The organism is Bacillus sp. UMB0728, from assembly GCF_002858875.1.
GTDB lineage: Bacteria > Bacillota > Bacilli > Bacillales > Cytobacillaceae > Bacillus_AB > Bacillus_AB infantis.
Window position 1 is genome coordinate 1 of sequence record NZ_PKLA01000005.1, and the last position, 115,343, is coordinate 115,343.

Genomic DNA, 115,343 nt, shown 5'->3' on the forward strand with positions numbered 1-115,343 from the left:
GTAAACAACTATGAAATTCTAAGAAAACATGAGTAAATCGGCGTTTTAGCTTCTTTTATTGAGGGAGGTTAGCTTAATAAGAAGTCATAAATAAAGAAACCTTGGTAAGGGCAGACTTACATCGAGGTGTTCATATGAACAGACAACTAGGAATATTACTCGTTTTTTGCTTTATGGTACTTGCTGCTGCCAATCATACTAAAGCCATTGAAGTACCACTAAAAGAAGAAATCAAATATAACCATAACAGTATGACTATTTCCGAAGTTAAAAAGCACGTTCCTTTTAATGTCATTGTACCTGAAAATGTACCAGACGATTGGACACTAGAAATCAAAACTTACCCTTGGGGAACAAAGACCGATTTCACCAGCTTTAGTCTGCATTATATGGATAGAAATGATGGAAAAATGTTGGTTAGCATTACTCAAAAGAAGAGTATAGCTAAACAAACAAAAGAGTATATCCCTAATGCCAAAACAATATCGATAAATGGACATTTAGGCAGATTAACTAAATGGGGTAATGACGGTGAAGTTGACCGTAAAGGAGAAATTATTACTGGAGGATTACTTCAATGGTCGCAAAAAGGAACTGATATTGAAATACATAGTTCAAGGATACCAAAGGCGAAGATGGTGGATATTGCACGTTCAATGAAAAAATCATTAAAAGCAAAATAAGCAAGAGCGTTAGTCTAAGCAGGACTGACGCTTTTTTTGTGGGATTCCATATTAGTCCAAAGGGGCAAGTATGTTTTAGTAAATTTTCATGTAAATAAATCTAACCTTTATTGCAGCTCAAACGGTAAAAAATGAAGACTTTCAATTATTTTATGTTGAAAAGGATGTAATCAGCAATCCTGGACATGATATCCCTAAATTGATTAAGGGGGATGCAAATGAGATCTCATTTACTTTGTATTTTAAGTTTCTTAACCCTTGGATTGAACACTGCTCCTACATATGCTGCCCAGGAAGACAAACCTCAACCTTTAGAAGAAATATACCCTCAGCTCGGGTATAAGCCGGTTGAGGAGGCAGTAAGGGAGTTTGAAGAGCACTTCAAGGAAGACTTAAAGCTGCCAACAAGATTGCCGCCTATACCTTTCACCCACATTTTCGGAAGGTTTTATGAGGACAAACGATACGGCATTAATGATGGCTTAGAAATAGAGTTTATAAATGAAGACCAGGGTCAAAATCACTTTAATATTGATATAAGACCATTAAAGAATAAGATTGACTTCAGGACTAAAGGTGATCAAAAAATATACAGACTTCAAAATGGAGAAGAAGCTGTTTACATTGTTGACAGGAACCATACATTGCTTGTCTTTGAAAAGGACCATTGGCAATACATGCTCGGTGTTTCAAAGAGGATTGCCAATAAAGTACCACCAGAAATGTTGGTTTCAATTGCTAATTCGATTTTTCCAGACTAATAAGACCTCATTGTTATAATCACCGAAAAGGAACGCTTCTTTTCTTGGTAATTAGCCATGTCAAAGTGATATTTAGTTTGTGTAACTACAAGTGCCTGTGTCTAATAGAAGCTGCCATTAACATTTGGCGGCTTTTTGTTATTCTATAAAAGGAGCAGGATTGTTGTAGACTGCTGTTTATACTTCCTTGAACAACTGGTTCAAAATATTGAGGAGTTATAACCAGTAGGCATACTAATCTTCATTTTTAAGTGTCTGGAGAATCATTCTTAATATCTAACGTGTTAAATATTGTAATATCCGCTAATATATAATGTATACCATCTGGAGAAAACATTTAGGGGGATTTATGATTTTAGGAACAAAGTTTAATAAAAATCTAATGGATTACATACTGAATAAACTAGCAGCCCTTGGTTTATTAGTAATTGTTATGTGTTTGTATATCATTATGGCAACTGGATTTGATTTGTATGAGTTTAGCGAAAATTTATTGAATATTAAGATCTGGGGTTTGATATGCGGATATGCACTAATGACGACATTGCTAATTGATTTAGTAACATTTAAATGGATAGAGATCAAATACCATACGAGAGTGCTGTTGCACTGTTTAGCAGGATTTCTTGTGTTTTTTCTAATTACGGATGTTAATTTGTTTTCAGTAATTGCTGGAAGTGTTGGTGCATTATGTGCATTTATCTATATCTTTGGCTCCTCCCTATTAAAGAAAAGAAAACAATTAGTATGGATTTTTCTTTTAGTTTTCCCTCTAATGCTCTGTATAAGATTGTTTGATTTTACTATTAAAGAAGGTTGGACTGAAGAGAAAACTAATTCAAATTTTTCCGCAGAGTTTGAGCGTTTTAATGGGAAAAATGAGATTCCAATATTTTTAAATAAGGGAGAGGTAGTAACGTTTTATATATCATTTGAGCCACTAAATGGAGGTGGATATGGATATCATATCTTAGATGATAATGGTAAGTATGTAGGGGTGACAGAACTAGAAGATACGTCTGAGGAATATAGAGGTATTGATAGGAATACAATCCAGTTTAATGCAGAAAAAGCAGGTGAATATATGTTGATAGTCACAGGTGATAACTTGAAAGGGAAAATCGACATAAAGTGGGAAATAAATTAATGTTCATTTGTTAATCCACAAACGGGGCAGGTTTGTGCAAGAGAATACAACTTCCAGAGGCATTGGACACCAAAGATCACATAAAAAAGAGAGGATTATCTCCTCTCACATGGATTAATTATCAAAGATAAAACGATCCTGATATTTCCGTTCAGAATCTCCGTTTTGGTCTACGGTCCAAGTAACGATTACTTTTAATTTAGCTCCATTTAATAAAGGAAAATTGTTGTGATGAAAAGTGGGCGTTAAAAGTTTATCGCTTTCGATAGTAAATAATTCTATATCTGATTTAAGCTTTGGATCATCTCTAAAGGCTTCAATCCTAATTAACTTGATGTTTTTATTACCAATGTTCTTTAAATCCATGCTGTAACGATTATAGAGATTAGTATCTCTTGATTTGTTATTATTTGAAACAGGGCTATCTGGTTTTCCTATCTCCAAGCTCCATTGCTCGGACGTGACCTTTACCGGCAGCTTGTCAGGAGATACAGCAAATGCATTAATGGGAATCGATGTTAGAAGTAATGTTAAAATCAGAATTGAAGTATTGATTCTTCTCAAGATTTCACACCCTTTTTTCTTAGGGTGAATCTAACTTGAAAAAATATACAACCTAATTTAGAAATAGGCACCTTCCTAAATTAAAGCTGAATTTGTGAATAAGTGCACTTAAACAAACGGGTGCTTTAGTGGAATAAGTTACTACAAAAAAGGCTTAGAGTTGGAAATACTCTAAGCCTTTTTTGACTGCGAATATACTGTGATTTGTGTGTGGAATTTGTGTGATTTACTGTGTGATTAGTCTGCGATTTAACGTTTTGTACCTCATCAGAAAACCCGTTACAAATGTGGAGGCGCGTCATTTTACAGCTCTCAGCCCCGGCTGTCAATGACCGCCAAAACTTCATCAATGCTGGCATGGTTTTCCGGTGAAGGATCAATATGCTTCCACAGCAACTCACCCTGTGATGAATATAGCCAAGTTCCGCCCTGGATATAAACATCCTGCGTCTTCATCGATTTCATCACAAATTGCTTCTGTTTTTCTTCATCCGGGATAAAGCCTTTCACCTGTCCGGTGACAAATCCGAACCCGGCCTTTGCAAGAAGCTTCCACTTCGGCATCATCTGATGGCCCATTCCTTTATACGCTGCCCGGGACGGATTACCGTAAATCGGAAACGGAAACGGCCCGAAATGCTCCAGGAATTGTTCAATGAACGCCCCTTTGGAAGGCGCCACAATTTTCACGTGAAACCTTTTATCTTCAATTTCTGCTATGCGCTCACGCAACTGCGCGAGATATTCCCTGCAGACTGGTCAGCCAAGGTGGCGGACAAAAACGAGCATCGTATCCTGTCCGCTGATTGCTTCACCCAAAGTGATCGTATCCTGCGAACCGGGGATCTCTAATTTGTAATCCATACCCATCCCTCTTTCAGAACAAATTTAATAGAATTAGCTCTATCATAACGGAAGAGGGGGGAATGGGCAAAAAAAGGGGATCGGGTGATGTGCTTGAAGGAAAATGCCAAAGTTTCTGAATCTGCCGGACTTCGGGACTCTCTGCCGGAAAAAAGCGCCAGATTCATTTACAGAATCAAGGCGCATTATTTTCTTAGTCATCACTGGCCAGAATGCCGAAGATCCTAAGAATATTGATAAACAGATTGATAAAATCAAGATAAAGATTCAGCGCCATGAGCGGCACTTCCTCAGCGCTTACTCCGTACTGCTTCATGCGGTTAAAGTCGAACAGGACATAGCCGCTGAAGACTAGCACGCCGATAAAGGAAAAAGCGAGCAGTGCTGTGGAGCTTAACGGCCAGATCATATGGAAAATGGAGATGCAGATCAGAGCCAGCAGGGCTGCCATCAGCATGCCGCCGAGAAATGAGAGGTCACGCTTGGTTGTGGTTGCATAAAAAGCAAGTCCGCCAAATACAACAGCTGTTGTTCCGACGGCCATCAGGACGGTATTGGCACCTGATGTCGCAATATAATGCGCAATGATCGGGTAGGTTGTAATCCCCGAAATAAAGGTGAAGCTGTACAGAAAAGTGTAGGAAATTGCTTTTTTCTTTCTTAAGAAGAACGCTCCGATCAGCATGGCCAGCTCAAGGATGACGAGCGGCAGAAACAGCGCCGGAGGGATATAGACGCCAGCCATCGTCCCGAGAAAGGCAAATGCCAGTGACAGGGCAAAGGCTCTTAAAACAGATGGAAGATAGCCGGTGTTGGCAGTTTGTGCATACATATGTTTCACCTCATATGAATTGATTACCTTTTATACGCAGAAAATCGGGTAAGGTTTCAATTCATTTTTTCTTCTTTTAATAGATCACGGATTTCTTTCAGCAGTTCTTCCTTCGCATCGACGGTCGGTGCTTCTTCTACCTGCTTTTCCTGTTCATGCCTGCTCTTCAGCCTGTTGATGAACCTGACAAAGAGGAAGATGGAAAAGGCGATGATGACAAAATCAATGATAGATTGGATGAATGCACCATATTTGATGGTAGCGTCCTCGATTTTTACAGACCGCTCGGAAAAATCAACCCCTCCGGTGAGCAGTCCGAGAAATGGCATGACAATATCATTGACGAGCGAGGTGACGATTTTTCCAAAGGCTCCGCCGATGATCACACCGACTGCCAGATCGACCACATTGCCTTTGATGGCAAATTTCTTGAATTCCTTCAGCATATAGGTCATTCCTTTCTTTTTTGTCCAAGGTGTATAGCGATAAAAGTTATTATACTTATAAAAGAGCCGGTTGTTAAGGAGAGAAAAGCTTCCCGCGCATGGTATTGACAGAATCCGGCTTTTTCACTATAGTTACAGAGGACAAAAAAATATACGACATTCCTGCATCATGCAGGAGAGGTTCATAGCAACAAACCCTCTATAAAAAACTATGGTTCTGATAAAATTGATCAGCCATATCCGCGGGGATATGGTTTTTATTTTTCTCGGGCTGATTTTTATATATCGAGGAGCCTCTCTTGTATGCGCAGTACCATATGAGGAGGCTTTTTTCTATGTCTGGAAGAAAAGATGAAGAATTGAAGGATGTTACTTTGCTTGGCAATCAGGGGACACAGTATTTGTTTGAATACTCGCCGTCCATCCTGGAGGCTTTTGATAATAAGCACCCGAACCGTGACTATTTCGTAAAATTCAACTGCCCGGAGTTCACAAGCCTGTGCCCGAAAACGGGCCAGCCGGACTTTGCGACCATCTATATCAGCTATATTCCTGATCAGAGAATGGTTGAAAGCAAGTCACTGAAGCTGTATCTGTTCAGCTTCCGCAATCATGGCGACTTTCATGAAGACTGCATGAACATCATCATGAATGATCTGATTGAGCTGATGGATCCGCGCTATATCGAGGTATGGGGCAAATTCACTCCGCGCGGCGGCATTTCCATCGATCCGTATACCAATTACGGAAAGCCGGGCACAAAATATGAAAAGATGGCAGAGTACAGGATGATGAACCACGATCTTTACCCTGAAACCATCGACAACCGTTAAAAGGAGACAGACGTTTTGCTATTATATTTGAATGCCGCATTTGCCGGCCTGCTCATATTATCCAATATTCTTGCCGTCAAACTGTTCAGCCTGGGATCCTGGGCTGTTCTGCCGGCGGCTGTGATTGTTTATGTTTTTACGTATCCGATTACTGATATCATCGGTGAAGTTTATGGAAAAGAAGCTGCCAGGAAGACCGTGCTCGCCGGATTCGTAACACAGCTCCTGTCAGCCGTTTTCATTTTTGCGGCGATCCATCTGCCATCAGCGCCATTCTTTGGAGCGCAGGCTGAATTTGAAACAATTTTAAGCGGAAGCTTCCGCATCACCATTGCAAGCCTTATTTCTTATCTGGTCAGCCAAAACCTGGATGTGTATGTCTTCCATAAGCTGAAGGAAAAGCATGGCAGCAGGAAACTGTGGATCCGTAATAATCTGTCCACAGTCTCAAGCCAGCTGATCGATACCTCTGTGTTCATTCTGATCGCTTTTTACGGCACCATGCCTGCAGGGGCGCTCCTTGCGATGATCGGAACACAATATGCCTTTAAGTTCCTTGTCGCGCTGATTGATACACCCCTGGTTTACCTGCTGGTGGGCATGGCCAGAAAAGAAAAAAAGCAGCCTGGCGAGTTCGCAGGCTGACAGCAGAATCTGCGTCATGAAAACAGCCTCTAGCAGGGGGCTGTTTTTTGATGATGCTGTATGATGGTGCCAGGTACCATGAAAAGACAATGTGGCCAAAGTGTCCACCGATGGTGCCAGGTACCATGAAAAGACAAACATAGCCAAAGTGTCCACGGAGGGTACCTGGCACCGCAAAAAGACAAATGGGGCAAAAGTGTCCACCAGCGGTGCCTGGCACGGAAACCAAGTTTTTGTTTCTGGTTCGGTGTTTTTGGTTTACAATCAAGGTGGAAATAATTCTTAATTTTTTTGTGAAGGATAATGGGATAAGGAGGGAAGGACTTGGATAATAAAGCCGGGGGGAAGGATCCCCGTTTTAAGGTGGCGAAGAGGGAAGCCTGGATCGGTATCGGTCTTGTCCTTTTTAATTTTCTGTGGTGGTTTGGCTTTGCTTACGGGATGGGCTCAGGTCCTGTCGAAGAGTATACATATATCATGGGGCTGCCTGCCTGGTTTTTCTATAGCTGTGTGGCGGGATTTGCGGTTGTGTTTGTCCTTGTTTGGGCAGCCGTGAAGTTTCTGTTTAAAGAAGTCCCTTTCGATGACAGTGAAGAAGGGGGGAAGGCGGAATGAATATAGGTGTCATTATCCCGCTTCTTGTGTTCCTGGTGGCGATTTTCCTGGTAGGCTTTTGGGCGAGCAGGCATGTCCGCTCGACAGATTCTTTTCTGCAGGAATACTTCCTCGGCGGAAGGGAGCTGGGCGGATTCATCCTCGCCATGACGATGATTGCCACTTACGGCAGCGCCAGCAGCTTCATCGGCGGACCCGGTGTCGCCTACACCCAGGGGCTCGGCTGGGTGCTGCTTGCGATGTCACAGCTTGTGACAGGCTATTTTGTGCTGATGGTGCTCGGGAAAAAATTTGCGATTGTCGCCAGGCAGTATAATGCTGTCACACTGATCGACTTTTTGAAAGAAAGGTATCAGAGCAAGTGGGTGGTGCTGCTCTCAGCGCTGAGCATCATCATCTTCCTGTTCGCTTCCATGGCGGCCCAGTGGGTCGGCGGCGCCCGTCTGATCGAATCGCTGACAGGCCTTTCATATGGGGCTGCCCTGTTCATTTTTGCGGCATCAGTCCTTGTATATGTCATCATCGGCGGCTTCAGGGCCGTGGCTGTGACAGATGCGGTCCAGGGGGTCATCATGTTTGCGGGTACCTTGATCCTTCTGATTGCGGTCATTATTGCCGGCGGCGGGATTGGAAATATCATCACAGATCTAAGGACGGAAAATCCGGGGCTTGTTTCGCCGTATGGCTTTGATGGCGGACTGTCCCCGCTCTATGTTTCTTCCTTTTGGATTCTTGTCGGCGTGGGGGTGGTCGGCCTGCCGCAGGTGACTGTCAGGGCGATGAGCTACAAAAACTCCAAGGCCATGCACAGGGCGATCATCATCGGGACCTTTGTGGTCGGCTTCATCATGCTTGGCATGCATCTGATCGGCGTGTTCGCGCGTCCGATCCTGCCTGGTATTGAGGTGGGGGACAAGGTAATGCCGCTCATTGCGATGGAGGTCCTGCCACCGTGGCTGGCAGGGGTAGTATTGGCCGCCCCGATGGCAGCGATCATGTCGACTGTCGATTCTCTGCTCCTCCTCGTCAGCTCGGCTGTCGTGAAGGATGTGTATCTGAATTATATCAAGCCTGATGCAAGTGAAGGGACGGTTAAGAAGCTGAGCCTCGGCGTTACAGCGGTCCTCGGAATCCTGGTCTGCCTGATGGCGCTCAGTCCGCCGGATCTGATCATCTGGCTCAATCTGTTTTCCTTTGGAGGGCTTGAGGCTGCCTTCATATGGCCGGTCGTCCTTGGCCTGTACTGGAGCAGGGGAAATAAGCATGGAGCCATTGCCTCCATGATCACCGGGGTAGTCTCGTATATCCTTTTTTATACATACTATCCGAATGCCTTTGGCATGAACACAGTCATCATGCCGATCATCCTGTCATTTGCCGCTTACATGCTCATCAGCATGCTGACGGCCGGAACAGCACAGAAAGATATGGGGCAGACAGCCTGAAAAAAGACGGGACAGCTTTTGCTGGTCCCGTCTTTTTGTGTATGAACTAATATTTTATCTTAAAGGAAGAAGACAGCTCGCCCTGGCCATCCAGTTCATCCACTTGCATCTGATCGATCGCCGAGAAGGGGTTGCCTCTCTTCAAATCCCTCATAAAAGAATCCAGCTGTTTCTTGTCTCCGATTGCCCGGATCTCCACAGAACCGTCATCCAGGTTGCGCACCCAGCCATTGATGCCGTATTGAACAGCTTTTCTCTGTGCAAAAAAGCGGAATCCCACTCCCTGCACCTTTCCGGAAACTATAATGTTCAAATGGATCATCTTCTTCTCCTCCGGCACCATAATTACCTACATCGTCCCACAAAAGAGGGGCTAATGCAATATTCAAGAAGACAGAAAAAATAAAGGTCGGCCCCCATAAAATTTTCCGGCCTAACGAATGGTGTAGATAGTCTTTAAAAAGAAATAAGATGGAAATACCTGCCTGTAAAAGAAGGGGTTAAAAAAGTTTCCGGTTTTATGTTACAATTAGATTACAAACTGTTTAAAAACCAGTTAAAACAGATTTGTAGAATACAAATGTCTTTGTTAAACTTTAGAAATGTGACCGGCCATGACAGGGAAAAAGCGTCAGCCGGCATCAAAATCGAGCTAAAATGAGTGGGAGATAAGATGAATAAATATATATATGCAATGCTAATGGTGCTGTCAATGTTAACCGCCGCGTGCAGCAATCAGATCCACACATCACTTGCAGAGGAAATTTCGCACAAAACAGAGAAACAGAAAGACGATTCTGCTATCCTGACGATCCAGACAGAAGGCAAGGATAAAAAGGATACTTCATGGCTTAAGGAAAAGTCCCTTTACCGCATTGAAGCTGCCGATGAAGGCCTGGCTTATGAAGTCTATATTTATGCGGAAAATGAAACAACCGTCAAGCTTGAACAAGCAGGCGTTTTAGGAGATAAGCAGGACACGGTGCATGAAGGGAATTATTCAGTCTATATGGCCAAAAAAGGGGCAAAGTCTGCCTTTAAGCAGGATATTCTTTCATCCCTGCCGCTTGTTTTCAATGAAGAAGTAAAAGGGGCGTATCCGCTTAAGCTTGGTGATAAGACCCTGCTTGCCATCGTCCAGCCTGAGGGGGACAGCCGGTTCTCGGCAGAGCTGTACAGCATCCAGAATGGAGAGCTGAAAATCGTCCAGTCCGGTGAGGGAATCAGGTCCATACTCGGACCTGAAATCAAAGCAATCAAACAGGAATACATCCAGACAGTCAATTCTATTGATGACAATGAAGGATGGGTTTTTTCAACATGGGCATTCGACAAGGAAAAGCTGGAAATCAAACAGGTCAGCGAGACGGTCTACGATGATTCTGACATGAAGGACGGTCTGGGCGAAGGGGAAAAATGGTTTGAAATCTGGAGTGCAGCCGAAGAAAACTATCATCCGTTCTACAACATTCAGCTTGAAAAGGGCATTATCGATAAAGCCTCACAAGGCATACTGACCGGAAGCCAATATCCGATCGGCACGAATATCAATGATGTCAAAAAGGCGAGCCCCCCTTCTATCGAGGCAGGGAAAAAAGGCAAATATGCGTACCTGAAATATCCAGAAGTAACGTATTTTTATGATGAAGCCACACAAGAGGTAGCTGTCGTTTCAATTCCCGGAATCCGCCTGCAGTCAACGCTTGCAGATATCAAGAAAATGTTCGGCGAGCCGTTCAGGGAGAGCAGGAGAGGAACAGAGGTGCTGGCGATCTATGCTGCCGGAAAATACAATATTGATGTGTATGCAGACCAGTCAGGAAAAATAAAGTCTGTTCAGCTTAGGAAGCTTTAAGGGATGAACAGAACCAGTCAGGGTATACAAGAACGTGATTGTTGGGGTGGATCAGCTGGAGGGGCCTGTCAATCTGAACGTCGTTAACAGCAAAAAGCTGCAGGCCTAAATGGCCCGCAGCTTCCTTTTGTTATATCAATTAAAATGCCCAGTCGCCTTTGCGGAAAACGGGCTCTGACTGTCCGTCTTCCTTGATGCCGTCAATATCCATTTCGGCTGAGCCGATCATGAAGTCGACATGTGTAAGGCTTTCGTTCAGGCCATTTTCAGCAAGCTCTTCAGAGGACATTTTTTTGCCGCCCTCGATGCAGAATGCATAAGCGCTTCCGATTGCCAGGTGATTAGAGGCATTTTCGTCAAACAAAGTGTTGTAGAAAAGCAGGTTGGACTGTGAGATCGGCGAGTTGAACGGCACAAGGGCTACTTCTCCAAGGTAATGGGAGCCTTCATCTGTCTCAACAAGCTGCTTCAGGATCTCTTCGCCTTCTTCAGCCTTCACATCCACAATGCGCCCGTTTTCAAAGGTAATCGTGAAGTTATCAATGATATTGCCGCCATAGCTGAGTGGCTTTGTGCTGGAAACATGCCCATTGACACCGGTTTTAAGCGGAACGGTAAAGACTTCCTCAGTCGGCATATTAGCCATGAATTCATGGCCTTTTTCATTGACGCTGCCTGCCCCGACCCACAGATGCTTCTCAGGAAGCTCGATGGTCAAATCAGTGCCTGGCGCTGTATAATGCAGCTTTTTGAAGCCTTTGCTGTTCAGGTAATCGACTTTTTCATGCAGGGAAGCGTCATGATCCTTCCATGCCTGCACAGGATCTTCAAGGTCTGCGCGCGTTGCTTTAAAAATCGCATCCCAAAGTTTTTCCACGCGGCTTTCCTTAGGATCGTCTGCGAATACTTTGTCTGCCCAGCCTTCAGATGGGACAGCGATGACCGTCCAGCTTACCTTATCAGACTGTGCGTAGCGGCGGTATTTGCTCAGCGCTTTCCCGGCTGCTTTTTGGAAATTGGCGATCCGCTCGGATTTGACCCCTTTGAGCAGGTCAGGGCTTGCAGATACGATTGACATGAACGCAGCGCCCTTCTCTGCGAGGTCTTCCATTTCCTTGGCGCGGAACTCAGGATACTCTGTAAAAGATTCCTCAGGCGCTAGATCATACTTCAGGCGTGTCACTGTATCATCAGACCAGTTGACCACCACATTGGCTGCTCCTGTTTCATAGGCTTTTTTAACGGCAAGGCGTACAAACTCTGCTGCATCAAGTGCTGCGTTGATTACAAGCGTCTGGCCCTCCTGGACATTGACGCCGACCTTGACTGCCAGCTCGGCATATTTTTCGAGATTTTGCTGGAATTGGCTCATATTATGTATCTCCTTTTTCAGAATCTTCTTCTACATTTTATCGGTTTCTGCGTGAAAAAGAAACAGTTTGGCCTGATTCCTTTTTCACGGGAAAAATGCAAGGCCCCCTAATACGAACCTGCAATGGGAGCACCGGGATACCTCCCATCAGGCTATTTTAAAAATGAAAAAGCCGGCTTATCGCCGGCCTTAAATCGAGTTTTGTCTGGCAGGGTGTTTTTCCTGCTTTTCATATAAGGCAAACATGAGCCAATAAAGAAATGCGCTTATCACTGCAAGCACCGCGAGAATGGCAAAGGTCCAGTCATAGCCGATCCAGACGGTCAGTGGAATCGATATGGGAGCGATGGTCTTCCCGACGGTAAAACGAAGGCTGGCTGCTGCAAAATACTGGCCCCTCATATGCTCCGGGGCGATGCGCGACACAAAGCTCTGCTGAAGCCCGACCGCCATCAGCTCTCCTAAAGTAAAGATGGCCATGGCAATGATCAGGCCCCAGATCCACTGCGTCTGCCCGAACATAATAATGCTGGCAGCGTAGAAAAGGGAAGAGGTGACAAATACATTCCGCTCTTTAAATTTGGCTACATATCTAGTGACAGCGACTGTGAACAATGCCACCAGGAATCCATTTTCCGAGAGCAGGACGCCAAAAGCCTGCTCGCCGTGGACAGTGAACGACCAGCTTCCAATGCTGAAGAGGGACTGGTTGTCGACGGCCTCTTTCGTATAAACAGGGATCAGCAGGTCCAGCTGCATGAATGTCTGGGCGGCCAGGACGCCTGCGATGATAAAAAGCAGGAAGGTCCTGTCCCTGAAAATGATGCCGTAATCCTTCACCTGGGCCCCAAGGAAGCTGTACCATTTATCATTTTCCCCTGCGACAGCTGTATTCTCCGGAACCGTTTCGCGCGTCCATTTCGCCAGAACCAATGCGAGCAGGATGCAGACAATGCCCGCGATCAAGAGGAGCTGTGAGCGGTACTGCACATAAAAGAGCGCCCCAAGGATCGGCCCGACAACCACCGCAATATTGATGGAAGTATAAAAGATCGCAAACACATCGCTGCGGTGCTTTTCCTCGACCACGTCGGCCACCATCGCCTGGCTTGCCGGCCAGTAGAAGGCGCCGAACACTCCGACAAAGGTGAAGCAGATAAAGCCGAGCCAATAGGATTCGATGGCAGGGGAGCTGGCGACTGCAAACAGGATAAAGCAGATCCCCTGCCCGAAGGCCGACAGCACCATCATCGTTTTCCTGCCGAAACGGTCGGCGCAATAGCCGCCCATCAGGTTCGCCAATACAGAAAACACCTGCGATAAAATAAGCAGAAGGCCGGCCTTATCCTTGCCGAACGCCTCCGCAAAATAAATCGTCAAAAACGGAAAAAACATCCAAAACGTAATATTCATCAAAGATTCGCCGAACAGGCGCACCTTCAGATTAAAATCCCAATCTCTGATTCTCATGCTGAAATCCTCACTTCTCTGGTCAATATCGCTATCATACTACCTTTTTGAAAAAAATGACAGGTGCATGAGTGCTGAATTTTCTTTTGAAGAGAGGGTGAGATAACAAAGTTTTATCAGGCAACATATGGTGCGAAGAGTATGTCAGGCACGGCAAATGGATAAATAGAGGGAAAGTGTCTTTTGAAGGTGCCAGGCACTCTCTAGTGCTATGGCGCCTTCCGAAAGTTTCGCAGCCTCCCTCTGAACGAATGGCCTTTCGGGCAAAAGCCTTCCGAGGCATTCGGAACCTCTTTCGGAACCTGTCCGCTTATTTATAAATCTCTCGGAACCCCCCTCCGAAAGCTTCGGAGGGGCATGATAAATTCTTATGTGACGCCAAAACTGCCTGTTCCGGGAAGCAAGGGGAGTCGGGAACGTGCCTGCAGTCTCAGCCTTCAGCCCATAAAAAGACCCCAGCCGCTGCCGGCCGGGGTCCTGTTATCAATCTTCGTCCTTCATGGCCGCTTTCAGCAGATCGCCGAGGCTGGTTCCGAAGGATTCTTCGTTTTTGCTGTATTTCTGCACAAGCTTGCGTTCTTCCCGCTTGTTGACAGCTTTCTTTTTATCCTGCGCCTTCTCTACAACATTGCACGGGCGGCACTGGAAGTAGGTGCCGGCCTTGCCGTTGTGGATTTCCATTTTTTTATGGCACTGCGGGCAGCGGCGGTTGGAAAGCTTCGGATCCTTGCGCTTCCGGTAGCTGCATTCCATGTCAGAGCAGACGAGCACTTTGCCGTCTTTCGTATTGCGCTCTTTCAGGAAGGAGCCGCATTCCGGGCATTTTGAGCCGGTCAGATTATGGGCTCTGTACGATTTATCGCTTGTCTTGATTTCGGATACCAGCTGCTGGGTCTGCTGGCGGATCTTTTTCAGGAATTCCTTCGGGCTCGCTTTTCCGCGCGCGATCGCTTCAAGCTCCTGCTCCCATTTGGCTGTGAGCTCAGGTGATTTCAAGTCCTCGTTCACAAGGTCCATCAGCTGCTTGCCCTTCCCTGTAGGGTGGAGGCGTCCGCCGTTCTGGCGTTCAACTGCTTCGGTCGTAAGCAGGCGTTCAATGATCTCTGCCCTTGTTGCCGGTGTCCCGAGGCTGTATTTCTCCATTTGGGATAAAATATCGGCCTCGGTATAGCGACCAGGCGGCTCAGTCAGTTTTTGCTCGGAAGAAACTGATTTTACCGTCAGGGTCTGGCCTTTTGAGAGGGAAGAGAGATTCAGCTTCAATTCCTTTTCTTCTCCCTTGCCTGTCACCTGCCGGAAGCCTTCTTCAATGACGGCGGTTTCTCTTGTTGAAAAGATTTCGCCGTTCAGATCAAAGGAAGCTTGAATGGTTTCATATTTGTACGGCTCATGGAAAAGGGCCAGGAAGCGGCGGACAATGATGTCGTACAGCTTTTTCTCATCACTGTCCAGGTCGCTCAGATGAAGGCGCTCCTCGGTCGGGATGATGGCATGGTGATCGGTCACCTTTTCATTGTTGAACACGCGCTTGGCAAGGACCTTCCCTTTTTTCGCCAGTAGCGGCTTCACTTCATCCCTGTAGCCTGAGGCGATTCCATGGAGGCGGTCCAGCATCGTTGCTTCCATATCCTTTGTCAGGTAGCGGGAATCTGTCCTTGGATAGGTGACGAGCTTGTATTGCTCATACAATCTCTGCAGGACATTGGATGTTTTTTTCGCCGAAAAACCGAAGCGCTTATTGGCATCCCGCTGCAGCTCGGTCAGATCATAAGGAAGCGGCTGCTGCTCGCTTTTTTCCTTGCGGCTGATGGACTGGATCACGGCCTTTGCTGAATCGGTTTTTGCCACGATGGCTTCGGCTGTTTCTTTAGAAAAAGTCCTTTTCTCGCCGTTCTTTTCCCAGTCTGCCTTAAACGGCCCAACCTGGGCGGAAATCGTCCAGTATTCCTTCGGGGTGAAGGATTGGATCATTTTCTCCCTTTCCATGATCAGGGCAAGCGTCGGTGTCTGCACACGCCCGGCAGACAGCGGGTCATTATATTTCGTCGTCAAGGCACGTGTCACATTCAATCCGATCAGCCAGTCCGCTTCAGCGCGGCATACCGCTGAATCGTAAAGGGCGAGGAACTGGTCCCCGGGCTTCAGGCTTTGAAAGCCTTCTTTAATCGCACGGTCTGTGACAGAGGAGATCCACAGGCGCTTGACCTGCTTTTTCCAATAAATCTTCTCAAGAATCCAGCGGGCTACCAGCTCACCTTCACGTCCGGCATCAGTCGCGATGATGATTTCATTGATGTCCTTCCGCTTGGAAAGCGTGTCGATGGCCCGGAACTGGTGGCTCGTCTGCTTCATGACCTTAAGCCCCATCCGGTCAGGGATGATCGGCAGGTCTTCCAGGTTCCAATGCTTGAATTTTGTATCATAATTCTCAGGCATTTTCAGTTCAACCAGATGGCCGAGCGCCCAAGTGACAATGTATTTATTTCCTTCTATATAAGATTTATGTGTCTGCGTACAGCCGAGCACCCGGGCAATCTCCCGGGCTACACTCGGTTTTTCCGCAAGTACGAGTGATTTCATGTAAAGCTCCTTTCAAATCTGTGCTTCCTCTATAAGTATAACGGAAACGCAGGAAAAATTGTAATGGACAAAACGGAATGGGAACCCGATAAAAAGGATATACAGTAAATATCAGTGCCTGGCACCAAAGACCCTTATAAAAAAGGGGCAGCGATGTTAAAATAATGCAGGACAGGTTGTTTTTTTTCCTGATTTTTATACTTTATAAATTAGAACAGGCAAGCTTGTTCTCCTTTTTTTAACCCAAAAACAGAACATATGTTCTAAAGATGGAGGTGGCAAAATGGAAGGCAGGGAGCCAAGTTTGGTGGTTCGTGAATTTTTGAGGCAGGAAGAGCATCAAAAGCTGTATGAGACTTATCTGGATGATCCCCATGAGAAAAATAAAGCCCGGCTCGAAGCAGCCTTTAAAAGGTACTTCAGACATATCCGCTTCGTTTCTTATTTAAATAAGACTATTTATTATGAGTCAAGGAAGTTTGACATGAAGGCGCGGGAATTGCGCGCCAGGTATCAGCTCACCCTGGATCGGCCTGCAGCAGAAGCAGAGAGCGGCGCAGAACCGCTGACACAGCTCCTCGAAGATGAGACGGCGCTCCAGCCTTTCATGGAAATCCCCTCCGGAAGGCTGGAAGATTACACAGCCGATCCCCGGCTCGCCAGAATCATCAAAGAACTGACTCCAAGGCAGCAGGAAATTCTCTTTTACGCATTTGTCCGCAGCCTCCCTGATGCCGAAACAGCCAGATTGCTCGGCATCAGCCCGCAGGCAGTATCAAAGACCAAAAATAAAGCGATTGAAACCATAAGGAGGAAATACAATGCTTGAACAGCTGAATCTTTTGCAGATCATCGGCAATTTCGGATTCCCCATTGCCATTACCATGTATTTGCTGCACCGCTATGAAAACCGGTTCGAACAGCTGAAAATGAAAATGGAGGACATTTCCCGAAGCATCGCACAGATTGAAAAAGACAAAGGGTGAAAGCATGAATTTGTCACAGCAGGAAATAGAGGAAATCATGAAGGCCATCGAGCCTAAAATCAAAAAATCCTTATACCAGACAGGCAAGGAAAACCGGGAGGACCTCGAGCAGGAGCTGCGCGAAGCCGTCCTCCGCAAGCTCCGCGACAACAAACTTGAGGAAGTTCCCGGCTTTTTCGAGATGATGGAGGGAGGGGAGAGAAGGTAGAGAAGGCAGAGAAGGTGACAGGCACCTATACCAGTTATAGACCAGTTGCAAACGGCTTGAGGTTAGCCGTTCAGGACTGCGGGTAAAGGGAAAGACAAACTTTCTGCCCGGTTTTTTTCTTCCCTGCCGCATTGAAGTGGTATAATGGCTGTAACGGCTGCGGGTGCCAGGCATGAGACTAGTGCCTGGCACCGGCGTACATATTATGTTGCTGGAGTGTGATGGAAGCCTGTGCGATTACGATTTACGAAATCTATCCCCAATCTGGTCACTCAAGGAAACCTGTACTGCGGTTTCCTCTCTATAGGATTTGCAGCGAACGGCCAATTCAAAAATGCGGCGATCCTCATTCTGATCGGCATGATGCTCGACAGCATGGACGGCAGACTTGCCCGGATGCTGAAGGCTGACAGCGCGCTCGGAAAAGAGCTCGACTCGCTCGCAGACATCGTCACTTTTGGAGTGGCGCCGTCCTTTTTAGTGTATTATACATATTTCTATCAATTCGACCTTCTTGGCCTTGCCATCGCCGGCCTTTTCCCTCTCTTCGGAGCATTTAGGCTGGCCAGGTTCAATATCAGTTCCCCAAAATCGTCCATGAATTATTTCGTCGGCGTCCCGATCACAGCCGCAGGAGGCATCATGGCACTCCTCACGCTGTTCGGGGACAAAATCCCGAATATCGTCACGACTGTCATTTTTACCGCATTATGCTTTCTAATGGTCTCGAAAATCAGGATCCCAAGCCTGAAGGAAGTCCCGCTTCCGAAATACGGCACCATCGTCACCATCTTTCTCGGCTGCCTTCTGTATCTGATCTACAAAGGGACATACGGCCAATTTCCCTACCTGATCTATATTGCAGCACCCATGTATATCGCCTATCTGGCCTATATCTTTGTAAAAGGGAAAAATAAGAAGGATATCGACTGAAAAAACCGCTGAGAAGCGGTTTTTTTGATTGGGCGGAGATTTCGAGGCGGAGGATGATCCGGTAATGTGGTTAATGAGGTGTGCGGATGAAGGGAGAGAGCTCTGGGAGGCGGGGAATCTACCGAACTAGCGAATTAATCTACCGATTGAGAGCATTAATCTACCGAATTAGCGATTAATTTAACCAATTGAGCGGATAATCTACCAACTCAGCGAAATCGGCTGCAAATTCGTGGTTTTTAACCAGTTGGAGAGCGGGAGCTGCCAAGGCTCGCGGTATTTTTATGAGTGGGGTGCTTCCATTGCGGCTATTTTAATGGTATGAGAGCGGAATCTACCGAACTAGCTAACGATTCTACCGATTGAGAGTATTAATCTACCGAACTAGCGATTAATTTAATCAATTGAGCGGATAATCTACCAACTCCGCGAAATCGGCTGCAAATTCGTGGTTTTTAACCAGTTGGAGAGCGGGAGCAGCCAGGGTTCGCGGTATTTTTATGAGTGGGGTGCTTCCATTGCGGCTATTTTAATGGTATGAGAGCGGAATCTACCGAACTAGCTAACGATTCTACCGATTGAGAGCATTAATCTACCGAATTAGCGATTAATTTAATCAATTGAGCGGATAATCTACCAACTCAATCATTCATCCACCCGAAAAGCCACAAAACAGTCCGCTGCCAAAAAACTTCACCCCGCTACCATGCTAATCATCTGCCAATTTAATATGTTAAAATATGGTAAAAATCTGTTGACACTATAAAAATTTTATTCATACAATGAAGAATAGAATAAATAAATCATAATGGATGATGCGCAATGAAGAGAAAAAACACATCAACTTATAATTTTCGAAAGAGGCTGCATGTCAAACCCCTGGTTTGATGGCAGCCTCTTCTTTATTTCGCTAATATGCTGAGGGGGAAAGATCATGATTGAATTGACAGGCAGCACATTGACATTGGAACAGGTAAAGGTGATTGTTTTTGATAAAGAGCATGCGGCAGCATCAGCCGGGAGCATGGAGCGGGTGAAGGAAAGCCATGAGGCGGTCCGGAAGATTGTTGAAGAAGAAAGGGTCATTTATGGCATCAATACCGGCTTTGGGAAGTTCAGCGATGTGCTCATTAACCAGAAGGATGTAAAGGCGCTTCAGCTGAATCTGATCCGTTCCCATGCATGCGGGGTGGGGGAGCCTTTTCCGGAGTCTGTTTCAAGGGCGATGCTGCTGCTGAGGGCTAATGCGCTTTTGAAAGGATTTTCAGGTGTAAGGCCGGAGCTGGTTGAAAGGCTGCTGGCTTTCTTAAATGAAGAAATCCATCCTGTCATTCCGCAGCAAGGGTCGCTTGGGGCGAGCGGGGATCTTGCACCATTGTCCCATCTTGCTCTTGCTCTGATCGGTGAGGGGGAGGTTTTTTATAAAGGAAAGAGGATGCCTTCATCAGAGGCCATCGAATCTGCCGGACTCCCGCCGTTCCATCTGGAGGCGAAGGAGGGGCTTGCCCTCATCAATGGCACCCAGGCGATGACGAGCATGGGGGCGGTCGCCTATCTGGAAGCCGAGCAGCTGGCTTTTCAAAGTGAAATGATCGCTGCTATGACGATGGAGGGCCTGAACGGCATCACAGACGCATTTGATGAAAGAATCCATCAGGCCCGCGGCTACCAGCAGCAGATAGATACAGCCGCTCGTATGAGGGATTATCTGGCCGGTAGCAGGCTGACGACCGTTCAAGGTGAGCTGCGTGTCCAGGATGCCTATTCTCTCCGGTGCATCCCCCAGGTTCATGGGGCAAGCTGGCAGGCGCTCGATTATGTAAAAGAAAAATTGGAGATTGAAATGAATGCGGCGACCGATAATCCGCTGATTTTTGATGAGGGGGAAAAGGTCATTTCCGGCGGGAATTTTCATGGGCAGCCGATTGCGTTTGCGATGGATTTTATGAAAATTGCTGTTGCGGAGCTGGCCAATATTTCGGAAAGGAGAATCGAGCGGCTCGTCAATCCGCAGCTCAGTGACCTGCCTGCTTTCTTAAGTCCGGAGCCTGGCCTGCAGTCAGGTGCGATGATCATGCAATACAGTGCGGCATCTCTGGTTTCGGAAAATAAGACGCTGGCACATCCGGCGAGCGTTGATTCTATTCCGTCCTCCGCCAACCAGGAGGATCATGTAAGCATGGGGACGATTGGATCCCGCCATGCGTGGCAGATCATCCAGAATGCGACCCGGGTGCTGGCGATCGAGCTGATCTGCGCGATGCAGGCAGCCGAGTTCAGGGGTGTTGAAAAAATGGCCCCTAAAACAAGAAAAATCTACGAAAAAGCAAGGGAAATCGTCCCATCCATTACAAAAGACAGGGTATTCTCAAAGGATATTGAAAATTGTGCGGCCTGGCTGAAGGAAGGAATAATGAAATAAGGGGAGGACTGCCTCCCCTTATGTTTAATCTTCTTCTTCGATCCGGTTTTTGAAGGCTTCCTGGACGACGATGAATTCTTCATCCTCAATCGCGTCTTTAGAGTGCCTTTCCACTAGCGTCCCCTCAGGGAATTTTCCGGGATGCCCTTTTCGTTTATGGTCAAAATGCTCTCCGCGTGACATAAGCAGATCGTCTCCTTTCATAGGTGGAAATCGGTTCTTTCCGTAGCTTTCCCGCCCCGGCCGCCGGATATGTGCGCAAAACTTGTTCAGCTTTTGCAGGAAGTGCATATCTATATTGATATATAGCAAATTAGAAAGGAGCGGTGCATATGCGGGAAGCGTTCCAGGCGGAGGATTTGGCCAAACAGCCCATGCCTTTTACAGCTTCAAAAGGGGATCCAGCCCCGCTGTTTACAGCGGATGCTGTGATTGACCAGGGAATCCAGAAGGTCAGCCTGCAGGATTTCCAGGGCCAGTGGGTGCTGCTGTTTTTTTACCCCAGTGATTTCACCTTTGTCTGACCGACAGAATTGGCGGCGGTCGCCGCTATTTACCCTTATGTAAAGAACATGAATGTGGAAGTCCTTGCCATCAGCACGGACAGCGTCTATTCCCACAAAGTGTTCAAAGAAACATCGCCTTCCCTGAAGCATGTGACCTTCCCGCTCCTGAGCGACCGGACCCACAGCATCAGCAAGGCATACCGCGTGCTTGATGAAAATTCAGGCGCATCATTCCGGGCATCTGTGTTCTTGAACCCGGAGCAGATCATCCAGGCAAAACTGATTTATCCCGGCAATATCGGCCGCAATCTCCATGAGCATGTCCGCATCCTTCAGGCCCTCCAATATGCAAAACAGACTGGCAAAGGCACCCCTGCCAACTGGATGCCGGGCCAGCAGGGGATGATGAGCGACCCGAATATGATTGGGAAAATATAAATTGGAGCTGCTGGTATAGGAATGCAGCAGGGAACAGTGGTATCAAAAAAAAGAAGACCCGCCTTCCTTAAAGCGGGTCTTTCAGCTTGATATATGAACTGCGGAACGCAGGCTGCCTAGTCTTTAACCGTACTCTGCTTGGCATTCACAATCAGCGGGTTCAAGCCTGAACCTGTTCTTTTGACCTGTGTGGCGCCTTCTGTGTTCTGGCCTTCCAGATAGGAAGCATATTTTCTGTTCCAGTATTTCATGGACAGATAGATGAAGATGCCGGCAATGATCAAGATGGCAACTGTTGCTGGCCAGAAGGCTGGGGAAACGACAGCAGCTTCATAAGCAAGGCCGATTTTTGAAAAGACGATATACGTAAAAGCGACGAGCGAGAGAAGAATGATGGAAACCGGAATGACGCCCTTCCAGGGAACCATATTCACCTGGGCATCTGCACGGAAATGATAGGCAGAGGCTCTCGGCTTTATTTTACCGATAATGATCATCATCAGGATTTCGACAGCAAACAGGATGGCATAGATATGGATAAAGTGGATCGGCACCGTATAGCCAAACAGATGGTCAGTGCCCCATACGAGCATATAATAAGCTATCACATGGAAAATGATGACCACTTTCGGTGCCAGTGCCGGGATATATTTCGAGAAAATACCGACGAGTACGATGGCGATGATCGGTATGTTGAAAAATCCAGTGAATCTTCTGATCAGGTCCCAAAGGCCGTCAGATGCGTTCATCAGCATCGGAGAGATGAATAAAGAGACAATGGCGAGAATGGTTCCGAACCATTTGCTGATGCTGATCAGCTTTTCATCACTCACATTAGGATTGATCCTTGGCTTGTAGATATCCAGTGCAAAAAGGGTGGCGGCGCTGTTCAGCAATGAATTGAAGGAGCTGAACACGGCTCCCAGCAGGACCGCAAGGAAAAATCCGGACAGATAGCCGGGCATCACATCTGAAATCAGGGTTGGGTAGGCAAGGTCGACTGATTTCAGCGAATTGCCGTAAAGATGAAAGGCGATAACGCCGGGAATCATCATGAAAACAGGGACAAGCAGCTTATAAAAGCCTGAAATCATAACACCCTTTTGGCCTTCAGCCAGGTTTTTCGCGCCTAATGTACGCTGGATGACATATTGATTAGAAGCCCAGTAGAAGAGATTGGCAAAAATCATCCCGGTAAAAATGGTGCCGAATGGAACAGAATCTTCCTTTGTCCCAATGCTGTTCAATTTTTCAGGATGCTCAGTGGCAATGGTTTTCAGGCCGCTGAAGAAATTGCCGTCACCAAGGGCGAAAAAGCCAAGAACCGGGATCAGAATACCGATGATTAAAAGGCCGATCCCGTTTAATGTATCAGAAACAGCAACAGCCTTCAGTCCGCCGAAGATGGCGTAAATGGCTCCGATGATGCCGATGATCCAGATGACGAGCCAAACAGAAGATTGGTATGTAATGCCCAACAGGGACGGCACATCAAACAGCTGCAGCACAGCCAATGCCCCCGAATAAAGCATGGATGGAATAGTAACAAGGATATAGCCAAGCATGAACAGGATGACGGTGTAGCGCCTCACCCCTTCATCAAAGCGCTTGCTTAAAAATTCAGGCAGTGTCGTGAAGTTTCCGCCCAAATACTTTGGCAGCAGATAAACAGCCATGAAGATGATGGCAAAAGCAGCGGTAACTTCCCAGGCCATATTGCTCAAATTGGTCCGGTAGGCCTGTCCATTCAGGCCGATCAGCTGCTCGGCCGACAGGTTTGTCAGCAATAGCGATCCGGCGATGAAGCCCCCTGTCAGTCCCCTCCCTGCCAGGAAATATCCTGTAGAATCGCTGACTGCCCCTTTCGTTTTCACATACGAAATCCAGGCAACGATCGCCATAAAAAAGGCGCAGGATATTAAAGTGAAAGCAATTCCCCCAGTAAACATAGGTGCACTTCCTTTTCTCTTTTTTGTTCGTTTAATAACCTGAAATGGCACATTTCAAACCTTTTGCTCTAGTGGGATATAATGCCATCAGCTTTCAAATAGAGAGAAAGGCATTTATAATAAAGGAAAGGATTGAAAGGAGGCCGCAGATGGACTTTTTTGGAATCATTTCAGAAGAACGGATCAAGAAAGGCTATAAAGAAGGCGAATTTGAAAACCTTCCCGGCTTTGGAAAACCGCTTCCGCATGATGAGCTCTCCCATGTTCCTGACGATTTGCGCATGGCTTACAGAATGATGAAAAATGCAGGCTATACAGAAGAAGACAATGCTGTGAAGCAGGAAATGGCCACCATCGAGGATCTTATAAAAAAATGCGAGGACCCTGCAGAAAAGAAAGATCTTCAGAAGCAGCTGAACCAGAAGCTGCTGAAATTCAACAGCATGATGTCTAAAAGGCGGGCAAGCACAAACTCCTCGATATTTAAAAACTATGAAGATAAAATTCATCATAAATTAGTTGATTGAAAGCTCCTGTGTCAGGGGCTTTTTTTCTTTTAAAATCACCCTGCACGAATAGCATGAGGAAATTCTCCCCTTTTTGGTTAGAATGTTTTGCCGAAATTCAGAGTTGGGAATTGACTGGAATAGAATAAAAATGGGAGGGTTGGTCCGTGTATTTATCAATTGCAATCAAGCTCCTGCTGGGACTGATATCCCTGCTGGTTATCATGCGGGTGCTGGGAAAAAAGGAGATGGCACAGGCAACTCCATTCGATTTTATTTATGCATTGGTCCTTGGAGGGATTCTTGAGGAAGGTTTGTACGACAGCAAAGTCTCTATTTTACATATTCTGTTCACCTTCGCCGTCTGGGCTGTCCTCATCTATGCGATTGAAATTCTCGTCCAGCGGAAGGATAATCTTCGGGCACCCATTAAAGGGCAGCCTGCCCTCCTTATTGAGAACGGCAATATTAATATTAAAGCGATGGATAAAAACCATATGGAACTGGAGCAGCTGCTCTCGATGCTCAGGGGCAAGGGGGTGTTTTCACTTCGTGATGTGAAGTATGCCATCCTGGAAACAGGAGGAACGCTCAGCGTCATGAAAACCGCTGAGATAGAGCCGCCGACAGCTAAAATGATGGATATAAAGCCGCCTTCCAAGGAAATTAGCATTCTGCTGATCGATGAAGGAGCCATAGAAAAGGAAAATCTTAATTTTGCAGGGAAAACCACTGATTGGCTTCTCTCGGAAATTGAAAAGCTGGGGTACGAAAGAGCAGAAGATATTTATTATGCAGAATGGAATAAAGAGGACGGTTTTTATATCAAAGGCTATGATGAAGAAAGAGAAACAGCCAAATAGCAGGTATATGGACCTGGTTATTGTGGCGATTTTATTTTAAAAGTAAAAGAATTGCAGATTAATATTAGGAATGTCCTAAATAAATGAGGGTCCCTGTCGAAATAAATAGAAATAGACATTTTATTAAGACAGGTGACGTATATGGATAAATCATCATTAATTGGGGTTATTCTGGCAATCATTGGCGTAGGGGTGGGTATGGTGCTGAAAGGGGTGCATCCTTCAGCATTGGTGAACCCGGCTGCCATCCTGATTATCATCGTTGGAACTATAGCCGCAGTTACCATCGCTTTTCCAATGAATGAGCTGAAAAAGGTGCCAAAGCTTTTCGGTATATTATTCAAAGAAAGAAAACAAATGGTGCCGGCAGAACTGATCAGAATGTTTTCAGAGTGGGCACAGCTGGCGAGGAAGGAAGGCCTTCTTGCACTGGAAGCCAAAACAAACGAGATTGAAGACCCTTTCCTGAAAAACGGCCTCTCGCTCGCAGTGGATGGTCAAAGTGCCGATTATATCAGGGATGTACTCTCTGAAGAGATCGAGTCAATGGAAGAAAGGCATCTTTCAGGAGCAGCCATTTTCACACAGGCCGGTACATATGCACCGACACTTGGTGTGCTTGGTGCGGTTGTCGGACTGATTGCCGCCCTGGGGGATATGAGCAACACCGACGCGCTCGGACATGCCATCAGTGCAGCCTTTGTGGCAACCCTGCTTGGGATTTTCACTGGATACGTGCTTTGGCATCCTTTTGCCAACAAACTGAAGCGCAAATCAAAGCAGGAGTCAAAGCTGAAATATATGATGATCGAGGGGGTCCTCTCCATCCTGGAAGGAGAAGCACCGCGCGTCATCGAGCAAAAGCTGGCATCTTATCTGCCTTCTGGGGAAAGGAAGCAATTCCTCGAGGAAAGCGAAGTGAAGGCAGATGAGTAAGCGGAAGAAAAAGGAGCATCATGAGGAGCATGTTGACGAGTCCTGGCTGATTCCCTATGCTGATATCCTGACGCTCCTGCTTGCCCTTTTCATCGTCCTGTTTGCCATGAGCTCAGTGGATGCCCGGAAATTCGAGGCCCTGTCAAAGGCCTTCAATGATGCATTCAATGGCGGGACCGGCTTCTTCGACTTCCCGAGCCCGATGCCGGATGGCGCCATGCAGTCAGCCGACAAGGCCGATACCGAAAACAAAGACGAAGTAGAAAAGGCTTCTGCTGCCGGCACTTTAGAAGAAGGCCAGAACGATATGGAAGCAGAAGGCAAAATCCAGAAACTCACAGACAAGCAGGAACTCAAGGAAGTCGAAGAAAAGGTGAAAACCTATATTCAAAACAATGGCCTCACAGACAAGCTTGAGACCTCTCTGACAGATGAAGGACTGCTTGTAACGATCCGGGACAACGTCTTTTTCGCTTCCGGGAGTGCTGAAGTGAGGTCAGGCGAATTGACGATCGCGGACGAAATCGGCGAATTGCTCGTCATGGACCCTCCGCGCAATATCATCATCAGCGGCCATACAGACAATATGCCGATCAAAAATTCCGAGTTTGAATCCAACTGGGAATTAAGCGTCATGAGAGCCGTAAACTTCATGAAAATCCTGCTGCATAACAAAGACCTGGACGCCCGGGCCTTCAGTGCAAAAGGATTCGGCGAATTCCAGCCGGCCGCCTCCAATGACACAAAAGAAGGCCGGGACAAAAACAGACGGGTTGAAATTTTAATATTGCCGAGAACATAGACCGGGCCGGATGGGTTCGGTTTTTTTATATAAATTTATATAGTGTATCTGCTTTTGCTTTGATAAAATTTAGAAATCACAAAATTTACTAAAAGAAGGCTATGAAAATGAACAGACTGAAGTTATATGCTAAGCAGTTCCATCCAGTGGTATGGGTCCTTCTGGGAGGGACGGTACTGGCAAGAGGCGCTTCCTTTATGACGCTGCCCTTCCTCGCCATTTACCTTTCCAGTACAATGGACCTCCACCCGCTTTTGATCGGCCTGACCATTGGGATCAGTCCGCTGACCGGGACCATTGGCGGCTTTATAGGCGGCTATCTTTCGGACAGATTTGGCCGAAAGCCCGTCATGCTGAGTGCCCTGATGATGTGGTGCCTCGTTTTTTACGGGTTTGCCCTGGCTGATTCACCGGCCTTATTTGTCATATTGAATGCTTTAAACGGCTTGTGCAGCTCCTTTTTTGAGCCGACCTCTCAGGCGCTTATAGCAGACCTGACAGACAAGAAATACCGGATGAAGGCCTTTTCGCTCCGCTATACCGCCATCAATGTCGGCGCATCTGCCGGCCCGCTGCTTGGCGCCTATCTGGCTGCTGTTTCCGCAGACAGCACGTTTGTGATAACCGGGACGATCTATCTGCTGTATGGAATATTTCTGGCAGTATTTTTGGTCAGATATAAGATTAAAAAAACAGCAGATCCCGCCAAGAAGGGGGCGACCTTCAAGGAGTCGATCCGTGTGGTCAGACGGGACAAAGCACTGCTCTTCCTGATACTGGGAAGCATTCTGATCAATTTCGGCTATGCCCAGATTGACTCAACCCTCCCGCAATTTCTGGAAAACGAACTGGCCAATGGCATAGTTGTATACTCAAGCCTGCTTTCCATCAATGCTGTGATGGTGGTGATCCTGCAGCTGCCGATCAGCTCTTTTGCTGAAAAATTCCAGCCGCTGCAGGTGATGATGTGCGGCTCTGTCCTTCTATCGCTTGGACTGGTATGCTTCAGCTTTACAAACGGCTGGATCATTGGCATCCTGGCCATGCTCATCGTTACAATCGGAGAAATTCTGATCTTTCCTTCCAGCAGCATCATGATTGACCAGCTGGCAGATGATACGAACAGAGGAACCTACTTTGGGGCCAGCCAATTCCGGAAAATCGGCCATTTCGCAGGCCCGATCCTCGGCGGCTTCCTGCTCGGCCAGACCGGAGGGCAGATTGCCTTCTGGATGATCGCGGGGCTGTCATTGGGCAGTATCGTCTTTTACAGGATGGGGAATCTGGTGACAGTGAAGGCGGGAGTGCGGAGTGTGGAAGGGTAGGGTGTTTTGAGGTGCTGGGGGAGGAGCAGCTGGCAAAGCACGGAGTCGCAAGTATATTGGGAAATTCGCAAATAAAGTCGGAGAGGCGCAAATAAAATGGGAAACTCGCAAATAAATTCCGAAACCCGCAAATAAGAGCCAGGGGCCGGTTTTTGCAGAGTTGCTAATAAAAGCTGGAAGTAGCTAATATACTGGAAAAGTTGCTAATAAAATGAAAAAGTTGCTAATAAAAGTGGAAACTTGCTAATAAAACGAAAAACTTGCTAATAACCGCAAAATGAACCTGCCCAATGAACGTGTAAAGCTGCCCATCAGCCCAAAAACCGCAACTATACGCCCAAATTCCATCCGCAAACACAAAAACAGGACCCTCCAGCGGAGGGTCCTGTTCAATATTATAAAGAAATATTAACTTCTGACTGCATTTCTTCTTTGGCTGCTGCTGTTTTTTTCCCATGAAGGATATAGTAGAGCCCAAGGCCGATCAGCGAGACAAGAACGAGCACCATGTATAGCTTGGCAAACCCTGTGTAGACGGCGACGATGCCGAGTACATAGGAGCCCAGGCCGATGCCGGAGTCGAACATCGTAAAGAAGGTGGAGGTGGCCAGCCCTCTTTTCGAAGGATCGGCATTTTTGATGGCAACGGTCTGCATGCTTGGCACGATGGTGCCGTAGCCCAGGCCGATCACGGCGCCGGCAAGCAGGAACAGGAAGCTGTTGTCTGCAAGGCTGAGCAGGAAAAGGCCGGCGGCAAATAAAACGATTGCCGGATAGATGACCCGGTTTTCTCCGTACATGTCAAACCAGCGGCCAGTGAACGGGCGTGAAATCAGGATGAAGGCTGCATAGATGACAAAGAAAAAGGATGCCGCCTGCATGAGTCCGAGCTCCTTGGCGTATACGGAAATGAAGGATAATACGCCTGAATAGGCAAACGCAAGCGTGCCGGCTGCAATCGAAACCGGAACGGCATTTTTTTCAAACAAGCTTGAAAAAGCGAATGATGGCTGCTTTGTTTTTTCGCCGCTGTTTTCCGGGATGCTGATGATAGATGAAAGCACCAGAGCCAGAACGGCAAGCACCGTACATAAAACAAAAATCCAGCTGTATGCGGCATATTGAATGATGGTCAGCCCGGTAAAAGGCCCGATAACCATGGCAAGATTCATGAACATGGCATAATAGCCAAGTCCTTCGCCGCGCCTTTCAGCCGGGACGATATCAGCGACAATGGCACCAGTGGCCGTTGTGGCCATCCCGAAGCCCGCGCCATGCAGGAAGCGGACTGCCAAAAGCATGGGCAGGCTGTCTGCCGTAAAATAAAGTGCAGAAGCCACTGTAAAAATAACCATAGAGATCATCAGGATTTTCTTGCGGCCGATTTCATCGATCCATTTTCCGGTAAAGGGCCGGGAAATGACGGCGGCAATCAGGAATACCGAGATGATGAGGCCGACCTGTGATTCGCTTCCTTTTAAATCATCAAGAATATAAATGGGAAGGGTCGTCAGCAATATATAAAAGCCAATAAATAAGAAAAAACTAGTAATGGAAACGCCTAAAAAGTCCTTTGTCCAAAGGGGTTGTTTCTTCATGTTTGTCCTCCTTGATGTCTTGTTTACTGAGAGTCTGTGAAGTAGTGAGAAGAAAAACGGAAGATCTTGCGGGGCTGATCAACGTCCGGAATTTTGCTTCATTTTTTGCATGACTGATATGGCAGCCATTAATTCTTCTTCAGATATATCCTCCAGCATTTTTTGTTCGTATTGTTCTACAGCGGCCAGCCAATCCGGATATTTAGTGAGGGCCGCATCCGTCAGCAGAATCTTTTTTTCCCGTTTGTCTTTCCCCTGCACCCTGCTGATCCAGCCGGATTTTTCAAGACGCAGAAGGGCTCTTGTCATGGTCGGGGCCTCAACGCTGAGATAGGTGGATAGCTCAACCTGTGTGCTGGTGCCTGTTGTTTTCAGCCTGTAGATGATCGGCCATTGTGCGGCATAAAGCCCCATGGGGGTCAGCACATCGTTCAGGCCTTTGGAGAACTGCCGAGTGCATTGATTGAAGCTGTGAAAAAAAGGATCCATTTTATTCATAAACGATCACCCGTTTCAATTAGTTGCCTAGCTAACTATAAGGTAAAAAGACATTTTTGTCCAGTCCGTTTTAAGAAACAGGTTTGAAGAGTAGCTTGAAGGGAATGGGTTAAACAGCAGCAATGTGCAATTTATCTACTAGGGGGAAATTCAATTGGACTCATTTTTAGAGCTTGTGGGAAGTATATCGGCTTGGCTGTGGGGGCCGCCGATCATTATTATCCTGGCTGGAACAGGCATATATTTAACCTTTTTATTGGGATTCTTCCAATTCAGATACCCAATTTATATTTTCAAGCAGACCTTCGGCAGCGTGTTTAAAAAGCCGAAAGGGGAGGGGACGGTCACTCCGCTTCAGGCACTGACATCTGCACTGTCTTCGACAATCGGAGCAGCAAATATCGTAGGTGTACCGGCAGCCATCATGTTCGGCGGACCGGGAGCCGTCTTCTGGATGTGGGTAATTGCTTTGATCGGCATGGCTATTAAATTTTCGGAAAGCGTTCTGGCGGTCAAGTACCGTGAGAAAAATGAGGACGGCGAATATGTCGGCGGGCCGATGTATTATATGACAAAAGGGCTCAATATGAAGTGGCTGGGCGTCTGGTTTGCCTTTGCCCTGATGATCGAGCTGATCCCGAGCATCATGGTGCAGGGAAATGCCGTTTCATCTGCGGTTTCAGAAACTTTTGAAATCAGCGGACTGTGGACGGGAATTGCTGTTGCAGCAGTTGTATCATTAATCGTATTCGGCGGCATCAAGAGGATCGGGCAGGTAACCGAAATCCTGGTTCCATTTATGGCATTGATTTATGTGGGAACAGCGCTAGTGATCCTTTTTATGAACTTCAGCAAGGTTCCTGAGGTATTGGAATTAATCTTCACTTACGCGTTCCAGCCGGCAGCGGCAATGGGCGGTTTCGCAGGTGCAGCCATCGGCGAGGTCATCCGCTGGGGCTTTGCACGAGGATTATATTCCAATGAAGCAGGACTTGGGACGGCTCCGATCGCCCATGCGGCTGCACAGACGGACCATCCTGTCAGGCAGGGCTTCTGGGCGATTGTCGGCATAGTCGTCGATACACTGATTGTCTGCTCCGCGACAGCTTTTGTCGTGCTGTCTTCAGGCGTCTGGCAGAGGGAAGGGGCCATGGATGATCCATCATCCCTGACAACAGCAGCCTTCTCTCAATATTTCGGACAGACAGGCAGCCTCATTGTTACCATTTCACTCATATTCTTTGTGGTTTCAACCATCATTGTTGTCATTTTCTACGGGTCGAAGCAGGCGGAATTCCTGTTTGGCGATTTCGCAGGACAGGCCATCAAGTTTGTTTATATCGGAGCGATCGTGCTTGGGTCGGTCGGCGCCGCGCAAACAATCTGGCAGTTCCTTGACCTCGCGCTGGCCGCCATATTGTTTCCGAACATCATAGCCGTCCTTCTGCTGAGCAAGCAGGTGAAAGAGCTCAAAAATGAGTTCTTTACCTCAGAGAAATACTATTTGAAGGATATTAAAAAGAAAGATGATGCTGCTTAAAGAGGCGGGGAATTTCCCCGTCTTTTTTTGTGCAATCCCTTGGGCGGTCTGACTTCATACCTATAAGTCAGACCTATATTTTTCCATAAAAACCATTGATCTTCCCGCCAACAAATGTTTATAATTTAGACAAAAGTTTATGAAGGCGGTGACACGCTGTGAATGAAAAAGAACAATCTATTTTAACTTTGATAAAAGAGGACCCGTTCATTTCCCAGAATGAAATTGCAGAAAAGACCGGGTTATCACGCTCGGCCGCAGCCGGCTATATATCCTCGCTTGCCAAGCAGGGCAAAATCCTGGGAAGGGCTTATATGCTGCCGAACAAGAAAGAAGTTCTCTGCATCGGCGGGGCTAATATTGACCGGAAAATTCAGGCGATTGGCAAAATTGAAAGCGGTACCTCGAATCCTTCTGCCAGCTCCCAGTCATGCGGGGGCGTTGCCAGGAATATTGCCGAAAACCTTGGGCGCCTTGGCTGCGACGCAAGTCTTATGACGGCAGTGGGCGATGATGCTGAGGGCAGCTGGCTGCTGGGCTATACAAAGGATTTTGTCGACATTTCCCCTTCCCAGACATTGCCTAATACAGCAACAGGAACATATACAGCAGTCTTGGACCATGACGGCGAAATGACAGTCGCTTTTGCCGATATGGCCTTATACGATAGCATAGATTCAGAATTTATCGAAAAAAGATGGGGCTATATTGCCTCGGCAGAGATTGTCCTGCTCGATACCAATTTTCCGGCAGAAGTATTGAAAAAGACGATTTCCCGCTGCTATGAAGAGTCTGTTCCGCTTTGCATCACGCCGGTCTCGTCCCCAAAGGTGAAGAAGCTGCCCGAAAATCTGATGGGTGTCACATGGCTGATCGCCAATCATGACGAAGCTGAGACACTGTCAGGAATGAAGATTAATAGTGATGGAGATTTCTTTAAAGCAGCCGAGAAGATCATGAAAAAAGGCGTGGAGAAGGTCGTCATCACAAGAGGAGACAAAGGGCTGATTTTCTACACGAAGGAAGGCGAGGCAGGGGTGCTGCTTCCGCCTAAGATCAAGGTTCAGGATGTGACTGGGGCAGGCGACTCGCTGGTTGCCGGAATCCTTTACGCCCACCTGAAAGGGCTTAATACAGAAAATGCCTGCAAAATCGGCATTGCCTGCAGCATGCTGACACTGCAATCAGAAGAAACCGTCAGTCCGATTTTAAATAATGTCAGACTTCAGGAAACATTTCAGCAAAATTTCAGCTAAAAAAGGAGACTCATACTATGTTAGAAAACTATCTTGAATTCTCAGAAGAAGTATTGGAAGCAAGAAAAGCAAATAAACCGGTTGTCGCATTGGAATCAACAATCATTTCCCATGGCATGCCATACCCGCAGAATATCGTGACAGCCAAAGAAGTAGAAGAAATCATCCGCCAAAATGGGGCGGTGCCTGCAACCATCGCCATCATCAATGGAAAAATAAAAATCGGCATCTCTGAGGACGAGCTCGAATTCCTCGCCCAAAGCAAGGACATTGAAAAAGCCAGCCGCCGCGACCTTCCTTATCTGATCGCCCAGGGCAAAAATGGCGCAACTACTGTTGCAGCCACCATGATCTGCGCAGAGCTTGCCGGCATTGAAGTATTCGTCACAGGCGGCATCGGCGGTGTCCACCGTGAAGCGGAAACAACCATGGATATCTCTGCTGACCTGCAGGAGCTCGCACAGACCAATGTAGCAGTCGTCTGTGCAGGCGCCAAATCCATACTGGATATCGGTCTGACCCTTGAATACCTGGAAACACACGGCGTCCCGGTCGTCGGCTATGAAACAGACAAGCTGCCGGCATTCTACACCCGGACAAGCCCATTTGACGTCAACCACCGCGTGGATGCGCCTGAAGATGCCGCCAGCCTGATCCGCACAAAATGGGAGCTTGGCCTGAACGGCGGAGTCGTCATCGCCAATCCGATACCGGAAGGGGATGCCCTGGAAGAAAGCTTCATCACCAACGTCATCGAAACAGCGCTTCAAGAAGCGAAAGACAATCAGATTGCCGGAAAGCTGGTCACACCTTTCCTCCTAAGCAAAGTAAAAGAACTGACAGAAGGAACAAGCCTCACAGCCAACATCGCGCTAGTTAAGCATAATGCCGAAGTTGGAGCGAAGATTGCGGTTGGGCTGCAGAAATAAAATGGTGGAGAGCCGGTCCCTGGGTGGGGGGCCGGTTTTTTACTGTCTTTTTTTCTGTTCACGATTATATTTAAGAAAATCAAGATAATAGCTGAAGTCCTCTTTTGAAATGCCCTGTTCTATTGCTTCGTGTACAATTTCAATCCACTCTGGATCTGCTGCAATCTCGGAATTTTGATCTTTGGCATGATCCTCGATCTCAATCAGTTCATCAAGCCGCACCTCCAATGCTCCTGACAGCTTGGATAAGATCTGGAGTGATGGATTCATCTGGACGTCTCTTTCAATATAGCTGAGATATGACTTAGAAATGCCAGCCTTTTTTGCCAATGCATTAAGTGAGTAGCCATTTTTTAATCTCAGAGATTTTAATTTTTTTCCGAGCATATAATCTACCCCTTACACGCATTTTATACATTATAACGAACGATTAAGTAATTTATAAAATACAAAATAGTGAGAAAACGAGAGGAAATACAAGATAAAGAACGAAAAACGTTCTATTTGACGAAAATATGAATAAATATGGAAATTTATTTCAGGAGAGGCATAAACTATACTATTTCTAACTTAGCAGAAGCTTATTTTGGAAGGAGACCCCCCATGTACCGAAAAAACTGCCCTAAATGCCACCGCCCATCCTACAGCAGCAGTGAAATAGGCGAATGGCTCTGTCCGGTGTGCGGCAATGATCTGACGCTGTTTCCCTTTTTTGATGCGTTTACGTTTGAGCAGCTTCCGGTGAAGGTTGTGCCTTTTAAGAGGAAGATGGAGATCTATAAGGGAAGGGCCATTAAATAGATAGAGGAAATAAGGCCTACCTAAAAGCTGTCGACTAAATGAGCAAAATTCTAACACGTTAACCTTAGATTCACCGGGCCATAAGTCTCATGAACTTTCGGAAAATTTCTAAAACTATCCAATTAACCTTCTTTTTGTCGAATAATAGCTTAAAAATATTTGAAGAATTTGACAAAAAGCAACACGAAAATGTTGGGAAAACTTTTATAGTAGTCTTAAGAGGATATGAAAAAAGCAGGAGTGAGCAGAAAAAGGCAAACCTGTTGAAAGATGGGGACGCAAAGTCACAGGTCTACCGCGCTTATCGATAGTAAAGTCGGATGAGGCGCCAGGACGGCTGGATTGCCTGGAATACGAAATGTATTTTAGGGGGAAGAGAAGGGTTATGAAAAATAATTTGCAGGAATTGGACTTGGAATGGGTGGCACTAATTGCTGAAGCAAAGAATATTGGCCTGAAAAAAGAAGATATACTTAACTTTCTTGCCGGCCAGCCGGCAGTGGATCTGATAGCGGATAACGGCTGAAAACTAACAACAGAATATAGAAAGCTAAGTGTTTCTCTGCAGGAGAAATGCTTTTTTATTTTGCGGGGACATTGGAGGTTACGGAGGCTGTCAAGCTTGATGACTGGTTGTCCTTTTTTGTATAACAGCCTCGGAGCAGTTATTTTTTTTGATTGATCCTCCATTTATTGAATTCGAGGAATTCGCGGAACTGGTCCTTTGAGATGCCGGAATCCATTGCTTCTTTGACGATGTTCATCCATTCAGAATCCAATTCTTCTTTATTGGGCTGGTCCAGGATCAGTGTATCAACCGGAACATGAAGAACAGCAGAAATTTTTTCTAAAAATTGAATGGAAGGATTCGTCTGAAGATTTCTTTCCAGGGAGCTTAGGTAGGATTTTGCTACGCCTGCCTGTTCAGCGAGCTCTGATAATGACATCTTTCTCTCCTGACGCAGTCTTTTTACACGTTCGCCAATCATTGTTCCACACACCTTTTATCCAGAAGTTATTTGATCGAAGAGTTATTTATTAAGAACGATTTGTTCAATCACTATATTTCATTTTAACACAATTGTAATATCTTTTCCTAAGAGTCCAGACGAAAAAATCAAATTTTTCTTAATAGAAACTGAATCCGCTGAAGACTTGAACTTTACGTTAACGTAAATGTTATATTGGTGTCAGAATAGTTAAAGAATTTAGGTGATAGTGTGGAATACACCATTTCTGAGCTGGCAAAGGCTTTCGATGTCAGCACCAGGACCATCAGATATTATGAAGAGCTTGGCTTATTATGCCCTAATAGAAATGAAAATGGAAGAAGAATTTTTGCCAAAAAGGATTATATCCGCCTGAAGCTGATTTTCCGGGGCAAGCGCTTCGGATTTAAGCTGGATGAAATAAAAGAAATGATCGTGCTCTTTGACCAGGACCGTTCAGGGCGGAAACAGCTGGAGCGAACGGTCGAGTATGGCAGGGACAGAGTAAAGGAGGTGAACGCCCGCATCGAGGAGCTGCTTTTTTTAAAAGAAGAAATGGAAAAGATGCTGGACCAATTTGAAAAAAGGCTGAACGAAAAGGGGGATCATATATGAACGTATCTGAATTGCTGGCGAGGAACGGAAGGAAATATCCAAACAGGGAGGCTGTCATTTCCGGGGAGGAGAGGCTGTCTTATAAAGAGCTGAACAGCAGGGTCAATAAGCTGGCAGATGCATTGAGGACGAGGGGCTATGAGAAAGGAGATAGAATTCTGCTTTTCATGCCAAATGTTCCGGAATTTGTGGTTACGTATTTCGAGGCGATTAGGATTGGTGCGCTGATTGTGCCTGTGAACAGCCGGCTGACGGCCTCGGAATTGGGTTATATCCTCGAACATAGCGGAGCGAGAGCTTTGTTTGCCCATGAAATGCTGCTTGAACAGACGGGAACCCTGAATGAAAGGCCTGGTCTCGAGTGTGTGAAGACAGGTGCAGCAGCGGCTGGCTGGGCCAGTTTTGAAGAGCTGGTGACGGGCGGCCGGGATATGGATGCGGGAATTCCTTTGATGGAGGATGACGAGGCGGCAATCCTCTATACATCAGGGACAACCGGAAGTCCGAAGGGAGTGCTGTTCACCCACCGCAATATTCTTTCAGCAGCGATCATGATGGCGGTCGAGATGAGGATGAAGCCGGAAAGCCGTATGCTCCATTTGATGCCGCTGAGCCACTCGGCACCGCTCCATCTGTTCCTGATTGCAGGCACCTATGTGGGGGCAGCCCATATCATGGCTCCCATTTTCACACCGGAAGTTTTGTTAAAGCTCGTTTCTTCGGAAAAAGCGACCCATTTCTTCGGTGCACCAGTTGCCTATCTTTTCACAGCCAAGCAGCCTGATATCGAAAAACATGATTTGTCTTCAATGGAGTATTGGGTATACGGCGGGGCTCCGCTTGGGGAAAAGGAAGTCAGGCTGGTGAAGGAGCGGCTGAAAACGGACAGCCTTTATTGCGTGTATGGACTGACAGAGGCCGGTCCGAGCGGGACCCTGCTGCTGGCTGGCGAGCATGAGCAGAAGGCAGGGAGCATCGGGAAGAGAGCGGCGCTCGGAACTGAGATGATGATTGCCGATGAAAAAGGCAATCCAGTCGAGCCGGGCGAGGCTGGCGAAATCCTTCTGAAGGGCGAAGGCGTCATGAAGGGGTATTATAAGAATCCCGAAAAAACAGCGGAAACGATCAAGGACGGCTGGCTCTATTCCGGCGATATGGCCAGGTATGACGAGGACGGCTATATCTGGGTCGTCGACCGGAAGAAGGATATGATCATTTCAGGCGGCGTCAATATTTTTCCGAAAGAGATTGAGGAGCTGCTGGCTTCGCATCCTGCCATTGCCGAGACAGCGGTAGTCGGCGTGCCGCATCCGGAGTGGGGCGAGACAGTAAAGGCCTATGTTGTGCTGAAGCAGCCGGGCAGTCTGGATGAGAGTGAGTTAAAGGCATTTTTGTCAGGAAAAATAGCTGATTATAAGATACCTAAATTATATGAAGAAATAGAGGCGCTGCCGCGGAATGCGACAGGCAAGATTTTGAAGCAGTCATTGAGAGAGCAGAAGCAATCTGTTTGAGGAGGGGCACCTATGAATTTTTATCAGGAAGATCCGAATTTGGCATTTGTGCTGAAGCAGTATATGGATGAGGAATTTTTTGCATGGGCTGAAAAGGAGCTGGAGGCTTTTGGAGGCTTATGTGCAAGGGAGATTGACGAGCGGGCGGTCCATACCGACAGGGAAGGCCAGCCGCGGTTGATCAAGTATGACAAAATGGGCAATGATATTTCCCATGTCTGGCTGAATGAGGGATACAGGAAAACGGTGGAGCAGACTTATAATGCCGGCATTGTCGGCTATGTCCATAAGGAAATTCCCGAGCTTGGGCGCAAGGGGAATTATGTGTATTCGTATGCACAGGGATATCTGCTGTCACAGACGGAGCCTGGCTTTTACTGCCCGGTCACTTTAACGATGGCGACCGCTTATCTGATCGATCATTATGCGGATGAAGAGCTGAAGGAGAAGTATTTACCTCATGTGATCAGCACGGGCGAGACCGAGCTGTTTGAAGGTGCGACCTTTCTGACGGAGAGGCAGGGCGGCTCTGATGTAGGCGCCAATGAGGTGAAGGCCGTGCTGGAGGACGGCCAGTACCGGATTTATGGGGAAAAATATTTTGCCTCCAACGCGGGTGCGTGCGGAGTGGCGATGGTGTTGGCCAGGAGAGAGGGGGCGGCTTCTGGATCGAAAGGCTTGAGTTTGTTCCTTGTCCCATGGCGGAAGGAGACCGGTGAGCTGAACGGGCTTGAGATCAGGCGGCTGAAGGATAAACTTGGGGTACGTGCAGTGCCGTCAGGAGAAGTGGTGTTCCACGGGGCAGAGGCCCATCTGGTAGGCGATGCGGATAAAGGAATCCACTATATGATGGAGGCGCTTAATCTGTCGCGGATCTGCAATAGCGTGGCTAGCATCGGCATCATGCAGCGGGCTTTTTTGGAGGCGAAACAATACGCTTTTGTGCGGAACGCCTTTGGCAGCAGGCTTGCTGACTTTCCGATGGTAAAAGAGACACTTGCCAAGCTGGCTTCAAAGCAGGAGGTTGAGACGAGTGCCGTGTTCAGTCTGATTGCGCTGTATGACCGGGTTGCGGCAGGCGAAGCTTCGCGCGAAGAGGAAGCGATGAACCGGCTTTTGATCGCACTGCTGAAGAAAGAAACAGCTGAGCAGGCCATTCATTTTGCCCATGAATCGATTGAGATGCATGGCGGGAACGGCTATATTGAAGACTTTGTCACACCGCGGCTATTGCGGGATGCGCAGGTGCTGACGGTTTGGGAAGGAACGGCGAATATTCTTGGACTTGAGATTTTGAGATTGATAGAGAAGTTCCGGGTGGATGAGCTGTTTGTCGGGAAAATGGAGGCGGAGCTTGAGGGGCTGGATGAGCGGCAGCAGGAGTTTGCGGCGCCTGTTTATGAGGGGCTTGTGAAGTTGAAAGAGCTGCTTGCGGCTGTGGGCGGAGGGGAACGTGATATGCAGACGTACCACTGTAAGCGCGCAGCTGTGCTGATGGGCAAAATCTATGAAAGTGTGATTGCTTTGAAGGATGCAGCTGTCGGCGGTGAGCGGAAAGAGATTGTAGCGCAGGTGTTTTTGAATGATGCGTGGGGGCTGACTGAGGTGCTGGATGAAGAAATGCTGCCGGTGAAGCATTTTGATGTACTGATGCATGTGGGGGAAGCAGCGGAAGTGGAGGTTTGAGTGGAGTGGGGCGCTGAATCTGGGATTTGGCGCTTTTTTTGTGCTGTGGGGGTGGTTTGCTGGTGGTTCGGCGGGAGGTTATTTGCGAGTTTGGGAGGATATTTGCGAGTTTCGGAATTTATTTGCAAGTTTTGGGATATATTTGCGAGTTTGCTGGGTATATTTGCGGGTTTTCGATTATATTTGCGACTTGGGACGGCGGGGGTGGCTCGGTTGAGCGTGCGGCTGGCTGGAAGGGAGCTGCTGCCGGGTGGATATTAGCAACTTTTTCGTTTTATTAGCAAGTTTTCCAGTATATTAGCAACTTTTGCCATATATTAGCAACTTTTCATTTATATTAGCAACTTTCGGGTTTTATTAGCAACTCCGCCGCCAGGCCGCTCCACCGTCCCCCGTGCCAGGCACCCCGCCCCGCAAAACAGCGCCAATTCTGCTTTCACGCTGCCAAGGTGCCTGGCACCACCATTTTGATGTGCTGATGCATGTGGGGGAAGCGGCGGAAGTGGAGGTTTGAGTGGAGTGGGGCGCTGAATCTGGGGATTTGGCGCTTTTTTTGTGCTGTGGGGGTGGTTGGCTGGTGGTTCGGCGGGCGGTTATTTGCGAGTTTGGGAGGATATTTGCGAGTTTCGGAATTTATTTGCGAGTTTTGGGATATATTTGCGACTTTGCTGGGTTTATTTGCGAGTTTTCGATTTTATTTGCGACTTGGGGCGGCGGGGGTGGCTCGGTTGAGCGTGAGGCTGGCTGGAAGGGAGCTGCTGCCGGGCGGATATTAGCAACTTTTTCTTTTTATTAGCAAGTTTTCCAGTATATTAGCAACTTTTCATTTATATTAGCAACTTTCAGGTTTTATTAGCAACTCCGCCGTCAGAGCTCTCCACCGCATCCCGGTGCCAGGCACCACCCCGCACAAAACAGCGCCGTTTCTGCATCCCCGCAGCTCCGGTACCAGGCACCACTCCAAAAACCCCAGCACACCCCCTGGTTTCAAAATCCCAATTCCAGGCTATAAGATGAGAAAAAGGTGGTGGACTGGATGGTTCTTAAGACAGAGGTGGCGATATTGGGCGGCGGAATCGGCGGGCTGACGCTGGGGCTGAAGCTGGCGCAGGCGGATGTGCATGTGACGGTGATTGAAAAGCTTGATGGTCCGTCGCCGGTGTATAAGGGAGAGCTGCTGCAGCCGAAGAGTCTGCAGATTTTTGAGCAGCTGGAAATCCTGAGTGAGATTGAGTATAACGGCCATAAGTTTTCGAGGATCAATTTTTCCGAGATTGATGAAGAGGAAGAAGAGCTGGCGATGGATTACCAGGTGCTTCCCGGAGAGTTCGACTATGCGCTGATGATCGAGCATGAGACGCTAAAGGGCATCCTCCTGAAGCATGCGATGAGCTATTCTAATTTTGAATATATTAAAGGCGGGCTTGGCAAAGGGTATTGCGAAGACCGGCTGATTGTGGAGGTGCGGAAGCGGAAGGAGCAGTTTTCGCTGAAGGCGGATTTCTATGTCGGGGCAGAGGGCCGCAACTCGCTGACGAGAAAGAAGATTGAGAGCGAGACGAAGAAGATTGATTATAATCATCATTTCCTGACGGTGACTTTCCCGCGGCCGGACAGTTTGACAGAAGGGCAGATCATTACGGCGAAGGATAAGTTCCTCGGATTGTTCCCGCTTCCGGACAACAAGGTCCGTTCGGTGTATCTCATACCTGAAGGGACTTATAAGGAGTTTCAGGAGAAGGGGATCGAGCATTTCCATCGGAAGTACATCGAGCTGTACCCGGAGCTTGACGGTTATGTGACGAAGCTGAAGAGCTGGAAGGATATCCAGCTGATGATTCCGACCGCCTTTTATGCAGACAAATATGTGGACGGCAACCATGTCATCCTTGGCGATGCGGCGCATACGGTCCATCCGATGGCCGGTGAGGGCATGAATATGGCGATCCAGGATGCCGATGTGCTCGGCGAGCTGCTGGTGACGATGTATGAGACGGGGAATCTCAGCCCGAAATGGCTGAGCTGCTATGAGAAAGTCCGCAAGCACCGGGCGGAAAAAATGATCAAGTTCAGCCATTTATCAGCACTTGCCTATTCCTATCCTTATCAGCTTGTGACAGGGATCAGGCAGAAGGGGCTGAAGCAGATCGAAAGGGACAAGAAGCTGCAGTTCAAACAGATGCTGAATATTTCAGGACTCGGATTCTGGCAGGAAAGCCTGCTGGACCGCGCCATTCAGATCGGGATGCTGCCTGCCCGCGAGAAGAAGCTCTCGCCTGCAGAGAAGGAAAGTTATTTTTACAAAGAAAAGGATGACTATCCTTGGAAAACGAAATTGGCAGGAGGCGTGCTATGATCTCGGAATATATAAGACTATTAAAAGCAAGGAACTGGATGAAGAAAAACCAGCCTTTCCTGTACAGCTGGCATGCTTATGTGGGATTTGAGCTGGATTTGTTCTCCCAGTTCAAGGATCCGAAGACGGTCCGCGAGGTGGCGGCGGCGCATGATTACCAGGAGGAGCTCCTCACCAGATGGGTGGAGGTGGGACTGGCGGTCAAGCATCTGAAGAAGAAGCGCGATGGAAAAATCAAGACCGCCTCAAAATTCAGCCTCCCCTCATCGCCTAAGAATCCGCGTTCGACAGGTGTCATCCTGAAGGAAATGATGGAGCTCCATATCCCGACACTGCTGACCTATCCGGATATGCTGCGGAAAAATGAGCGGAACACATTTGACAATGACGAGCACGGACCGACCGTGGCACGGACTTCCTCCCTCTTGGAGCAGCTCGCACTGCCAAAGATGTCCAAGGTAATAAAGAATAATGATATAAAATCGATTCTGGATGTAGGATGCGGCGAAGGAGGGTATCTTAAACGGATCAGCCAGAAACATCCGGACATTACCATGACCGGTATTGAAATCAATGAAGATGTTGCAGAATCTGCAGCCGGCAATTGTGCTGACAATCCGAATATCAGCATCGTCCATGCGGATATGCAGGAATATGAACCGGAGAAAAAGGCAGATTTGATCATGATCAATAATCTCCTTCATTATATTGAGCCTGAGGAACGGGAAGGCTTGTTTGAGCGGATGAGCGGCTGGCTGTCGGATAAGGGGACGATCACTGTCATTACCCCGATTCTTCATTCCAAGAAGGGCGAGGAATTTTCAAGCGTCTTCAACAGCTTTTTCTCGGCATTTGAAAATCTGTATGCCACCCCGACGGAAGAAGATATGATGAAAATAGCCGGCAAGCTCGGGATGGAAATAAAGACCTTCAAGCCGATCATCACAGAAGGCGGATGGTATTTCGTTGAGCTGGGACGGGCATAGAAAAAAGACGGGGCAGGTGCTCCGTCTTTTCCTGTGCAGATGGCAATAAGGCACTCTAGCCGAAATAATCAACCGGGCATTCTGCCTCTACTTGCCGGGAGCCGGGAATCCTTGTGCCTTTTTCGGCAGGTCCCTGTATTTCATTCAGAAGCTGGGTGAGCTCTTCCCGGCGCTTGTCATCTATGCTGAACTCCAGCCCATATTGTGTGACAAGGTCCGATTTTTCTTCTTTCCAGACAATATGCCCATCAAGGCTGAGTGTTTCTCCAAGAATCTTTGTTTGGATCTGAAAGAGAATATCCTGTCTGATCGGCAGTTTGATGTTGGTATACAATCTGGCGCCGCCGGGTCCGATATTTTCGATCAGCACTTCATTTTTGCCCATCTCGACCTGTTTATCTTTCAGCTTGAGGATGGTCAGGTCAGCACTGAGAGGGAGGGGAAGATCGATCCGGAAATACTTCCTTTGTTTTTTCAGCTTGTCCAAGCCTTTACCGCCGTCCGGCAGAATATACCCTTCTTTTAGAAAGTCCCTGAACACTATGCCGGAAACAGGCCGGGAAAAGAGAAAGCCCTGGATTTCATCGCAGCCCTTCTTTTTGAGAAAATCCAGCTGTTCAAATTCCTCGACTCCCTCAGCGACTACCTTCATATTCAGACCATGGGCCATGTCGATCAGGCTGGAGGTAATGGTGGCGTCCTCCAGATTGGAGATGATATTTTTGGTAAAAGATTTGTCTATTTTTAGCGTATTGAACTTGAATTTCCTAAGGTGCGTTAGCGATGAAAAGCCTGTTCCAAAGTCATCGAGAGACAGTTTTATTTTTAGCTGCCCAAGCTTTTCAAGCTCCTGGAGGACCTGGTCCGAATAGTGGATCAGGCTGGATTCAGTCAGCTCCAATTCAAGCAGCGTGGGGGAAATTCCATGCTTTTGGCAAAGGTCCCCGATCATTTCGGCCAGATTATTTTTGTAAAAGCGCTGTCCTGACACATTGATGGAGATTGGCACAAGGGAGAGGCCGTCTTTCTGCCATTCCTCCATCTTGGCTATCACATTTTCGATCACCCAGTCTCCGATTTCAACGATCAGCCCTGACTCTTCCGCAACAGGGATGAATTCCATCGGGGATACGATGCCCCAGTCAGGATGGTTCCAGCGCAGCAGCGCTTCGGCGCCTGCCAGCTTATGGGTCCTTGGCTCGATCTTTGGCTGGAATTCCACGTAAAATTGGTCATCCTTCAGAGCATTCCGCATATCTCTTTCCAGGCAGTACTTTTTGAATGATTCAATATTCATGGATGCGTTGTACACCTGATGGCTGCTTTTGCCCATCTGCTTGGCATGGTACAGGGCGGCATCGGCATTGCGCGCCAGTTCCTCCGGCGTGCTGCCATTATTGGGATACAGGCTGATCCCGATGCTTGCCGTAATGAATAATTCGTAGCCTTCAATCTCGTAGGGCTTCTGGATGGTGCCTGTAATTTCCGCTGCCAGCCTGCTTGCATCCTCAATGCTCTCAACGTTCGGCGCGATAATGGCAAATTCATCGCCGCCCATCCTGGAAGCAAAATCATCCTTCCGAATTGAGGCCTTTATCCTCTCCGCCGCCTCTTTCAGTACCTGATCGCCAATCGGATGGCCCAGGGTGTCATTGATATGCTTAAATCGGTCAAGATCCAGATACATGATTGCGAATTTTTCCGGATTTTTGTCCTCGAACAGGCCATTCAGGGTCTGGTCGAACAGGCGCCTGTTCGGCAGGCCTGTCATATAATCATGATAGGCGAGGAATTCCATTTGTGCCTCGGCCTGCTTTTGGGCTGTGATATCAGCCACAATACCATCCAGGCGAATGAGCCGGCCATTTTCATCATAGATGGGGATCAGGTGGTCGCTTACCCATTTGAGCTTTCCATCCCTCGTGATGATTCTGTATTGCTGCTTGATAATATTTCCTTCTGATATTTTATTCTGATTGTTCATCACTTCCCGCATATCATCCGGATGAATAGATCTATTCCATATACGGGGATCTCTATACAGTTCTTTTTTGGTATACCCATAGATAGCAAGGATCGCATCAGAACAGATCAGAACCTTTTTGCCAGCGGGGTCGAGCGACCATACACCCACATCTGAATTATTATAAAAGCTCTTAAATTGCTCTGTGTTCTCAGCCAGTCTGTCCTCTATTTCCCGCTGTTCCGTCACATCGCGCGAAATGCCGACCGCCCGTTCAGGATTGCCGTCACCATCGAGGATCAAGGTGGACTGATGATGGAGCCGGCGTACTTGGCCGTCCTTCCGGATGATCCGGTATTCCAAATCTGCCGGGGTCTTTTCCTCCAGGGATGCATGGTGATTTTTCAGAAACGGTGCAAGGTCCTCCGGGTGGATAAAGTCTTTATAATAATCAAAAGAAGGAATGAATTCATCTTTTGATACTCCGAACATTTCATACATATGCTCAGACCAGTAGGCGTAGTCTTCCTTGAAATAGTAGTCCCAATATCCGAAGTCAGCCGTCTTCTGGGCGAGATTGAGCCTTTCCTCCGCTTTCTGCAGCTTGCGCTCCTTATCAGCCAGTTCGGTGATATCCTTGGCAATCCCGAATACGCCGGTTATCTGATTATCTGTAATGATAGGAATATTTGTGATATTTGCATCAAACTTTTCCCCGGATCTGTTGATGCCGGTCATATTGTAGTTTTGCGGTTTTCCTTTTGCGGCCAGTTTAAACATGCGCAGCACAAGACTCATAGATTCCGGGGCAACAAATTGCCTGAAAGATATTCCATGCATGTCGGGATCATAATCGAACAAACGGACGAGGGATTCGTTAAAGGCTGTCACATCTCCGTTTAGATCCAGTGAATATACGGCATCCGGATGGTTGTCAAAAAGAGATCTGTACATCTGTTCACTTATGCTGAGCTTTTGCTTTAAGTTTTCCTCGGCTGTAATATCCTTTGAGATCCCAATGATCCCGATGGTTTGGTTTTCCTGGATAATCGGGATGGCGACACTGTTTAACAGAATCAGCCCGCCGTCTCTGCGGTTGATCCGGAAAATATGTGTTTGGGTAGAACCCTGCAATACTGCCTGGAAGCTTGTCTCTGCCTTGGGGAGGTCTTCCTTGCAGACAAAGGGAAAAAATCCCCTCTTTTGAATTTCTTCTGCACTAAATCCTGTGGCCTTAACGGCCGCCTCATTTACTTTAAGGATTTGGCCTTCTTTATCCAGTATGTAAGCCAGGTCTGATGTGTTCAGGAATAAGCTTTCATAGATATGTATATTTTCAACCAGGGGGGCACCTGGTTCTTGAATAGTTGTTTTCAATTTGTGATTTTCTATTTTTTTCAATGATTTCTTCACCTTTCTATTAATCTGGCAAGGTGTCATGCTAAAAAAATAGCAAGCAGCCCGGCTGCCATAGCAAAAGCCTTAGGCCCGCAGCTTTGCGTCTTTTACTTTCATAAAATTTGCCACTTATATAGTAACATATCCCTAATGTGGAAATCCTGGCAATTATTTTGGTAATATATAACTGATAACATGATTAGGCATTCTCAAACCGCTTCTATAACGGTAAAATAACCTTAGGTGATTAATAATGAAGAATAAATATCTGCTCATATACGAAGAACTGGCATCAAAGATACAGGATGGATATTATCCTGCAAGAAGCATTCTGCCGTCTGAAAATGAATTGACGGAGATGTTTGAGACATCGAGGGAAACGATTCGGAAGGCGCTGAATCTGCTGGCGCAGAACGGGTTCATCCAGAAGATACGGGGGAAGGGCTCGATTGTGCTTGATCTCAAGAAGCTGCAGTTCCCGATTTCCGGCCTGGTCAGCTTTAAGGAGCTGGCAGGAAAGATGGGCCAGAAGGCGGAAACCGATGTCGCGGAGTTTGCACTTGCGTTCCCGGATGATGATTTGATGAGGCAGCTGCATATCAAGGAAGAGGAAAAGATATGGAAGGTATGCCGTGTGCGGAAAATCGAGGGTGAGCGGATCATCCTTGATAAAGATTTCCTGGTAGAAAAATTGGTTCCCGGCCTGACAGAAGAGATTTGCCGCAATTCAATATTTGAATATATCGAGAACACGCTGAACCAGAAAATCAGTTTTGCGAAAAAGGAATTCACTGTCGAGGAGCCGACAGACGAAGACCGGAGGATGCTGGACCTGGAAGGATACCATTCCGTCGTCGTCGTGAAAAATTATATCTATTTTGATGATGCATCCCTTTTCCAATATACTGAATCACGCCACCGGCCGGACAAGTTCCGATTTGTCGATTTTGCCAGGCGGATGGACATGCCTTCAGGCTGACAGGATGTGCTGGATCGGGCTTGAAAAAATAAGAAAATGGGTAAAAACTAACAGATTAAAGTCTGTTAGTTTTTTTTGTTGTGAAAAATCCTTGAGAAGGGGTAATAGCATGAATATATATAATCTGATTGGCATCGGCATTGGTCCCTATAATTTAAGCCTGGCGGTGATGCTAAAGAAGGTCCCTGGACTGACGGGGCTCTTTTTTGACAAAACACCGGAATTCTCCTGGCATCCCGGCATGCTGATCGAAGGCTCGGAGATGCAGGTGCCGTTTCTGGATGATCTGGTCACCCTGGCTGATCCGACAAGCCCATACACATATTTAAATTATCTGCATGAGCATGACCGGCTGACCCAGTTTTCCTATTTTCACCGGCTGGAGATTCCGAGGAAGGAATATAATCATTACTGCCAATGGGCAGCTTCAAACCTGGACAATTGCAGATTCGGCATGGAAGTGGCCGATGTGCGGGACAGGGAGGAGGATGGAGAGCGCTTTTTTGAGGTGACAGTGCTGAATATGGAAAATGGGCAGGAAGAGACCTATTTTGCCTATCATCTGATTCTGGGTACAGGGAATGAACCATTGGTCCCGGACCATATGAAGGGTTTCCTCGGGGAAGATTGCATCCACTCCAGCCGCTATCTGCATTACAAGGACAAGCTTGTTGAGGGCGGATCCATCAGTGTGATCGGTTCAGGGCAGAGTGCCGCGGAAATCTTTTATGATCTTCTGCAATGCCAGAAGACGCATGATTTTCAGCTCAACTGGCTGGCCCGCTCTGCCGGATTCCTGCAGCTGGAAAGCACAAAGCTCGGCCAGGAGTTTTTTTCGCCGGAATATGTGAATTATTTTCACAGCCTGCCATACGAGGAACGGATTCAGTCACTGGATACATTGAACGGCCTCCGCAATGGCATTGAGCCAGGGCTGCTGGACCTTATCTACAAAGAGCTTTATCACCAGACAATCGGCGGTGAGTCGAGCAAGGCGAGGATCCAGCCGCATGCCGAGCTTCAAGGGATGGAGCGCACATCATCCGGTTTCGAGCTGCAGCTCCAGCAAAAGCAGTCGGAAACAGGTTTCAAGCTGGATTCGGACAAGGTGGTCCTGGCGACAGGATACCGGCCGCATCTGCCTGACTGGCTGCTCAGCCGCTATAGAGACGATATTATCTGGGAGGCAGAGCGCGAATTCAAAGTGTCTCTCTCATATGAAATCCTTTTTAAAAAGAAGCGCACAAACAGGATCTTTACTCTGACAAATATTGAGCATTCCCACGGGGCCGCTGCCACCCATCTCGGCTTGTCAGTCGACCGCAACAGGCGGATCATCAATACGCTTGCTGAAAAAGAGATCTATAAAAGCAACAAGAAAAACGTCTTTCACCGCTTTGTCCCAAGGGAAGAAGAAGTTGTACTGTAAAACAAGGTTTTATCACTGCCCAGGGAGGGAAATCTCATTAATGTGATCAAATTTAAAGGAGATGACACAATTGACTAAAATTGCATGCTTAATTACCGAAATGTTTGAAGACGTAGAGTATACTGATCCTGCGAAAGCTTTCAAGGAAGCGGGACATGAGATTACAACAATCGAGAAGGAAGCAGGCAAATCTGTCAAAGGCAAGCAGGGAAATGCAACGGTTGAGATCGATAAAAGTATTGACAATGTAAATCCTTCCGACTTTGATGCACTATTCCTGCCGGGCGGATTTTCTCCTGACCAGCTTCGTGCAGATGACCGTTTTGTCCAGTTTGCAAAATCCTTCATGGACGACATGAAGCCTGTATTGGCAATCTGCCACGGACCGCAGCTGCTCATCACGGCAAAAACGCTTGATGGAAGAGATGCGACAGGGTTCAAATCCATCCGCGTAGACATGGAAAACGCCGGCGTCAACTTCACGGATCAGGAAGTTGTCGTATGCCAGAACCAGCTGGTCACAAGCCGTAACCCGGATGATATCCCGGCGTTCATTAAAGAGTCATTGAATGTACTTTCAAATAAATAAGAGCAGGAGCGGGGGCGCTTGGTTGAGCGTGGCCCGCTCTTTTTTTGTGGTGCGTGGTTTTGGGTATTTTTGTAAGAAGGAAAAATTATCGGTGTTTTTGGGGTGAATCCCGCTTAAAGTGGGGTGAAAAAACCGCAATCCGGGGTGAAAAAATCAAGTTTCAGGGTGAATCATCCTAAATCCATGGAGAATGGCCAACTTCTGTTTTGTGGCACACCTCTCCCTCCAGACATATAGTGGTAAAAGGCATCAGGCGCCATTCCTTTGAAATTCTTCCTTTGTCGCGATAAGATAGAGAAAGGGACTTTTTTGCTATCTGAACCATATACAGTTTTACATAAATGAGCGGGGAAGGCAGGTAAAATGATGATTGTATTGAAATCAGCGCGTGAGATTGAAGCGATGAAAAAAGCGGGCGAAATTCTCGCCTCGTGCCATAAAGAAATTGCGAAAAGAATCAAGCCGGGTGTGACCACTTGGGAAATCGATGAGTTTGTGGAGGGATTCCTCAAGGAGCATGGTGCAACTCCGGAGCAGAAAGGCTATAAAGGCTATAAATATGCGACCTGCGCCAGCATCAATGACGAAATCTGCCACGGTTTTCCGCGCAGGGAAGAATTGAAGGACGGCGATATTGTCACGATTGATATGGTTGTGAGATATAACGGCGCGCTCGCGGATTCTGCCTGGACGTATGCGGTCGGCAATCTTTCCGAGAAGCACCGCAAACTGCTGGAGGTCACAAAGGAAGCCCTCTATAAAGGGATCGAGCAGGCTGTGCCAGGCAAGCGGATCGGGGATATCGGCCACGCCATCCAGACGTATGTCGAGGGTGAGGGCTTCTCTGTTGTCCGCAACTTCATCGGCCATGGAATCGGCAATGTGATCCATGAAAAGCCGGATGTGCCGCATTTCGGCCTTGCCGGCAAAGGGCCGCGCATCAAGGAAGGCATGGTCTTCACCATCGAGCCGATGGTCAATGTCGGCGTGTATGACACGAAGATGGACAATAATGGCTGGACAGCGAGGACGGCAGACGGCAAATTCTCTGCACAGTATGAGCATACGATTGCCGTTACGAAGGAAGGCACATTGATTTTGACAGATCAGGAATAGGAGAAAGGCAGGTCTTCGGATCTGTCTTTTTTTCTGAAAAGCGAGGCCCCGTGAATGCTCACAGGGCCTTTTTCCTTCCGATATACAGGGTATCGCCTGCCGACAATCCATACTTCCTTGCTTCCCCAAGGCCGTGATGCTCAGCAAAATCATACTGTTCCACTATAAAGCCTGCAGCTTCTAGTCTGCCCGTAAAATCTTCCTTGCTGTAGAGTCTGACATGGTCACACTGGCCAAAATACCTCAGCTTATCAGCGGGAGAGGTGATCAAGGGATTCTCAAGGCTTTTCTTCAGATTCAGGCTGATGGGTACCTGCAGAATGCTCCAGCCGCCGGGCTTCAGCACCCGGTAAATCTCGTCCATGGCAGCTTGATCTTCAAGTATATGCTCCAGCACATGGCTGCACAGAATCACATCGAAGCTGCCCTCAGGATAAGGAATGGCCCGAATGTCCATCTGTATGGTTTCTGCATCCGCGGGCATCAGATCCCCCGCCAGATAGTCAACTGTTGAAACTTTGCTGATCCATCGCCGTAAATTCGTTTCAGGGGCGATATGCAGCAGCTTCTGCTTTTTTTCCAGCAGATTTGTTTCCCTTTCGATGTAAAGCCTGTAGAGCCGCTCACGGTCAAGGGAGTGGCAATGAGGGCAGATGGCGGTTTCTTTGTTCCACATTTCATAGATATGGCTGGGAAAGTCGTAAAAATCCGGCCACGGGAAAAATGAGTCAAAGCTTTGATTGCAAAAAGGGCAATGATATGGTGTTTGAGTGTCTGTCATTGTGCATCCTTTCCATTCTTAATGATCCATATTGGAACGCGCGCGCAGTGTAGTATATAAATATGGAAAAGTGAATGGAAGGTTACTATTATGAGGCTTATCCCCATAAAACAGTCAAACTATCCACAAAAGTGTATATCTTTCTGAAAAATCACACTTATCCACAGGGTCATTTTTATTGGAAAATGTCTTATCCACAGAAAAAGCCCGGCATATGCCGGGCAATCAGTTTCCGAATTCTTTTTTCATCAGTTCAATATTGCCGTCATGGAAGTCTTTCATGATGCGGGGATACTTATATTCCTCAAACAGTACATAGCTTTCGGCTGCATTCCCTTCAGCCACATATTCCTTCAGTTTTGCAAGATAACCGGCAGAGGAGTGGATGCGGGATGAAATCTCCTCATTGCTGTAGGCCGGCAGTCCGTGCCCGGTCATCATGAGCCGGAAGCTGTGGTCTGCGAGGCTGTCCGCGAATTTTTCCAAAGTGAGCAGATAATCGGTGCTGGAAAAATAAACATAAGGGAATTCTGTATCACAGAGATAGTCTCCTGCGATCAGCAGGTCCAGGGACGGGATGATGCAGGCAATCCCGCAGTCAGTATGGCCGGGCGTCAGGAAAAATTTAAGCTCTGTCCCGCCGACAGCCAGTGCCTGCCCGTCCTGTGAAATGACGATGTCAGCTCCCGGATAGGAAGGTGCATAGTCCCGGTCGATATAATAGGAATCATCAAATGAGAGGATCTGATCCAGGATTTTTGCCTTCTCCTGGCCGTCTTTTTCATTGAGTGCTTTGCTGCCGATGATGCTTGCATCAGGGAAAGCACCGTGGCCGATAATATGATCATAGTCGGAATGGGTGTACAGGACAAAAATCGGCAGGCTCCCGGCTGCGCGGTATGCATAGGAGCGGATTTCTTCAATCTCACGAGGAAGCCAGCATGGGTCGATGACGAGAACCAGATCCTCTGTTTGAATGACGGCAGAATTGGTCTTAAACAGGCTGCTCTGAAAAATCGCTGTGTTTTGGTCTTTATGGATGAGCATGGGAATCCTCCTTTGATGGTAATAAAACAAAAGCAGACCCTATAGGCCTGCTGCTTTTCTTACATTTTTCTCAAGTTGCCGAGCTCTTCTACGAGCGCCTGCATTTCGTTGGGGCTGAAAGAATCTTTTTTCATGACAAGATCGTAGATTTCCTTGAGTTCTGTGTACATTTCCTCGTCAAAATGGGACGGCTTGATGGCACCGAGGTTCAGGACCTTCAGCTTTTCCTTGATCTGTTCAATCATATATTCTACATTTTCCGTAGATTTTTCCGATAGGTTCATGGGGGAGTCATCCTCTCATAACGATATCAACAGGATTTGCCTGTCTTCTTTACTCTTCATCTTTCCATGATAAGAGCGGAATGTCAATCAAATTATAGAGTGGCCTTCCTGCTTATAGTTGCATGAAAGCAGTGAAATAGAAGAAAATGTAGCTAAGGGGGAATGTGATTGTGATTCGCGTTTTGTTTGTGTGCCTCGGCAATATCTGCCGCTCGCCGATGGCAGAAGCCCTGTTCAGGGACCAGGTCAAAAAGGAAGGGCTTGAGCATGCGATTGAGGTCGATTCTGCCGGGACAGGTGACTGGCATATCGGCAAGCCGCCCCATGAAGGAACCAGGAAAATCCTTGAGAAATACAAGGTGGATGCTGCAGGATTGGCCGCCCGGCAGATTAAAGCATCCGACCTGGATGAATTCCAGTGGATCGTGGCGATGGACAGCCAAAACCAGGCAGATATTCTAAGCCTTAAAAAAGGCAATCCTGATGCCAAGGTAGTCAGGCTCCTCGACTACAGCGACCGCAGGGATAAAGACGTGCCGGACCCGTATTATACCGGCAACTTCGAGGAAGTTTACAGCCTCCTGAAGGAAAGCTGCGAAAGGCTCCTGAAAGAAATAAGCATAATTCATCATTTATAAAGTAAAAATGGAAAGAGGGATAAGCATGGGGAAAACGAAATTACTGCAGGGAATGCTGCTTGGTGCGATTGCAGGCGGTGCATTGTCATTATTTGATAAAGAAACACGCCGGGCCGTACTGGAGACAAGCCGCAAAACAGCGGGAAATGCAGCCTATTACATAAAAAATCCTTCAAAAGCAGCCGAGTCGGTCAAACAGACGGCCAGCTCGATCCGCACGACCATTGAACAGGTAACGGAAGATGTTGCGTTTATCACGGAAAAAGTCGAGGAGTTGAGGGAAGTGACTCCCCAGGTGGTGGATATTGTCCAGGAAACACGCTCCGCTTTTTCAAAAGAAAGCAAGAAAGCTCCTTTAGCCGAGGATGAGCCATTAAAGAAGACTTCAGCTATCAGTACAGAAGAAGAATGAGCAGAGGAGGGGCTGCAATGAGGCCGGGAATTCCGTATGTATGGAAAAAAATCCACGAAGACGATATCTTTGGCCTCGCAGCCCAGCTGGCCTATTTTTTTCTGCTCTCCCTTTTTCCGCTCCTCATCTTCCTCGTCACCCTCATCACCTATCTGCCCGTCAGCCAGGTGGATATCCTCGGCTTCATCAGGGATTATGCGCCAGGCGATACGATGGCGCTGATTGAGTCGAACCTTAACCAGATCGCAGACCGGAGCGGAACGCTTCTGTCTGTTGGGATCATCGGGACCATCTGGTCGGCATCCAATGGAATTCATGCAATTGTTAAAGCCTTCAATCTGGCTTATGAGGTCAAAGAAAGCCGTCCGCTGATCGTGGCGCGCGGCATGGCGATTTTATTGACGTTCGCCATGATATTTGTATTTGTCGTGGCCCTTCTGCTGCCGGTATTCGGGAAGCAGATCGGCGTTTTCCTCTTTTCCGCTTTTGATTTGTCATCCGAATTCCTCTCAGCCTGGAACGCCCTGCGCTGGCTTGTCAGTATCGTCATCCTGTTCATTGTTTTTCTTGTGCTCTACTGGATTGCCCCCAATGTGAAAATGAAATGCATCAGCGCGCTGCCCGGCGCCATTTTTGCCACCGCCGGCTGGATACTTGCTTCACTCGCATTTTCTTATTATGTTGGCAATTTTGCCAATTACACCGCCGCTTACGGAAGCATCGGCGCCATCATCGTCCTGATGGTCTGGTTCTACCTGACCGGTGTCATCATCATCCTTGGCGGCGAGGTCAACGCCTATGTCAGCAAGCGGAAGAATGGGGATTGCTAGGATACACCCCCTGATATTGCCTTCTTAGAAAAAGGGTGTGATGTTCACACTATAAAAGGGGAACACACCACCATCATCAGGAGGGGAAGCACATGGGAAAAGGCAAAACCAAGCAAAAAGGCAAAGACAGCCCGAAGCATAAGACATCGGGATCAGCTAATAAATCGAATGGTTATCATTAATAGTGAGGACGCCCTTTGGGGGCGTTCTTTTTTGGGTTTGGCGGGAGGATTAGTGAGGCTGCCGAGGCGATGGTCGAGCGGGAGTTGCTAATAAAACGGGAAAGTTGCTAATAAAAATGAAAAGTTGCTAATAAAAGGAAAAATTTGCTAATAAACCAGAAAACTTGCTAATAAAACCCAAAAGTTGCTAATAACCCAAATATCCACACCCTCACACCGCACAAAATCCCACCTCCACACCCCAACCCCCGGTTAATCTCCCCCAAAATAGCTAAAACTAAGTCCCGGAGGTGTTCTACATGCAGCAGGAAAGGCTGACTTCATCAGAAATATCAAATATATGGACTCATTATATCCGCGAAACGATGGCGGTCTGCATTACGAAATATATGCTGAAGGGCATAAAAGATAAGGAGATATACGATTTTCTTCAATACGCGCTCGATCTGTCATTTCAGCATATCGATTCGCTCACTGAGCTTTTCAAAAAAGAGAAGTTCCCAATCCCCAAGGGGTTTTCGAAGGAAGATGTGAATATGGATGCACCAGCACTGTTCACAGACGCCTACTGCCTCTTATACATGCACACAATGACGATGCACGGGATGCAGGCGTATGGCCTGGCTTCAAGCGTGTCCATCCGGAAGGACGTCCGCGATTTTTATGGCCGGTGCAATCAGGATACGCACGATCTCTACAACAAAGCGATCGACCTTCTGTCCGAGAAAAATCTGCTCGAAAAACCGCCGCTTTACGCAACGCCCGAAAAACCGGTGTTTGTCCCGGACTTTAAATATGTCACCGATGTGTTCGGGAAAAAGCGGAAAATCAATACCATCGAGGCGGGCAATATCTTTTTCAATCTGCAGAAAAGCTATATCGCGAAAAGCAGCTTTATTGCGTTCAAGCAGGTTTCCCGGGATAGTGATGTGCAAAGGTTCCTGGATAAATGCATCAATAATAAAAACAAGCATATCGCAAGCTTTGCTTCTATGCTTTTAAAAGAAGGACTCCATTCGCCAAGGCCATTCGAGTCGGAGATCACGAACTCGACGACTGCTCCTTTTTCGGAAAAGCTGATGCTGTTTCATTCCGGCTTTTTCTTTGCGGCGGCGATCTCGTATTACGGCGCAGCTGCGGTTGCCTGTATGAGGGCGGATATCGCCGTGCTTGCCGAGAAAGCGATATTGGATGATCTGCTTGTGTATGGAAGCTTCGGCAAGCTGATGATCGAGAAGAATTGGATCGAGCAGCCGCCTGATGCGGATGACCGGAAAGTGCTGGAGCAATAGAAAAAACGCCCGGGCACCATCCCCGAGCGTTTTTTTCTATGACTTCAACAATCTCAAGCTGTTCAGAATGACCAGAATGGTGCTGCCTTCATGCCCAATGACACCGAACGGCAAATCAAGGATCTGCAGGAAGTTCGACGCGATCAGAAGCATGATGACCGTGATGGAAAAAATCACATTCTGCTTGATGATTTTGTTCATCCGCTGAGAGAGGGTGATGGCTTCAGCAATCTTCGGAAGCTCATTTTTCATCAGGACTACATCTGCTGTTTCCAGCGCAACGTCTGTTCCTTCGCCCATGGCAATCCCGACATTGGCAGCGGCGAGGGCCGGGGCGTCATTGATGCCGTCGCCGACCATGGCCACATTTTCGTAGCGGTTTTTCAAGTCCTTCAAATGCTCAACTTTATTGGCCGGCAGGCACTCGGCGATATATTCATCCACGGTGCTTTCCGCGGCAATCGCCTGGGCGGTTTTTTCGCTGTCGCCGGTCAGCATCACTGTGTAGATGCCCTGAGCGTTCAGGGTGCTGATCGCAGCCTTCGTTTCCTCGCGGACAACATCCTTCAGTGCAAGCAGTCCGGCGATACGTGGACCTTTTTTAATAAAAACAATCGTCTTGCCTTCTCCGGCCAGAGAAAGCGCTGCTCCATCAGCAAACCTCTCCGCTTCTTCACGGCCGATGAAATCAGCTTTGCCGATCTTCCATTCTTCATCCTGCAGCATCGCCTTGACGCCAAACCCGGAGATATCTTCAATGCTTTCCGGGCTCACAAGCGGCTGCTTCAGCTCATTCTTCGCATATTTGACGATGGCCCCTGCAAGCGGGTGATTGGAGTGACTTTCAATCGATGCTGCCGCCAAGAGGATTTCTTCTTCCTCCATATCCTCGCAGACCAGATAATCAGTCACTTCAGGACGGCCCTTCGTCAGGGTGCCGGTTTTATCAAAGGCAATCGCCTTCAGGTGGCCGAGATTCTCCAGATGGACCCCGCCTTTGAACAGGATCCCGCGGCGCGCGCCGTTTGAGATGGCCGATAAGGTGGCCGGCATGATGCTTGCGACAAGGGCGCACGGACTGGCGACCACAAGCAGGATCATCGCCCGGTAAAAGGTTTCCGTCCAGCTCCAGCCCAGGAGGTAATGGGGCAGGATCATCATCGCGGCCACTGCAGCAAGCACTACTTTTACATAAGTGCCTTCAAATTTTTCAATAAAAAGCTGTGATGGCGACTTTTCGCTCTGTGCGGTCTGGACAAGCTGGATGATCTTTTGGAAGAGGGTGTCGCTGGCAGGCTTTGTGATCTCGACTGTAATAGAGCCGTTCAGATTCACCGTTCCTGCGAAAACTTCATCGGAATTGCCTTTGCTGACGGGGATGGATTCCCCGGTGATGGCAGCCTCATCCAAAGTCGTCGTGCCCTTCAGGATTTTTCCATCAGACGGGACACGCTCACCCGGCTTCACGAGGATATGGTCCCCAATGCTCAGCTCGGAGACATGCACACGCTGTTCTCCGCCATCTGTTAAAAGCAGGGCTTCCTCAGGCTGCAGCTCCATCAGCGATGAAATCTCTTTGTTGCTTTTGTTCATCGTGTACGTTTCCAGTGCGCCGCTGACGGCGAAAATGAAGATCAGGATGGCGCCTTCCGTCCAGTAGCCGATGATGGCCGAGCCGATGGCGGCGAAAATCATCAGCATTTCCACATTCAATTCTTTGTTTTCAATTGTTTCTTCGATGCCTTCCTTGGCTTTCGCAAAGCCGCCGATCACAAAGGCGAGCAGATAGGCGGTGATGGAGGCGGCCCCCATATCATTCCGCGCAAGCAGCCAGCCGGCAAGGATAAGGACCCCGCTCAGAATGGCGGCGATCAGCTCGGCGTGAGGGAGTATTTTTTGGAGCAGGCTTTCCTGTTCTTGCTTCAGTTCTAATAGTGCTTTGGCTTCTGTCGTCATTGGAATTCCCTCCTGGGTTATCGGTTTCTCATTGAGAAGAATAATCAACATCAATACCCCTATAAAACGACGAAAGCTGCCCCCGCCGGAGGATTCTACCTCTTTTGGGGACAGCATTTTCGCATAGGTTTCTAGATTAGTATCGTTATCATATCATAGTCATTTTTATTTAGAAAGGGGGTTAGGGGGAAAAAATAAAAATGGCCTATATTTCTTTTTTACCCAGCCCGCCGAAAGGCAAACCTCATTGGCTCAGCGAATGCTGTTCGTCCCTCTGCCCCGCTCCGCGGTTTGTCAGAACAGCCAGGAAAATCACGAGCAGCATGATGCTGATAATATTGAAGAACGAGATATTCTTGAAAAATTGAATGAAGATCCCGCCCAGATAAGGGCCAGCCAGGCTCCCCAGGCTGAAGGCGATGCCGCAGAGCAGATTGCCGGTCGGCAGCAGATCCTTTGGCATCAGGTCGGTCATATAGCTGATCCCGAGTGAAAAAGTGGAGCCGACTGCCATTCCGGCAAGGAAAAGCGTGGCCGTCAGCGCCCAGACAGCTCCTTCCAGGAAGCTCGCCAGGAAAAAGAAGATGGAACCTGACAGAAGGATGATCGTCAGGATTCTTTGCCTGCCCCATTTATCACTTAAAATCCCGAGCGGCAGCTGGAAGACGATTCCGCCAATCGCAAAAGCGGTCAAGAGGACCGAAACGCTGCTCACCTCAAGCCCGATGCGCAGGCCGTAGACCGGAAAGCTGCCGTTCAGGGAAGACTCAAGGAACCCGTAGCCGAGCGGCGGCAGGAAGGCGACCCACGCATATTTAAAGGCAGACGAGAAGCGCTTCACTGTATTTTTCATTGAATTGACTTCAATTGTCTGCTCCGGATAATCATTTTTCAAAAGGAACAGGAATACCCATGCCACGAGGCAGAGTACAGATGACAGGATGAACGGCAGGGTTTCATGCACATTGACGAGCGGCGCCATCAGCGGCCCGACCGCAAAGCCGACACCGAAGAACAGTCCGTACAGGGAAATATTCCGGCCGCGCTTATGTTCAGGCGAGAAGCTCGTGATCCAAGTCTGTGTCCCGAAGTGGAGGGCATGGTCGCCGATTCCGATCAGGAGCCTGAGCACGAACCAGAACCAGAATGATTTCCATAATGGAAACAGCACGAGCGAGACGATGACGAGCAGTCCGCCAAAAATGATGACCGGCTTGTAGCCGTACTTCCGGAGGGGCTGCTCCATAAAAGGAGAAACGAGCAGGATGCCGACATAAAGGCCGGTCGCATTCAGGCCGTTCATGCTTGAAGACAGCCCGTCATTTTCAAATATAATCGCAATCAGGGGAAGCAGCATGCCCTGGCTGAAACCCGAGATTGCCACAATGCTGATTAAAATCCAGAAACGCATATTTTCTTTATTCATGTTGTTGGCCTCAGTTTCTAAAAAAATTCTTTCCAAATTGATGGTAACGGCTCCCCATCGGCTTTGCAAGGAAAAAAGAGCGTATTGTTCATAGCTATGGCAGAAATAGTAGTATAATCACTGCATACAGCAGAAAAGAGGGAGTGAAAACGATGGAATTTACAATGAAGGATGTCGGCTTTTTCACGGAAACGAGCTATGGCAAGCTGGATGTAGCCGGTGATGAAGAGTACGGCTTCAGGCCGTATCAGCTGCTTGTATCCTCAGTGGCGGTCTGCAGCGGCGGCGTGCTCCGCAAGATTCTGGAGAAGCAGAGGATCGATGTCGAGGATATCAAAATCAATGCAGAGGCAGAGAGAGTGGAAGAGGAAGCCAATCGGGTATCGAAGATCTCAGTCCATTTTACGATCACTGGAAAAGGCTTGAAAGAGGAGAAGATCCAAAAGGCCATGGAGCTGACGCGCAAGAACTGCAGCATGGTTCAGTCTGTCAAGGACAGCATTGAAATCGAAGAAACATTCACATTGGTGGAAGCATAAGAAAAGCAGGGGGCGGATCCATAGACGGGTCCGCCCCTTTCTTCTATAGTGACAATTCCTCAGGCTCCGCGCCCGCTTTTTCAAAATAGCGGATCAGCGATGGCTCCATTTTCAGGAGCAGATAATCCGGATCGTCAGGGCCGGAGAGCCAATCCTTCAGCTTTTCGCTCCAGAATTTCTTTTTCAGTTCGCCGGAATCCTCGAATGAGGCTTTCGCTTCAATTTCACAGTACGGCCCGTCATATCCGCCCTGCTCCACCCCCAGCAGAATATGGACATTTGGATTTTTCTCGATGTCTTCTACTTTATGGGCGTCTTTGTCGGTAGCGGCATAAAGAATCAAATCATCATGGAAAAACAGCATAAAGCGGCTGTACGGCCTGTCATTCCGGATGGAAGCCAGCGTGCCGATGCTGTATTTCTCGAACATATCAAGCACCTTCTGCTTTGTGTCTGCCATTGTCATTTCACTCCTTACAATTTTCTTCCCTTTATAATCTGTCATTTTTCCTCTTGTATTATCCGAGCGAAAAAACATCAGGAATGCAATTTGTAAAAGCGGGTATATATGGTGAAGGGCCGCGCCGGGATATTTATCCCCGGTCAGGAAAACCTGTACATAAGGAGTTGTTTTTACGCGGCTTCAAAAAATAGAAAGGTGGGGATCGGAAAGAATGGTCAATAAAATTTTTATGGTGCTCACCTTTGCAGGCGTGCCATTATCTGTCATCGGGACGCTTCTGGGCTGGCCGAGTGTTGCACTTTTTATTATCTATTGCTTAACCATCATTGCCCTTGCAAGCTATATGGGCAGGGCGACAGAAAGCCTGGCAATTGTGGCCGGGCCAAGAATCGGCGGACTATTGAACGCAACCTTCGGGAATGCGGTCGAGCTGATCATTTCGATTTTTGCGCTGAGAGAAGGGCTTGTTGAGGTCGTCCTGGCGTCACTCACGGGGTCAGTGCTTGGGAATCTTCTGCTGGTCGCGGGACTCAGCTTTTTTATCGGCGGGGTCAAATATAAGCGCCAGAAATTCAATGTGTATGATGCCAGGCATAATTCAGGCCTGCTGATGTTTGCTGTTGTCGTTGCGTTCGTCATTCCCGAAGTATTTTCCATGACAATGGGAGAAGGAGAGCGGATGACGTTCAGCATCGGGATTTCTGTTATTCTGATTGCTTTATACCTGGCTGCGCTTTTGTTCAAGCTTGTCACTCACCGCGGGGTCTACCAGCCGGCTGGTGAAGAAGGGGCAGCAGCTCAAGCTCATCATGAAGAAGAGCCGGAATGGAGCAAAGGCAAGGCGATCGCGATACTGGCCATTGCGACTGTAGCGGTGGCCTATGTATCGGAAAACCTTGTCCACACCTTTGAAGCGGTCGGCGAGACATTTGGCTGGTCTGAGCTCTTTATCGGGGTTGTCATCGTGGCGATTGTCGGGAATGCGGCTGAGCATGCTTCCGCCATCATCATGGCGTTCAAGAACAAGATGGACATTGCTGTTGAAATTGCCATCGGCTCAACCCTGCAGGTAGCGATGTTCGTTGCACCGGTGCTGGTGATTGCGTCACTGTTTTTCCCAACATCGATGCCGCTCGTCTTTACATTGCCGGAGCTGATCACGATGGTCACCGCCGTGCTTCTCATGGTCGTCATCTCCAATGACGGGGAAACGAACTGGTTTGAAGGGGCGACGCTCCTCGCAGCCTATATTATTGTGGGTATCGGTTTTTATCTGTTATAAAGGCAGCAAGAGAAGGCTCTGCATTGTGCAGAGCCTTTTTTGTGCTTTCTATTGGCGGTGCTTTTTCTATCATAAGTATCCTTTTGGACGAATATGTTGTAAAAGACAGAAATCATCGCTTGACTCTACCTGCATCTATCACCCGCTTTCATGTCTTGTTGGACAAGCTCTTCATGAACAAATGGATAATAATGAGTGTTTAGCCTCCTTTTGCTGTGATAGAAGCGATTCCTTCAGCCCTCCTTTGCTGTTGTTAAGGTAAGTATAGATTATTTTTATAAAAATGTAAATATTCAGATTTTTACAATTGTGTAACAGTTGGGGGAGTGAATATGAAACTGCTTGTGAGGGTTATTTTTTATGTGGCGGGCCTGGTCATTCTGACATTGGGCATCTGCATTGCCATCCTGTCTAATCTGGGGGCGGGTCCTTGGGATGCGCTGAATGCAGGCCTTGCCAGGACAGCCGGGCTCACGATCGGGAGCTGGGTCATCATTATCGGCATCATCCTGATGATGGTCAATGCCTGGCTTTTAAAAGCCAAGCCGGATTATCTGGCGCTATTGACCGTATGCCTGATCGGCTTTATGGTCGACTTTTGGATATTGCGGGTCTTTTCCGGTGTGTACATACTGACTATCTATTTTCAAATCGCCGCGCTGATCATGGGCCTGGCACTCATCGGATTGGGTGCAGCTCTTTACCTGCAGGCAGAGTTTCCCCTCAATCCGATCGACCATTTTATGATGGCCATCAAAGAGCGGTTCGGGGTGAGTCTGATGATGGCGAAAACGATCGGGGAAGCTGGGGCGCTGCTTTTGGCCATCGTTTTCCACGGGCCTGTAGGTGCAGGGACCATCGTTATCGCAGTCCTGATCGGTCCGTTCATCCAATTATTCTTTCCTTACTGCCAGCAGCTGCTAAAAAGATTTTCCGGCACTTAGGATAAATCAGGGGAACTCCGAAAAAACTAAGAGCAGATACAAGGATTTGAAAGGAGTTCCACATCATGAGAAAGTATGTATCTGTTCTAATTATAACTCTTCTTGCCATGCTTTCTTTTTTGCCCGATGCCGGAGCAGAGAAAAAGCAGGACAAGACCGAGCAAAAGCAGCAGCTGAGCATTCCGATTCCCAGTTCAGTCCTGAATATCACAAAGGAAAATACGTATCCCAATCCGGTGCAGGATCAGCCGACACTGCAGCCGAGCGAGCTGACACAGTCGCTGCTTGATACATCCAAGGTCAAGATTGAAAACCCGGACCTGATCAGGATGCTGAATGAGTCTTCTGTCAATAGCACGCCGTTTGCATTCGGCTACAGGGCCATCGTCTATCTTGGGCAGTGGCCGCTCAATTACGAAAGCACAGAAACGGCGCCAAACTGGGAATACCAGAAAATCAACACGAATTATTTTGATAACAGAGGCGGCAAAGCGCCTTATCAGATCCACTATGTCCAGGAAGCCCAGAAGGTCGTGAGGGGCGCACTGACAGCCAAAATTCCGAAAGCCCAGGATGTCCAGAATATGATGCTCCTGAAGGCGATGGAAAAATCGAAGCTGCCGCTCGCTTTCGAAACCGTGATCGGGGCCGGGACGAAAAAGGATCAGGTCTACAATATCCCGCCAAAACGGCTTGGCTATTTATACGGATATGCACCTGCCGTCAATGAGAAGGGAAAAGTCACTTACGGTGAGGTATACCTGATGCTGAAGGGAAGCAAAAGATTCCTCGTCATCAAGAATGTCACCTCCCAGGGAATCGGCGCCTGGATCCCTGTCCAGGACCATATTTCCTTCGGGTTCATGGCATCAGAACGACCGCGTTAATCCTGCGCCGGCTCATGCAGCCGGTGCTTTTTCTATAGGAAGAGACATTCCTTGCATACAGAGCGGGCAGTGTTTTATAATTAAATTATCTTGAATTCGAGATAAATTGAACCCTTTAGCGGGTATAGATAAAAAAGTCTTAATTACGGAGGTCCAACATCATGAACCATTTAAAAGGCATACACCATGTCACTGCGATCACAAGCAGCGCGGAAAAGAATTATGAGTTTTTCACTTTTGTCCTTGGGATGCGCCTGGTCAAGAAAACCGTCAACCAGGACGATATCCAGACCTACCATCTGTTTTTTGCCGACGACAAAGGCAGCCCGGGCACAGATATGACATTCTTTGATTTTCCCGGGATTCCTAAAGGAAGGCACGGCACAAACGAAATCTCCAAAACATCCTTCCGGGTGCCGAATGACGCGGCACTGAATTACTGGGTAGAGCGCTTTGACCGCCTTGATGTGAAGCACACAGGAATCAAAGAGCAATTTGGGAAAAAGACTTTGTCATTCGCAGACTTTGATGACCAGCAATATCAATTGATTTCTGATGAACATAATACCGGTGTCGCTTCCGGCACGCCTTGGCAGAAGGGGCCGATTCCATTGGAGCATGCAATCACCGGTCTCGGGCCGATTTTTGTCCGCATCGCAAACTTCGATTTTTTCAAAGAGATGATGGAAAAAGTCCTTCTTTTCAAGGAAATCGGACAGGAGGGCGCCTTCCATCTGTTTGAGGTCGGAGAAGGCGGAAACGGCGCCCAGGTCGTGGTGGAGCATAATGCAGTCCTGCCGCAGGCCATGCAGGGCTTCGGCACCGTCCACCACGCTGCGTTCCGTGTGGAGGACCGGGCTGTACTGGATGAATGGACCGAGCGCCTTCCGCAATTCGGTTTCCAGACGTCCGGCTTTGTGGACCGCTTCTTCTTCCAGTCCCTTTATGCACGGGTGGCACCGCAGATTCTGTTCGAATTTGCCACAGACGGACCAGGCTTCATGGGCGACGAGCCATATGAAACACTGGGCGAAAAGCTGTCATTGCCGCCATTCCTTGAAAACAAGCGCGAGCAGATCGAAAAGCTTGTCCGTCCGATCGACACGGTCAGGAGCACGATCGATTTTACAAAAGAATGATAAGTGGAGCCTTCCTTGGCGGGGAGGCTCTTTTCTCTTTTCGTAAATATTTTTGGGTATCGCATCTTCATTTGAATGGCCGGCAAGCCTTAAAATAAGCGGAGATTTTCCCGTTACGCTGCTGAACATGGCCCGGTTCGGTGTAAATAAGCGGAAAATTTCCGCTTAAGAGGAGCGAAACTGCCCATTTTCCTGTTTTTTGAGTTGATAGCCGGAATTTCTCCCTCTATTTGAGCCACTTTTGAGAGTTTTTTCAAATTAGGGGGAATTCCTCCGCTTATTTTTCAGCCTGACAAGGATTCCCCTCATTCAGGTCCTGGAAAATCCGCTCTTTTATAGCTGGGCAGTGAAGAAACCGCTGTGTTGTCAGGCACACGATCACAAATTTTTTTCCCAACTTTTTCTGTCGAAAAACACTTTCCTGAAAAAGGAAAAGGGAAGGTGCCTAGCGAAGTAAGTAAGCAAATCAAAGGAGCTGGTGAAAATGGAAATCAGATTAGCGGGAACGGCAGATACTGAGGAAGTGTTCTTGGTTTTGAAAGGGGCAGCCCAATGGCTGCATGATCAACATTTTAGTCAATGGAGCTTTCTGCTCAGCGGCGGCGAGGATGGAGAAATCAAGCAGGCGATCCTCGACCGTGAAACCTATGTGCTGTGCGATAAAGGCAAGGTGAAGGCGACCTTCACCCTCTATGAGGGGCCATCAGGCTGGGACCGGCATATTTGGGACGGAGAAGCAGACGGAGCTATTTATCTTCACAGGCTTGCAGTTCATCCTGATAGCATGGGGAATGGACTTGGAAAAAAAGCAGTCGATTGGATCTGCAGGAAGTACAGCGGCACACCGCTGAGACTCGATTGTGTGGGTGACAATGAGAAGCTGAATGCTTATTATCAAGGACTCGGGTTTGTGCTGAAAGGCGTAACAGACAGCCATTCGCGGTATGAGAAGGCAGGGGCTGGAAAGTGAAGATAGAGGCAGTATTCCTCGACCGGGATGGAACAATCGGCGGGGATGATACCGTGCATTATCCAGGAAAGTTTGAATTATTTCCTTATTCCCGCGAGCTGATTAAGAAATTGAAGGGCAGCGGGATCAAAGTATTTTCCTTCACGAACCAGCCTGGGATTGCCAGGGGGGAAGCGGCAGCTGAGGAATTTTTTGACGAGCTGCAGGATTTCGGCTTTGATGATGTTTATATTTGTCCCCATGCCCATCATGACGGCTGCCGCTGCCGGAAGCCAGCGGCAGGCATGCTCCTCAGCGCGGCGGAAAAACATCAGGTGAGTCTGGAGAATTGCGTGGTCATCGGCGACAGATGGAGCGATATGGCGGCGGCATCCAAGACAAAAAGCATGAAGATCCTTGTGAAAACGGGAGCCGGGATGGCCACACTGAACGAGCATAATGACAAACTAAAAGAAATTGAAATTGAGTACATTGCTGAAGATCTGCGGGCTGCGGTTGAGTGGCTGTATCTACAGCAGGGGGCTGCTATTCCTACATAGAAGAACCGGGACGGGAGATATTCCCGTCCTTTCGTGCCCAAGCTACAGCTCTTTGACTGGAAGGCAAACCTCGCACTGATGATTCAATAGCATGGCACCGGTGTACCTTTCAAAAGCGGGCCTGTTATCGAGCTGGAATCCGAGGTTATGGAGGGATGGAAGGATTTCTGCCCAGAGTTTCTGTATCTCTTCTTCTGTATGCTGGACCTGGAATACAGCGTATTCTCCGCCAGGAAATTCACCTTCTTCAAGTGATGCGTCCATCCGAAAATCTTCTGGTATGACAATGCAGGCGTCATACCGGCAGCATTCAGCTGGTGTTGTCTGCGGATGATCATGGGAAATACCGAGTATAATGGCGGATTCGTCCAGCAGGCTCTTTTCATTTGCCCACTCTTTCAATTCCTCCATCACATGCTGGTTGGCAGGTCCATAAGGGCCGGTCTGGCGTACATAGGCAATTCGATATTCAGGCACCATTTCAGTTTTGAAGTCCATCTTACATTCTCCTCTCTTTCCTGTACTGTCTTTGATGCTAGCATGATATAAAAAAATATTCACAGCTATTTTTAAAAATTAGGCTATTAATAGTGGGATGAAGCCCCGGGCGGAAGGACTATTTTTGCGGGAAAGTCCGTATATATTATGGATAAATGAATACGAGGTGGAGATATGAAGGCAATTGTTTATAAAAAGTACGGTCCTCCAGAAGTCCTTCAGCTGAAAGAAATGGAAAAGCCAGTCCCAAAAGAACATGAGATCCTGATCAAGATCAAGGCTACAACAGTCACCGCAGCAGATATCCGGGCGCGGAGCTTTACAGTGCCCCGCTCTGTGGTGCTGCCCGCGCGCCTTGCCCTTGGAATCCGGAAGCCGAAGAAAGCGATATTGGGTGCGGAGCTTGCCGGGGAAGTGGAGGCAGTCGGGAGGAATGTAAAGAAATTCAAGGCAGGCGATTTGGTTTTTGCTGCTTCACTGGAGAATTTCGGCACTTATGCTGAATATATTTGCCTCCGGGAGGACGGGCCTGTGTCAATCAAACCTGCCAGCATCACGTTTGAAGAAGCCGCCGCCATTCCGATCGGCGCGCGGACAGCTTTGTATTTTCTGCAAAGAGCCAATGTCCGGAAGGGCCAGAAGGTATTGGTGTACGGGGCTTCCGGCAGTGTCGGCAGCTATGCCGTACAGATTGCCAGACATTTGGGAGCAGAGGTTGATGCTGTCTGCAGCGGTCAAAATCTTGAATGGGTAAAATCTCTTGGGGCCGGCAGGGTCCTGGATTATCGTTCAGGGAACCTCCCAGTGGCGGACGGTGCCTATGATCTGATATTCGAAGCAGTGAACAAAAGTTCTTTTAAAGATTGCATGAAGTGGCTGAAAAAAGGCGGCACCTATATAAATGTCACAGAGCCGCTCCCCAGCGCGCAAATGCTGTGGGCTAAATGGAAGGGCGGCACGAAAATACTGCTGAGCCGCAATGCGCCGGAAACACCTGAAGCCTTAGACTATTTAGGAGAAATGGCGGCGGCGGGAAAGCTTAAGGTGAAAATTGACCGAAGCTATAGGTTAGATGAAATAGTTGATGCCCATCGGTATGTTGATGGCGGGCATAAGAAGGGGAATGTGGCGGTGGTAGTGAGCCGGGACGAAGAGAGGGCAGGGCCTGATGCGGCTAGCTTTGATTAAGGAAGAGTATGCTGGAAACAAGAAACCCCTCTCTAAAAAAGAAAGGGGTTTTTCACGCAGAACTCAATCATCATTATAAAATTTTTCCAATTATAAGTCTATATATTATTTCTCTCTTCATTAAAATAAAGCATATAGTGCCTATTAAAATAAATAGAGGGTGACGTTATGCTATTTGATCAATCACCTTATCAGTGCCGGGTGGAATGGGGAAAGCGGGGCGCGCGTGAGGCTGCTGCCCGGGGCGATATTGTCATTATAGTCGATGTTCTTTTATTTTCATCGGCTGTTGTTTCAGCAGCGGCTTTTGGTGCGGAAATATATCCGTATTCTCCCCATCTGGATGGGCAGAAATATGCGGAAAGTCTGGGAGCTGACTATATCTTTGGGAGGGCGGAGGCGGCGAAGCTGGGGAAGCCGACATTGTCTCCTGTTTCTTTCAGTGAAGAGCATGCCGGGAAAAAATATGTGCTGATTTCCCAGAATGGCGCCTATTGCACCTGGATCGGTGCTAAGGCGACGGCCGTCCTTGCAGGGTCACTGCTCAATGCATCAGCCGCTGCTGCTGCGGCTAATATACTGCAAAAACAGCTTGGCGCCGGAATCACGATCATTCCGTGCGGAGAAAAATGGGCTGATGCCGGGGAGCATGAAGATTCTCTCAGGCCAGCAGTAGAGGATTATTTGGGGGCCGGTGCCATCCTCTCTTATTTGGATGGAGAAAAATCACCAGAGGCAGCGGTATGCGAAGGAGCCTTTCGGGCCGCGCAGCCTAAGCTGGCAGAATACTTATGGGAATGCGGCAGCGGCAGGGAGCTGCGTGCGCGCGGGTTTGAACAGGATGTGGTCCATTGCAGCAGACTGAATATGATGCCTACGGTCCCGATTTTAAAAGAAAATCGTTTTGTGCCTTCAAGGTAAGCTATTTGATTCATAGCCCATGGCCTTTATCAAGAAATGATACCTGACCAAAACAATTGCTTCGGGTAAAATAGACACAAAGAACGGCAGCAGCGGCTGCCATAAAGAAGAGGGCTGGAAGAATGTTACCGGAAGTGATTGTCTTTGCTGTGCTCGCCATTATTCTCTTTTCACTGAGAAAATACATTCTATTCGAGAAAACGGTTAAATGGGGCTTTACATTCGAAAAGTCGGGCCGTGCTGTGAGTGTGGCGTATAAAACGTTTACCGGCTCCGAGTTTTATATATTCACATTCAAAAAGGGAGCTGAGCTCACACTCTCCTATGAAGTGACAGTTGAAGAGGGAGAACTGACGATTGAATGGAATGATGGAAGAAGAATCATTTGGAGCAAAACACTTAATGAAAGCGGACAGGGAACTTTTACAGCAGTCGCCGCAAGCAGGATTCATGGCATTAATTTAGTTGGCGATACCACTAAAGGCAGCTGCCGGGTGGAGTTCAGTGAAAAGAAGAATTGATTCTAATATGAAAGAAAAAAAAGCCCAGAACACAGCGCTCTGAGCTTTTTTCAATCCTTCTCATCTGTATAAATACGTAATGCCCCAATGACAAACACAACCGGAAGAATCACCACACCCAATCGGAAAGGGCCGATGTCCAGTGTCATGAGCAATATAAAAACGGGCAGTGCAATCATGATAAACAGTGACATGAATTTAGTATAACGGATTGCCGCCCGCGAAACTTCCGGTTCCTCGGTATACATCCATCTCTGCCCCTTAAGCACACTTTCTTCGGGGTTAAAATAAGTCCAAAGCAGAAAGCCATATACAGGAATCATCAATACAATGAAGAGATATGCTTCAACCATAAGAGGCCTCCCAAGTATGTCTTACTATTCATACGGGGTGCCTCCTGGAAAAGTTCCACATTATATCCGCGAACTGTTCTTCTGGAAATCAACATCCTGATAATAACTGTTCTTCACCAATACATTCGGGCCAAGGCATTTAACAGCCGGGCAGTGGCAGTTGAGTTCAGCTGCGAGCTTTGTTTCCTGCCAGCTGTTGAAGATGTCAGGCAGGGCATCCCTCTGGATATTGCCAAGCGCAGGGGTGTCGCCGAAGTCGGTCACGATGACATCCCCTGTGAAGATATTGACGTTGAGCCGGGAGCGGCCGTCCGGGTCATTGCGGACGGTGACATTTTTGCTGCTGTACAAGCGCTTCAGGAGCTCCAGGTCCTCGTCGCTCGTGCTGCACGGATAAAACGGGAGGGTGCCGAACAGCATCCAGGTGTCTTCGTCCCTCACATCAAGGAGGTGGTGAATTGCCTTCCTGATTTCATCAAGATTCAAAGTTTCCAGTGATGAAGCAAAATCTGATGGGTACATAGGGTGAATCTCATGCCTCTGGCACTTCATTTCCTCAGTAATCTGTTTATGTATGCTTTCCAGATAGGGGAGGGTACGCTTGTTGAGCATGGTTTCCGCAGACACCATGACACCGGCATCGACCAGGGCGCGGCTGTTTTCGATCATCCGGTGGAACAGCCTGACGCGCTGCTCTCTTGTCGGCTTCCGCTCCATCATCGCGAAGCCGCCTTCAATGAAGTCCTCTTCTGTTCCCCAGTTATGGGAAATATGCAGCACATCCAGGTAAGGGGCGATCAGCTCGTATCTGTCCATATCCAGTGTCAGATTGCTGTTGATCTGGGTGCGGACGCCGCGCTCGGATGCATATTTGAGAAGTGGCAGCACATAATTCTCCACTGATTTTTTTGAAAGCATCGGTTCTCCGCCTGTGATGCTGATTGAGCGGAGGGCAGGGATTTCCTCAAGCCGCTTCAGCAGCAGGGGAAGGGGCAGGGCATTCGGGTCCTTTGGCTGCAGTGTATAGCCGACGGCGCAATGCTCGCATCTCATGTTGCAGAGAACTGTAGTTGTAAATTCAATATTGGTTAATGTCAGCTTGTTATATTGTTCCATATCCATATAAGCTTCCCATGGATCATGGCTCGGTGTAATGCTTGTTTTTTCAATAATCATGCGGTATCTCCTTCTAAAAATGTCCTTAATCATTACTATGCCGTGAAGCCTATGTCAATGATTTTTTGCGTCCCTCTGAAAAATCATAGTTTATGAATCTCTCAAAATGGGAAATAACCTAGTAATGATAGCATAAATCAAGAGGAGGAATGCAAGATGGCACAGCAATTTGGCAGTACGAATACGAATTCTGAAAATACTGGAACGAGCGCGGGTGTATCTGTACCAGGAACTGGAACAAGCGCGGAATCAAGAACAGGTACAAGCTCAAACACAGGCATGTCAACAAGCGTGAACCCTGACACTTCGAGCACCAATTCAGGTACAGGCTCAAACTTTAGTACAGGTACAAGCTCAAGTTCAAGCTTCAGCTCAGGCTCAAATTCAAGCAACCACTATGGTTCAACGAATAACAACAGCAAGCTCCTGAAAGGGATTGTGCTTGGCGGGATTGTCGGCGGAGCCCTTGCCCTGCTCGATACTTCAACACGCAACAAAGTGATGGGCACTGCGACTGACCTGAAGGATTCTTCTATGAAAATGTTCAATGAAGTAAAGGAAAACCCTGGTGAAGCCAAGGATAATATGATCAGCCAATTCAAGTCTGCATCTTCGACTTTGAAAGAAGCGATCAGCGATGCCCAGAAGCTGTACGAGCGCGTTAATAATGACGTATTCGGAAAAGTGAATGAGTTTAAGGGCATGTCAGGTGATGCGAAGTCTAACTTCCAAGACGCGAAAAGCGGTCTCATGGACGCAAAGGACGATCTGATGGATATCGGCAGCAAGGTAAAAGATGCCGGCTCTGAACTGGTTGAAAGCCCAGTGGGCGGTTCAGGCTCATCTGACAGCACAAGCTCGTCAAACAGCTCTGACAGCTCATCTTCAACTTCAAACAGCAGCAAGTCAAACACTTCAAGCTCAAATGGAACAACTGCGTTCTCAAGTGATTCCAGCAAGAGCACAGCGACTGCAACTCCATCTACTCAAAAGAACAGCAAAAACCTTTAATAGATCATATCATCCAGGGGCGGCATCAATCAGATGCCGCCTTTTTGTGCGTGAATTACATTATCTGGCCGCGCTGGAAACTTCTTAACTGCCGCTCTTCGTTTCTCTTTTGAAGAGAAGGGGTATTGATTGATACAAGAGTAAAGCCAATTGTACTGGAGGAATATAGATGATGTTTCGCAAAGGCAAGAACATGACAGCGGAGGATGAAAAAACTTCACACGAAAGGGAGAGTGCAGAAGGAACGAAAGCAATGGTGGCGGCGCCGCATCATGTGGCAGCTGACATTGGCGAGAAGATACTAAAACAAGGCGGAAACGCGGTTGACGCGGTCATCGCCATTCAATTTGCACTCAACGTGGTTGAGCCGATGATGACAGGCATCGGCGGCAGCGGCTTCATGATGGTCTATGACAACGAGAAGAAGGATACCAAAATCTACGACGGCCACACAAGAGCGCCTAAAGCGGCACATCCGAAAATGTTCCTCGATGAAAACGGCGAGGTCATCCCGTTCCGTGAACGGAGCACACATGCCACAGCAGTCGGGGTCCCCGGCATTCTGAAGGCGATGGATGAAGCCCTCAAAGCGCATGGAACCATGAAGCTGGCCGACCTCATCCAGCCGGCAATCGAAATTGCGGAAGAAGGAATTGAAGTCAACTGGGTGCTTGCTGAAGCGCTCGAGAATTTCCACTACCGCCTCGGCCAGCATGCGAAGGATTTCTTTATGCCCGAAGGGAAAGCCCTGAAGGAAGGCGACATTCTGGTGAAAAAGAAGCTGGCCAGCACATTCAGGACCCTGCAGGAAAAAGGTGTCGAGGCTTTTTATGAAGGAGAAATTGCCGAAGCTATCATAGGGGCATTGGATGATCTCGACGGCTTTATGACAATGGACGATCTGAAAAATTACCGCGTGACGGTTGATGAGCCGATCTGGGGCGAATACCGCGGCTATAAGATCGCTTCTTCAGCGCCTCCAAGCGCCGGCGGACTGACAGTGATCCAGATTCTCAAGCTTCTTGAAAAATTTGACCTCAAGCAATATGGTCCGAAATCATGGGAAAAGTATTATCTGTTCACAGAGGCCATGAGGATTGCTTTTTCCGATAAAATCGCCTTCAACACGGATCCGGAGTTCGAGGATATGCCGATCAAGGGTCTTCTTCACGATGACTATATAAAAGAGCGCCAGAAGCTGATCAATTTTGAAAGAAGAAATGACGCGGTTGATTTCGGCAATCCGTGGAAATATGAAGACGGCGAGCCGAAAAAGGTGATCCGCCAGCCGGATGATCTAGAAAAGAGCGAAACGACGCACTTTACCGTCCGCGACCAGTGGGGCAATATTGCCGCTGTCACTTCGACGGTTGAACATCCATTTGGTTCAGGGATCTTCGTGCCGGACCATGGCTTTATGCTGAATAATGAGCTGACAGACTTTGATGCCAATCCTGGCGGCATCAACGAGGTAGAGCCTGAAAAGCGTCCGGTCAGCTGTAAAAGTCCTACAATTCTTTTCAAGGACGGTGAACCGGTCCTTACCCTCGGATCACCGGGCGGACCGACGATCATCGCATCTGTCTTCCAGACGATCGTCAATGTCATCGACTTTGGGATGGATCTGAAGGATGCTGTTGAAGAGCCGCGTATTTTCGCAGCCACCGGCCCGCTCGTCGAATGGGAGCCAGGAATCAGTATGGAAGCAAAGGGTGAATTGGAGTCCCGCGGATATGAATTCGGGGACAACCCGAGCCGGATCGGAAACGTCCAGGCTATTAAAATTGATAAAAAAGCAGGCAAGCTTTACGGTGCGGCGGATTCTAGCCGAGAAGGAAAAGCAGTCGGGCTGGAATAATAAAAAACAGGCTGCCTTTCCCGGCAGCCTGTTTTTCTGTTATTTTTTGCTGATGTTCTGCAGGGTGGAGGATTCCTCTTTATCCGACTTCTTAATGACCGAAAAAGATCCGTCGGACTCGAGCACAACCGCTTCTGCTTGTTCAAGCGAGGAGAGGCCCTGGCTTCTTGCGGCCTGGAGGATCTCCACTTCCAGAACACGCTCTTTCTTCATTTCATCGCGAAGATAGCTGCCTTTATAGTATAAAAGCGTCGGATTCGATTTGATCAGCTTGCTTACGGTCTTGCTATGGACAGAGGTCCAGGCCACCAGATATTGAAGCCCGATGAGGACGCAAAAGGCGACAAACCCTTCGGTTAATGCCACTTTTTTATTCAACAGGATGGTGGCGAGCGTTGAACCAAGTGCAACCGTCACAATCAGGTCGAAGGCATTCATCTTGGACAGGGTCCGCTTTCCTGAAATACGGAGCACCAGAATGAGCAGAAGATAGCTGCATATCCCGACGATCACCGTTCTGTATATATTATCCCAGCTGTTAAAAAACATCATATACCTCCCAGGAATCTTTACTTAGCCTTTTTCCTCCCAGATTGCCGCTGAAACATCCGAAAGGTTTGGGATATACTAAAAACCGTCAGCATTTGCGAAAAATCGACTTTTCCGGTAAAGTAAAAAGAGCATTTCGGGTGCCTGCGACAGGCACCGGTATGAAAGGAGAGATTGCTTTGGGCAGTCCAATACAAGATAAAAACCAGCAGGTAACATTCCTGAAGCACCGCTTAAATATGTTCATGGATGTCCTGGATGCGATAGATCCAGAGGACACAGAGCTTGAAGACATAGACCGTCTGATCGAGATGATCGACGAACTGGAATCTAAGTGTAAAGAATTTAATAACCGCGAAGAGTAGGAGGGAGCCCTGGTTTGGGGGCTCTTTTTGTTTTGGGCTGTGTGCTGTCAGAGGGCTGGTCGCAAAAAGAAGGTTGAAGGCCGCGATGTGGTTGAAGTCGCAAATAAAAACCAGAACTCGCAAATATAAATGAAAAGTCGCAAATATATCCTGAAACTCGCAAATAAAACGCAAATCCCGCAAATATCGCCCCCCGCACCACACCCCGCCGCCCACCAAAACCTCCCCTGTAACCGATTTCACCTCCCTCTTTAAATCACCAAAGGATAGGAGTATAATAAAATCGTGAAAATTCGTACAGAAACAGAAGATTTTTGAGGGGAACGAAAGGGAAGGGGATCTTGCTGTGAATTTCGAGACATTACAGGAAAGCATGTACCAGTTGATTGTGGAGACTTCTACGAACCTGCCGAAGGATGTGCGCCGCGCGATCAAGAGTGCGAAGGAGCGCGAGAGTGCCGGCACGCGTTCGGCGATGAGCCTTGGGACGATTACGAATAATATTAAGATGGCGGACGATAATGTATCGCCGATCTGCCAGGATACAGGTTTGCCGACTTTTAAAATCAAGACGCCGGTCGGTGTGAACCAGCTGGAAATCAAGGAAGCGATCAAGAACGCAATCGCCCTTGCAACGAAAAACGGGAAGCTGCGCCCGAACTCTGTTGATTCGCTCACAGGAGACAACAGCGGGGACAATCTTGGCGCCGGGACTCCGGTCATCAAGTTTGAGCAATGGGAAAAAGATTATATCGACGCGCGCCTGATTTTAAAGGGCGGCGGCTGTGAAAATAAAAATATCCAGTACAGCCTTCCATGCGAGCTGGACGGACTGGGCCGCGCGGGCCGCGATCTGGACGGCATCCGCAAGTGCATCCTGCATTCTGTGTACCAGGCACAGGGACAGGGCTGCAGCGCCGGCTTCATCGGCGTCGGCATCGGCGGCGACCGCTCTTCAGGCTATGACCTTGCCAAAGAGCAGCTGTTCCGTTCCGTGGATGATGTGAACCCGCATCCGGACCTGCAGAAGGTTGAAGAATATGTACTCGAAAATGCCAACAAGCTTGGCATCGGCACAATGGGCTTCGGCGGCGAAACAACCTTGCTCGGCTGCAAAATCGGTGTCATGAACCGCATCCCGGCCAGCTTCTTCGTATCTGTCGCGTACAACTGCTGGGCATTCCGCCGTCTCGGCATCAGCATTTCTCCTGCAACAGGCGAGATCAATGAGTGGATGTACCAGGAAGGCGAGAAGATCGATTTCGCTCCGACAGAAGCTGAGCTTGAAACAGCGGCTGCTGTAGAAGAAACCGCTCAGCAAGTGGTGACGCTGCAGGCGCCAATCACGGAAGAGCAGATCCGCGCTCTTAATGTCGGCGATGTCGTACAGATCAACGGCATGATGTACACCGGCCGTGACGCAATCCATCACCATCTGATGGACCATGATGCACCGGTCGACCTCAATGGCCAGGTGATCTACCACTGCGGTCCGGTCATGATGAAGGACGAAGCAGGCGAATGGCATGTCAAAGCGGCTGGCCCGACGACAAGCATCCGCGAGGAGCCTTACCAGGGCGATATTATGAAAAAATTCGGCATCCGCGCCGTGATCGGCAAAGGCGGAATGGGGCCGAAAACACTGGCAGCCCTCCAGGAGCATGGCGGCGTCTACCTCAACGCCATCGGCGGCGCAGCCCAGTATTATGCTGACTGCATCAAAAAAGTCGAAGGCGTCGACCTGATGGAATTCGGCATTCCGGAAGCGATGTGGCATCTGAAGGTTGAAGGCTTCACAGCCGTCGTAACGATGGACTCACACGGCAACAGCCTCCACCAGGATGTGGATAAGTCTTCACTTGAAAAACTGTCCCAATTCAAAGAACGGGTTTACTAATAAGAAAAGAAAGCGGGGAGCCAGGTGCTTCCCGCTTTTTCTAATGTTTGACAGAATGCTCCCGCCCATTTTCACAAACACTAAACCTAAAAGGTTTAAAGGAGGAAATGGGATGAGATACTGGAAGCAGCTGATGCTGGCCCTTGTGCTTTTTTTCGCGGGGAGTGCTTCTGCCCATGCAGGGACCGCCAATTCGCCGATTCACTGGGGCTTCAAGAAGGCAAGCAACGAGGTGCCGGCCGAGGCAGGCAAGCCGCTCGATGATCTGCTGGAGCGGTATGGGTCTTATTATAAAGGGGATACAAGCAAGAAGGATATTTACCTGACATTCGATAACGGCTATGAAAACGGCTATACCGAGAAGGTTCTTGACGTTTTGAAAAAAGAACAGGTGCCGGCCGCCTTTTTTGTGACAGGCCATTATTTGAACAGCGCCCCGGACCTTGTCAAGCGGATGGCGAAGGAAGGCCATATTGTCGGCAACCACTCCTGGCACCACCCGGATATGACGCGGATCAGCGATGAGAAGCTGGCGAAGGAGCTGGAGATGGTCCGTGCCAAAACGGAGGAGCTGACAGGCGTCAAGCAGATGGCCTACCTGAGGCCGCCGCGCGGGATTTTCAGCGAGCGCACACTTGACCTTGCGAAAAAGCAGGGCTATACCCATGTATTCTGGTCACTTGCCTTCGTTGACTGGCACAGGGACGCACAGAAGGGCTGGGAATATTCCTATAACAATATCATGAAGCAGATCCACCCCGGCTGCATCCTCCTGCTGCATACCGTCTCAAAGGACAATGCCGATGCACTGGAAAAAGCGATCCAGGATCTGAAGAAAAGGGGCTATACGTTTAAAAGCCTTGATCAATTGGAGATGAATAAAGCGTTCGAACATGATATGCTGTACTAGACACCTGCCCAAATCATCATGGATTTGGGCTTGTTTCTTGGGAGCAGCATAATCCCAAGTGTTATAATAAGGGTAAAAACACAAGGGATGGATGCTAGTTGGCTATTTTTCAAATGAAAGGACCTTATAACTTTGATCTTGTATTGGACAGGCTTTCGCTTGATCCGCTTCATGCTGTTGACAAGGAAAAGCGGAGTGTGAAGGTTCCTTTGATGATTGAAAATGAACCGATCGCTGCCGAGGTGACAGCGACGGGAACCACTGAGCATCCCGAATTCATCATAAACGGCATAGAGGGAAAACATAAAGAAAAAGCGGAAGAGCGCCTGGCGCAGATCTTTCAATGGCATATCCCGCTTGAGGATATCCATACCCATTTCCAGGGCACAGAGCTGAAGGCGATTTTTGACGAGCATTACGGCACACCGGTTGTGCTGGATTTCGATCCGTACGGCTGCCTGCTGAAATGCATCATCCACCAGCAGCTCAACCTGTCATTTGCCTTCACACTGACGAAGCGGTTTGTCGAGACATTCGGTTTTCAAAAAGACGGCGTCTGGTTCTATCCGCGTCCGGAAACAGTGGCCGCCCTGACAGTGGAACAGCTCCGCGAGCTCCAGTTCAGCGGCAGGAAAGCCGAGTACACCATCGGCCTCTCACAGGAAATCACCGAGGGAAGATTGAATCTTGAGGAGCTGGCAGAAGAGCCGGATGAAAACATCATGAAAAAGCTCATCAAAATCCGCGGCATCGGCCCATGGACGGTCCAGAACTTCCTGATGTTCGGACTCGGCCGCCAGAACCTTTTCCCGAAGGCAGATATCGGGCTGCAAAATGCCCTGAAGAAATTATATAAGCTTGAAGCAAAACCGACCCACGAGCAGATGGACGAATATACGCTAGGGTGGGATCCATATCTAACCTATGCTTCCCTGTATCTCTGGCGAAGCATTGAATAAATGGAGTGAAGCAGCACGATGAAAAACGAACAAACCGTGAAAATAGAAGAAAAACAGACCTTCCCGCTCACAATCAAGCGGCTCGGCATCAATGGCGAGGGCGTCGGCTATTTTAAAAGACAGGTCGTCTTCGTACCAGGCGCGCTGCCTGGCGAAGAGGTCGTCGTCGAAGCCACAAAGGTGAGCCCGAAGTTCGCCGAAGCGAAAATCAAAACGATCCGCAAAGAGTCCGAGTACCGCGTCCAGGCGCCATGCCCGGTCTATGAGCTGTGCGGCGGCTGCCAGCTGCAGCATCTCCGCTATGACCGGCAGCTGCAGGAAAAGCGCGACATCGTCATCCAGGCACTCGAGCGCCATACTAAGCTTCCGGTTGCAGGGCTCGATATCCGCGACACGATCGGCATGGAGGACCCGTGGAACTACCGCAACAAAGCGGCCTTCCAGGTCGGCCAGGAGGATGGAAAAGTCATCGCCGGCCTCTATGGGCTCAACTCCCATAACCTGATCAACATCCCGCAATGCGTTGTGCAGCATCCGCACACGAACAAAGCGATCGGTGTCGTCAAAAAGGTCATGAACAAGCTCGGCATCACTGTCTACAACGAAAAGACGAAAAAAGGAACCGTCCGCACCATCATGGCCCGGACCGGCATCCAGAGCGGCGAGCTCCAGATCGTCATCATCACATCAACGAAAGACCTGCCGAAAAAAGAGCAGCTCATCACAGAAATCACCAAAAGGCTGCCGCAGGTCAAATCAATCATGCAAAACATCAACGGCGAGAAAACATCACTGATTTTCGGAAAAGAAACGCGCCATATGCACGGGGAAGAATACATCCAGGAAACACTCGGGGACCTCTCCTTCGAGCTCTCTGCCCGGACCTTCTTCCAGCTCAACCCCGAGCAGACCGTCAAGCTCTATAACGAAGTCAAAAAAGCCGCCAGCCTCACAGGCAAAGAAAAAGTCGCTGACGCCTACTGCGGCGTAGGCACCATCGGCCTCTGGCTCGCCGGACAGGCAGGCGAAATCCGCGGCATGGACATCATTCCCGAATCCATCCAGGACGCCAAGAAAAACGCCGCCCGCAACAACATCCAACACGCCAAATACGAAACAGGCAAAGCCGAAGTCCTGCTTCCGAAGTGGATGAAAGAAGGCTGGAGACCGGACGTTATCGTGGTAGATCCGCCGAGGACAGGGCTCGACCAGGCTCTGCTGAAAACGATTTTGAAGGTTAAGCCTAAGAAGGTTGTTTATGTATCCTGCAATCCGTCGACATTGGCGAAGGATATTGCCGTGCTGGATCCGGAGTATAAAGTGGAGTATATGCAGCCGGTGGATATGTTTCCGCAGACGGCGCATGTTGAAGTGGTAAGTGAATTAGTATTGAGGAGTGGAGCAGGTTCCTGATTAGGTTTCTGGTTTATATTAATCAGATACATTGTTAAGTGTAGCGATGGTAGAAATTCTTTTGTTTAGGATTACTAACGATGAACCTTATCGTTAGTAAATGAGGTTTTGGTTAAGATAAAAGGCTTGTATGAAACCATACAAGCCTTTTCTTAGTAAGATTTGGAAAATGGTGAAGATAATATTAAAGGAATATTTTATATTATTTCTCTATTAAAAATAATATCTACTATATCAATTGTAGCACGATCATAACTTTCACCTTTATAAAATTCTCTTTCATCATCTTGATCTTCTCGAAGAAAGTCAATGGTTAATGATTCTATCTCATCACTATCTAAGAGATTGTTTAAGGTTTCTTGTATCTCCTCTTCAATACCCTCATTATTGATGTAAGGTAATATGTCCCACACATCCCCGTTTATTTTTTCAATAATATATTTTGAAAACTTCCCCAGGTAATTCGCACTGTCAAAATTAATATGATCAATATTATCACTAATATATTCAAATATATCCAATTCCTCAACATATTCTTCAACTTTTCCTACCAATGATTCCACTAAATCCTCATATATAAATGAAAACGAATCTTCATATTGTTGAAATAATTCCATCAGTTCAACATAATCCTCTAGGTCCAGACTAGAAATTATTGAGTTTCTAAATTGATATTCTTTAAAAGCATTATCAAAACCGTAAAAATAAAAAAGTTTTTTGTTTCCAAATAGTCTAGCAAGGATAGATATTTTTTGAACTCTCTTGTTATTTATTACCTCTGCTGATTGAAAAGAATCTATAGCTTCCATTATTATTTGTTTGTACTTTTCTAATAACCACTCTTCTTGTGTAACCATATATGCTATATAAACATAAATTTTGTTATTAAAGCTTTTCAAATTAAGGATTTCTCCACTATATACCATATTCCGAATGAGACTGTTGCTATCATTAGACAATTTTTCTAGCTGTTCAATATAAATGGCATTATTTATTATTGATTCTTTAAGAGGCGTATTTTCAGTAATAATATATTTCATATAATCATTAACAGATGGATTTATTACTCCTATCATTTCAAGACTATCTATATCAAAAATATTTATTAAAGAGTTTGATAGTCTTTTTTTACACTCCAAAAAATGATTGATTGTATGATCTAGCTGGGATTCATTTTTAATTCTTTTTACGAAACATTCTTCTAATATTTTTATATCTACTTGGGTATCAGTTAAAGAAAATAGAGTAAACTTGAACATTCTATCTTCAATTGATAATCCATAATTAAATTCTTCGGACCAAACCTCTTCTGGTCGGTCGAGTGTCTGCATAATATACATAGAGTATTCATCAGCATTTACCTTTGAATATCTTTTTTCATGTGTTACATATTCTATTATTCGTGGATTGTAATTTCTATGATTAATAATTTTCCTATAGCTTTTGTTTTTCTGGATAGATAAATAGTGATTTTTTGGTATTTTATTTTTTAACAAATGATTGAAAAAAATTTCTGCCTTTTCTTCTTTATCTATTTCATTCATATCAATTACTTTGATTTTTAGTTTGTCAGCATCATAATATTCTCGCAGCTTTCTAGACATTCCTTGGGCTTCATTAAAAATTGTTATTCGGGTATTTAAAATAAGCATCTTGTTTTCATGTATGCTTATATATTTCATTAAACTTATTAATTCCTCATCTTGCCAATCCTTCAATTTGAAATAATATTGACCAAAACAATCGTCTATATAAATTAACTCTTTTACTTCCTTATTTTCATTCAAAGAAGCCTTTAAGTTACTGATATCTCCGTTAGTTGTGTATCTTACCTGATAGCCGTGTTTTACAAAATAAAAAGTTAACATTTTTGAAGTAATAGACTTACCTACTCCAGGTTGACCGATAAGCATTACCTTTCTGTTTTTTTGAAGTATCTCTATACAGTCGTTAAATAACTTTGTTGGTACAAAGTACTTAAAATTACTCTCTAGATCATCTAATAATACTTCTCCATCAATAAAAACACTTCTGTTGATCACCTGTGTTAATTGCTGATCGGCTACCAGCCACAGTTTGAAGTTCTTCTTTAATATATCCTGATTTTTTGAGTTAGCTAAGAATTTATCTAGTTCGATTTTTGTATAGATATTTTTGTCACTTTCCATATAATCAGAAAACAAGTCATAAATTTCTTTTATATTGCTATGTGTAAGTTCTAAAGAAGTGCATATGTAATACTTTTTGGGCCTCGGAGTCATTTTCTCGATTTTTTCTAATTCTTTTTTTAAGGAAGTCCGCAGTGAACTATATGTACTTCTTGAATAATGCTTTATCTGAACTACAATATTATTATCAATAGTGTCTACTAAATCAATACCTCCATCTCTACCTGGAGAAAAATATCTGAGATGTAAATTGAGCTCCCTACTAAGAACATCGCTACATAATTTTTCGAACTCATTATCACTTAAATTTGAATAATCAAACATTTTTTCCCTTCTTTCAATCCTACTACTGTATATAAAATATAAATGAAATAAGCGCTATAATATAATTTTTAAATTTGAAAATGATGGATAATAATAATATTTTACCTCAATTTGGAATATAATAATATATATAGTAATCTTTACATATACCGATCAGAGGATTTGAAGTTGTATACCCATGTGGGTAAGCTTCATCGTATGTGGTTTTCCGGATTAATCGGAGGAGTATTTCATTCTCAGCTGCAAAAAGAATAAAAATCCCTTAAGAATATAAATAAAGTATATTTCGCTTGTCTATCTTATTTCTATTAAATCATTATTTGCAAAAACGTACCCCCTAAAAATAGGATATTTATGGTAAAATTATAACTAAGATACTTAGGGGGAATAACAGATGAAATTAATTAAATTTAGTGTTACAGGTTATAAGGTGTTTAAAAATACCTTTACCATTGATTTTTTAAAAGACTCAGTTGCTATTTTAACTGGTAGAAATAATACGGGTAAATCTACAATATTAGAAGCTATCAACTGTTTCTTTCAAAAAGCATCTAAAACTAATGCTATTTCTAATGATTGCTTCTCGGAAGCGAATAAAGAAATTGTGCTACAAGCTGTTTTTGAGTCTGGTGAGGATAAAGTCACCATCAAAAAGAAATATAACGAGGGAACAACTCCTAAGTTTTATGATGAAACCGATGTTGAAATTAAAGCAAGTCATGAATTAAAACCTAAACTAGATGAGATTTTAAACATTCAACCTTTTTACATAACCCCTGCTATGTTACCAGATGACATTAACGATCTAATTCAAAATATTTATTCAGAGATTCTTAAAAATAATTTAGAAAAACTTGAGGGAAATGATGGTGACGTTGAAGAAAAAAAACTAGCGGAAGAGTATGCTCAACTCAAAAAGTCGTATCCAGAGTTTTTAAGAAAAATTAAATTAAATACAGATAGAGTACTTGAACAAGTAAGTAGTGATGTTTCTGATAACTTAAAGACTTTATTTTCGAATGAACATTTATCTTTAAAGGTAGTAGGTGGAGAAAGTAACGGATTTTCTTCATCTGACATACTAAAGTCTACAAATTCAAGTGTTCATATTGATAATTCAAAGCAAACTGAAATGCCATTATCAAATCAAGGAACTGGCTTGCAGCGGATGAGTTTAATTTATCTCATTCAAAACATGATAGAGAAAAAACTTATGGGCATAGGTGACAATAAGTTACTATTGATAGATGAACCAGAAGCTTTCTTGCATCCAGAAGCGGTTCGAGCACTAAGTCGTTCTCTTTATAAAATTGGTGAGAAAATGCCGCTCATGATTTCTACCCATTCACCAATACTTATAGATTTATCAGAGAACCATACGTCGATTCAAGTTTTCCGTGTTGGTGAAAAAGAAGCGATTCAATTATATAAGTCTGAAAGAGACAAATTTGATGATGATGATATTAAAAATATGAAACTTTTAAACTATGTAGACTCTTATGTGAATGAATTTTTCTTTGCAGATAGAATTATTATTGTTGAAGGGGATACTGAGTATATAGCCTTTAAACATCTAGCAAAGGAGAAGAATGAAAACTTGCACATAATTCGTGCTAGAGGTAAAGATACAATCGGAACCTTGATGAAAATTCTTAACCAGTTTAATTCTAATTATGATGTATTACATGATGTAGATAATCATAGAAAACATTCCTCTTCAACATTAAAAGGTCAACTGACGAAGTGTAAAAAAATAATTAAACTTAAAGAAGGTAGTAATATAAGGGTTTTCGGTTCAATAGCAAACTTTGAAAATGCCATAGGCATTGGAGATGTTTCAAATGATAAAAAAACGCAAACTATATATAAAATATTACACGGGACCTCCGATACAGATGAATTTGCTAAAGCTAGGCGGATAGTAGGGAATTTATTTGAACAAGTAATAAACCGAGATAATGAGAAAGCTTTACATGAAGGATTCCTTAGAATAAACAGTGAAGAAGATTATGAGAAACTATTTGCTTTGTTGATAGAACAAAAAATTGATGAAGAAATGGAAGAGAAGAAAAAAGAAGCGGAGAAGAATAAACAAGAAGAAAAAGTGGTTTCTCAATCACAGAATAAATAATGAGCTGGTTTCCTTAAAGTATATTGCTGTGAAGCTCTCAGAGCAAAGTAATCTTTTATGTGCTGGACAACTTACTCAATTAGTTTCGATAGTGGCTTTCTTATAAGAGTAGCTTCTTTCTTTGGACTGGAGGAGCCAATCTGATAGACTCCACTTAAGGAAGTTTACTGACACATTCCAATTGATTAATTTTACCCAATGACAAATTGTGTTCAATTGAGATAACCTTCGTAAATGCAAAGACTCTTACAATATACAAAATAATAGAAGCTCTTGGTAGCTGGAAGTAGGTGCCTGCCACCCCATTCGCTAATGCTTTACGGTGTGTGGGGTCAGGCACTTTCTTTCTAAAGTGTGTGAGGTCAAGCACCTAATCCTACAACGATTCTTTTCGCTAACCAGTGCTTATCTTAAATTTCAGGGCCAGTTCCACATATACTCCTGTTATAAAAATTTACAAAATTAAAAAAACATATTGCGTACATTTAATTTTGATGATAATATTCAGCACAGGTAATCAAAATTAATAGCAAGCTTTCAACTCTTATCGAGAGCAGGCGGAGGGATTTGGCCCGATGAAGCCCAGCAACCGACCGTAATTCCGTTGTGAAACGGGGCGCTAGCAAGATTTGCGCCGGTATGTAAATACCTTTAAGGCACGGTGCTAATTCCAACAGAGGAGATTTTTCTTTTCTGGGAGATAAGAGGTGTGGAGATTCGATATACATAATCTTCAGCCTCTTTCTCTACGTAGAAAGAGGCTTTTCTATGTCATAAAAGGAGTGATACACAGGTCAGCATCAAAGGGTTCAAAGCAAAAGCATAAAAAAAAACAATAATGGAGAGAGAAAATGAAGAATAAAAAGTGGAGCTTTCTATTAAGTATTTTTGTCGTTATCCTGCTTACAGCAGGGTGCCAGCCAAAGACAGGCGTCAGCACCGAGGGAGAGGCGGCGGCCGATAAAACCAATGGTGATAACCAGCTTGCCGATAAAAAGATCGCATTAATTATGCAGCAGAATCTTGGTACATTTTCTGCTCAATATATTGACGGTGTGAAGGAGCAGGTTACGAAATTCGGCGGAACTACCACAGTTTTTACTTCTGATGGTGACCTGGCGAAGATGTCTTCAAACCTGGACGCAGCGATCAACCAGGGGTTTGATGCTATTTTAATAGACCATGGTACGAAAGAATCATTGGCGGCCGGCGTCCAAAAGGCGGTCGAGAAAGAAATCCCAGTGGTTGCCTTTGACGCCGAGGTTAGTGAACCGGGTGTGACCGTGCTTGAGCAGGGTGATCAGCAGATGGCAAAAAGCACTCTTGAGAGACTGGCTGAGGACTCAGATGGAAATGCAAATATCGTTAAAATATGGGTAGCCGGCTTTGCGCCGATGGAGCGAAGACAAGTCGCCTATAAGGAATTCCTTGAACAGAATCCGGGGATTAAAGAGGTCGCCGCATTTGGAGCAGCGACGCAGAATACAGCATTGGATACTCAGTCACAAATGGAAGCCATTTTAAAGCAGTATCCGGAGAAAGGGCAGATTACAGCGGTTTGGGCAGCATGGGATGAATTTGCCAAAGGAGCCGTTCGTGCTATTCAGCAGGCCGGCCGGACAGATATCAAAGTGTACGGAATCGATATGAGTGATGAAGACCTGCAAATGATTCAGGACAAGAATTCTCCTTGGGTGGCAACTGCAGCTGTTGATCCAAAGGATATTGGCAGAATTCAGGTTCGCTATGCCTATCAAAAATTATCCGGAGAAGAGACTCCTGACAATGTTAAATTAACACCGGTGTTCGTATCAAAAGAGGACCTCCCGGAAGAGCAAATCACAACCACGGAGCTGAATGAATACGTGGAAGGATGGGGCAACAGCGACCAGGGATATACCGAAACCCTGAAGGCATTGGAAGAAGGGAAATAACAGAGGGACATTAGGCAGCCTTAGGTTAAAGGCCGCCTGATGTTTTCCTTTTTAAAGGAGGGAGCATGATGGGTGCATCACTACTTGACATGAGAAATATATCCAAGAGCTTTGGTGCTGCAAGGGTCTTGAAGGAAGCTGGACTGCATTTGGCCTCTGGAGAAGTACATGCTTTATTGGGAGCCAATGGTGCGGGTAAAAGTACGCTAATTAAAATTTTGGCGGGTGCTTACAGCCATGATGAAGGCGATATTTATCTTAACGGAAAGCCAGTCACGATCCATTCACCAAAAGAGGCGAAGGATCTGGGCATCCACTGTGTTTACCAGGAGGTGGATACAGCATTGGTGCCGCAGCTGACAGTGGCGGAGAATATTCTGCTTGATTCCTTTGCCGGAGGAAACCGTTTTTTCGTCTCAAAAAAGGAGCTGAAGCGAAAAGCAGAAGAAATTCTTGCTCTCCTGAATGAAGAGCAAATAGCTGTAGACCAATATGTCTCTGAGTTGACCCTTGCTCAAAAGCAAATGGTACTGATCGCCAGAGGCCTGGTCAAAGAGGCGGGCATCATCATTTTGGATGAACCGACTGCCCCGCTGTCGATCGAGGAAACAAAGTATCTTTTTGACATTGTGAGAAAGCTGAAGGCGCAGGGGATGGGCATCATCTTCATTTCCCACCGGCTGCCGGAAGTATTTGAAATAAGTGACCGGATTACCGTCATGAGAGACGGAGAAACCATTCAGACCTTTAAAACAACACAAGCTACCCATCAGGAAATTGTCGAGGCGATGCTTGGCAAAGACATTCAAATCACAGAAAAACAAAAAACGGTACCCGGGAAGAAACTGTTAGAAGTCGATAGGATAAGTGATGGCGGCTTAGTGAAAAATGCCAGTCTTTCGGTTTCAAGAGGAGAGATAGTAGGAGTCGCAGGGCTGGTTGGAGCAGGAAAAACAGAGCTGGCGCGGATCTTGTTCGGCCTTACGAAAACAGAATCAGGTGAAATGACGATGAATGGGGAAATAGGTTCCTTTAAAAGCCCGGCTGATGCGATACGTGCCGGTGTTGTTTTAATCCCGGAAGAAAGAAGGAAAGAGGGATTGTTTATCAATGAGTCGATTGAACATAATCTTTCTTTCCCTCATCTAAAATCGTTTTCCTCTTTTCTTTTCATGAATAAGAAATCGGAGAAAAGCCACGCGGAAAAAATTATTAAGAACCTGGGTGTTAAAACAGGCGGGACAACTGATCCGGTTCTCCATTTAAGCGGAGGAAACCAGCAGAAGGTGGCGATCGGAAAATGGACAGGAGCAGACAGTGACCTCTATATCTTCGATGAACCGACCAAAGGTGTGGACATTGGTGCAAAGAAGGAAATCTTCGACCTTATCCAAAGCCTTGCCGACCAGGGGAAGGGTATTCTCTATCTGACTAGTGAAATTTCAGAAATCCTGACTGTCTCGGACCGAATCTTAGTGATGTATGACGGGATGATTGTAAAAGAATTATCAAGGGAAGAGGCCACACAGGAAAAAATTCTGCTGTATGCGAGCGGGGGAAAGGAGGAAAGTGATGAGCAGCAGAGTGTTTCAGTTTGTATATAAATATGGTGCCATCCTATTGATGGCTCTGATTTTGGTTTATTTCACCATCGTAAATCCGGCATTTTTTTCTTACGGTAATATATCCGATATTCTGCGTTCCATCTCCATTGTCACCCTGCTGGCTCTAGGAGTGACATTTACCCTGATTGTGGATGGATTTGATTTGTCGGTAGGATCCACGATGTCCCTTGCGACGGTCTTAACAGCTTCTTTGATGGTATGGTTTGAGCTCCCGCTTTGGCTAGTCCTGATCGTTCCGATTTTGGCAGGCGCCGCGGTGGGGCTGTTTAACTCCCTTCTTATTGTAAAAATTAAAATACCCGATCTGCTGGCAACCTTAGGGGTCATGTATATCATTTCAGGCCTGCACCGCACATACACTGAGGGATATTCTATCTACAGCCACATGGAATTGACAGCTGGAGGAAAAGCGCCTGGAGAGTTCTATCCAAATTTCCTTTGGATTGGGCAGGGAAGACTATGGGGAATTCCTGTCCCCGTGATCATAATGCTGATATTGGTGGCTGCTGTATACGTGGTATTGAATAAAACCCGGTGGGGAAGAATCCTGTATATGACCGGGGGGAATGCAGAGGCAGCCCGGTTGTCAGGAACCAATGTGAACAAGGTGAAAACCCTTGCTTATGTAGTATCCGGGATCTTTGCATCCTTGGCAGGGATTCTCTTTGCGTCCAGGGTTGGATCTGGACAAATAGATTCCGGGGCTTCCTTGCTGATGGAGGCTGTAGCCGCTGTCTTCGTCGGATTCTCTGTTCTTGGAGCAGGAAAACCCAATGCGTTGGGCACGTTTTTTGGAGCAGCTTTAATAGGAGTGCTCCTCAACGGGCTGACGATGCTGAATTTACCATATTACGCATTTGAAATTGTAAAAGGCACAGTCCTCGTCCTTGCACTCACGGTCACCTATTTCCGACTCAGTGCTAAAAAATCAGCGCATTCAAAAATACAAGTGAAGAGTGCCAGTTAGATAAATAGGTGCCTGACCCCACACTAGTTAATGCTTTAAAGCATGTGGGGTCAGGCACTTTCTTTAGGTAAATCTTAATAGAAGAATAGGCTTTAATGTACGAAAGGAGCAGTTTAGTGGCCACCCATTGATTTGCTGTCTTTTGTGCATTCACTGGCCAGATATTCCTCAAGTAGTGGCACAAACCCCTGCACAATTATTTGTTTCTTTTCTTAATATTCAAAGATAGTGCCTCAACCCTTACAATGCCTGCCCCCAATTTCTCGAGTTCCTGGACCTTCCCGGTCGGTAGCAGAGTGGCCGGCGACAGCCCGTGTCGAGTACAAAAAGTCAAAAGTGAGATTTTCAACTTAACAAATAGTTGATACAATGGGATAAAAAGGTAGTTTTAAAAAGGATTTCTTATCAGAGATTGGTGAACGGAGCGGTGTTAGGGGGGATTTATAAATGTTAATTCATTATACAAAAGACGTTGATTCTGCAACGAGCATACTAGAAAGTGGGCAATTATGGCTAAAAAGTTTAGGGAAAACTAGCGACAATGAAGAAGTTCTTCATTATATGAGGGAGTTTAACAGATATCATTATTTGGGTGAACTTAACCTAATTCTTGATAGATTCCTTCAACACAAAAATAAAGAAGAACTTTCTATAGAGGCGGTTGTGTCCACAATAGCTCAAAATAAAGCTCAATGGTTAGAAGGAATATCATATGGAGCGGCTTTGGCTGATATCCTTAGAGATCATACTTATTTAATATGTTTTACGGAGAATGAAGAAAGTGAATTCCATAATGAAGAATATGGTGACATTTCATTTGAGTTTAGTGACGATCCTTTAGTGAAAACTAATGTACGATCCTCTATATTTTTACAAGAAAAAGTAGAATACTTTAACTCCCACGAATTAGAGGAGCTTCAAAGTAGTTACCAAGAATCTCTCTTATCTGATGAAGAGATAGAACAACTAAACAATAGAATTGAGCAAAATTTAGATGAGCTGGATATAGACGTACATGAGTTTCTAAGAACATGGAAAGTAGCCGCTAGTTACCAACTCTACAAGTTTAATAGAACGTTATTACCTAAAGTCAGAGAGTGGAACAAAAGGTTTAATTTCACGAAATCTAATCGTTTTGAGGTAACGCAGGCAATAAGTTTTTTAAACAAACTAATGGTAGAACAAAGAGCAGAGCGCAAGATAATCTACTTAAAAAAAGACGATCATTTCAAAAGAAAAATAATAAGAGATTCTGGAAATTATGAATTAAATGGACAGACTAAGCAAAATTTGATGGGATGTTTTTTAAAAGACAACAAATTTATTAAGGATTCAGAAACCAGAATAGTAGCAATACCAAAAAACAGGGATGCTTTGGTTGATTCTGATTGGCTAAAGTTGCCTTTTGCCCCGTCAAAATTGACAAGAATCAAAGTTTCTCCTCATAATCCGAATAGAGATGAAATTATCAGGAGACTTCAAGGGGTAATCAGTTCAAATGGCTATACAAGTTGTAGTGTAGAATAGTATTTCCTACCAATTATAGAGGCCTGTAAACGATAAACTAGAAATAACAGTTTTTCAGAAATAAAGATAAACACTAAATGAGCGTAACTACGTTTGTTTTTTTGACCTCTAATCTGTTGTTTAATGCAAAATAAAAGTGCATAACTTTGCAAAGAAAAATAGGTGCCTGAACCCACATTAGCTAATGCTTTAAAGTGGTCAGGCACCTTCTTTAGAAAATGGAGGCAACTATATGGCTACCCCTATAACTATTTATAGAAACAATGAGAATATATTAGAAGCAACAGATATTCAAAAAGCAGCAGAATTTCTTTCGAAACATCTACAACAAAATAAAAATGCCAGCTTTAATGCAATTGAGCGAGGTTATGTTTATGACATTCCTTATTACCATAAAGAAGAAGAATACAGATTTGTTGCACCTGAACGAATTGCCTTTAAACGTCGTAAGCAACTTGAAGAGAGAGAGCATGTCAATGCTCGTCGTTATTGGTTAGTTCCATCTAATCCAAACGAATATGACTTGGCAGGAGCTTTTAGTTATTATGACAAAATCCATTGGAGACGATCAGCTAATTATGAAAATGGCGACATTGTATTTATATACCTTTCTAATAATGTGCAAAAAGTATGCTATAAAGTAGAGGTCATTAAAGGACTAGTACCACCTCATGAAGTTGAAATCAATAAAACTTTCTGGAAAGATGAAGAAAAGTTTAAACAATCAAAAACTTGGACTTGGTCATGTTTTCGCTTAATCGACCAAGTCGATACTAATGAACTATTGTTAGCTCACTTACGTGAAAATGGTGTGAAAGGAAATATACAAGGCCCACAGAAAGTTACCGGAGAGCTACGAGATTATATCTTGTCATTCTTTAAACATGATTTAACAAAAGATTATTATCCCGATGAAGTCCCTGAATCATTGGGAGAAGGGAAACGTAAATCAGTAACAGTTAATGTATTTGAGCGTAACCCTATCGCTCGGAAGCTGTGTATTGAACATTATGGGTTACAATGCCAAGTTTGTAATTTGAATTTTGAAGTTATATATGGAGGAGTAGGAAAAGACTTTATTCATGTCCATCACATAGTTCCACTTCATGAAATACAACAGGATTATGAAGTAAATCCAATTCTTGACTTAATCCCCGTTTGTCCGAACTGCCATGCAATGCTTCATCGGAAGGAAAATGGTATGTATTTATCAGTAGAGCAGTTAAAAAAACGTATTTTAAAAAGGTACTAGCGTTCTTTTTTTGGAATGATAAAATATTTATTTTCGAAATAGGTGCCTGATTCCACATTAGTTGATGCACAAAAGAGTTTGAGAGTTTAGGCACCTTCTTTTTGCTCGCGGTAAAAGAGGTGAAGACCACGGCATTGACGTCATTCAAAAACCTATCCCGGACACCAAGAAAAACGAAACATCAAACACGCTAAATAAGAAACAGGCAAAGCTGAAGTCCTGCTGTCAAAATGGAAAACATAAGTTGTTAGGAAGGACTCATCGTGGTTAATCGGCCAAGGTATAGGCTGGATCAGGCGTAGCTGAAACCAACTTTGATAGTGAAGCCTAAGAAAGTTGTTTATGTGTCCTGCAACCCGTTGACATTGGCGAAGAATGGTGCTGGGTCTGAAGTATATATAAAGTGGAGTCTATGAAGCCGGAGGATATGTTTCCGCAGAAGCACATGCTGAAGGGGTTCCAAATTAATATGAATATAAATAAAGGCCCATCAAACATTAGTTTGGATGGGCTTTTATCAAAAAAAGATTTCATGCAAAAATGTTAGCCTTTATAAAAAAGAGGTACCTAAGTGAACATTCTTAATTCACTAGGCACCCCAAAAAATCAAAACACCTTCGTAGTCCAATCCTCACAATTCCAAATATCGGTCGCAATTTCACGATAGAAGTCAGGTTCGTGGGATACCATCAATATACTTCCGCGATAGGCTTTCAAAGCACGCTTTAGTTCTTCTTTTGCGTCGACATCCAGGTGGTTGGTAGGCTCATCCAGGATGAGTAAATTCGTTTCTGTGTTTAAAATTTTACACAGGCGGACTTTGGCTTTTTCGCCGCCGGATAGGACTTCGACTTTGCTTTCGATATGCTTGGTTGTTAATCCGCATTTTGCAAGAGCAGCGCGGACTTCAGCTTGGTTCATGCTTGGGAATTCGCTCCAAATTTCTTCAATGCAAGTGTTATAATTGGCCTCTTTTACCTCTTGCTCGAAATAACCGAGGTGTTGATATTCACCGCGCTCGACTTTGCCCGAAATCGGATTAACCAGCCCAAGAATACTTTTTAAAAGAGTAGACTTACCAATACCGTTAGCACCCACGAAGGCAATTTTTTGTCCGCGTTCCATTTTTAAATTCAGCGGGCGGGACAGTGGTTCATCGTATCCAATAACCAGATCTTCTGCTGTGAAAATCCAGCGGCTGGCTGCACGGGCTTCTTTGAAATGAAATTCCGGTTTCGGCTTTTCTCTCCCCAACTCAATCACTTCCATTTTGTCGAGCTTCTTCTGGCGGGACATCGCCATATTACGGGTCGCGACATTGGCTTTGTTACGGGCGACAAAGTCCTTTAAGCCAGCAATTTCCTGCTGCTGGCGCTTGTAAGCAGACTCCAGCTGCTGCTTCTTCATTTCATGTATATTTAAGAAGTTATCATAGTCACCAACATAGCGATTCAATTCCTGATTTTCCATATGATAGATCAGGTTAACAACACTGTTCAGGAATGGAATATCATGTGAAATCAGGATAAAGGCATTTTCATATTCCTGTAAATAGCGCTTCAGCCATTCGATATGCTGTTCATCCAAATAGTTCGTAGGCTCATCAAGCAATAGGATTTCAGGCTTTTCCAGCAAAAGCTTAGCCAGCAGAACTTTCGTACGCTGCCCGCCGCTCAGATCATCCACATCCCGATCCAGTCCGACATCGTCTAATCCCAGACCACGCGCAACTTCCTCAACCTTTGAGTTAATCTGATAGAAATCGTTACTATCCAACGTTTCCTGCAGCTCCCCCACTTCAGCAAGCAGTGCCTCGATATCAGCACCTTCATCACCCATTTTTCCATAAAGTTCATTGATCTCTGCTTCAGCATCAAATAGATATTGAAAGGCAGTACTCAAAGCCTCTCTCATCGTCGTCCCTTTTTGAAGTACAGAGTTCTGATCTAAATAACCAACGCGAACTTTTCGTGACCACTCCACTTTGCCCTCATCGGGCTGCAGCTTGCCAGTTACAATATTCATGAAAGTAGACTTACCCTCACCATTTGCCCCCACAAGTCCAACGTGTTCACCTTTTAAAAGACGAAAAGACACATCATTAAAAATCGCACGATCACCAAAGCCGTGACTTAAATCTTTTACATATAATACGCTCATTTTTTTACCCCCATGTAAAATGTCTCCTGTGGATATCTTACTAGATTTTAATTGAATTTTGTAGTTGAAGTTATTGTAAGGCAAATTGCGTCATCCAAATAAGATGGCTGCATCCTATGTTCGATCAAGAGTGAGTGGTTGGTAATAGATGCCTGACCCCCTATTAGCTAATGCTTTAAAGCATCTGGGGTCAGGCACTTTCTTTCAGATCGTCATCAATCAAAGACGAAAAAAGAACAGCTCATCACAGAAATCACCAAAAGGCTGCCGCAGGTCAAATCAATCATGCAAGACATCAGCCGCGCAAAAACATTCCTGATCTTTGGAAAAGTAACGCGCCATATGCACGGGGAAGAAACATCCAAAAGTGTGTGGGGTCAGGCACTTTCTTTATAGACCTATTTGTACAAATCGGTAAGCTCTTTTAGGAAAGCATTGCGATTAAAGAAGAAGAGAACCTCTAAGGGAAAGGGAAGGCAGAAAGTCCCTATACCAAGTGAGAAGAAGCCACCGTCATTGGGTAACGTTGCTTTGAAAAAAGATTGAAAAAAAAGAGAAATAAGATAAGAATAGCCGAAAACTAGGAAATTACTAAAAGGAAAAAAAGGGAACAGGGTCAGTTTTATACCCGTTCTCCTTTTATATTTTAGAACAGAATTGAAATGTAAATTTTTAGATACAGTAAATTTGTTTACTTTCGCGCAAGGCTAGTGGGTCATGCCCTTCTTTTGAACTAGCCCTAGAATGGTCAAATGATGTGAAGGGTGCACTTGATATTCTCTCGTCGATATATTTCTTATTTCGACAAATAGATAAGTCTGGTTATTGGGGTTAGGGTTGCTATGCAACATATCAAGCACATTCAACATGCTTATTTGAATGTGGTGCCTGACCCAACACGCTGGTTGATATTAGGAAAGTATTCAATATAAATAATGCTAACAATCTAGTTAACAATACTAATATGAATTTATTGTAATTAAGTACTCTAAACGTTCCTTAAACTTATGGTTTTCAATACCTGGCTTTAATGTTGCTACACCAATCGAATGATTCTCATCAATATCAAACAAGTCATCTGTATTGATTACTGTAGGACAAAGAGCTAGTACTTCCTCAACCACGTTTACTCTTCTAGTATTCAATTTGTAGATATTGTTTGCGTAAATTTTCAATTGCTCAACAACTTTGCTCTTACGTGAAGTATTGATTAGTTTCTTATTCCAAAAACGAGCTGCTGGACTGTATTTTGAGTCCATTATGATCGTCTTTTTAAACTCATTATCTTTATACACATCAAGTCTAAAATCAGGTTTATTCCGTTCTACTCGTATCCAGTATGGCGATTTTTTCACTGTCGCTTCTTCTGGTGATTTGCCTATCTCTGAATTGAAAGTAAGTTTTAGTGTATATTCCCCTTTTTCAAAATCAATGTATTCACCGTCAGGAATTGAAGGTACAGTAATTCTGTTATCCTTCTCCTCTTTTTTATAAATCCACCCACCAATTGGCTGATAATTTAGCTTAATTAGATAGTCAATAATTTGAATCATACACCAGTATTCGTATAAAACTTCCGTGGATTTCCAGTTGTAGTCGAATAAATCCTCAATCTTATTTTCTAATCGCCCATTAACTAGCAAAGAAATACGATAGAAGTTATTATAACCCGGTGTTTTGATAAATTGAGTTGATAATGTTCCCTTATGTTTAGTTTTCAGTAGTTGAATAAAGGATGTGTTTTGGAAATTTAGAAGCTTAGCATGCAAGTCAATAATAGATTCTTCGAATATTGTAATTTGTTTCAATTGTTTTTCACGGTTGAGAATCTTTGACTCTTGACCAAGATTCTTTTTATATCGATTATAATAGTTCAATTCCTTTAACTCGTCGTGAAAATACTTTTTTATTTTCACAATGTCTTGTTCTGCCTTTTTCAAAAGCCCTATAAAATCGTTTAATACCTTAACAAGATAAGTATTCACTTTATTATCATAATTCTCAATCATATTGTAGGTATAGATTTTTTGATTAGATAGAGAATTCCGCATGAAAAGAGTAGAGCCATGCTTGATTTGATTTAATTTTAAAGATGTACTGTCAATTTTTTTACTTTTTATTAGTGGCATTTCAACATAATTCTTGTCTAAACCTGTATATGGATTTTTTAAGATTATGTTCATAGAGTATTCCAATAAATTTTGATGTTTTAATAATAAATAAGCATAATCTAAATAAGTTGGATCTATATCTTTATATTCGTTCAATACTTCTAATGATTTATTTTTTCTAATCCAATCACGTGCAAGCCCTTTTACCTGGGTTTCGATTTCTTTTACCATTTGATAATGTTCGTTAATATCTAAGTTATTTGGCTTAATTAAAATTTGACTGTAATAAGTCTCTCCATTATAAATCACTTTAATTCTATACACCCCAGGGATCAACGGGCTACCTACGTCATTATCTAAATGACGATGAATCATTATTTCATTTTCCAAGTAAATATATCCTGATTCGCTTTGTTCTAATTCTAAATCATTAGTTAGTTCATCAATATAATCAAAACAATCCATAAATAATTTGGCATTTTCATCTTTGTTCAATGAAGTTGAGGTAAAACGTACAGCTAAGTTATCGTATTCTTTTAGCCCTAAATCTTCGATAAAATTGGGATTTTTATTGATTGTAAATTTTTGAAGTTGTTTCAAATACTTAACACTGTTTTCAGAATCACTGTAGGATACGAATTCTACTTTAAATGGTAAGTTATATGATAAATTATTAGTATGTGTAGCCATATAAGTTCAACTCCCTAACCTTACGTTTAATGGCAACGTAAGAAATGGGATAAGTTGTTTCATCTAGTATGCTTAATATACTGTTTTCTTCTTCTATTAAGATTTCCTTTAATTCATCATATGTTCCGCGAATCTTAGGAATAATTTTCTGTGAAATTTGTAAATCAAAAGCATCCGAACGACCCAATATTTGGTTAACTGGCAAGTTCAACATATATGAATTGATGTGATCTAAAACACGGAAACCAATACCTTTTAAGTTGTCATGTTTAATTAGTACTTCATTTAGTTGGTTTAATATTTCTATTTCACTAGGAAGTAAGTTGATTTCAGTTTTACCTTTTTTCCAATTATTATAATGATATAAATCAACAACTTTCCTATCTGTTTTACTGTCAGCGGGGGAGTGTTCAGAAACATGATTGTACCTATTCACCCAATTATTTATGTGGTTTTCAGGTATATTAAACTCGATAAAATTAGCACGGTCCAAAACCTTATCAGATAAAGTTTGTGTTGTTTCGTCGTTGTTAATTGTACCAACGAATAATACGTTTGGTAATATGCTAATTTCGTGTGGATATTGTTCGCCATTTAAAACGCGGCCAACTAATTTTTTGCTGTATAGTGAGATTTTACGTTCGTTCCCTTCTAACTCCAAAACACTTAAAAATTGTGAAAAATAATACTCTACTTTAGCTAAGTTCATTTCATCAAAGCATATTAAATAAATTTTATCCTGATTGTTTTTCGCTTCAATTAGCACATCTACTAGGCCTGATTCAGAAGGACGGTAAATGTTGTTTATGGTATCAAGAAATCCTATTAAATCTGTATCATCTTTCCAATTCGGTTTAACTGGAATCATTTTAAATTGCTGCATATCCTTATTTACGATTCCCAATGCTTTCGCATATTGGAATACGACTTGTGTTTTACCTGTCCCTGATGGACCACTTAAAATAACTAATCGGCGGGTTTTTAAAGCTGTATGATAGTTAACTAGCTGTTTTTTCTCAAAGATCAACCCTGTCTTATTTAATTGATCAAATAATGTATTTAAGAAATCTTCTTCGGAATATTGTTCTTCTTCAAAGTCACCAATTGGCTCTTCAGTAATTTCCTTTAATTTGACTTTTTTATCTAGACTGACTGGATTCCCTTGTTTTATCAATCCTTCTGTTAAAATTACATCATTGAAGAAATCATAATCCACATAGATAGCATGTGTTTCAATAATTATGTGTTCATTATACGCCTCAAAATCAATCGGTAGTTTTCTTAATGTACCGTCTATTGATACATGCCACCCATCATTCAATTTTTCAAAATCTTGAAATTCACCATATATATAGTCGCCTGAAACGACACAAGAAGCCGTAATACGATCTAGGAAATCATAATTTCCTATTGCTTGTGATGATAGTAATCTTTTTTCAAAAGCATATTGGTTGTATTCATTAAAGATCGGAATTGTCATTAGACTACCAAAGGCCTTTTCTGATATACCTCTAGGTCTATCAATAATTTTAAGGCTGTTTTTTGAGACTTTGATGTTTTTTTCACCATAATTATTTTCATCCAAATATGGTTTGAAAATAAATACCTTATTAAAAGCAAAATTCTTGAATGCCTCTTCTTTAAAAAATTGTTGTTTTTCAGAAATAGATTCCCATTCGGGATCCCTAATTTGATTGTCATAACCCAGTGCAAACCGATTCTTAAAAAATTTTTGATACTCAACTGGAATATCGTCAGTATTTAATATATCTAAAAAAAATTGAAATTGATTAAAGTTAGAATGTCCTTTAACTGGTAAAAAATCCGGATATACTGCTTGTAAGCGTGCTTCTGATACTAAAACGCCTACAAGGTAGATATTTAGTTCCATTTATAGCTCTCCTCTTTAGTATATTATTCCTTTTTATTAAACTATTTTTATTTATTGCCAATTAATTTATAATGACCGTATTGTAAGAAGGTTCTAGACCCATTAATTAAGCTAATAATCTATAGTGTTTTTTACTTTATTTACAAAATCCCTTATTTTTTTAGTATATAATATTTCTTGTTAAACTAACATAAATATCCCAATTCTAACCTACTGATATACCATAATGGCTATTAAAATTGTTTTAAACTTTTTTAAGTTAGATTTATTATTTTTAAATACCTATATTATCAACAAGAATCTCTTGAATTCTCAAGTCTCTCACGTAGTTAACTCAGCTTATAAACTTCTTATTTAGAGTCCCCATGACTTTTAATTATGAAGTTGAGTATCCTGACAGCCTTAGATTGCTTTGGTAGAGTCTCTACCGAATTTAATCAAAAATGGAACTCCTAAATAACTATAGCAAAAATAAAGGTAGTTAGATGATTGAAAATAAAGGTAGTTAGATGATTGAAAATTAGAAATATATTTAAGGACTGAAACCATGATAGTCTACGAAGCAACAAAATCAGAATTCCTAGAAGACGTATTTCACGATGAACTAGTCAACAATATATGCAATAACTACAATTCTAAAATTGGCAAAATCAATGAACGTGAGGTCCGCTCTTGGGATAATTCGATGCAATATATGTACCGGGTCTTAAGTGATAATGAAATTCCCAGTGATGCAGGTGTAGCGATCGAGTTTAAAATTCCGCATACTTCAAGGCGTGTTGATTTTCTTATTTCAGGAAGAGATGCTGACAAGGACTCAATAGTAATTGTTGAATTGAAACAGTGGGCGTCCGTGGAGGTCATCCGGGGGAAAGAAGCGATTGTTAAGACGGCGATGAACCGGGGGCTTGTTGAGACGACTCATCCTTCATATCAGGCCTGGTCTTATGCTTCTTTGATTAGGGATTATAATGAGAATGCCCAGAATGAGGATATGAATTTGTATCCTTGTGCATACTTGCATAATTACTTGAATCCAGGAGCGGATGATCCTTTAACTGATCCGATTTATGGTTACTATATTGAACAGGCTCCTGTTTTTGTGAAGGGACAGGCTCAGCAGCTCCGGAATTTTATTAAACGTTACATTCGATTCGGGGATAATAAAGAGAATCTATATAAAATCGAGAATGGCCGTATCAGACCTTCAAAGTCATTACAGGATTCCCTAAATCTAATGTTAAAGGGCAATGATGAGTTTGTGATGATTGATGACCAGAAGGTGGTTTACGAGGAAGCGGTTCATTTGGCCAAAGAAGCTCTTAGAACGAATACTAAACAGGTGTTGATTGTAAAAGGCGGGCCAGGTACCGGCAAGTCTGTGTTAGCTATCAATCTATTGGTGTATTTGACAGGCCAAAGTATGGTTTGCCAATATGTAACGAAGAATGCTGCACCGCGGAATATTTATGCTAATAAGCTTAAGCAGGACTTCAGGAAAGGCCATATTGATAACTTGTTTAAGGGATCAGGGAGTTATATCAATGCCCCAGAAAATGAGTTTGATGCGCTGATTGTCGATGAAGCACACAGACTGAATTTGAAATCAGGCATGTTCCAAAACCTCGGTGAAAACCAGACTAAGGAAATAATAGCGGCATCAAAGTTCTCTATTTTCTTCATAGATGAACGGCAGCGGGTGACGTTAAAAGACGCTGGCAGCATAAGTGAAATCGAACATTATGCTAAAGAAAATCATGCTCACTTAACCATTATGAATCTGGAATCACAGTTTCGCTGCAATGGTTCAGACGGCTATTTAGCCTGGCTGGATGATGTACTTCAAATACGAGAAACAGCAAACTCTGATTATATTGGAAGCCAGTATGACTTTAAAGTCTTTGGTGACCCGAGTGACTTGAGGCGAGAAATCGAAAGCCGGAACATGAACAATAAGGCTCGTATGGTTGCAGGCTATTGTTGGAATTGGGAAAAGGAAGGTAAAAGCAATCCCAATTACCATGATATTATGCTGGATGAGCACGATTTTAAAATGAGCTGGAATCTGGGGAATTCTGATACTTGGGCGATTGATCCGGAGTCCGTTAATGAGGCAGGGTGCATCCATACATCTCAGGGACTGGAGTTTGAATATGTCGGAGTCATTATCGGGGATGACATGAGATATGAAAATGGCCAGGTCATTACAGATCATACGAAGCGCGCTAAAACAGATTCTTCACTAAGAGGCTTGAAGAAAATGATGAAGGACGATCCTAAGAAAGCCAAAAAGCTGGCGGATGAAATTATCAGGAATACTTATAGAACTCTGATGACCCGCGGGCAAAAGGGCTGCTATGTTTACTGCACGGATCATGCTCTTGCCGATTATTTGAGGGAAAGGTATGAAAAGAGCAATACTGTATATGAAGAAAACAAGTTCTTCAATCCTGAGTTGAGAGTATCAGAAGATAAAGAAGAATATAAGTAAGGAGAACAAATGGATAATCTAATCAAAGAAGTATTAAAGTTTAGAGACGAACGAGGCTGGAAGCATTACCACAAAGAAAAGGACCTGGCGATATCTATTGTTCTTGAAGCGAGTGAACTATTGGAGAATTTCCAATGGAAAACAAGTGAAGAGGCAGCGGCTGACACAAGGCAAAACATCAAGGAAGAGATGGCAGATGTGCTGATTTACTTAGTGCAATTGGCAGATCGGATGGATGTTGATTTGGAGGAAGAGGTTTATAGGAAGCTTGAGAAGAATGGGGTTAAGTATCCTATATAATAATGATATGATGTGATTGTTCTGAAGTTTACCGTTAGTTGTAGGTTCAGGCATTTGCTTTTGCTGAGAGTTTGTAAGCGAGTTTTAAGTTTATAAGGCTAAACTAAGAATGGAAATAGGTGCATGCCGCTACATTTGCTAAAGCTTTAGAGCGTGTGGGGACAGGCACCTTTTTTTGTTCCTTATTTGCCGATTGGCCAAAATGGAGTGAAGAAACAGGTTTATCTTGTCGCATTTATCGACGATGCCACCAGATTTTTGCTTCATGCTGATTCCTATCAGGTGGGCATTTCTGCGTTCATGAAGGCTGCCAAGGCCATAAAAAATGGCAGATTGAAATGCTAAATAGCTTTAGATATGACTATTCCAATGGCTTTTTAGTGGGCATCAATAACTTAACGAAGGTTATGAGACGAAATGCATTTGGCTTTAGAAGCTTTAAGCGTTTCCGAGCCAAAATCTTATTAAAAAAGTTGGGTGTGCATAATGGATAAGGGTGAAGCCTATGGACTTCACATTAACATTTGACGTAGAACCAAATTTTAAGGATTAGTATAGTTACTCGTCTTTGAAGTAGTCGTAATCGATGAAGGTAATATATTAAATAAAACTATAATTTAGAAGCTTTTGATTTGATGAAATATGGGAAACTAGTATAAAATAAAACCACGGGTATTTAGTAGGAATTTCCTTTGCAAAAATCTTTTGCCTTTAATGGCGGTAATGTAGTTGGGATCTGTTCGTCGAACTCCTCCGTATTAAAAAGTCGGCAACACCCGGCAAACGCAATCCGTATAACTATGCGTAATTGTGTACGCAGAGGGCACGTTTTGCTAATTAGGTAAGAGCTGAGCGACTCATTTCCGAAATCACTTCCACAAAATATCGCAGAGGGCAGGCTTAACAGCCTGGAATTTTGGGAGGTGGAGTTATGAATGATACTCGTATGAGTCGTAGGGAGAAAGAACAGAAAAAGCCTACTAGGGCCTTTAAGTATTGGTGTTCATGGAAAAATTTCGTCGGCGCCTATGCAGCTGTTGAATTTGGTCTCCCTGTAATTAAAAAACTGTCATACTGTGTTTATAATTTGACAGATTTTTTAATTAGTATGTTAACAACAATCAGCTCTTATCTTAATTATCTTATAGAGGGTCTAAAATGGAATATCAAAATTGTAAATTATACGGTATTAGCAATAAAAAATATTTATCCGAATTATTACGTATCGATGTCTTTAAATTAAAGGACATAGACCGTCATTTCTCCACTGACTTTTATATTTCCAAAAGTCGGAACAAAGAGAGACATATATATCCACCCAAACCTTATTATAAAAAAATATTAAAGAGGCTTAATAGCTTTTTGTCCAGGATCACACTTCCTGACTTCGTTAACGGTGGAATAAAAAATAAAAGTTATATAATGAATGGATCATATCATATTAATAACAATCATTTTTTGCTATTAGATATTAAAAATTTTTACCCTTCCACTTCCGATTATTTTGTTTATAGATTTTTTAAAAATAGATTAAACATGTCAACAGATATAGCGAAGATTTGTACTCTACTTGTAACTGAACCGCATCCTATGCACGATAATTATAGGCATTTACCTCAAGGCTACCCCACTAGCTCTCTACTAAGCTTTTTAGTTTATAGCGATATGTACATTCATTTATACAATTACGCAATGGTAAATAACATTACTTTTACTTGTTTCGTGGATGATTTGACCTTTTCATCTAATGATTATATTAGTAAGTCTTTTAAAAGAAATATTAGTAAAATTGTTAGACAATTCAATCTTGAAATAAACAGTGGTAAGACTATGCATAGAAAAATTAACAAAGGTATTAATATCACTGGTACATATATAAAAGAGAACAAGCTATTTGCTCCAAATCGCCTACAAAAAGATTTGAGCACTGCTTATTCAAAACTATGTACGGCATACGAAGCTAATCCAAAAGATATTAACCAATTAAAATCACTCTGCAATCAACTACAGGGTTATATAGTTAATGTTGAGTTAATTGAGGAAGCAAGATCGCTGGATTATATGCAAAATATGATTACTAAAGTGAGACGATATATAAAGAATAAAGCATAGTATAGACGCAATGCCCTGCGTTTAGTTCTATGCTTTTTATTGTGGGGGCGATTTTCGTAACATGGATTCTTATTATGAAAATCGGGGGCCAGACCCCAATTTCTGTGCAGGATTAAAGTGCTGGTAGGAGGTCGCCTACGGTATTTCTTTCCTCGGTACAAGGCTAGTGGGCCTGACTCCACATTCGGTGAAGGGTTAAAGCGTTTGTATGAGGTAGATTAGGGTCACAAAAATTCCCCCCTAGCCAATGAATTTACTACCACAATAAATTGCATATCCCTGAGAGGAGGGAACAGAAGCAGTTGGTTTAGCGAATACTAGCTGCTTTTCTCTACGTTTAATTTTTAAGTTTATTTCACAAAAGGAGCTTGTTCAATACTCGTCTCGAGAACAATAGTGAAGAGGCTCCTCCATAAGCGTCCAAGTACAGCTCCCGAAGTGCCTTCCTTAAAGCACTGCTCTCATTGTCATCGTCCACTCCGATCCCTATACAGTCTTTGTAGGGCGAAGAATCTTGGCAAATGGTTGCTGTTACTTTGTAATAAGAAGGGAATTGCAGAAGCTCAACTTCTACCTCATCCCCGTGCTCGTTCTTTATTCTAATAACTCGAGAATTTCGATATTCTGTAATCAATGATTTGTCCACTTTCAAGATTAACTCCTCGATCACTCCACGTTGCCGCATCCGTTATTTCTCTTCCAGGTGAGTATTTTCCTCAGCTATCTTTACTAATTCCCATGTCTTCAATCCAAGTGCTTTGGCGATTGATGCGGTACCAGCGCCGAGGCTGGGATCAATATGGTTTTGTTCCACTTTGCTTATGTACTCGCGTGAATAGCCGGTTAATCCTGCGAGGTCCTCCTGGCTGAGTTTCTGCTCGGTTCTTAGTCGTTTGATTGTGCTCCCGATGTAAAGGATCTGCTCTTTGTCCAAAGGAAATTTCTCCTTTTTACAGTAATTACATAACTGAGCAGGTAGAAACACTATGAACGATAGTTCACATAAAATGTGAAATTTTATAAAGCGGAGGTTTTAGCACAGGAAGGTCTGTCTTAACCGGATATCGAAGGCGTAACCTCACGTTTATGAAGGATTGGGATGCCAGTTTTGAATTAATTTTGGTTATGAGGCATAAGAGTAGAGGTCGGTCTTTTACCAGGATGGAGTTCAGGAAAAGGCAAATAGTTTAAGCTTCATTATTGCCCTTAATAAAAAGGGTGCGTTCTCCTTATTGAAGAAACGCACCAATTAGTGAAGAATATTTATATTTTCTTTCTTTCATTGTGCCTCAAAGTTCCAGGGGTTACTCACCTACCATACCGTCGCCATCACGGTCGTCCATATATGGGTACAACCAATGATCACTCGTTATTGGCATACTAAAACCTGCTGCTTTTGCTTCTTTAATCGTCACCTGTCCATTACCGTTTGTATCAACACTAGAAATATCACCACTTGTGTTTGTACTGGTTGTTTCAGTTGGCTCACTGTCTGTTAACCGAGTGATTCGTTTACTTCATCAGGGTTCACATTATCAAATGTATCAACGATCTCATTACCCATTAAAGTATAGGTATACTGATAACTTGAAGGAATCTGCGTTTCCGTATTCGGATATGTGATGATTGCTTCAAAATTAGCAGCTCCACCTGCCTTACGAATCGCATCTTCCATGTAAGCCTGATCGCCATGCCGGTTGAGCGTACTATCTTGTGGAGTAATATTATAAGCATTTGATACTCCTCCAAGAGAATCAGCAATGATATGTCCTTCATCCAAAACGTCACTTTCAACTCCAGGAACCTTTGCCTCATCAGAATAGTACCTTCCAGAAGATAATACAGCTTCGGTACTGTCATCTTGCAGAATGATTTCGTCAGCAATGACACGAACTAGCTGCCCATATTCATTCGTAAATGCCCAATATTCCCGGTCCCCATAACCAATGTCAACGACGACATTTGATTCACGATCACCAGATACATCACCGCCATCAACTTCAATAAGTTTGTATCCCGAGAACAGTTCATTATTTGATTGGGTGGATGTTTCCTCGGCAGCTGGAACACTTGCTGTTTTCTCTGCTTCTGGTTTAACAGTAGTTGTAGTTCCTTCTTGGGGAACTGTATCTGCATTTGTATTGGATGCATCATCTGGGGTGGTACAACCGGCAATGAAGATGATTGTTAAAAGTGAGATTAAATAGTTTATTTTCTTTTTCATTTGAGTACTCTCCTATAGAAGTTAATTCTTAAAATCTCGGAATGTTAGCATAGATTAATAATTGTTAACCTATTCATATTACCACTAAGTTCCATCCTTTTTTGAGTGGTATATATTTCCGATTATTTTAAAATGAAAGGTACCTGATCCCACATCCATTAAAGCTTTAAAGACTGTGGTTCAGGCACCATTCTTTTTAAGATAACTTCATCAGAAGACAAAAGTTCCACATTAATAAATCAATTTTCTGTATTTCTGAATCTATGTAAAGACCTGGCTAATACAGGCTTGTCGGCAAATCAACAAAGTGAAGTGCCGATATCTAAGCTATTGTTCGAACTGGCAGTTACGAATTTTAAAGTCGGTGGGAGTTTGATCAGCATCATGAATTGGAATAATTGTTCCAAATTCATATCGGTTCCAGTAAAATAGGATTAGACTATCGAAACAAAAGGGTGAGTTCTATGTTTTTTAAGAATCTATTCAACAGAGATAAGAAAGTTAGTATAAAAAGTGATAAAGCACCTGAGGTTACTAAAACAACTCACTTCGTCAATCCTGAAACTAAGCAAAATCAAGTTAATCAATACTCTTTTTATATTGAAGAAAGTGTATATATTGATCAATTTAAACACATAAAAACGACACCAAAAATTTTAAATATGCTTGCTGCTGCAGTAAGTAAGCCAAACTCTGAAAACAGAAACGGTATTACCTTTACAGTTACTTATGATGTAAGAGAGAGAAACTTCGTGAGAGATTCAATTAAATATAAAAATATGACACATCCCAAATGTGAGATGCCTCGTTTTCAAGCTTTCTACTCCACGTTCTCTGACATGAATAAGGAACAAAAAAACTGGTATTTTTACTGGCGAGAACAAGTGATAAATGGTCACTATCCGGAAACTGATCTAAGTTATATTTATGTATTTGTATATGAACTGATTAATTATTCTTTTAATCCTAATGCGGCTTTCAACTTGAGTATGATGGACCGTTTATATAAAGCGTATAAAGATCAACATCCTATCGAGCGGTTCATTAGATTAATCGGAGACATGTTGTACGAATTAGGGGAATACCGCTTAGCTGAAAAATGGAGTCCAAATCCTCCCCAGGTTCCCCCGCTATATAAACAGCTAAATGAGAGACAAGATAGCTTATCCCGCATCTCCATCACTTATTGGAAGAATTATTTGACAAAGCATCGTCCATCTAAGTTTTTTGTAGAAAATAAAAATAAGATTTATAAAACTTTTAAAGAATGTCTTCCTTTATTAGAATCGAGCCATTTAAAACGCAATAATAAAAAGTTAATTGATGTATATTTTGAACAAAGAGAAGAGACAGAACAACGTTGGCTGTTCCCTGGAATGGTATCCATTCGGGCAGAGAACAATTTTATAAAATATAAAAATGTTAATATTTACCCAACAGAGCGATTGCTCAAGGAAGTAAGTGCGTTTTTTAGATTATCAGAAAATGTAACCCGTTTATTAAATGGCGAGAAACGGCAGCTTCAAATGGATGAGGGAATATTTTCTTCAGAACTCAAGGAGGATATGATTGAGTTCTTATCTCGTCCTAAAGAGAAAGGCCGTTTTAAGACAGTAAAAACAAAAGCGGGAGAGAAAACAGGAAGTGCAATTCCTCTAAAACCGGATGACAAACCTAAATTTGTTATTGAGTTTAACGATGAAAGAATCAAGCAGCTAAAAGAAGAAACAGATCTTCTGGTGGATGAAGTGGAAAGAAGATCTATAGAACCGCAGGACGAAGATAAGGAAATTTTAGGTGATGCTGATCTTGGGGAACCAGAGATAGAAGAAAAAGATAAGGGACTTAATAAGTTTTTCTCTAGCTCAGGAGACGATATAGATAGTGAACAGATAGAAGTTTTCGTAGATTCCTTATCAGCTACAGAGAAAGCATTCATTCAGCAATTTAAGGATTTGGAATGCTCTAAGAGTGAAGCGGTCTTATTTCTTAAAGCGAAGGGACAAATGCTGGGGGTTGTCTTAAGCTCATTGAATGAAAAGGCTCAAGATTCTCTGGAAGATAATTTTTTAGAAGATGACGGAGAATTTCTTTCTATTTATGAAGAGTTTGAAGTAGTGGTCAACTTGTTAAAGGGAGAGGTAACTTGAAATGAAGATTAAAAAACGTGATTCATCTGCGATCCTTAACTCTTTAAGCGGAGGAGTAGTACCCAACAGAGGTATTCAACACATTATGGTTGGGAGAACTGATGAAGCTAAGCAAATCATGTCTGACCTGGATCATGTTAAAAAGGGTACTTCAATTATTAAGTTCTTTATTGGGCCTTTCGGAAGCGGGAAAAGTTTCATTCAAGGGTTTATTAAGCAATTAGCTTTTAACGAGAAGTTTGTGGTAACCTCTGCTGACTTTACTCCTGAACGCCGCTTATATGGAACGGAAAATAAAGCGGTAGCGCTATACAGTGAGTTGATGAAGAATTTATCTACTTCTACCCAGCCTGAAGGCAATGCTTTGCCTAGTATCTTGGATAAGTGGATAAATGAAGTGCAAATGAAAGTTATGCAAGAAAAGAACCTTAACAGTGTTGAATTTGATAATCCGTTATTTGTTAGCCATGTCGAACGGGAAATTACGAATGTAATCTCTAAGATGGATGAGCTTACCGGAGGATTTGACTTTGCCCGGATTCTTACTCAATACTTTCGAGGTTTTGTAAAAGATAACCAAGACTTACAGCGAAGAGCCCTTCGTTGGCTGCGTGGTGAGTATGGCACAAGAACAGAAGCAAAAACCGACCTGGGTGTACGCGATATTATAGACGATAATAACTGGTATAACTATATCAAAATCTTGTCTCAGTTTGTTAAACAAATTGGTTATTCCGGACTGGTGGTCAATCTAGATGAAGCGATCAACCTTTACAAAATTACACATCCTCAAACTAGAGAGAAGAACTATGAAACCATTTTAAAGATATACAATGATACACTTCAAGGTAGCATTGAAGGATTATATATCACTTTTGGAGGAACCGTGGAGTTCTTAGAAGATGAGCGCCGTGGATTATTTAGTTATGGTGCTTTAAAGCGAAGATTAGAAACGAATAAATTTGAAACAGCTGAATTCCGGGATCTGTCTCAACCTGTTATTAAACTAACACCATTAAAAACAGATGAAACCTTTCTATTAATGCAGCGCCTTCGGGATATACATGCTGCCCATAATAGTTATGAGACGTCCATAACAGATGATGAAATTAAACGTTATATTGTGGCAGAATACAATCGTCCAGGAGCAGCTGACCATTTAACAGTTGGAGATATCATACGTGGTTTCTTGGGAGCTTTAAATATATTGCATCAAAACCCTAAGTATGATCGTGAACAAATATTTGGGAAAGCGGAACAATCTGTAACGACAACTCCAAGCATTCAGTCCCGTTTTTCTCGTACAGAAGGGTAGGTTTTCATATGAGTTCATTTGAACTGTTATCTAAATTCCTTCAGAAGAAAATTTGGGATATGAAATGGTCAAGTTTCACTGTTATTCAAGAAATAGCAATTTCCGCTATATTACAAACCAACAAAGATATTGTGTTATCAGCTGGTACTGCTTCCGGTAAAACGGAAGCAGCTTTTTTGCCTATATTAACAGATGTAGAAGATACTGCCGATCAGGCATTGAAAGTTATGTATATCTCACCATTAAAAGCTCTTATTAACAATCAGTTTGATCGGATCAACAAGCTGTGTGAATACATGAATATTGATATCCATCGTTGGCATGGGGATGTTTCACAAAGTAAAAAACAAAAATTTATAAAAAATCCAACAGGTATCCTTCAGATTACTCCTGAATCCATAGAAAGTTTATTTATCAATAGACCTGGAGCCCTGCCAACACTTTTCAAAGAATTAGATTTTATTGTTATAGACGAGATACATTCTTTTATAGATAAAGAAAGAGGTGTCCAACTAAGGTCATTACTATCACGTATTGAGGAGTTTGCGCAAACCAGGCCAAGGATTATAGGTTTATCGGCCACAATTGGCAACTTTAATCTTGTAAAAGAATGGATAAACTTTAAACATCCTGAAAATGTAAATATCATTGAAGATAAGTCATCAGATAAACATTTATTATATAGCCTCATGTACTTTGAAACAGAAGAAGGTAATAAAAAGCCAGTCGAGTTGTTCGAAGACATGAGGGACCTTACAAAAGAACAAAAATCAATTATTTTCTGCAACAGCAGAGGCAGTGTTGAAGAAACAACTGTTTTTCTTAATCGATTGGCAAACAGAGACGGAGCAGGGGAAACTTACTATCCCCATCATTCATCAATAGATAAGAAAGAGCGGGAATACGTAGAAAAAGTAATGTCGGAAACTAAAGAACCAAAAAGTGTTGTAGCTACAAGTTCATTAGAGTTAGGAATTGATATAGGGAATGTAGATTTAGTCGTCCAGTTAGATAGTACTTATACTGTATCTTCACTCAAACAGAGGCTGGGTCGATCTGGCAGGGAAAGAGATGCCGAACAGATGCTGCAGCTTTACAGTACCGGAAAAGATAGCTTGCTGCAGTCTCTGGCAGTCATGGAATTAGTGCTAGATAAATGGATAGAGCCTGCTTATGGTTATGCTGTTCCCTATGATATTTTGTTTCACCAAATCATTTCTATTTGTGCAGAAAAAAATGGTGCCACAATCAAAACATTACTGGGGCTTGTTGAAAAAAACGATATTTTCCATTCCCTTAATTTAAGTAAAGTAGAATTATTAATCCACCATATGATCCAGCATGATATTCTCGAAACACTGAGCGGAAAAGGAGAAATAATTGTAGGACTGGAAGGGGAAAGAATTCTGCGAAGTAAAGAATTTTATTCTGTATTTATGACTAATGAAGAATATGAAGTAGTTGAAGGCACACGAAAAATAGGCAAAATTGATAAAACTCCATTTATCTTCGAAGGAGATAACGTAATTTTATCCGGGCGATTATGGACCATAATCTTTTTAGACACTGATAGGAATAAAGCATACGTAAACAAAGCAGTAAATGGTAAACCACCTAAGTATTTGGGGAGCGGAGGAAAAATTCATAGAAGAATTGGGGAAAAAATGATGGAAATTCTCTGTTCTGAAGATGACTTTGAATATTGCGACTCGAAAGCAAGAGCAGCTTTAGCAGAATTGCGAAGACCTTATCATTTATACGACATAGCAACTAACGAGAGGGTTATTTGGAAAGAGAAAGATAACTCTTATCTTTTAGAAACATTTTCTTCTACTCGAATTTCAACGACACTATTTTGGATGCTAAAAATTGCAGGAGCTAATCCAAAGAGAAAAGACACATTAGGAAGAATAGAATTTGAATACGAAGGTAATCTTACCAAGCTCCATAATGATTTAATGAAACCTATTTGGGATGAAAAGGAACTACTTGAGGAAAAGAAGAAAAAAGACGACTTCCAATCTAAATATGCTGAATTCATTCCAGAACAACTTAAAGACGAGATGCATATTAAACATGAGTTGGATTTAAAGGGTACTATAGAATATTTACAACAACATGAGTGGAAGTTAATAGAATTATGAGCCAAGGGGACAGACCCCTTGGCTCTTTTTAAGACTGTGTCATGGGACCTGTCCCCCACGACCTTGTTTAACCCTCTCTCTTACCGTTATACTAAATTTATAAAGTAGAAGTCTTTGTAATTTACATAATCAGGAGGTCATACATATGCCAACCTACAACAAATTAGTCCGCGATAAAATCCCGCAAATTATCGAGCAAAGCGGAAAGAAGTTCTCTACAAAAATATTAAATGATCAGGATTACATCAAGTATCTGCAGCAGAAAAGCTATGAAGAACTGGATGAATATTGTGCGGCAGAAACCGATGAAGATGCGGTGGAAGAGCTGGCAGATCTATTGGAGATTATCCACTCTTTAGCTCATCATCATGGTTCATCCATTGAAGAGGTTGAGAAAGTGCGTGAAAAAAAAGCCGAGAAGCGCGGAGGATTTGGAGAAAAGATCTTCTTGATTGAGGTTGAAGATTGATTTTATGAAACCCTATCAGTTAATAACTTCTCGTTTAGGAGAACAGCTGCAGGAAAAGATTATTTTTGGCAGGACGATCTATATCCTTACTTCTTTCTCAATGAAATCGGGTGTACGATTGTTAGAACCAGCATTGCTTTTTGCAGCAGAGCAGGGAGCAGATGTTAAAATTCTGACAGGAGATTACCTTTATATCACTCAGCCTGAGGCCTTGGCGAGTTTATTGGCTATACATCCAGAAATTGAGGTAAGACTTTGGAAAAGCAAAGGAATCAGCTTTCACCCTAAGGCTTACTTAATAGAAACAGAAGACAATGACCATTTCTTTATAGGTTCTTCCAATCTCTCTGCTTCTGCCATGAATAAAGGGATCGAGTGGAACTTACTTGTGAACGATAATAAGGAGCTGTTTGAAGAAGGCTCTGAAGAATTTCTTCAATTGTTTTATCATGATCAGACTGTCCCGCTTAATGAGGAAAGCTTGTTGGAGTACAAAGGGAACTACGAAGATTTTCATAAAAGGCATACGAATCTTGAAAAGGTATGGACCGAGCAGGAGGAGGTAAGTCTCATGCTCCCGGAAGAAAAGGAGCCTGAGTCAGAGAGTGTTGTTTTAGAGCCTCCTGCTGCTTATGGAGAAATCGTTCCGCGTTTTGCCCAACTAGAAGCTTTAGAGGAGCTCAGCAAGACGTACGAAGAAGGCTATAGAAAAGCACTTGTGGTAATGGCTACGGGTCTGGGAAAAACCTATCTGGCTGCTTTCTTTGCCAAACAGTTCAAGAGAGTTCTCTTCATCGCTCACCGTGAGGAAATCCTCAAACAAGCGGAAAAATCCTTTAAGAATGTTATCCCTGATTTGGAAACAGGGCTTTATAATGGTGTCGAAAAAGACGGAGAAAAGGCTGCTGTATTTGCATCCATTTATACGCTTAGCAGGCAGAAGCATATGAAACGTTTTAGTCCTAATGATTTTGATCTTATCATTATTGATGAGTTTCATCATGCTGCTGCCAATACCTATCAAAGGGTTTTGGAGTACTTCCAACCGCAATTCTTGCTTGGAATTACAGCCACACCAGATCGCAATGATAATCGAGATATCTATTCTATCTGCGAGGGAAATCTTGCTTATAAAATTGACTTCCTTCAGGCGATCGGACATGGCTGGTTATCTCCATTCAATTATTATGGGGTTTATGATGAAACCGATTATTCCCAAATAACCTGGCTAGGGTCCCGCTATGATGAGGAACAGCTAATGGCAGTTCAGCTAAAGGAAAGTTATGCGGAACGAATTCTAAGAGCGTGGGAAAAGCATAAGCAAAAAAGGACTTTAGTATTTTGTTCTTCTATCCGCCAAGCAGAGTTTCTGTCAGACTTTTTCAATGGAAATGGTTATAACACACTCGCACTGACATCAAATTCAACCGGCAGAGACAGGGCAGATTCTATTAAAATGCTGGATAATGGTGAACTGGATGCCATCTTTACAGTGGACTTATTCAATGAAGGAGTAGACATTCCATCTGTAGACACCCTGCTGTTTGTTCGTCCGACAGAATCATTAACCGTGTTCACCCAGCAAGTGGGACGCGGCCTGCGCCTTCATGAAAATAAAAGCCACTGTGTAATCATTGATCTGATCGGGAATTATCGGAATGCAGACGTAAAGGTATCTCTGTTTGAACAAGAACCAGGTAAAAAGGGAAACAAGTCAAAAGTTGTCCCAACAGTTCCGCAAGACTGCAGCTTAAACTTAGATACTAGTGTTATAGATTTACTGGCAGAAATGGCCCGTAAAAAGCAGCCCCGAAAAGAAGCACTCAAAGAGGCTTATTTCGAGCTGAAATATGAGCTGGGGAGAAGGCCCACCTATTTGGAGCTCCATTTGCAGGGGAGAATGGGAGCAAAGGCTTATTACGATGAATGGAAATCCTACCATCGTTTCCTTTATGAAATAGACGAGCTGAGTAAATTAGAGGAAGATGCTTATCTGCTTTATGAGCAATGGCTGAAAGTAGTAGAAAAGACCGGGATGACGAGAAGCTACAAGATGGTCTTGCTCAAAGCAATGCTGCAAAAAGGACCTTCTGAATGGTACAAACCCATTACACCAGAGGAAGCAGCCCCGTATTTCCACTACTACTTAACAAGTGAAGAATTCCGGAGATCGATCGACTTCTCAGGCAAGTCTCATAAACAGATGTGGGAGTATGATGAGAAGAAGGTAGCGAGCCTAATTGGGAGTATGCCTATGACTAAATGGAGTGGGAGTTCTGGTGGGCTTATATCCTTTAAGGATGGGATCTTTAATCTTAAGTTAGATATTCACGAAGAATATAAATCCCTTATCCATGAATTTACTACTGAAGTATGTGAGTATAGGTTGCATGCTTATTTTCAGAGAAAAGGTGACCAGTTCAAATAGAAATATAATGTAATCGTCAATGATCAAAATTTTTCTCATTGCTTTTAACGATGAAGCAAAGAAAAAGAATGTGGAATTGGGCGAAGAGACAAAATTCCAGAGCAAGTAGCATATGCACTGTCTTCAATGGCAAGAAATCTATTCCTAATGAAACATAAAGCAATTTAATTGTTGCATAAATTCAAAGCTGTCTTATTATTAGAGACAGCTTTTGACCTTTTAAGTTTAAATATAAACCATAAAAGTATTGCTTTTACTATTATAATGTTTTCTAGGAGTGCTTAGCATAAATCCAGTAATAAATCCAGGAGATTTACTTTATTAGCAAATTGGATTAGGAGAAAAACAAATGAAATATTATTTGAATTATACAATTTACTTTTTAGGAACTAATTTGGTTTTAATTGCTGTTCTTCGTTCAATGCTTGATATTAGTAACCGAGGTGTAGTACTAATTCTATTATTTACAACCTTTATTCATCTCTATGACTTAGGTTGGTTAAAAGTTAATATAGAAACGGATAGTGTACCCTTAAGAACCGAAATAATTATATTATTTGTATGTCTTTTCTCAATATATTTATTTACTTTAAGTAATTTAAAGCCATTAATACTATTACTATCAATAATGATTGTCTTACCAATAGCTATCTACGATTATCTTAATAACACTATGATTAAAACAAACAACAAACTACTCAATTATATACGTTTTATTGTTTCTAATGGGTTTGGAATTGCTGCTGTGATGTTATTCGTTGTTTTTATTATTATTAAAATCTTAGTATTGGATAATCTTAAAGGAGAAGAATTAAATACCTACTTAGCCTATGTGGGTGATTCGGCAACAATATTATCGTTAGCGTTAATTGTATCTTCATATGGATTTAGAAAGACTAAGGGATATATGAGTGATAATAATCTTGCTATACTTGAAGAGAGGTGTCACCTAAGAAAAGGTTGTTTTAAACAAATCTTACAAGAGTTAAAAAAGATAAAAGATACCGAAGAGAAAATAGAAGCTCTGGAGAATGTTGAAAAAATAATTATCGCTGTTTCTCAAAAGAAAATTGAAAAAGCACTAAGAATATTTGATTGGTTACCTCAAGAGATAAGAAGCAAACATATATATTTAAAGGAAGAATTGAAAAATACAATAGATTAACTCTTTATACTACTAATTATAGCAACAAGACGGTCTTTACGACTCTTTGAACAAGCAGCAGTACTTTGGTAATGTGGCTGTAATATTTATGAATGCTAATGAGAAACATATACAGTTGGGAATATATAATTTAAAAAGTAGTTGTAAGGGCATCTGAATCCCATATGCTAAATTGTAGATATGCTTAAAGGTGTGCTATCTTTATAATAGTGACTTAATTATAAGGAGAAACAAATGAAAAAGAATATCCACGTAGTAGGAGCAGTCATCTTCAAGGACGGCAAAATCCTTTGTGCTCAAAGAGGAA

101 protein-coding genes, 2 pseudogenes and 3 riboswitches (1 of these 106 running past the window's edge) are annotated in these 115,343 nt (G+C 44.5%); of the genes and pseudogenes, 71 read left to right on the plus strand and 32 right to left on the minus strand.

Annotated features, from left to right (window positions below; genetic code table 11):
- Positions 1-134: 134 nt before the first annotated feature.
- The 3 genes from CYJ37_RS19300 (at position 135) to CYJ37_RS19310 (ending at position 2,591) form a co-directional block, all read left to right on the plus strand.
- Positions 135-683 (plus strand): DUF4367 domain-containing protein, encoded by a 549-nt coding sequence (locus tag CYJ37_RS19300; protein ID WP_240684365.1) that lies wholly within the window; start codon positions 135-137, stop codon positions 681-683.
- A 218-nt stretch (positions 684-901) separates the two neighbouring features.
- Complete coding sequence (locus CYJ37_RS19305) at positions 902-1,444, plus strand: hypothetical protein (RefSeq protein WP_240684366.1); 543 nt, start codon at positions 902-904, stop codon at positions 1,442-1,444.
- Positions 1,445-1,793: 349 nt separating this feature from the next.
- Positions 1,794-2,591 (plus strand): hypothetical protein, encoded by a 798-nt coding sequence (locus tag CYJ37_RS19310; protein ID WP_101551166.1) that lies wholly within the window; start codon positions 1,794-1,796, stop codon positions 2,589-2,591.
- A 114-nt stretch (positions 2,592-2,705) separates the two neighbouring features.
- On the opposite strand, the gene CYJ37_RS19315 is transcribed toward CYJ37_RS19310, so the two are convergent.
- The 4 genes from CYJ37_RS19315 to mscL all read right to left on the minus strand — a co-directional run bounded on the left by CYJ37_RS19315 (position 2,706) and on the right by mscL (position 5,297).
- The gene (locus CYJ37_RS19315) at positions 2,706-3,155 is read right to left on the minus strand and encodes a hypothetical protein (RefSeq protein ID WP_101551168.1); all 450 of its coding nucleotides are present in this window, start codon (positions 3,153-3,155) and stop codon (positions 2,706-2,708) included.
- Between the two features lie 312 nt (positions 3,156-3,467).
- Positions 3,468-3,887, minus strand: coding sequence for an AhpC/TSA family protein (locus tag CYJ37_RS19320; protein WP_101551170.1), 420 nt, complete (start codon positions 3,885-3,887; stop codon positions 3,468-3,470).
- Between the two features lie 325 nt (positions 3,888-4,212).
- The gene (locus CYJ37_RS19325) at positions 4,213-4,851 is read right to left on the minus strand and encodes a Bax inhibitor-1/YccA family protein (protein ID WP_009792188.1); all 639 of its coding nucleotides are present in this window, start codon (positions 4,849-4,851) and stop codon (positions 4,213-4,215) included.
- A 56-nt stretch (positions 4,852-4,907) separates the two neighbouring features.
- Positions 4,908-5,297, minus strand: a complete 390-nt coding sequence (mscL, locus tag CYJ37_RS19330; RefSeq protein ID WP_009792187.1) for a large conductance mechanosensitive channel protein MscL — start codon at positions 5,295-5,297, stop codon at positions 4,908-4,910.
- 335 nt (positions 5,298-5,632) lie between these two features.
- Here mscL and queF point away from each other — a divergent pair, with 335 nt between their 5' ends.
- From queF to panF, 4 genes are all read left to right on the plus strand, one after another.
- A complete protein-coding gene (gene queF / locus CYJ37_RS19335; protein ID WP_009792185.1) occupies positions 5,633-6,130 on the plus strand; it encodes a preQ(1) synthase in 498 nt (165 codons plus the stop codon).
- 15 nt (positions 6,131-6,145) lie between these two features.
- On the plus strand, positions 6,146-6,775 hold the full coding sequence (locus CYJ37_RS19340; protein ID WP_094769789.1) for a queuosine precursor transporter: 630 nt from the start codon (positions 6,146-6,148) through the stop codon (positions 6,773-6,775).
- A 324-nt stretch (positions 6,776-7,099) separates the two neighbouring features.
- Positions 7,100-7,390, plus strand: a complete 291-nt coding sequence (locus tag CYJ37_RS19345) for a YhdT family protein (protein ID WP_094769790.1) — start codon at positions 7,100-7,102, stop codon at positions 7,388-7,390.
- Positions 7,387-8,835 carry a sodium/pantothenate symporter gene (gene panF / locus CYJ37_RS19350; RefSeq protein ID WP_101551172.1) on the plus strand — a complete coding sequence of 483 codons (1,449 nt, stop codon included), beginning with the start codon at positions 7,387-7,389 and terminating at the stop codon, positions 8,833-8,835. The genes CYJ37_RS19345 and panF overlap by 4 nt, the downstream gene beginning before the upstream one ends.
- Before the next feature lie 46 nt (positions 8,836-8,881).
- Here panF and CYJ37_RS19355 read toward each other — a convergent pair whose 3' ends face one another.
- Positions 8,882-9,157 (minus strand): acylphosphatase, encoded by a 276-nt coding sequence (locus CYJ37_RS19355; RefSeq protein ID WP_035401821.1) that lies wholly within the window; start codon positions 9,155-9,157, stop codon positions 8,882-8,884.
- A 351-nt stretch (positions 9,158-9,508) separates the two neighbouring features.
- Between CYJ37_RS19355 and CYJ37_RS19360 the strand changes: the two genes are divergently transcribed.
- A complete protein-coding gene (locus CYJ37_RS19360; protein WP_094769793.1) occupies positions 9,509-10,690 on the plus strand; it encodes a DUF4309 domain-containing protein in 1,182 nt (393 codons plus the stop codon).
- 139 nt (positions 10,691-10,829) lie between these two features.
- Here CYJ37_RS19360 and CYJ37_RS19365 read toward each other — a convergent pair whose 3' ends face one another.
- The 3 genes from CYJ37_RS19365 to CYJ37_RS19375 all read right to left on the minus strand — a co-directional run bounded on the left by CYJ37_RS19365 (position 10,830) and on the right by CYJ37_RS19375 (position 16,112).
- Positions 10,830-12,062, minus strand: a complete 1,233-nt coding sequence (locus CYJ37_RS19365) for an aminopeptidase (RefSeq protein WP_101551174.1) — start codon at positions 12,060-12,062, stop codon at positions 10,830-10,832.
- 189 nt (positions 12,063-12,251) lie between these two features.
- On the minus strand, positions 12,252-13,532 hold the full coding sequence (locus CYJ37_RS19370; RefSeq protein ID WP_101551176.1) for an MDR family MFS transporter: 1,281 nt from the start codon (positions 13,530-13,532) through the stop codon (positions 12,252-12,254).
- A gap of 483 nt (positions 13,533-14,015) precedes the next feature.
- Positions 14,016-16,112 (minus strand): DNA topoisomerase III, encoded by a 2,097-nt coding sequence (locus CYJ37_RS19375; protein ID WP_022543364.1) that lies wholly within the window; start codon positions 16,110-16,112, stop codon positions 14,016-14,018.
- Between the two features lie 283 nt (positions 16,113-16,395).
- On the opposite strand from CYJ37_RS19375, the gene CYJ37_RS19380 reads away from it, so the two are divergent.
- From CYJ37_RS19380 to hutH, 5 genes are all read left to right on the plus strand, one after another.
- Positions 16,396-16,941: a sigma factor-like helix-turn-helix DNA-binding protein gene (locus CYJ37_RS19380; protein WP_101551177.1), complete on the plus strand. Its 546-nt coding sequence runs from the start codon at positions 16,396-16,398 to the stop codon at positions 16,939-16,941.
- Positions 16,934-17,098, plus strand: a complete 165-nt coding sequence (locus CYJ37_RS19385) for a YvrJ family protein (protein ID WP_101551179.1) — start codon at positions 16,934-16,936, stop codon at positions 17,096-17,098. Before CYJ37_RS19380 ends, CYJ37_RS19385 begins: the two co-directional genes overlap by 8 nt.
- A gap of 4 nt (positions 17,099-17,102) precedes the next feature.
- The gene (locus CYJ37_RS19390) at positions 17,103-17,306 is read left to right on the plus strand and encodes a hypothetical protein (RefSeq protein ID WP_035401818.1); all 204 of its coding nucleotides are present in this window, start codon (positions 17,103-17,105) and stop codon (positions 17,304-17,306) included.
- Between the two features lie 231 nt (positions 17,307-17,537).
- The gene (pssA, locus tag CYJ37_RS19395; protein ID WP_022543365.1) at positions 17,538-18,239 is read left to right on the plus strand and encodes a CDP-diacylglycerol--serine O-phosphatidyltransferase; all 702 of its coding nucleotides are present in this window, start codon (positions 17,538-17,540) and stop codon (positions 18,237-18,239) included.
- Between the two features lie 934 nt (positions 18,240-19,173).
- Complete coding sequence (gene hutH, locus CYJ37_RS19400; RefSeq protein WP_101551181.1) at positions 19,174-20,661, plus strand: histidine ammonia-lyase; 1,488 nt, start codon at positions 19,174-19,176, stop codon at positions 20,659-20,661.
- Between the two features lie 24 nt (positions 20,662-20,685).
- On the opposite strand, the gene CYJ37_RS26915 is transcribed toward hutH, so the two are convergent.
- Positions 20,686-20,844 carry a hypothetical protein gene (locus tag CYJ37_RS26915; RefSeq protein WP_022543366.1) on the minus strand — a complete coding sequence of 53 codons (159 nt, stop codon included), beginning with the start codon at positions 20,842-20,844 and terminating at the stop codon, positions 20,686-20,688.
- A gap of 191 nt (positions 20,845-21,035) precedes the next feature.
- On the opposite strand from CYJ37_RS26915, the gene CYJ37_RS19410 reads away from it, so the two are divergent.
- A complete protein-coding gene (locus tag CYJ37_RS19410) occupies positions 21,036-21,605 on the plus strand; it encodes a peroxiredoxin (RefSeq protein ID WP_224951416.1) in 570 nt (189 codons plus the stop codon).
- Between the two features lie 116 nt (positions 21,606-21,721).
- On the opposite strand, the gene CYJ37_RS19415 is transcribed toward CYJ37_RS19410, so the two are convergent.
- The gene (locus CYJ37_RS19415; RefSeq protein ID WP_009792163.1) at positions 21,722-23,554 is read right to left on the minus strand and encodes a solute:sodium symporter family transporter; all 1,833 of its coding nucleotides are present in this window, start codon (positions 23,552-23,554) and stop codon (positions 21,722-21,724) included.
- A 149-nt stretch (positions 23,555-23,703) separates the two neighbouring features.
- On the opposite strand from CYJ37_RS19415, the gene CYJ37_RS19420 reads away from it, so the two are divergent.
- The 5 genes from CYJ37_RS19420 (at position 23,704) to CYJ37_RS19440 (ending at position 27,986) form a co-directional block, all read left to right on the plus strand.
- The gene (locus CYJ37_RS19420) at positions 23,704-24,081 is read left to right on the plus strand and encodes a J-domain-containing protein (RefSeq protein ID WP_009792162.1); all 378 of its coding nucleotides are present in this window, start codon (positions 23,704-23,706) and stop codon (positions 24,079-24,081) included.
- A gap of 146 nt (positions 24,082-24,227) precedes the next feature.
- On the plus strand, positions 24,228-24,923 hold the full coding sequence (locus CYJ37_RS19425; RefSeq protein ID WP_101551183.1) for a DUF421 domain-containing protein: 696 nt from the start codon (positions 24,228-24,230) through the stop codon (positions 24,921-24,923).
- A gap of 141 nt (positions 24,924-25,064) precedes the next feature.
- Entirely contained in the window at positions 25,065-25,859 is a 795-nt protein-coding gene (motA, locus tag CYJ37_RS19430; RefSeq protein ID WP_101551185.1) for a flagellar motor stator protein MotA, read from the plus strand.
- On the plus strand, positions 25,852-26,661 hold the full coding sequence (gene motB / locus CYJ37_RS19435) for a flagellar motor protein MotB (protein ID WP_009792159.1): 810 nt from the start codon (positions 25,852-25,854) through the stop codon (positions 26,659-26,661). Before motA ends, motB begins: the two co-directional genes overlap by 8 nt.
- Positions 26,662-26,768: 107 nt before the next feature.
- The gene (locus CYJ37_RS19440; protein WP_101551186.1) at positions 26,769-27,986 is read left to right on the plus strand and encodes an MDR family MFS transporter; all 1,218 of its coding nucleotides are present in this window, start codon (positions 26,769-26,771) and stop codon (positions 27,984-27,986) included.
- Between the two features lie 395 nt (positions 27,987-28,381).
- Here the strand turns inward: CYJ37_RS19440 and CYJ37_RS19445 are convergent, their stop codons facing one another.
- Together CYJ37_RS19445 and CYJ37_RS19450 are read right to left on the minus strand one after the other, a co-directional pair.
- The gene (locus tag CYJ37_RS19445; protein ID WP_101551188.1) at positions 28,382-29,584 is read right to left on the minus strand and encodes an MFS transporter; all 1,203 of its coding nucleotides are present in this window, start codon (positions 29,582-29,584) and stop codon (positions 28,382-28,384) included.
- 78 nt (positions 29,585-29,662) lie between these two features.
- A complete protein-coding gene (locus tag CYJ37_RS19450; RefSeq protein WP_009792153.1) occupies positions 29,663-30,082 on the minus strand; it encodes a MarR family winged helix-turn-helix transcriptional regulator in 420 nt (139 codons plus the stop codon).
- Positions 30,083-30,236: 154 nt separating this feature from the next.
- On the opposite strand from CYJ37_RS19450, the gene CYJ37_RS19455 reads away from it, so the two are divergent.
- From CYJ37_RS19455 to CYJ37_RS19465, 3 genes are all read left to right on the plus strand, one after another.
- Positions 30,237-31,622, plus strand: coding sequence for an alanine/glycine:cation symporter family protein (locus tag CYJ37_RS19455; RefSeq protein ID WP_101551190.1), 1,386 nt, complete (start codon positions 30,237-30,239; stop codon positions 31,620-31,622).
- Positions 31,623-31,780: 158 nt separating this feature from the next.
- Positions 31,781-32,878: a carbohydrate kinase gene (locus CYJ37_RS19460; protein WP_009792151.1), complete on the plus strand. Its 1,098-nt coding sequence runs from the start codon at positions 31,781-31,783 to the stop codon at positions 32,876-32,878.
- A gap of 17 nt (positions 32,879-32,895) precedes the next feature.
- Positions 32,896-33,807 (plus strand): pseudouridine-5'-phosphate glycosidase, encoded by a 912-nt coding sequence (locus CYJ37_RS19465; RefSeq protein ID WP_101551192.1) that lies wholly within the window; start codon positions 32,896-32,898, stop codon positions 33,805-33,807.
- A 39-nt stretch (positions 33,808-33,846) separates the two neighbouring features.
- On the opposite strand, the gene CYJ37_RS19470 is transcribed toward CYJ37_RS19465, so the two are convergent.
- On the minus strand, positions 33,847-34,194 hold the full coding sequence (locus CYJ37_RS19470; protein ID WP_101551194.1) for a helix-turn-helix domain-containing protein: 348 nt from the start codon (positions 34,192-34,194) through the stop codon (positions 33,847-33,849).
- 216 nt (positions 34,195-34,410) lie between these two features.
- Between CYJ37_RS19470 and CYJ37_RS19475 the strand changes: the two genes are divergently transcribed.
- Both CYJ37_RS19475 and CYJ37_RS19480 read left to right on the plus strand, forming a co-directional pair.
- A complete protein-coding gene (locus CYJ37_RS19475) occupies positions 34,411-34,608 on the plus strand; it encodes a hypothetical protein (RefSeq protein WP_101551197.1) in 198 nt (65 codons plus the stop codon).
- Positions 34,609-34,851: 243 nt separating this feature from the next.
- Positions 34,852-34,958: riboswitch (cyclic di-GMP riboswitch) on the plus strand.
- Positions 34,959-34,993: 35 nt separating this feature from the next.
- Positions 34,994-35,134: an anti-repressor SinI family protein gene (locus CYJ37_RS19480; RefSeq protein ID WP_101551199.1), complete on the plus strand. Its 141-nt coding sequence runs from the start codon at positions 34,994-34,996 to the stop codon at positions 35,132-35,134.
- A 139-nt stretch (positions 35,135-35,273) separates the two neighbouring features.
- On the opposite strand, the gene CYJ37_RS19485 is transcribed toward CYJ37_RS19480, so the two are convergent.
- The gene (locus CYJ37_RS19485; RefSeq protein ID WP_009792142.1) at positions 35,274-35,597 is read right to left on the minus strand and encodes a helix-turn-helix domain-containing protein; all 324 of its coding nucleotides are present in this window, start codon (positions 35,595-35,597) and stop codon (positions 35,274-35,276) included.
- A gap of 231 nt (positions 35,598-35,828) precedes the next feature.
- Between CYJ37_RS19485 and CYJ37_RS19490 the strand changes: the two genes are divergently transcribed.
- The 5 genes from CYJ37_RS19490 to CYJ37_RS19520 all read left to right on the plus strand — a co-directional run bounded on the left by CYJ37_RS19490 (position 35,829) and on the right by CYJ37_RS19520 (position 42,754).
- Complete coding sequence (locus tag CYJ37_RS19490) at positions 35,829-36,212, plus strand: MerR family transcriptional regulator (RefSeq protein ID WP_101551202.1); 384 nt, start codon at positions 35,829-35,831, stop codon at positions 36,210-36,212.
- On the plus strand, positions 36,209-37,726 hold the full coding sequence (locus CYJ37_RS19495) for a class I adenylate-forming enzyme family protein (protein WP_101551204.1): 1,518 nt from the start codon (positions 36,209-36,211) through the stop codon (positions 37,724-37,726). The genes CYJ37_RS19490 and CYJ37_RS19495 overlap by 4 nt, the downstream gene beginning before the upstream one ends.
- Before the next feature lie 12 nt (positions 37,727-37,738).
- Positions 37,739-39,412 (plus strand): acyl-CoA dehydrogenase family protein, encoded by a 1,674-nt coding sequence (locus tag CYJ37_RS19500; RefSeq protein WP_101551206.1) that lies wholly within the window; start codon positions 37,739-37,741, stop codon positions 39,410-39,412.
- A 1,036-nt stretch (positions 39,413-40,448) separates the two neighbouring features.
- Positions 40,449-41,768 (plus strand): FAD-dependent oxidoreductase, encoded by a 1,320-nt coding sequence (locus CYJ37_RS19515; RefSeq protein WP_101551211.1) that lies wholly within the window; start codon positions 40,449-40,451, stop codon positions 41,766-41,768.
- Positions 41,765-42,754: a class I SAM-dependent methyltransferase gene (locus tag CYJ37_RS19520; protein WP_101551213.1), complete on the plus strand. Its 990-nt coding sequence runs from the start codon at positions 41,765-41,767 to the stop codon at positions 42,752-42,754. Before CYJ37_RS19515 ends, CYJ37_RS19520 begins: the two co-directional genes overlap by 4 nt.
- A gap of 55 nt (positions 42,755-42,809) precedes the next feature.
- Here the strand turns inward: CYJ37_RS19520 and CYJ37_RS26920 are convergent, their stop codons facing one another.
- Positions 42,810-46,118 carry an EAL domain-containing protein gene (locus CYJ37_RS26920; RefSeq protein WP_180827384.1) on the minus strand — a complete coding sequence of 1,103 codons (3,309 nt, stop codon included), beginning with the start codon at positions 46,116-46,118 and terminating at the stop codon, positions 42,810-42,812.
- Positions 46,119-46,169: 51 nt separating this feature from the next.
- Positions 46,170-46,252, minus strand: a riboswitch (cyclic di-GMP riboswitch).
- 116 nt (positions 46,253-46,368) lie between these two features.
- On the opposite strand from CYJ37_RS26920, the gene treR reads away from it, so the two are divergent.
- The 4 genes from treR to map all read left to right on the plus strand — a co-directional run bounded on the left by treR (position 46,369) and on the right by map (position 50,228).
- On the plus strand, positions 46,369-47,094 hold the full coding sequence (treR, locus tag CYJ37_RS19550; RefSeq protein WP_101551215.1) for a trehalose operon repressor: 726 nt from the start codon (positions 46,369-46,371) through the stop codon (positions 47,092-47,094).
- A 109-nt stretch (positions 47,095-47,203) separates the two neighbouring features.
- Positions 47,204-48,523, plus strand: coding sequence for a lysine N(6)-hydroxylase/L-ornithine N(5)-oxygenase family protein (locus CYJ37_RS19555; RefSeq protein WP_101551217.1), 1,320 nt, complete (start codon positions 47,204-47,206; stop codon positions 48,521-48,523).
- A 61-nt stretch (positions 48,524-48,584) separates the two neighbouring features.
- Positions 48,585-49,112: a type 1 glutamine amidotransferase domain-containing protein gene (locus CYJ37_RS19560; RefSeq protein WP_101551219.1), complete on the plus strand. Its 528-nt coding sequence runs from the start codon at positions 48,585-48,587 to the stop codon at positions 49,110-49,112.
- 366 nt (positions 49,113-49,478) lie between these two features.
- On the plus strand, positions 49,479-50,228 hold the full coding sequence (map, locus tag CYJ37_RS19565) for a type I methionyl aminopeptidase (protein WP_101551713.1): 750 nt from the start codon (positions 49,479-49,481) through the stop codon (positions 50,226-50,228).
- 58 nt (positions 50,229-50,286) lie between these two features.
- On the opposite strand, the gene CYJ37_RS19570 is transcribed toward map, so the two are convergent.
- From CYJ37_RS19570 to CYJ37_RS19580, 3 genes are all read right to left on the minus strand, one after another.
- On the minus strand, positions 50,287-51,009 hold the full coding sequence (locus CYJ37_RS19570; protein WP_257964254.1) for a class I SAM-dependent methyltransferase: 723 nt from the start codon (positions 51,007-51,009) through the stop codon (positions 50,287-50,289).
- 225 nt (positions 51,010-51,234) lie between these two features.
- Positions 51,235-52,056: an MBL fold metallo-hydrolase gene (locus CYJ37_RS19575; RefSeq protein WP_101551221.1), complete on the minus strand. Its 822-nt coding sequence runs from the start codon at positions 52,054-52,056 to the stop codon at positions 51,235-51,237.
- A gap of 59 nt (positions 52,057-52,115) precedes the next feature.
- Positions 52,116-52,340 (minus strand): DUF1128 domain-containing protein, encoded by a 225-nt coding sequence (locus CYJ37_RS19580; RefSeq protein WP_094769334.1) that lies wholly within the window; start codon positions 52,338-52,340, stop codon positions 52,116-52,118.
- Positions 52,341-52,510: 170 nt separating this feature from the next.
- On the opposite strand from CYJ37_RS19580, the gene CYJ37_RS19585 reads away from it, so the two are divergent.
- From CYJ37_RS19585 to CYJ37_RS19600, 4 genes are all read left to right on the plus strand, one after another.
- A complete protein-coding gene (locus CYJ37_RS19585; RefSeq protein ID WP_101551222.1) occupies positions 52,511-52,978 on the plus strand; it encodes a low molecular weight protein-tyrosine-phosphatase in 468 nt (155 codons plus the stop codon).
- Positions 52,979-53,003: 25 nt separating this feature from the next.
- Positions 53,004-53,390 carry a YtxH domain-containing protein gene (locus CYJ37_RS19590; protein WP_101551224.1) on the plus strand — a complete coding sequence of 129 codons (387 nt, stop codon included), beginning with the start codon at positions 53,004-53,006 and terminating at the stop codon, positions 53,388-53,390.
- Positions 53,391-53,407: 17 nt separating this feature from the next.
- Entirely contained in the window at positions 53,408-54,220 is an 813-nt protein-coding gene (locus CYJ37_RS19595) for a YihY/virulence factor BrkB family protein (protein ID WP_022543383.1), read from the plus strand.
- 481 nt (positions 54,221-54,701) lie between these two features.
- Positions 54,702-55,694 carry a DUF3231 family protein gene (locus tag CYJ37_RS19600; RefSeq protein ID WP_101551226.1) on the plus strand — a complete coding sequence of 331 codons (993 nt, stop codon included), beginning with the start codon at positions 54,702-54,704 and terminating at the stop codon, positions 55,692-55,694.
- Positions 55,695-55,730: 36 nt separating this feature from the next.
- Here CYJ37_RS19600 and CYJ37_RS19605 read toward each other — a convergent pair whose 3' ends face one another.
- Both CYJ37_RS19605 and CYJ37_RS19610 read right to left on the minus strand, forming a co-directional pair.
- On the minus strand, positions 55,731-57,650 hold the full coding sequence (locus tag CYJ37_RS19605; RefSeq protein WP_101551228.1) for a heavy metal translocating P-type ATPase: 1,920 nt from the start codon (positions 57,648-57,650) through the stop codon (positions 55,731-55,733).
- A 244-nt stretch (positions 57,651-57,894) separates the two neighbouring features.
- The gene (locus CYJ37_RS19610) at positions 57,895-59,076 is read right to left on the minus strand and encodes an MFS transporter (RefSeq protein ID WP_101551717.1); all 1,182 of its coding nucleotides are present in this window, start codon (positions 59,074-59,076) and stop codon (positions 57,895-57,897) included.
- Between the two features lie 152 nt (positions 59,077-59,228).
- Here CYJ37_RS19610 and CYJ37_RS19615 point away from each other — a divergent pair, with 152 nt between their 5' ends.
- Positions 59,229-59,615, plus strand: a complete 387-nt coding sequence (locus CYJ37_RS19615) for an OsmC family protein (protein WP_094769329.1) — start codon at positions 59,229-59,231, stop codon at positions 59,613-59,615.
- Positions 59,616-59,658: 43 nt separating this feature from the next.
- Here the strand turns inward: CYJ37_RS19615 and CYJ37_RS19620 are convergent, their stop codons facing one another.
- A complete protein-coding gene (locus CYJ37_RS19620; RefSeq protein ID WP_257964255.1) occupies positions 59,659-60,120 on the minus strand; it encodes a pyridoxamine 5'-phosphate oxidase family protein in 462 nt (153 codons plus the stop codon).
- Between the two features lie 169 nt (positions 60,121-60,289).
- Here CYJ37_RS19620 and cax point away from each other — a divergent pair, with 169 nt between their 5' ends.
- From cax to CYJ37_RS19650, 6 genes are all read left to right on the plus strand, one after another.
- The gene (gene cax, locus CYJ37_RS19625; protein ID WP_022543387.1) at positions 60,290-61,360 is read left to right on the plus strand and encodes a calcium/proton exchanger; all 1,071 of its coding nucleotides are present in this window, start codon (positions 60,290-60,292) and stop codon (positions 61,358-61,360) included.
- Positions 61,361-61,692: 332 nt separating this feature from the next.
- Complete coding sequence (locus CYJ37_RS19630) at positions 61,693-62,304, plus strand: YczE/YyaS/YitT family protein (protein WP_009792115.1); 612 nt, start codon at positions 61,693-61,695, stop codon at positions 62,302-62,304.
- A gap of 65 nt (positions 62,305-62,369) precedes the next feature.
- Positions 62,370-63,191, plus strand: coding sequence for a YfkD famly protein (locus CYJ37_RS19635; protein WP_022543388.1), 822 nt, complete (start codon positions 62,370-62,372; stop codon positions 63,189-63,191).
- A 161-nt stretch (positions 63,192-63,352) separates the two neighbouring features.
- Complete coding sequence (locus tag CYJ37_RS19640) at positions 63,353-64,330, plus strand: ring-cleaving dioxygenase (protein WP_101551230.1); 978 nt, start codon at positions 63,353-63,355, stop codon at positions 64,328-64,330.
- 484 nt (positions 64,331-64,814) lie between these two features.
- Entirely contained in the window at positions 64,815-65,300 is a 486-nt protein-coding gene (locus CYJ37_RS19645) for a GNAT family N-acetyltransferase (RefSeq protein WP_009792109.1), read from the plus strand.
- The gene (locus CYJ37_RS19650) at positions 65,297-65,839 is read left to right on the plus strand and encodes an HAD-IIIA family hydrolase (protein ID WP_101551232.1); all 543 of its coding nucleotides are present in this window, start codon (positions 65,297-65,299) and stop codon (positions 65,837-65,839) included. The genes CYJ37_RS19645 and CYJ37_RS19650 overlap by 4 nt, the downstream gene beginning before the upstream one ends.
- A 42-nt stretch (positions 65,840-65,881) precedes the next feature.
- Here CYJ37_RS19650 and CYJ37_RS19655 read toward each other — a convergent pair whose 3' ends face one another.
- Positions 65,882-66,337, minus strand: a complete 456-nt coding sequence (locus CYJ37_RS19655) for an AraC family transcriptional regulator (protein WP_101551234.1) — start codon at positions 66,335-66,337, stop codon at positions 65,882-65,884.
- A gap of 174 nt (positions 66,338-66,511) precedes the next feature.
- Between CYJ37_RS19655 and CYJ37_RS19660 the strand changes: the two genes are divergently transcribed.
- The 3 genes from CYJ37_RS19660 (at position 66,512) to CYJ37_RS19670 (ending at position 68,967) form a co-directional block, all read left to right on the plus strand.
- Positions 66,512-67,525, plus strand: coding sequence for an NAD(P)-dependent alcohol dehydrogenase (locus CYJ37_RS19660; RefSeq protein WP_101551236.1), 1,014 nt, complete (start codon positions 66,512-66,514; stop codon positions 67,523-67,525).
- 168 nt (positions 67,526-67,693) lie between these two features.
- A complete protein-coding gene (locus CYJ37_RS19665) occupies positions 67,694-68,446 on the plus strand; it encodes a 2-phosphosulfolactate phosphatase (protein ID WP_101551238.1) in 753 nt (250 codons plus the stop codon).
- A gap of 122 nt (positions 68,447-68,568) precedes the next feature.
- Positions 68,569-68,967 carry a hypothetical protein gene (locus CYJ37_RS19670; RefSeq protein ID WP_101551240.1) on the plus strand — a complete coding sequence of 133 codons (399 nt, stop codon included), beginning with the start codon at positions 68,569-68,571 and terminating at the stop codon, positions 68,965-68,967.
- 50 nt (positions 68,968-69,017) lie between these two features.
- Here the strand turns inward: CYJ37_RS19670 and CYJ37_RS19675 are convergent, their stop codons facing one another.
- Both CYJ37_RS19675 and yfkAB read right to left on the minus strand, forming a co-directional pair.
- Positions 69,018-69,320, minus strand: coding sequence for a hypothetical protein (locus CYJ37_RS19675; RefSeq protein WP_180827386.1), 303 nt, complete (start codon positions 69,318-69,320; stop codon positions 69,018-69,020).
- A 60-nt stretch (positions 69,321-69,380) separates the two neighbouring features.
- Positions 69,381-70,496 carry a radical SAM/CxCxxxxC motif protein YfkAB gene (gene yfkAB / locus CYJ37_RS19680; protein WP_101551242.1) on the minus strand — a complete coding sequence of 372 codons (1,116 nt, stop codon included), beginning with the start codon at positions 70,494-70,496 and terminating at the stop codon, positions 69,381-69,383.
- 156 nt (positions 70,497-70,652) lie between these two features.
- On the opposite strand from yfkAB, the gene CYJ37_RS27385 reads away from it, so the two are divergent.
- Complete coding sequence (locus CYJ37_RS27385) at positions 70,653-71,507, plus strand: hypothetical protein (protein ID WP_180827387.1); 855 nt, start codon at positions 70,653-70,655, stop codon at positions 71,505-71,507.
- Positions 71,508-71,676: 169 nt separating this feature from the next.
- Positions 71,677-73,365: a gamma-glutamyltransferase gene (ggt, locus tag CYJ37_RS19690; RefSeq protein WP_101551243.1), complete on the plus strand. Its 1,689-nt coding sequence runs from the start codon at positions 71,677-71,679 to the stop codon at positions 73,363-73,365.
- 39 nt (positions 73,366-73,404) lie between these two features.
- Here the strand turns inward: ggt and CYJ37_RS19695 are convergent, their stop codons facing one another.
- Positions 73,405-73,914 (minus strand): DUF421 domain-containing protein, encoded by a 510-nt coding sequence (locus CYJ37_RS19695; protein WP_441296445.1) that lies wholly within the window; start codon positions 73,912-73,914, stop codon positions 73,405-73,407.
- Positions 73,915-74,093: 179 nt separating this feature from the next.
- Between CYJ37_RS19695 and CYJ37_RS19700 the strand changes: the two genes are divergently transcribed.
- The 5 genes from CYJ37_RS19700 to rlmD all read left to right on the plus strand — a co-directional run bounded on the left by CYJ37_RS19700 (position 74,094) and on the right by rlmD (position 79,458).
- The gene (locus tag CYJ37_RS19700; RefSeq protein ID WP_009792096.1) at positions 74,094-74,279 is read left to right on the plus strand and encodes an SE1561 family protein; all 186 of its coding nucleotides are present in this window, start codon (positions 74,094-74,096) and stop codon (positions 74,277-74,279) included.
- 373 nt (positions 74,280-74,652) lie between these two features.
- Entirely contained in the window at positions 74,653-76,176 is a 1,524-nt protein-coding gene (locus tag CYJ37_RS19705) for a fumarate hydratase (protein ID WP_180827402.1), read from the plus strand.
- Positions 76,177-76,288: 112 nt separating this feature from the next.
- A complete protein-coding gene (gene pdaA, locus CYJ37_RS19710) occupies positions 76,289-77,086 on the plus strand; it encodes a delta-lactam-biosynthetic de-N-acetylase (protein ID WP_101551249.1) in 798 nt (265 codons plus the stop codon).
- Positions 77,087-77,199: 113 nt separating this feature from the next.
- Positions 77,200-78,045 (plus strand): DNA-3-methyladenine glycosylase family protein, encoded by an 846-nt coding sequence (locus tag CYJ37_RS19715; RefSeq protein ID WP_180827403.1) that lies wholly within the window; start codon positions 77,200-77,202, stop codon positions 78,043-78,045.
- 18 nt (positions 78,046-78,063) lie between these two features.
- Positions 78,064-79,458: a 23S rRNA (uracil(1939)-C(5))-methyltransferase RlmD gene (gene rlmD / locus CYJ37_RS19720; protein ID WP_101551253.1), complete on the plus strand. Its 1,395-nt coding sequence runs from the start codon at positions 78,064-78,066 to the stop codon at positions 79,456-79,458.
- A gap of 197 nt (positions 79,459-79,655) precedes the next feature.
- Here rlmD and CYJ37_RS19725 read toward each other — a convergent pair whose 3' ends face one another.
- Positions 79,656-81,950: a restriction endonuclease gene (locus CYJ37_RS19725; protein ID WP_101551255.1), complete on the minus strand. Its 2,295-nt coding sequence runs from the start codon at positions 81,948-81,950 to the stop codon at positions 79,656-79,658.
- A 394-nt stretch (positions 81,951-82,344) separates the two neighbouring features.
- On the opposite strand from CYJ37_RS19725, the gene CYJ37_RS19730 reads away from it, so the two are divergent.
- The 6 genes from CYJ37_RS19730 (at position 82,345) to CYJ37_RS19755 (ending at position 91,386) form a co-directional block, all read left to right on the plus strand.
- Positions 82,345-84,081, plus strand: a complete 1,737-nt coding sequence (locus CYJ37_RS19730; protein WP_101551258.1) for an ATP-dependent nuclease — start codon at positions 82,345-82,347, stop codon at positions 84,079-84,081.
- Positions 84,082-84,622: 541 nt separating this feature from the next.
- A riboswitch (SAM riboswitch) is annotated at positions 84,623-84,788 on the plus strand.
- A 144-nt stretch (positions 84,789-84,932) separates the two neighbouring features.
- Positions 84,933-86,015, plus strand: a complete 1,083-nt coding sequence (locus CYJ37_RS19735; protein ID WP_101551260.1) for a sugar ABC transporter substrate-binding protein — start codon at positions 84,933-84,935, stop codon at positions 86,013-86,015.
- Between the two features lie 65 nt (positions 86,016-86,080).
- Positions 86,081-87,619 carry a sugar ABC transporter ATP-binding protein gene (locus CYJ37_RS19740; RefSeq protein WP_180827388.1) on the plus strand — a complete coding sequence of 513 codons (1,539 nt, stop codon included), beginning with the start codon at positions 86,081-86,083 and terminating at the stop codon, positions 87,617-87,619.
- Positions 87,588-88,607, plus strand: coding sequence for an ABC transporter permease (locus tag CYJ37_RS19745; RefSeq protein ID WP_101551264.1), 1,020 nt, complete (start codon positions 87,588-87,590; stop codon positions 88,605-88,607). Before CYJ37_RS19740 ends, CYJ37_RS19745 begins: the two co-directional genes overlap by 32 nt.
- 447 nt (positions 88,608-89,054) lie before the next feature.
- Positions 89,055-90,134 carry a hypothetical protein gene (locus CYJ37_RS19750; protein ID WP_101551265.1) on the plus strand — a complete coding sequence of 360 codons (1,080 nt, stop codon included), beginning with the start codon at positions 89,055-89,057 and terminating at the stop codon, positions 90,132-90,134.
- 232 nt (positions 90,135-90,366) lie between these two features.
- On the plus strand, positions 90,367-91,386 hold the full coding sequence (locus CYJ37_RS19755; RefSeq protein WP_101551267.1) for an HNH endonuclease: 1,020 nt from the start codon (positions 90,367-90,369) through the stop codon (positions 91,384-91,386).
- 606 nt (positions 91,387-91,992) lie between these two features.
- Here the strand turns inward: CYJ37_RS19755 and CYJ37_RS19760 are convergent.
- The 3 genes from CYJ37_RS19760 to CYJ37_RS19770 form a co-directional block, all read right to left on the minus strand.
- The gene (locus tag CYJ37_RS19760) at positions 91,993-93,546 is read right to left on the minus strand and encodes an ABC-F family ATP-binding cassette domain-containing protein (protein ID WP_094769308.1); all 1,554 of its coding nucleotides are present in this window, start codon (positions 93,544-93,546) and stop codon (positions 91,993-91,995) included.
- A 959-nt stretch (positions 93,547-94,505) separates the two neighbouring features.
- A complete protein-coding gene (locus tag CYJ37_RS19765) occupies positions 94,506-96,347 on the minus strand; it encodes a nuclease domain-containing protein (RefSeq protein ID WP_101551269.1) in 1,842 nt (613 codons plus the stop codon).
- Positions 96,331-98,238 carry an McrB family protein gene (locus tag CYJ37_RS19770; protein WP_101551271.1) on the minus strand — a complete coding sequence of 636 codons (1,908 nt, stop codon included), beginning with the start codon at positions 98,236-98,238 and terminating at the stop codon, positions 96,331-96,333. Before CYJ37_RS19770 ends, CYJ37_RS19765 begins: the two co-directional genes overlap by 17 nt.
- Positions 98,239-98,785: 547 nt before the next feature.
- Between CYJ37_RS19770 and CYJ37_RS19775 the strand changes: the two genes are divergently transcribed.
- The 4 genes and pseudogenes from CYJ37_RS19775 (at position 98,786) to CYJ37_RS19795 (ending at position 103,141) form a co-directional block, all read left to right on the plus strand.
- Positions 98,786-100,729: a DUF2075 domain-containing protein gene (locus CYJ37_RS19775; RefSeq protein ID WP_101551273.1), complete on the plus strand. Its 1,944-nt coding sequence runs from the start codon at positions 98,786-98,788 to the stop codon at positions 100,727-100,729.
- A gap of 9 nt (positions 100,730-100,738) precedes the next feature.
- The gene (locus CYJ37_RS19780; RefSeq protein ID WP_101551275.1) at positions 100,739-101,029 is read left to right on the plus strand and encodes a nucleotide pyrophosphohydrolase; all 291 of its coding nucleotides are present in this window, start codon (positions 100,739-100,741) and stop codon (positions 101,027-101,029) included.
- A gap of 320 nt (positions 101,030-101,349) precedes the next feature.
- Positions 101,350-101,523 (plus strand): annotated as a pseudogene (locus CYJ37_RS19790) (transposase); the annotation flags it as partial.
- A gap of 664 nt (positions 101,524-102,187) precedes the next feature.
- Positions 102,188-103,141 (plus strand): reverse transcriptase family protein, encoded by a 954-nt coding sequence (locus CYJ37_RS19795; protein ID WP_101551281.1) that lies wholly within the window; start codon positions 102,188-102,190, stop codon positions 103,139-103,141.
- A gap of 355 nt (positions 103,142-103,496) precedes the next feature.
- Here CYJ37_RS19795 and CYJ37_RS19800 read toward each other — a convergent pair whose 3' ends face one another.
- The 3 genes and pseudogenes from CYJ37_RS19800 to CYJ37_RS19810 all read right to left on the minus strand — a co-directional run bounded on the left by CYJ37_RS19800 (position 103,497) and on the right by CYJ37_RS19810 (position 105,365).
- Positions 103,497-103,826: a hypothetical protein gene (locus CYJ37_RS19800; RefSeq protein ID WP_101551283.1), complete on the minus strand. Its 330-nt coding sequence runs from the start codon at positions 103,824-103,826 to the stop codon at positions 103,497-103,499.
- A gap of 3 nt (positions 103,827-103,829) precedes the next feature.
- Positions 103,830-104,075, minus strand: a complete 246-nt coding sequence (locus CYJ37_RS19805) for a helix-turn-helix domain-containing protein (protein WP_180827389.1) — start codon at positions 104,073-104,075, stop codon at positions 103,830-103,832.
- A 370-nt stretch (positions 104,076-104,445) separates the two neighbouring features.
- Positions 104,446-105,365: pseudogene (locus CYJ37_RS19810) on the minus strand (DNA/RNA non-specific endonuclease).
- 464 nt (positions 105,366-105,829) lie between these two features.
- Here CYJ37_RS19810 and CYJ37_RS19815 point away from each other — a divergent pair.
- The 7 genes from CYJ37_RS19815 to CYJ37_RS19845 all read left to right on the plus strand — a co-directional run.
- Positions 105,830-107,515, plus strand: a complete 1,686-nt coding sequence (locus CYJ37_RS19815; RefSeq protein ID WP_101551287.1) for a TerB N-terminal domain-containing protein — start codon at positions 105,830-105,832, stop codon at positions 107,513-107,515.
- Position 107,516: 1 nt separating this feature from the next.
- Entirely contained in the window at positions 107,517-108,830 is a 1,314-nt protein-coding gene (locus CYJ37_RS19820; RefSeq protein WP_101551289.1) for an ATP-binding protein, read from the plus strand.
- Positions 108,831-108,838: 8 nt separating this feature from the next.
- Complete coding sequence (locus tag CYJ37_RS19825) at positions 108,839-110,974, plus strand: DEAD/DEAH box helicase (RefSeq protein ID WP_101551291.1); 2,136 nt, start codon at positions 108,839-108,841, stop codon at positions 110,972-110,974.
- Positions 110,975-111,119: 145 nt separating this feature from the next.
- A complete protein-coding gene (locus tag CYJ37_RS19830) occupies positions 111,120-111,443 on the plus strand; it encodes a nucleoside triphosphate pyrophosphohydrolase (protein ID WP_101551293.1) in 324 nt (107 codons plus the stop codon).
- A gap of 4 nt (positions 111,444-111,447) precedes the next feature.
- The gene (locus CYJ37_RS19835) at positions 111,448-113,871 is read left to right on the plus strand and encodes a DEAD/DEAH box helicase family protein (RefSeq protein WP_101551721.1); all 2,424 of its coding nucleotides are present in this window, start codon (positions 111,448-111,450) and stop codon (positions 113,869-113,871) included.
- Positions 113,872-114,220: 349 nt separating this feature from the next.
- A complete protein-coding gene (locus CYJ37_RS19840; RefSeq protein ID WP_101551295.1) occupies positions 114,221-115,036 on the plus strand; it encodes a hypothetical protein in 816 nt (271 codons plus the stop codon).
- A gap of 234 nt (positions 115,037-115,270) precedes the next feature.
- On the plus strand, positions 115,271-115,343 hold the beginning of the coding sequence (locus tag CYJ37_RS19845) for a (deoxy)nucleoside triphosphate pyrophosphohydrolase (protein ID WP_101551296.1). It continues 323 nt past the right edge of the window; the window shows 73 of its 396 coding nt (coding positions 1-73); it begins with the start codon at positions 115,271-115,273; the stop codon falls past the right edge of the window.

Coding starts and splice junctions, on each gene's coding strand:
- CYJ37_RS19590 (WP_101551224.1), top strand. CDS start 53,004: ATGGGGAAAACGAAATTACTGCAGGGAATGCTGCTTGGTGCGATTGCA.
- CYJ37_RS19640 (WP_101551230.1), top strand. CDS start 63,353: ATGAACCATTTAAAAGGCATACACCATGTCACTGCGATCACAAGCAGC.
- CYJ37_RS19835 (WP_101551721.1), top strand. CDS start 111,448: ATGAAACCCTATCAGTTAATAACTTCTCGTTTAGGAGAACAGCTGCAG.
- CYJ37_RS19465 (WP_101551192.1), top strand. CDS start 32,896: ATGTTAGAAAACTATCTTGAATTCTCAGAAGAAGTATTGGAAGCAAGA.
- CYJ37_RS19675 (WP_180827386.1), bottom strand. CDS start 69,320: ATGGTTGAAGCATATCTCTTCATTGTATTGATGATTCCTGTATATGGC.
- CYJ37_RS19830 (WP_101551293.1), top strand. CDS start 111,120: ATGCCAACCTACAACAAATTAGTCCGCGATAAAATCCCGCAAATTATC.
- CYJ37_RS19645 (WP_009792109.1), top strand. CDS start 64,815: ATGGAAATCAGATTAGCGGGAACGGCAGATACTGAGGAAGTGTTCTTG.
- CYJ37_RS19735 (WP_101551260.1), top strand. CDS start 84,933: ATGAAGAATAAAAAGTGGAGCTTTCTATTAAGTATTTTTGTCGTTATC.
- CYJ37_RS19660 (WP_101551236.1), top strand. CDS start 66,512: ATGAAGGCAATTGTTTATAAAAAGTACGGTCCTCCAGAAGTCCTTCAG.
- CYJ37_RS19515 (WP_101551211.1), top strand. CDS start 40,449: ATGGTTCTTAAGACAGAGGTGGCGATATTGGGCGGCGGAATCGGCGGG.
- CYJ37_RS19795 (WP_101551281.1), top strand. CDS start 102,188: ATGGAATATCAAAATTGTAAATTATACGGTATTAGCAATAAAAAATAT.
- map (WP_101551713.1), top strand. CDS start 49,479: ATGATTGTATTGAAATCAGCGCGTGAGATTGAAGCGATGAAAAAAGCG.
- motA (WP_101551185.1), top strand. CDS start 25,065: ATGGATAAATCATCATTAATTGGGGTTATTCTGGCAATCATTGGCGTA.
- CYJ37_RS19800 (WP_101551283.1), bottom strand. CDS start 103,826: ATGCGGCAACGTGGAGTGATCGAGGAGTTAATCTTGAAAGTGGACAAA.
- CYJ37_RS19415 (WP_009792163.1), bottom strand. CDS start 23,554: ATGTTTACTGGGGGAATTGCTTTCACTTTAATATCCTGCGCCTTTTTT.
- mscL (WP_009792187.1), bottom strand. CDS start 5,297: ATGCTGAAGGAATTCAAGAAATTTGCCATCAAAGGCAATGTGGTCGAT.
- CYJ37_RS19760 (WP_094769308.1), bottom strand. CDS start 93,546: ATGAGCGTATTATATGTAAAAGATTTAAGTCACGGCTTTGGTGATCGT.
- CYJ37_RS19770 (WP_101551271.1), bottom strand. CDS start 98,238: ATGGAACTAAATATCTACCTTGTAGGCGTTTTAGTATCAGAAGCACGC.
- rlmD (WP_101551253.1), top strand. CDS start 78,064: ATGAAAAACGAACAAACCGTGAAAATAGAAGAAAAACAGACCTTCCCG.
- CYJ37_RS19580 (WP_094769334.1), bottom strand. CDS start 52,340: ATGAACCTATCGGAAAAATCTACGGAAAATGTAGAATATATGATTGAA.
- yfkAB (WP_101551242.1), bottom strand. CDS start 70,496: ATGATTATTGAAAAAACAAGCATTACACCGAGCCATGATCCATGGGAA.
- CYJ37_RS19725 (WP_101551255.1), bottom strand. CDS start 81,950: ATGTTTGATTATTCAAATTTAAGTGATAATGAGTTCGAAAAATTATGT.
- CYJ37_RS26915 (WP_022543366.1), bottom strand. CDS start 20,844: ATGTCACGCGGAGAGCATTTTGACCATAAACGAAAAGGGCATCCCGGA.
- CYJ37_RS19575 (WP_101551221.1), bottom strand. CDS start 52,056: ATGCTCATCCATAAAGACCAAAACACAGCGATTTTTCAGAGCAGCCTG.
- CYJ37_RS19570 (WP_257964254.1), bottom strand. CDS start 51,009: ATGACAGACACTCAAACACCATATCATTGCCCTTTTTGCAATCAAAGC.
- CYJ37_RS19420 (WP_009792162.1), top strand. CDS start 23,704: ATGGACTTTTTTGGAATCATTTCAGAAGAACGGATCAAGAAAGGCTAT.
- CYJ37_RS19630 (WP_009792115.1), top strand. CDS start 61,693: ATGAAACTGCTTGTGAGGGTTATTTTTTATGTGGCGGGCCTGGTCATT.
- CYJ37_RS19365 (WP_101551174.1), bottom strand. CDS start 12,062: ATGAGCCAATTCCAGCAAAATCTCGAAAAATATGCCGAGCTGGCAGTC.
- CYJ37_RS19765 (WP_101551269.1), bottom strand. CDS start 96,347: ATGGCTACACATACTAATAATTTATCATATAACTTACCATTTAAAGTA.
- CYJ37_RS19600 (WP_101551226.1), top strand. CDS start 54,702: ATGCAGCAGGAAAGGCTGACTTCATCAGAAATATCAAATATATGGACT.
- CYJ37_RS19380 (WP_101551177.1), top strand. CDS start 16,396: ATGGAAGGCAGGGAGCCAAGTTTGGTGGTTCGTGAATTTTTGAGGCAG.
- ggt (WP_101551243.1), top strand. CDS start 71,677: ATGATGTTTCGCAAAGGCAAGAACATGACAGCGGAGGATGAAAAAACT.
- CYJ37_RS19825 (WP_101551291.1), top strand. CDS start 108,839: ATGAGTTCATTTGAACTGTTATCTAAATTCCTTCAGAAGAAAATTTGG.
- cax (WP_022543387.1), top strand. CDS start 60,290: ATGGTCAATAAAATTTTTATGGTGCTCACCTTTGCAGGCGTGCCATTA.
- CYJ37_RS19440 (WP_101551186.1), top strand. CDS start 26,769: ATGAACAGACTGAAGTTATATGCTAAGCAGTTCCATCCAGTGGTATGG.
- CYJ37_RS19715 (WP_180827403.1), top strand. CDS start 77,200: ATGAAAGGACCTTATAACTTTGATCTTGTATTGGACAGGCTTTCGCTT.
- CYJ37_RS19780 (WP_101551275.1), top strand. CDS start 100,739: ATGGATAATCTAATCAAAGAAGTATTAAAGTTTAGAGACGAACGAGGC.
- CYJ37_RS19300 (WP_240684365.1), top strand. CDS start 135: ATGAACAGACAACTAGGAATATTACTCGTTTTTTGCTTTATGGTACTT.
- CYJ37_RS19485 (WP_009792142.1), bottom strand. CDS start 35,597: ATGATTGGCGAACGTGTAAAAAGACTGCGTCAGGAGAGAAAGATGTCA.
- pdaA (WP_101551249.1), top strand. CDS start 76,289: ATGAGATACTGGAAGCAGCTGATGCTGGCCCTTGTGCTTTTTTTCGCG.
- CYJ37_RS19750 (WP_101551265.1), top strand. CDS start 89,055: ATGTTAATTCATTATACAAAAGACGTTGATTCTGCAACGAGCATACTA.
- CYJ37_RS19670 (WP_101551240.1), top strand. CDS start 68,569: ATGTTACCGGAAGTGATTGTCTTTGCTGTGCTCGCCATTATTCTCTTT.
- CYJ37_RS19635 (WP_022543388.1), top strand. CDS start 62,370: ATGAGAAAGTATGTATCTGTTCTAATTATAACTCTTCTTGCCATGCTT.
- CYJ37_RS19560 (WP_101551219.1), top strand. CDS start 48,585: ATGACACAATTGACTAAAATTGCATGCTTAATTACCGAAATGTTTGAA.
- CYJ37_RS19745 (WP_101551264.1), top strand. CDS start 87,588: ATGAGCAGCAGAGTGTTTCAGTTTGTATATAAATATGGTGCCATCCTA.
- CYJ37_RS19815 (WP_101551287.1), top strand. CDS start 105,830: ATGTTTTTTAAGAATCTATTCAACAGAGATAAGAAAGTTAGTATAAAA.
- CYJ37_RS19740 (WP_180827388.1), top strand. CDS start 86,081: ATGATGGGTGCATCACTACTTGACATGAGAAATATATCCAAGAGCTTT.
- CYJ37_RS19305 (WP_240684366.1), top strand. CDS start 902: ATGAGATCTCATTTACTTTGTATTTTAAGTTTCTTAACCCTTGGATTG.
- CYJ37_RS19775 (WP_101551273.1), top strand. CDS start 98,786: ATGATAGTCTACGAAGCAACAAAATCAGAATTCCTAGAAGACGTATTT.
- CYJ37_RS19370 (WP_101551176.1), bottom strand. CDS start 13,532: ATGAGAATCAGAGATTGGGATTTTAATCTGAAGGTGCGCCTGTTCGGC.
- CYJ37_RS19470 (WP_101551194.1), bottom strand. CDS start 34,194: ATGCTCGGAAAAAAATTAAAATCTCTGAGATTAAAAAATGGCTACTCA.
- CYJ37_RS19620 (WP_257964255.1), bottom strand. CDS start 60,120: ATGACAGATTATAAAGGGAAGAAAATTGTAAGGAGTGAAATGACAATG.
- panF (WP_101551172.1), top strand. CDS start 7,387: ATGAATATAGGTGTCATTATCCCGCTTCTTGTGTTCCTGGTGGCGATT.
- CYJ37_RS19615 (WP_094769329.1), top strand. CDS start 59,229: ATGGAATTTACAATGAAGGATGTCGGCTTTTTCACGGAAACGAGCTAT.
- CYJ37_RS19755 (WP_101551267.1), top strand. CDS start 90,367: ATGGCTACCCCTATAACTATTTATAGAAACAATGAGAATATATTAGAA.
- CYJ37_RS19475 (WP_101551197.1), top strand. CDS start 34,411: ATGTACCGAAAAAACTGCCCTAAATGCCACCGCCCATCCTACAGCAGC.
- CYJ37_RS19840 (WP_101551295.1), top strand. CDS start 114,221: ATGAAATATTATTTGAATTATACAATTTACTTTTTAGGAACTAATTTG.
- CYJ37_RS19605 (WP_101551228.1), bottom strand. CDS start 57,650: ATGACGACAGAAGCCAAAGCACTATTAGAACTGAAGCAAGAACAGGAA.
- CYJ37_RS19555 (WP_101551217.1), top strand. CDS start 47,204: ATGAATATATATAATCTGATTGGCATCGGCATTGGTCCCTATAATTTA.
- CYJ37_RS19360 (WP_094769793.1), top strand. CDS start 9,509: ATGAATAAATATATATATGCAATGCTAATGGTGCTGTCAATGTTAACC.
- CYJ37_RS19480 (WP_101551199.1), top strand. CDS start 34,994: ATGAAAAATAATTTGCAGGAATTGGACTTGGAATGGGTGGCACTAATT.
- CYJ37_RS19500 (WP_101551206.1), top strand. CDS start 37,739: ATGAATTTTTATCAGGAAGATCCGAATTTGGCATTTGTGCTGAAGCAG.
- CYJ37_RS19495 (WP_101551204.1), top strand. CDS start 36,209: ATGAACGTATCTGAATTGCTGGCGAGGAACGGAAGGAAATATCCAAAC.
- CYJ37_RS19610 (WP_101551717.1), bottom strand. CDS start 59,076: ATGAATAAAGAAAATATGCGTTTCTGGATTTTAATCAGCATTGTGGCA.
- CYJ37_RS19325 (WP_009792188.1), bottom strand. CDS start 4,851: ATGTATGCACAAACTGCCAACACCGGCTATCTTCCATCTGTTTTAAGA.
- queF (WP_009792185.1), top strand. CDS start 5,633: ATGTCTGGAAGAAAAGATGAAGAATTGAAGGATGTTACTTTGCTTGGC.
- CYJ37_RS19730 (WP_101551258.1), top strand. CDS start 82,345: ATGAAATTAATTAAATTTAGTGTTACAGGTTATAAGGTGTTTAAAAAT.
- CYJ37_RS19655 (WP_101551234.1), bottom strand. CDS start 66,337: ATGGACTTCAAAACTGAAATGGTGCCTGAATATCGAATTGCCTATGTA.
- CYJ37_RS19595 (WP_022543383.1), top strand. CDS start 53,408: ATGAGGCCGGGAATTCCGTATGTATGGAAAAAAATCCACGAAGACGAT.
- CYJ37_RS27385 (WP_180827387.1), top strand. CDS start 70,653: ATGGCACAGCAATTTGGCAGTACGAATACGAATTCTGAAAATACTGGA.
- CYJ37_RS19695 (WP_441296445.1), bottom strand. CDS start 73,914: ATGTTTTTTAACAGCTGGGATAATATATACAGAACGGTGATCGTCGGG.
- CYJ37_RS19665 (WP_101551238.1), top strand. CDS start 67,694: ATGCTATTTGATCAATCACCTTATCAGTGCCGGGTGGAATGGGGAAAG.
- CYJ37_RS19520 (WP_101551213.1), top strand. CDS start 41,765: ATGATCTCGGAATATATAAGACTATTAAAAGCAAGGAACTGGATGAAG.
- CYJ37_RS19355 (WP_035401821.1), bottom strand. CDS start 9,157: ATGATCCATTTGAACATTATAGTTTCCGGAAAGGTGCAGGGAGTGGGA.
- CYJ37_RS19390 (WP_035401818.1), top strand. CDS start 17,103: ATGAATTTGTCACAGCAGGAAATAGAGGAAATCATGAAGGCCATCGAG.
- CYJ37_RS19705 (WP_180827402.1), top strand. CDS start 74,653: ATGTACCAGTTGATTGTGGAGACTTCTACGAACCTGCCGAAGGATGTG.
- CYJ37_RS19820 (WP_101551289.1), top strand. CDS start 107,517: ATGAAGATTAAAAAACGTGATTCATCTGCGATCCTTAACTCTTTAAGC.
- treR (WP_101551215.1), top strand. CDS start 46,369: ATGAAGAATAAATATCTGCTCATATACGAAGAACTGGCATCAAAGATA.
- CYJ37_RS19385 (WP_101551179.1), top strand. CDS start 16,934: ATGCTTGAACAGCTGAATCTTTTGCAGATCATCGGCAATTTCGGATTC.
- hutH (WP_101551181.1), top strand. CDS start 19,174: ATGATTGAATTGACAGGCAGCACATTGACATTGGAACAGGTAAAGGTG.
- CYJ37_RS19310 (WP_101551166.1), top strand. CDS start 1,794: ATGATTTTAGGAACAAAGTTTAATAAAAATCTAATGGATTACATACTG.
- CYJ37_RS19450 (WP_009792153.1), bottom strand. CDS start 30,082: ATGAATAAAATGGATCCTTTTTTTCACAGCTTCAATCAATGCACTCGG.
- CYJ37_RS19445 (WP_101551188.1), bottom strand. CDS start 29,584: ATGAAGAAACAACCCCTTTGGACAAAGGACTTTTTAGGCGTTTCCATT.
- CYJ37_RS19375 (WP_022543364.1), bottom strand. CDS start 16,112: ATGAAATCACTCGTACTTGCGGAAAAACCGAGTGTAGCCCGGGAGATT.
- motB (WP_009792159.1), top strand. CDS start 25,852: ATGAGTAAGCGGAAGAAAAAGGAGCATCATGAGGAGCATGTTGACGAG.